The organism is Deinococcus alpinitundrae (assembly GCF_009982895.1).
GTDB lineage: Bacteria > Deinococcota > Deinococci > Deinococcales > Deinococcaceae > Deinococcus > Deinococcus alpinitundrae.
Genome location: NZ_WXZL01000006.1, coordinates 111,596 through 214,527 on the forward strand (window position 1 = coordinate 111,596; position 102,932 = coordinate 214,527).

The 102,932-nt window shown below is 65.9% G+C and carries 111 protein-coding genes, 3 tRNA genes and 1 pseudogene (1 of these 115 cut by a window edge); 46 read left to right on the top strand and 69 right to left on the bottom strand.

The annotated features are described in order from the left end of the window. The 3 genes from ilvC to GUI70_RS07485 form a co-directional block, all read left to right on the top strand. On the top strand, nucleotides 1–283 hold the end of the coding sequence (ilvC, locus tag GUI70_RS07475) for a ketol-acid reductoisomerase (RefSeq protein WP_161881672.1). 728 nt of this gene lie to the left of the window's left edge; the window shows 283 of its 1,011 coding nt (coding positions 729–1,011); its start codon lies beyond the left edge, outside the window; the stop codon is at nucleotides 281–283. 208 nt (nucleotides 284–491) lie between these two features. Next, nucleotides 492–1,412 (top strand): carbohydrate kinase family protein, encoded by a 921-nt coding sequence (locus tag GUI70_RS07480; protein WP_161881673.1) that lies wholly within the window; start codon nucleotides 492–494, stop codon nucleotides 1,410–1,412. 8 nt (nucleotides 1,413–1,420) lie between these two features. Continuing rightward, the gene (locus GUI70_RS07485; RefSeq protein WP_272952858.1) at nucleotides 1,421–2,296 is read left to right on the top strand and encodes an ion transporter; all 876 of its coding nucleotides are present in this window, start codon (nucleotides 1,421–1,423) and stop codon (nucleotides 2,294–2,296) included. A 62-nt stretch (nucleotides 2,297–2,358) separates the two neighbouring features. On the opposite strand, the gene rplL is transcribed toward GUI70_RS07485, so the two are convergent. The 7 genes from rplL to rpmG form a co-directional block, all read right to left on the bottom strand. After that, the gene (gene rplL / locus GUI70_RS07490; RefSeq protein ID WP_161881674.1) at nucleotides 2,359–2,721 is read right to left on the bottom strand and encodes a 50S ribosomal protein L7/L12; all 363 of its coding nucleotides are present in this window, start codon (nucleotides 2,719–2,721) and stop codon (nucleotides 2,359–2,361) included. 78 nt (nucleotides 2,722–2,799) lie between these two features. Next, nucleotides 2,800–3,291: a 50S ribosomal protein L10 gene (rplJ, locus tag GUI70_RS07495; protein WP_161881675.1), complete on the bottom strand. Its 492-nt coding sequence runs from the start codon at nucleotides 3,289–3,291 to the stop codon at nucleotides 2,800–2,802. 256 nt (nucleotides 3,292–3,547) lie between these two features. After that, a complete protein-coding gene (gene rplA / locus GUI70_RS07500) occupies nucleotides 3,548–4,246 on the bottom strand; it encodes a 50S ribosomal protein L1 (protein ID WP_161881676.1) in 699 nt (232 codons plus the stop codon). After that, a complete protein-coding gene (gene rplK / locus GUI70_RS07505; RefSeq protein ID WP_161881677.1) occupies nucleotides 4,239–4,673 on the bottom strand; it encodes a 50S ribosomal protein L11 in 435 nt (144 codons plus the stop codon). Before rplK ends, rplA begins: the two co-directional genes overlap by 8 nt. 106 nt (nucleotides 4,674–4,779) lie before the next feature. Continuing rightward, entirely contained in the window at nucleotides 4,780–5,352 is a 573-nt protein-coding gene (gene nusG / locus GUI70_RS07510) for a transcription termination/antitermination protein NusG (protein WP_161881678.1), read from the bottom strand. After that, a complete protein-coding gene (gene secE / locus GUI70_RS07515; protein ID WP_161881679.1) occupies nucleotides 5,349–5,528 on the bottom strand; it encodes a preprotein translocase subunit SecE in 180 nt (59 codons plus the stop codon). The genes nusG and secE overlap by 4 nt, the downstream gene beginning before the upstream one ends. Before the next feature lie 82 nt (nucleotides 5,529–5,610). Further along, on the bottom strand, nucleotides 5,611–5,778 hold the full coding sequence (gene rpmG, locus GUI70_RS07520) for a 50S ribosomal protein L33 (RefSeq protein WP_109826019.1): 168 nt from the start codon (nucleotides 5,776–5,778) through the stop codon (nucleotides 5,611–5,613). A 267-nt stretch (nucleotides 5,779–6,045) separates the two neighbouring features. On the opposite strand from rpmG, the gene GUI70_RS07525 reads away from it, so the two are divergent. Further along, the gene (locus tag GUI70_RS07525) at nucleotides 6,046–7,170 is read left to right on the top strand and encodes a winged helix DNA-binding domain-containing protein (RefSeq protein WP_237724774.1); all 1,125 of its coding nucleotides are present in this window, start codon (nucleotides 6,046–6,048) and stop codon (nucleotides 7,168–7,170) included. A gap of 291 nt (nucleotides 7,171–7,461) precedes the next feature. On the opposite strand, the gene fni is transcribed toward GUI70_RS07525, so the two are convergent. The 3 genes from fni to GUI70_RS07540 form a co-directional block, all read right to left on the bottom strand. Continuing rightward, nucleotides 7,462–8,499 carry a type 2 isopentenyl-diphosphate Delta-isomerase gene (gene fni, locus GUI70_RS07530; RefSeq protein ID WP_161881680.1) on the bottom strand — a complete coding sequence of 346 codons (1,038 nt, stop codon included), beginning with the start codon at nucleotides 8,497–8,499 and terminating at the stop codon, nucleotides 7,462–7,464. 78 nt (nucleotides 8,500–8,577) lie between these two features. Continuing rightward, nucleotides 8,578–8,751 (bottom strand): hypothetical protein, encoded by a 174-nt coding sequence (locus tag GUI70_RS07535; protein WP_161881681.1) that lies wholly within the window; start codon nucleotides 8,749–8,751, stop codon nucleotides 8,578–8,580. A 53-nt stretch (nucleotides 8,752–8,804) separates the two neighbouring features. Beyond that, a complete protein-coding gene (locus GUI70_RS07540) occupies nucleotides 8,805–11,006 on the bottom strand; it encodes an amylosucrase (protein WP_161881682.1) in 2,202 nt (733 codons plus the stop codon). A 197-nt stretch (nucleotides 11,007–11,203) separates the two neighbouring features. On the opposite strand from GUI70_RS07540, the gene GUI70_RS07545 reads away from it, so the two are divergent. After that, nucleotides 11,204–14,011: a M16 family metallopeptidase gene (locus tag GUI70_RS07545; protein ID WP_161881683.1), complete on the top strand. Its 2,808-nt coding sequence runs from the start codon at nucleotides 11,204–11,206 to the stop codon at nucleotides 14,009–14,011. A 61-nt stretch (nucleotides 14,012–14,072) separates the two neighbouring features. Here the strand turns inward: GUI70_RS07545 and GUI70_RS07550 are convergent, their stop codons facing one another. The 4 genes from GUI70_RS07550 to GUI70_RS07565 all read right to left on the bottom strand — a co-directional run bounded on the left by GUI70_RS07550 (nucleotide 14,073) and on the right by GUI70_RS07565 (nucleotide 17,037). Next, entirely contained in the window at nucleotides 14,073–14,660 is a 588-nt protein-coding gene (locus tag GUI70_RS07550) for an SCO family protein (RefSeq protein ID WP_161881684.1), read from the bottom strand. Nucleotides 14,661–14,818: 158 nt separating this feature from the next. Further along, nucleotides 14,819–15,256, bottom strand: coding sequence for a hypothetical protein (locus GUI70_RS07555; RefSeq protein WP_161881685.1), 438 nt, complete (start codon nucleotides 15,254–15,256; stop codon nucleotides 14,819–14,821). A 96-nt stretch (nucleotides 15,257–15,352) separates the two neighbouring features. Continuing rightward, the gene (locus GUI70_RS07560) at nucleotides 15,353–16,528 is read right to left on the bottom strand and encodes an MFS transporter (RefSeq protein WP_161881686.1); all 1,176 of its coding nucleotides are present in this window, start codon (nucleotides 16,526–16,528) and stop codon (nucleotides 15,353–15,355) included. Nucleotides 16,529–16,566: 38 nt separating this feature from the next. Further along, entirely contained in the window at nucleotides 16,567–17,037 is a 471-nt protein-coding gene (locus GUI70_RS07565; protein WP_161881687.1) for an Lrp/AsnC family transcriptional regulator, read from the bottom strand. Nucleotides 17,038–17,188: 151 nt separating this feature from the next. Between GUI70_RS07565 and ald the strand changes: the two genes are divergently transcribed. Next, complete coding sequence (ald, locus tag GUI70_RS07570) at nucleotides 17,189–18,307, top strand: alanine dehydrogenase (RefSeq protein ID WP_161881779.1); 1,119 nt, start codon at nucleotides 17,189–17,191, stop codon at nucleotides 18,305–18,307. On the opposite strand, the gene GUI70_RS07575 is transcribed toward ald, so the two are convergent. From GUI70_RS07575 to GUI70_RS07590, 4 genes are all read right to left on the bottom strand, one after another. Then, the gene (locus GUI70_RS07575; RefSeq protein ID WP_161881688.1) at nucleotides 18,304–18,726 is read right to left on the bottom strand and encodes a carboxymuconolactone decarboxylase family protein; all 423 of its coding nucleotides are present in this window, start codon (nucleotides 18,724–18,726) and stop codon (nucleotides 18,304–18,306) included. The genes ald and GUI70_RS07575 overlap by 4 nt on opposite strands. A 68-nt stretch (nucleotides 18,727–18,794) precedes the next feature. Then, a complete protein-coding gene (locus GUI70_RS07580) occupies nucleotides 18,795–19,298 on the bottom strand; it encodes an OmpH family outer membrane protein (RefSeq protein WP_161881689.1) in 504 nt (167 codons plus the stop codon). Further along, the gene (locus tag GUI70_RS07585; RefSeq protein ID WP_161881690.1) at nucleotides 19,299–19,808 is read right to left on the bottom strand and encodes an OmpH/Skp family outer membrane protein; all 510 of its coding nucleotides are present in this window, start codon (nucleotides 19,806–19,808) and stop codon (nucleotides 19,299–19,301) included. Between the two features lie 90 nt (nucleotides 19,809–19,898). Beyond that, a complete protein-coding gene (locus tag GUI70_RS07590) occupies nucleotides 19,899–20,405 on the bottom strand; it encodes an OmpH family outer membrane protein (RefSeq protein WP_161881691.1) in 507 nt (168 codons plus the stop codon). A gap of 82 nt (nucleotides 20,406–20,487) precedes the next feature. On the opposite strand from GUI70_RS07590, the gene GUI70_RS07595 reads away from it, so the two are divergent. Beyond that, nucleotides 20,488–21,123 carry a CBS and ACT domain-containing protein gene (locus tag GUI70_RS07595; RefSeq protein ID WP_161881780.1) on the top strand — a complete coding sequence of 212 codons (636 nt, stop codon included), beginning with the start codon at nucleotides 20,488–20,490 and terminating at the stop codon, nucleotides 21,121–21,123. 149 nt (nucleotides 21,124–21,272) lie between these two features. On the opposite strand, the gene GUI70_RS07600 is transcribed toward GUI70_RS07595, so the two are convergent. After that, nucleotides 21,273–21,974 (bottom strand): TrmB family transcriptional regulator, encoded by a 702-nt coding sequence (locus GUI70_RS07600; RefSeq protein ID WP_161881692.1) that lies wholly within the window; start codon nucleotides 21,972–21,974, stop codon nucleotides 21,273–21,275. Nucleotides 21,975–22,163: 189 nt separating this feature from the next. Continuing rightward, a complete protein-coding gene (locus GUI70_RS07605) occupies nucleotides 22,164–23,477 on the bottom strand; it encodes a S41 family peptidase (RefSeq protein ID WP_161881693.1) in 1,314 nt (437 codons plus the stop codon). A gap of 293 nt (nucleotides 23,478–23,770) precedes the next feature. Here GUI70_RS07605 and ftsE point away from each other — a divergent pair, with 293 nt between their 5' ends. From ftsE to GUI70_RS07620, 3 genes are read left to right on the top strand one after another with little or no spacing between them, the layout of a single operon-like run. Then, on the top strand, nucleotides 23,771–24,454 hold the full coding sequence (gene ftsE / locus GUI70_RS07610; protein WP_161881781.1) for a cell division ATP-binding protein FtsE: 684 nt from the start codon (nucleotides 23,771–23,773) through the stop codon (nucleotides 24,452–24,454). Nucleotides 24,455–24,464: 10 nt separating this feature from the next. Beyond that, nucleotides 24,465–25,328: a cell division protein FtsX gene (locus GUI70_RS07615; protein ID WP_161881694.1), complete on the top strand. Its 864-nt coding sequence runs from the start codon at nucleotides 24,465–24,467 to the stop codon at nucleotides 25,326–25,328. Between the two features lie 5 nt (nucleotides 25,329–25,333). Then, nucleotides 25,334–27,028: a M23 family metallopeptidase gene (locus GUI70_RS07620; RefSeq protein ID WP_161881695.1), complete on the top strand. Its 1,695-nt coding sequence runs from the start codon at nucleotides 25,334–25,336 to the stop codon at nucleotides 27,026–27,028. Nucleotides 27,029–27,118: 90 nt separating this feature from the next. On the opposite strand, the gene GUI70_RS07625 is transcribed toward GUI70_RS07620, so the two are convergent. Continuing rightward, a complete protein-coding gene (locus GUI70_RS07625; RefSeq protein WP_161881696.1) occupies nucleotides 27,119–27,745 on the bottom strand; it encodes a hypothetical protein in 627 nt (208 codons plus the stop codon). 59 nt (nucleotides 27,746–27,804) lie between these two features. Beyond that, a complete protein-coding gene (locus GUI70_RS07630; protein ID WP_237724787.1) occupies nucleotides 27,805–28,785 on the bottom strand; it encodes a D-alanine--D-alanine ligase family protein in 981 nt (326 codons plus the stop codon). Nucleotides 28,786–29,209: 424 nt separating this feature from the next. Here GUI70_RS07630 and GUI70_RS07635 point away from each other — a divergent pair, with 424 nt between their 5' ends. The 4 genes from GUI70_RS07635 (at nucleotide 29,210) to GUI70_RS07650 (ending at nucleotide 34,729) form a co-directional block, all read left to right on the top strand. After that, nucleotides 29,210–30,949 (top strand): ABC transporter substrate-binding protein, encoded by a 1,740-nt coding sequence (locus GUI70_RS07635; RefSeq protein ID WP_438503461.1) that lies wholly within the window; start codon nucleotides 29,210–29,212, stop codon nucleotides 30,947–30,949. 186 nt (nucleotides 30,950–31,135) lie between these two features. Beyond that, nucleotides 31,136–32,164, top strand: a complete 1,029-nt coding sequence (locus tag GUI70_RS07640; RefSeq protein ID WP_161881699.1) for an ABC transporter permease — start codon at nucleotides 31,136–31,138, stop codon at nucleotides 32,162–32,164. A 72-nt stretch (nucleotides 32,165–32,236) separates the two neighbouring features. Further along, nucleotides 32,237–33,247 (top strand): ABC transporter permease, encoded by a 1,011-nt coding sequence (locus GUI70_RS07645; protein WP_237724775.1) that lies wholly within the window; start codon nucleotides 32,237–32,239, stop codon nucleotides 33,245–33,247. A gap of 129 nt (nucleotides 33,248–33,376) precedes the next feature. Continuing rightward, nucleotides 33,377–34,729: a S41 family peptidase gene (locus GUI70_RS07650; RefSeq protein WP_161881700.1), complete on the top strand. Its 1,353-nt coding sequence runs from the start codon at nucleotides 33,377–33,379 to the stop codon at nucleotides 34,727–34,729. Between the two features lie 43 nt (nucleotides 34,730–34,772). Here the strand turns inward: GUI70_RS07650 and GUI70_RS07655 are convergent, their stop codons facing one another. From GUI70_RS07655 to rny, 4 genes are all read right to left on the bottom strand, one after another. Beyond that, entirely contained in the window at nucleotides 34,773–35,138 is a 366-nt protein-coding gene (locus GUI70_RS07655) for a hypothetical protein (RefSeq protein ID WP_161881701.1), read from the bottom strand. Next, nucleotides 35,045–35,326 carry a hypothetical protein gene (locus GUI70_RS07660; RefSeq protein WP_161881702.1) on the bottom strand — a complete coding sequence of 94 codons (282 nt, stop codon included), beginning with the start codon at nucleotides 35,324–35,326 and terminating at the stop codon, nucleotides 35,045–35,047. The genes GUI70_RS07655 and GUI70_RS07660 overlap by 94 nt, the downstream gene beginning before the upstream one ends. A gap of 12 nt (nucleotides 35,327–35,338) precedes the next feature. Then, complete coding sequence (locus GUI70_RS07665; RefSeq protein WP_161881703.1) at nucleotides 35,339–35,824, bottom strand: hypothetical protein; 486 nt, start codon at nucleotides 35,822–35,824, stop codon at nucleotides 35,339–35,341. Nucleotides 35,825–35,944: 120 nt separating this feature from the next. Continuing rightward, nucleotides 35,945–37,624 (bottom strand): ribonuclease Y, encoded by a 1,680-nt coding sequence (gene rny, locus GUI70_RS07670; RefSeq protein ID WP_161881704.1) that lies wholly within the window; start codon nucleotides 37,622–37,624, stop codon nucleotides 35,945–35,947. A gap of 405 nt (nucleotides 37,625–38,029) precedes the next feature. Between rny and ubiE the strand changes: the two genes are divergently transcribed. From ubiE to GUI70_RS07685, 3 genes are all read left to right on the top strand, one after another. Then, nucleotides 38,030–38,821: a bifunctional demethylmenaquinone methyltransferase/2-methoxy-6-polyprenyl-1,4-benzoquinol methylase UbiE gene (ubiE, locus tag GUI70_RS07675; RefSeq protein ID WP_161881705.1), complete on the top strand. Its 792-nt coding sequence runs from the start codon at nucleotides 38,030–38,032 to the stop codon at nucleotides 38,819–38,821. After that, the gene (locus GUI70_RS07680) at nucleotides 38,818–39,723 is read left to right on the top strand and encodes a phosphatase domain-containing protein (RefSeq protein ID WP_161881706.1); all 906 of its coding nucleotides are present in this window, start codon (nucleotides 38,818–38,820) and stop codon (nucleotides 39,721–39,723) included. The genes ubiE and GUI70_RS07680 overlap by 4 nt, the downstream gene beginning before the upstream one ends. Nucleotides 39,724–39,750: 27 nt before the next feature. Next, a protein-coding gene (locus tag GUI70_RS07685) for an IS630 family transposase (protein ID WP_438503462.1) occupies nucleotides 39,751–40,705 on the top strand; the annotation gives its coding sequence in 2 pieces (ribosomal slippage) (nucleotides 39,751–40,101 and nucleotides 40,103–40,705; 954 coding nt in all). 25 nt (nucleotides 40,706–40,730) lie between these two features. Here GUI70_RS07685 and GUI70_RS07690 read toward each other — a convergent pair. From GUI70_RS07690 to GUI70_RS07715, 6 genes are all read right to left on the bottom strand, one after another. Further along, on the bottom strand, nucleotides 40,731–41,312 hold the full coding sequence (locus tag GUI70_RS07690) for a mycothiol transferase (protein ID WP_161881707.1): 582 nt from the start codon (nucleotides 41,310–41,312) through the stop codon (nucleotides 40,731–40,733). Further along, complete coding sequence (locus GUI70_RS07695; protein ID WP_161881708.1) at nucleotides 41,309–41,842, bottom strand: DinB family protein; 534 nt, start codon at nucleotides 41,840–41,842, stop codon at nucleotides 41,309–41,311. Before GUI70_RS07695 ends, GUI70_RS07690 begins: the two co-directional genes overlap by 4 nt. A gap of 31 nt (nucleotides 41,843–41,873) precedes the next feature. After that, nucleotides 41,874–42,554 carry a hypothetical protein gene (locus GUI70_RS07700; protein WP_161881709.1) on the bottom strand — a complete coding sequence of 227 codons (681 nt, stop codon included), beginning with the start codon at nucleotides 42,552–42,554 and terminating at the stop codon, nucleotides 41,874–41,876. A gap of 27 nt (nucleotides 42,555–42,581) precedes the next feature. Then, nucleotides 42,582–43,766 (bottom strand): glycoside hydrolase family 18 protein, encoded by a 1,185-nt coding sequence (locus tag GUI70_RS07705; protein WP_161881710.1) that lies wholly within the window; start codon nucleotides 43,764–43,766, stop codon nucleotides 42,582–42,584. Nucleotides 43,767–43,870: 104 nt separating this feature from the next. Further along, on the bottom strand, nucleotides 43,871–44,521 hold the full coding sequence (locus GUI70_RS07710) for a hypothetical protein (protein ID WP_161881711.1): 651 nt from the start codon (nucleotides 44,519–44,521) through the stop codon (nucleotides 43,871–43,873). Nucleotides 44,522–44,700: 179 nt separating this feature from the next. Continuing rightward, complete coding sequence (locus GUI70_RS07715) at nucleotides 44,701–45,204, bottom strand: RICIN domain-containing protein (protein ID WP_161881712.1); 504 nt, start codon at nucleotides 45,202–45,204, stop codon at nucleotides 44,701–44,703. A gap of 250 nt (nucleotides 45,205–45,454) precedes the next feature. On the opposite strand from GUI70_RS07715, the gene GUI70_RS07720 reads away from it, so the two are divergent. The 3 genes from GUI70_RS07720 to GUI70_RS07730 are packed head-to-tail and all read left to right on the top strand — an operon-like array spanning nucleotide 45,455 to nucleotide 49,103. Beyond that, the gene (locus GUI70_RS07720) at nucleotides 45,455–47,320 is read left to right on the top strand and encodes a sensor histidine kinase (protein WP_161881713.1); all 1,866 of its coding nucleotides are present in this window, start codon (nucleotides 45,455–45,457) and stop codon (nucleotides 47,318–47,320) included. A gap of 23 nt (nucleotides 47,321–47,343) precedes the next feature. Continuing rightward, nucleotides 47,344–48,018: a response regulator gene (locus GUI70_RS07725; protein ID WP_161881714.1), complete on the top strand. Its 675-nt coding sequence runs from the start codon at nucleotides 47,344–47,346 to the stop codon at nucleotides 48,016–48,018. Then, on the top strand, nucleotides 48,015–49,103 hold the full coding sequence (locus GUI70_RS07730; RefSeq protein ID WP_161881715.1) for a glycoside hydrolase family 5 protein: 1,089 nt from the start codon (nucleotides 48,015–48,017) through the stop codon (nucleotides 49,101–49,103). Before GUI70_RS07725 ends, GUI70_RS07730 begins: the two co-directional genes overlap by 4 nt. Nucleotides 49,104–49,173: 70 nt before the next feature. On the opposite strand, the gene recA is transcribed toward GUI70_RS07730, so the two are convergent. From recA to ddrC, 6 genes are all read right to left on the bottom strand, one after another. Further along, nucleotides 49,174–50,265, bottom strand: a complete 1,092-nt coding sequence (gene recA, locus GUI70_RS07735) for a recombinase RecA (protein WP_161881716.1) — start codon at nucleotides 50,263–50,265, stop codon at nucleotides 49,174–49,176. Next, complete coding sequence (gene thpR / locus GUI70_RS07740) at nucleotides 50,262–50,996, bottom strand: RNA 2',3'-cyclic phosphodiesterase (RefSeq protein ID WP_161881717.1); 735 nt, start codon at nucleotides 50,994–50,996, stop codon at nucleotides 50,262–50,264. The genes recA and thpR overlap by 4 nt, the downstream gene beginning before the upstream one ends. Beyond that, nucleotides 50,993–52,255 carry a CinA family nicotinamide mononucleotide deamidase-related protein gene (locus tag GUI70_RS07745; protein WP_237724776.1) on the bottom strand — a complete coding sequence of 421 codons (1,263 nt, stop codon included), beginning with the start codon at nucleotides 52,253–52,255 and terminating at the stop codon, nucleotides 50,993–50,995. Before GUI70_RS07745 ends, thpR begins: the two co-directional genes overlap by 4 nt. A gap of 106 nt (nucleotides 52,256–52,361) precedes the next feature. Beyond that, nucleotides 52,362–52,664 (bottom strand): GNAT family N-acetyltransferase, encoded by a 303-nt coding sequence (locus GUI70_RS07750; protein WP_161881718.1) that lies wholly within the window; start codon nucleotides 52,662–52,664, stop codon nucleotides 52,362–52,364. Next, a complete protein-coding gene (locus tag GUI70_RS07755) occupies nucleotides 52,661–53,125 on the bottom strand; it encodes a (4Fe-4S)-binding protein (RefSeq protein WP_161881719.1) in 465 nt (154 codons plus the stop codon). Before GUI70_RS07755 ends, GUI70_RS07750 begins: the two co-directional genes overlap by 4 nt. Before the next feature lie 130 nt (nucleotides 53,126–53,255). Then, nucleotides 53,256–53,993, bottom strand: a complete 738-nt coding sequence (gene ddrC, locus GUI70_RS07760; protein ID WP_161881720.1) for a DNA damage response protein DdrC — start codon at nucleotides 53,991–53,993, stop codon at nucleotides 53,256–53,258. 363 nt (nucleotides 53,994–54,356) lie between these two features. Between ddrC and GUI70_RS07765 the strand changes: the two genes are divergently transcribed. After that, entirely contained in the window at nucleotides 54,357–54,578 is a 222-nt protein-coding gene (locus GUI70_RS07765; RefSeq protein WP_161881721.1) for a hypothetical protein, read from the top strand. Nucleotides 54,579–54,633: 55 nt separating this feature from the next. Here the strand turns inward: GUI70_RS07765 and GUI70_RS07770 are convergent, their stop codons facing one another. From GUI70_RS07770 to GUI70_RS23955, 7 genes are all read right to left on the bottom strand, one after another. Beyond that, nucleotides 54,634–55,068, bottom strand: a complete 435-nt coding sequence (locus tag GUI70_RS07770; RefSeq protein ID WP_161881722.1) for a disulfide bond formation protein B — start codon at nucleotides 55,066–55,068, stop codon at nucleotides 54,634–54,636. Nucleotides 55,069–55,071: 3 nt separating this feature from the next. Further along, nucleotides 55,072–55,761: a DsbA family protein gene (locus tag GUI70_RS07775; RefSeq protein ID WP_161881723.1), complete on the bottom strand. Its 690-nt coding sequence runs from the start codon at nucleotides 55,759–55,761 to the stop codon at nucleotides 55,072–55,074. Between the two features lie 85 nt (nucleotides 55,762–55,846). After that, nucleotides 55,847–56,956 (bottom strand): protease complex subunit PrcB family protein, encoded by a 1,110-nt coding sequence (locus GUI70_RS07780; protein ID WP_161881724.1) that lies wholly within the window; start codon nucleotides 56,954–56,956, stop codon nucleotides 55,847–55,849. Nucleotides 56,957–57,013: 57 nt separating this feature from the next. Continuing rightward, nucleotides 57,014–58,273: an MFS transporter gene (locus GUI70_RS07785; RefSeq protein ID WP_161881725.1), complete on the bottom strand. Its 1,260-nt coding sequence runs from the start codon at nucleotides 58,271–58,273 to the stop codon at nucleotides 57,014–57,016. A gap of 64 nt (nucleotides 58,274–58,337) precedes the next feature. After that, nucleotides 58,338–60,002, bottom strand: a complete 1,665-nt coding sequence (locus GUI70_RS07790) for a DNA repair protein RecN (protein ID WP_237724777.1) — start codon at nucleotides 60,000–60,002, stop codon at nucleotides 58,338–58,340. Between the two features lie 124 nt (nucleotides 60,003–60,126). Beyond that, complete coding sequence (locus tag GUI70_RS07795; protein WP_161881726.1) at nucleotides 60,127–62,043, bottom strand: PRC-barrel domain-containing protein; 1,917 nt, start codon at nucleotides 62,041–62,043, stop codon at nucleotides 60,127–60,129. A 65-nt stretch (nucleotides 62,044–62,108) separates the two neighbouring features. Continuing rightward, a complete protein-coding gene (locus GUI70_RS23955; protein ID WP_202630424.1) occupies nucleotides 62,109–62,246 on the bottom strand; it encodes a hypothetical protein in 138 nt (45 codons plus the stop codon). A 221-nt stretch (nucleotides 62,247–62,467) separates the two neighbouring features. Here GUI70_RS23955 and GUI70_RS07800 point away from each other — a divergent pair, with 221 nt between their 5' ends. The 3 genes from GUI70_RS07800 (at nucleotide 62,468) to GUI70_RS07810 (ending at nucleotide 64,699) form a co-directional block, all read left to right on the top strand. Beyond that, nucleotides 62,468–63,250, top strand: coding sequence for an AAA family ATPase (locus tag GUI70_RS07800; protein ID WP_237724778.1), 783 nt, complete (start codon nucleotides 62,468–62,470; stop codon nucleotides 63,248–63,250). Continuing rightward, nucleotides 63,241–64,341, top strand: a complete 1,101-nt coding sequence (locus GUI70_RS07805; protein WP_438503466.1) for an enolase C-terminal domain-like protein — start codon at nucleotides 63,241–63,243, stop codon at nucleotides 64,339–64,341. The genes GUI70_RS07800 and GUI70_RS07805 overlap by 10 nt, the downstream gene beginning before the upstream one ends. 82 nt (nucleotides 64,342–64,423) lie before the next feature. Then, complete coding sequence (locus GUI70_RS07810; protein WP_161881727.1) at nucleotides 64,424–64,699, top strand: hypothetical protein; 276 nt, start codon at nucleotides 64,424–64,426, stop codon at nucleotides 64,697–64,699. Nucleotide 64,700: 1 nt separating this feature from the next. Here GUI70_RS07810 and GUI70_RS07815 read toward each other — a convergent pair whose 3' ends face one another. Together GUI70_RS07815 and GUI70_RS07820 are read right to left on the bottom strand one after the other, a co-directional pair. Further along, the gene (locus GUI70_RS07815; RefSeq protein WP_161881728.1) at nucleotides 64,701–65,477 is read right to left on the bottom strand and encodes a methyltransferase domain-containing protein; all 777 of its coding nucleotides are present in this window, start codon (nucleotides 65,475–65,477) and stop codon (nucleotides 64,701–64,703) included. Between the two features lie 55 nt (nucleotides 65,478–65,532). After that, nucleotides 65,533–65,910 (bottom strand): YchJ family protein, encoded by a 378-nt coding sequence (locus GUI70_RS07820; RefSeq protein ID WP_161881729.1) that lies wholly within the window; start codon nucleotides 65,908–65,910, stop codon nucleotides 65,533–65,535. 59 nt (nucleotides 65,911–65,969) lie between these two features. On the opposite strand from GUI70_RS07820, the gene GUI70_RS07825 reads away from it, so the two are divergent. The 4 genes from GUI70_RS07825 (at nucleotide 65,970) to GUI70_RS07840 (ending at nucleotide 70,485) form a co-directional block, all read left to right on the top strand. Then, nucleotides 65,970–66,869, top strand: a complete 900-nt coding sequence (locus GUI70_RS07825; protein WP_161881730.1) for an AEC family transporter — start codon at nucleotides 65,970–65,972, stop codon at nucleotides 66,867–66,869. Between the two features lie 109 nt (nucleotides 66,870–66,978). Further along, nucleotides 66,979–68,247, top strand: a complete 1,269-nt coding sequence (locus GUI70_RS07830; protein ID WP_161881787.1) for an MFS transporter — start codon at nucleotides 66,979–66,981, stop codon at nucleotides 68,245–68,247. Between the two features lie 364 nt (nucleotides 68,248–68,611). Beyond that, nucleotides 68,612–69,652: an aldo/keto reductase gene (locus GUI70_RS07835; protein ID WP_161881731.1), complete on the top strand. Its 1,041-nt coding sequence runs from the start codon at nucleotides 68,612–68,614 to the stop codon at nucleotides 69,650–69,652. An 86-nt stretch (nucleotides 69,653–69,738) separates the two neighbouring features. After that, nucleotides 69,739–70,485 (top strand): chlorite dismutase family protein, encoded by a 747-nt coding sequence (locus tag GUI70_RS07840; RefSeq protein ID WP_161881788.1) that lies wholly within the window; start codon nucleotides 69,739–69,741, stop codon nucleotides 70,483–70,485. A gap of 62 nt (nucleotides 70,486–70,547) precedes the next feature. Here GUI70_RS07840 and GUI70_RS07845 read toward each other — a convergent pair whose 3' ends face one another. Then, nucleotides 70,548–71,954 carry an RNB domain-containing ribonuclease gene (locus tag GUI70_RS07845; RefSeq protein WP_161881732.1) on the bottom strand — a complete coding sequence of 469 codons (1,407 nt, stop codon included), beginning with the start codon at nucleotides 71,952–71,954 and terminating at the stop codon, nucleotides 70,548–70,550. 223 nt (nucleotides 71,955–72,177) lie between these two features. On the opposite strand from GUI70_RS07845, the gene GUI70_RS07850 reads away from it, so the two are divergent. From GUI70_RS07850 to GUI70_RS07860, 3 genes are all read left to right on the top strand, one after another. After that, entirely contained in the window at nucleotides 72,178–73,242 is a 1,065-nt protein-coding gene (locus tag GUI70_RS07850) for a DUF4097 family beta strand repeat-containing protein (RefSeq protein WP_161881733.1), read from the top strand. Next, complete coding sequence (locus GUI70_RS07855; protein WP_161881734.1) at nucleotides 73,235–73,870, top strand: hypothetical protein; 636 nt, start codon at nucleotides 73,235–73,237, stop codon at nucleotides 73,868–73,870. The genes GUI70_RS07850 and GUI70_RS07855 overlap by 8 nt, the downstream gene beginning before the upstream one ends. Before the next feature lie 148 nt (nucleotides 73,871–74,018). Continuing rightward, the gene (locus GUI70_RS07860) at nucleotides 74,019–74,378 is read left to right on the top strand and encodes a DUF2089 domain-containing protein (RefSeq protein ID WP_161881735.1); all 360 of its coding nucleotides are present in this window, start codon (nucleotides 74,019–74,021) and stop codon (nucleotides 74,376–74,378) included. A gap of 44 nt (nucleotides 74,379–74,422) precedes the next feature. Here the strand turns inward: GUI70_RS07860 and GUI70_RS07865 are convergent, their stop codons facing one another. From GUI70_RS07865 to GUI70_RS07875, 3 genes are all read right to left on the bottom strand, one after another. Then, complete coding sequence (locus GUI70_RS07865; protein WP_161881736.1) at nucleotides 74,423–74,635, bottom strand: hypothetical protein; 213 nt, start codon at nucleotides 74,633–74,635, stop codon at nucleotides 74,423–74,425. A 118-nt stretch (nucleotides 74,636–74,753) separates the two neighbouring features. Next, nucleotides 74,754–75,869: a Gfo/Idh/MocA family protein gene (locus GUI70_RS07870; RefSeq protein WP_161881737.1), complete on the bottom strand. Its 1,116-nt coding sequence runs from the start codon at nucleotides 75,867–75,869 to the stop codon at nucleotides 74,754–74,756. A gap of 129 nt (nucleotides 75,870–75,998) precedes the next feature. Further along, a complete protein-coding gene (locus GUI70_RS07875) occupies nucleotides 75,999–76,220 on the bottom strand; it encodes a hypothetical protein (protein WP_161881738.1) in 222 nt (73 codons plus the stop codon). Between the two features lie 154 nt (nucleotides 76,221–76,374). Between GUI70_RS07875 and GUI70_RS07880 the strand changes: the two genes are divergently transcribed. The 5 genes from GUI70_RS07880 (at nucleotide 76,375) to GUI70_RS07900 (ending at nucleotide 79,485) form a co-directional block, all read left to right on the top strand. Next, nucleotides 76,375–76,941 (top strand): type 1 glutamine amidotransferase domain-containing protein, encoded by a 567-nt coding sequence (locus GUI70_RS07880; protein WP_161881739.1) that lies wholly within the window; start codon nucleotides 76,375–76,377, stop codon nucleotides 76,939–76,941. Between the two features lie 75 nt (nucleotides 76,942–77,016). Continuing rightward, a complete protein-coding gene (locus tag GUI70_RS07885; protein WP_161881740.1) occupies nucleotides 77,017–77,346 on the top strand; it encodes a cupin domain-containing protein in 330 nt (109 codons plus the stop codon). A gap of 50 nt (nucleotides 77,347–77,396) precedes the next feature. Then, on the top strand, nucleotides 77,397–78,383 hold the full coding sequence (locus GUI70_RS07890) for an oxidoreductase (protein WP_161881741.1): 987 nt from the start codon (nucleotides 77,397–77,399) through the stop codon (nucleotides 78,381–78,383). Between the two features lie 324 nt (nucleotides 78,384–78,707). Further along, nucleotides 78,708–78,881 carry a hypothetical protein gene (locus GUI70_RS07895; protein WP_161881742.1) on the top strand — a complete coding sequence of 58 codons (174 nt, stop codon included), beginning with the start codon at nucleotides 78,708–78,710 and terminating at the stop codon, nucleotides 78,879–78,881. 109 nt (nucleotides 78,882–78,990) lie between these two features. Next, on the top strand, nucleotides 78,991–79,485 hold the full coding sequence (locus GUI70_RS07900; protein WP_161881743.1) for a hypothetical protein: 495 nt from the start codon (nucleotides 78,991–78,993) through the stop codon (nucleotides 79,483–79,485). On the opposite strand, the gene GUI70_RS23960 is transcribed toward GUI70_RS07900, so the two are convergent. Then, nucleotides 79,377–80,480, bottom strand: a complete 1,104-nt coding sequence (locus GUI70_RS23960; protein ID WP_202630425.1) for an IS1 family transposase — start codon at nucleotides 80,478–80,480, stop codon at nucleotides 79,377–79,379. The two genes, GUI70_RS07900 and GUI70_RS23960, sit on opposite strands and share 109 nt — an antisense overlap. Before the next feature lie 67 nt (nucleotides 80,481–80,547). Between GUI70_RS23960 and GUI70_RS07910 the strand changes: the two genes are divergently transcribed. Then, on the top strand, nucleotides 80,548–80,775 hold the full coding sequence (locus tag GUI70_RS07910; RefSeq protein WP_237724780.1) for a GNAT family N-acetyltransferase: 228 nt from the start codon (nucleotides 80,548–80,550) through the stop codon (nucleotides 80,773–80,775). Here the strand turns inward: GUI70_RS07910 and GUI70_RS07915 are convergent. The 6 genes from GUI70_RS07915 to GUI70_RS07940 form a co-directional block, all read right to left on the bottom strand. Next, on the bottom strand, nucleotides 80,714–81,247 hold the full coding sequence (locus GUI70_RS07915) for a hypothetical protein (protein WP_202630426.1): 534 nt from the start codon (nucleotides 81,245–81,247) through the stop codon (nucleotides 80,714–80,716). The genes GUI70_RS07910 and GUI70_RS07915 overlap by 62 nt on opposite strands. After that, nucleotides 81,235–82,404, bottom strand: coding sequence for a DUF1501 domain-containing protein (locus tag GUI70_RS07920; RefSeq protein WP_161881744.1), 1,170 nt, complete (start codon nucleotides 82,402–82,404; stop codon nucleotides 81,235–81,237). The genes GUI70_RS07915 and GUI70_RS07920 overlap by 13 nt, the downstream gene beginning before the upstream one ends. An 88-nt stretch (nucleotides 82,405–82,492) precedes the next feature. Continuing rightward, complete coding sequence (locus GUI70_RS07925) at nucleotides 82,493–83,761, bottom strand: DUF1800 domain-containing protein (protein WP_161881745.1); 1,269 nt, start codon at nucleotides 83,759–83,761, stop codon at nucleotides 82,493–82,495. A gap of 74 nt (nucleotides 83,762–83,835) precedes the next feature. Then, complete coding sequence (locus GUI70_RS07930; protein ID WP_237724781.1) at nucleotides 83,836–84,633, bottom strand: LolA-like protein; 798 nt, start codon at nucleotides 84,631–84,633, stop codon at nucleotides 83,836–83,838. Continuing rightward, nucleotides 84,630–84,983, bottom strand: a complete 354-nt coding sequence (locus GUI70_RS07935) for a hypothetical protein (RefSeq protein WP_161881746.1) — start codon at nucleotides 84,981–84,983, stop codon at nucleotides 84,630–84,632. The genes GUI70_RS07930 and GUI70_RS07935 overlap by 4 nt, the downstream gene beginning before the upstream one ends. Then, nucleotides 84,980–85,573, bottom strand: coding sequence for an RNA polymerase sigma factor (locus tag GUI70_RS07940; protein ID WP_161881747.1), 594 nt, complete (start codon nucleotides 85,571–85,573; stop codon nucleotides 84,980–84,982). Before GUI70_RS07940 ends, GUI70_RS07935 begins: the two co-directional genes overlap by 4 nt. Before the next feature lie 91 nt (nucleotides 85,574–85,664). Here GUI70_RS07940 and GUI70_RS07945 point away from each other — a divergent pair, with 91 nt between their 5' ends. From GUI70_RS07945 to GUI70_RS07955, 3 genes are all read left to right on the top strand, one after another. Then, entirely contained in the window at nucleotides 85,665–86,426 is a 762-nt protein-coding gene (locus GUI70_RS07945) for an APH(3') family aminoglycoside O-phosphotransferase (protein ID WP_237724782.1), read from the top strand. 273 nt (nucleotides 86,427–86,699) lie between these two features. Next, the gene (locus GUI70_RS07950) at nucleotides 86,700–86,897 is read left to right on the top strand and encodes a hypothetical protein (RefSeq protein ID WP_161881749.1); all 198 of its coding nucleotides are present in this window, start codon (nucleotides 86,700–86,702) and stop codon (nucleotides 86,895–86,897) included. Nucleotides 86,898–87,085: 188 nt separating this feature from the next. After that, nucleotides 87,086–89,644 (top strand): S8 family serine peptidase, encoded by a 2,559-nt coding sequence (locus GUI70_RS07955; protein WP_161881750.1) that lies wholly within the window; start codon nucleotides 87,086–87,088, stop codon nucleotides 89,642–89,644. Between the two features lie 70 nt (nucleotides 89,645–89,714). On the opposite strand, the gene GUI70_RS07960 is transcribed toward GUI70_RS07955, so the two are convergent. The 3 genes from GUI70_RS07960 to GUI70_RS07970 all read right to left on the bottom strand — a co-directional run bounded on the left by GUI70_RS07960 (nucleotide 89,715) and on the right by GUI70_RS07970 (nucleotide 93,402). After that, on the bottom strand, nucleotides 89,715–91,313 hold the full coding sequence (locus GUI70_RS07960; RefSeq protein WP_161881751.1) for a sensor histidine kinase: 1,599 nt from the start codon (nucleotides 91,311–91,313) through the stop codon (nucleotides 89,715–89,717). 101 nt (nucleotides 91,314–91,414) lie between these two features. Beyond that, on the bottom strand, nucleotides 91,415–92,092 hold the full coding sequence (locus tag GUI70_RS07965; RefSeq protein ID WP_109827840.1) for a response regulator transcription factor: 678 nt from the start codon (nucleotides 92,090–92,092) through the stop codon (nucleotides 91,415–91,417). A gap of 56 nt (nucleotides 92,093–92,148) precedes the next feature. After that, nucleotides 92,149–93,402 (bottom strand): glutamate ligase domain-containing protein, encoded by a 1,254-nt coding sequence (locus tag GUI70_RS07970; protein WP_161881752.1) that lies wholly within the window; start codon nucleotides 93,400–93,402, stop codon nucleotides 92,149–92,151. Between the two features lie 79 nt (nucleotides 93,403–93,481). Between GUI70_RS07970 and purE the strand changes: the two genes are divergently transcribed. Together purE and purK are read left to right on the top strand one after the other, a co-directional pair. Then, nucleotides 93,482–94,021, top strand: coding sequence for a 5-(carboxyamino)imidazole ribonucleotide mutase (gene purE, locus GUI70_RS07975; RefSeq protein WP_272952860.1), 540 nt, complete (start codon nucleotides 93,482–93,484; stop codon nucleotides 94,019–94,021). Continuing rightward, nucleotides 94,018–95,130: a 5-(carboxyamino)imidazole ribonucleotide synthase gene (purK, locus tag GUI70_RS07980; RefSeq protein WP_272952861.1), complete on the top strand. Its 1,113-nt coding sequence runs from the start codon at nucleotides 94,018–94,020 to the stop codon at nucleotides 95,128–95,130. Before purE ends, purK begins: the two co-directional genes overlap by 4 nt. A 74-nt stretch (nucleotides 95,131–95,204) precedes the next feature. Here purK and tig read toward each other — a convergent pair whose 3' ends face one another. The 4 genes from tig to GUI70_RS08000 all read right to left on the bottom strand — a co-directional run bounded on the left by tig (nucleotide 95,205) and on the right by GUI70_RS08000 (nucleotide 97,608). Beyond that, the gene (tig, locus tag GUI70_RS07985; RefSeq protein ID WP_161881753.1) at nucleotides 95,205–96,599 is read right to left on the bottom strand and encodes a trigger factor; all 1,395 of its coding nucleotides are present in this window, start codon (nucleotides 96,597–96,599) and stop codon (nucleotides 95,205–95,207) included. Nucleotides 96,600–96,706: 107 nt separating this feature from the next. After that, a tRNA-Leu gene (locus GUI70_RS07990) sits at nucleotides 96,707–96,791 on the bottom strand. 78 nt (nucleotides 96,792–96,869) lie between these two features. Further along, nucleotides 96,870–96,946, bottom strand: a tRNA-His gene (locus GUI70_RS07995). A 92-nt stretch (nucleotides 96,947–97,038) separates the two neighbouring features. Next, nucleotides 97,039–97,608, bottom strand: coding sequence for a gamma-glutamylcyclotransferase family protein (locus tag GUI70_RS08000; protein WP_237724783.1), 570 nt, complete (start codon nucleotides 97,606–97,608; stop codon nucleotides 97,039–97,041). Nucleotides 97,609–97,763: 155 nt separating this feature from the next. Here GUI70_RS08000 and GUI70_RS08005 point away from each other — a divergent pair, with 155 nt between their 5' ends. Further along, on the top strand, nucleotides 97,764–98,981 hold the full coding sequence (locus GUI70_RS08005) for a S1C family serine protease (RefSeq protein ID WP_161881754.1): 1,218 nt from the start codon (nucleotides 97,764–97,766) through the stop codon (nucleotides 98,979–98,981). A 31-nt stretch (nucleotides 98,982–99,012) separates the two neighbouring features. On the opposite strand, the gene GUI70_RS08010 is transcribed toward GUI70_RS08005, so the two are convergent. Together GUI70_RS08010 and GUI70_RS08015 are read right to left on the bottom strand one after the other, a co-directional pair. After that, entirely contained in the window at nucleotides 99,013–99,729 is a 717-nt protein-coding gene (locus GUI70_RS08010) for a DUF421 domain-containing protein (protein WP_237724784.1), read from the bottom strand. Further along, nucleotides 99,726–99,941 carry a hypothetical protein gene (locus GUI70_RS08015; RefSeq protein WP_161881755.1) on the bottom strand — a complete coding sequence of 72 codons (216 nt, stop codon included), beginning with the start codon at nucleotides 99,939–99,941 and terminating at the stop codon, nucleotides 99,726–99,728. The genes GUI70_RS08010 and GUI70_RS08015 overlap by 4 nt, the downstream gene beginning before the upstream one ends. Nucleotides 99,942–99,994: 53 nt before the next feature. Here GUI70_RS08015 and GUI70_RS08020 point away from each other — a divergent pair, with 53 nt between their 5' ends. Further along, a complete protein-coding gene (locus GUI70_RS08020) occupies nucleotides 99,995–100,549 on the top strand; it encodes a 5-formyltetrahydrofolate cyclo-ligase (protein WP_161881756.1) in 555 nt (184 codons plus the stop codon). A 40-nt stretch (nucleotides 100,550–100,589) separates the two neighbouring features. Then, nucleotides 100,590–100,665: transfer RNA gene (locus tag GUI70_RS08025), tRNA-Lys, on the top strand. 215 nt (nucleotides 100,666–100,880) lie between these two features. On the opposite strand, the gene GUI70_RS08030 is transcribed toward GUI70_RS08025, so the two are convergent. Together GUI70_RS08030 and GUI70_RS08035 are read right to left on the bottom strand one after the other, a co-directional pair. Next, the gene (locus GUI70_RS08030; RefSeq protein ID WP_161881757.1) at nucleotides 100,881–101,912 is read right to left on the bottom strand and encodes a Brp/Blh family beta-carotene 15,15'-dioxygenase; all 1,032 of its coding nucleotides are present in this window, start codon (nucleotides 101,910–101,912) and stop codon (nucleotides 100,881–100,883) included. Between the two features lie 231 nt (nucleotides 101,913–102,143). After that, nucleotides 102,144–102,380 (bottom strand): hypothetical protein, encoded by a 237-nt coding sequence (locus tag GUI70_RS08035; protein WP_161881758.1) that lies wholly within the window; start codon nucleotides 102,378–102,380, stop codon nucleotides 102,144–102,146. Between the two features lie 106 nt (nucleotides 102,381–102,486). Between GUI70_RS08035 and GUI70_RS08040 the strand changes: the two are divergent. After that, nucleotides 102,487–102,834, top strand: a pseudogene (locus tag GUI70_RS08040) (IS630 transposase-related protein); the annotation flags it as partial. Nucleotides 102,835–102,932: the final 98 nt, after the last annotated feature.

Genomic DNA, 102,932 nt, shown 5'->3' on the forward strand with positions numbered 1-102,932 from the left:
GGGCTTCGAGGGCATGCGCCACTCGATTTCCAACACCGCCGAGTACGGCGACTACGTGACCGGGCCGCGGATCATCACCGATGAGACCAAGGCCACCATGAAAGAAGTGTTGACTGATATCCAGAGCGGCAAGTTCGCCCAGAGTTTCATCCAGGACGCCGAGTCGGGCTTTCCCTACATGAACGAGCAGCGCGGCAAGATGCGCGACCATCAGCTCGAAGTTGTCGGCAAGGAACTGCGCGACATGATGCCGTTCATTACCAAAAAAGAGCTGGAAGTCTAAACGCTCAGCGCGCCCGGCGGCCCGACCTCCCCGATGTGGAGAGCGGGCCGTTTGCCTTGCCCAGCGTCCGCTTCGTCGGCATTCCACTGCTGATCCATGACTGCTCAAGGTGCTGTGACCCGGCCTCCTGCGGTGCTTCCCGCTGCACCCTCACGCCCCCCACTGGCCGCTGCCCAAGCGCCGCACCGTGACGTAAACTGAAGCCAGAATGACTTTTCCCTCCCCCGAACGTTCCCTGCCCCTGATCGTCAGTGCGGGCGAAGCCCTGACCGACCTCGTCACCGCTGGAGGCAACCAGTGGACCGCCCACCCCGGCGGTGCGGCTTGGAACGTGGCCCGCGCCTGCGCCCGACTGGGCGTGCCGAGCGCATTTGCCGGAGCGGTGGGTCAGGACAATTTCGGTGACGATCTGGTGCGCGCGTCAATAGAAGCGGACCTTGATCCGCGCTTCTTGCAGCGCTTTCCATCACCCACCCTGATGGCGGTGGTGTATTCGGCCAACCCGCCCGCCTACCGCTTTCTGGGCGAGAACAGCGCCGATCTGATGTTCGACCCCGGTCACCTGCCGGGCGGCTGGCTCGGCGCGGCCCGCTGGCTGCATGTGGGCGGGATCAGCTTGGTGCGCTGGCCGCTGGCCGACACGCTGCTGGGCCTGATCGAGAACGCCCGCGCGGCGGGCACGCACATCAGCTTCGATCCCAACGCCCGCATCGTTCACCGCAACCCCGCCTACCTGCCGGTGTTCGAGGCGGTGGTCAAGCGCTCAGACCTGATCAAGTTCAGCGACGAGGACCTGGCCTTCTTCTTCGCCGGGCAATCCGAAGATGACGCCCTGCGTTACCTGCGCGGCCTCAATCCGCACGCGCCGATCATCGTGACGCGCGGGGGCCTGGGCGCGAGCCTGTACCATTCGGCGGGCCGGGTCGATCTGCCCACGCTGCCAGTCACGGTGGCCGACACGGTCGGTGCGGGCGACGCGCTGTGCGCCGGGCTGCTGGTCAGCGCCACCCAACAGCCGCAGGCCCTGTGGACCGAGCACCTTCAGATGGGCCTCAAGGCGGCGGCAGTGGCCTGTTCGCACCCTGGAGCCTACGCCCCGACCCCCGAGGACATCGCGGCGCTGAGCTAGGCTGAAGCGTGCCCGCCCAACCTGAGCCTACCCTGCCCAAACCTGCTCTGCCCGACCACCGCAGTGCCTGGCGGCGCAGGCTGGGCGATCTGATTTTCGGCCTGGACACGCCGCTGGCCCGCGCCTACGACGTGGCATTGATCGCCACCATCGGTTTGAGCGTCTTCAGCGTGATGGTGGAAACCGTCGCCAGCCTGCAACCGGTGTTCGGCAGGGTCCTGCGCGATCTGGAATGGATCTTTACCGTGGCCTTTACCCTCGATTACCTGGGCCGGCTCATCAGTGCCCGGCGGCCCTGGCATTACGCCCGCAGCTTTTACGGCGTCGTCGATCTGCTGAGCATCTTGCCCTCATACCTGGCGCTGTTCTTCTTCGGCACCCAGTACCTGCTGGTCATCCGGGTGCTGCGGGTGCTGCGGCTGTTCCGGGTCTTCAAGCTCACCCGCTACCTCTCTGAGGCTGATCTGCTGGGTGAAGCGCTGCGGGCCAGCCGCGCCAAGATCACGGTGTTCATGGTCACGGTGCTGTCGCTGGTGCTGGTGTTCGGCACGCTGATGTACCTCATCGAAGGCCCCAAACATGGCTTTACCAGCATTCCCACCAGCGTTTACTGGGCAGTCGTGACCATCTCTACCGTCGGTTACGGCGACATCTCGCCGCAAACGCCGCTGGGCAAACTGGTGGCCAGCGTGGCGATGCTGTTCGGCTACGGCATCATCGCGGTGCCCACCGGCATCGTCACGGCCGGCCTGGTGCGTGCCCAGGAGCGGCGGCGGCTCGACGCCTGCCCGCAGTGCGGTCTGACCGGCCATGAACCCGATGCCCGGCACTGCAAGCGCTGCGGCGCGTTGCTGCGCCCGGCAGCTCCGGAAACCGAACCATAAAACCCCCGAGCCTTTCGGCTGGGGGGCTGCACTCCCGGTTAAAGGGATCGTTCGCTGAACGGTTACTTCAGTTCGACTTTTGCGCCGGCGGCTTCGAGCTGGGCCTTGAGCTTCTCGGCCTCGTCCTTGTTGATGCCTTCCTTGAGCGCGCCGCCCTTCTCGCTCAGGTCCTTGGCTTCCTTGAGCCCCAGACCGGTGATGGCGCGGATTTCCTTAATCACGTTGATCTTGGAAGCTCCGGCATCGATCAGGACCACGTCGAACTCGGTCTTCTCTTCGGCCACCGGGCCAGCGGCGGCGGGACCAGCCACGGCGACGGCGGCGGTCACGTTGAACTTCTCCTTGATGGCGTCGATCAGGTCGGCCAGTTCGAGGAGGGTGATGTTGGAGAGATCGTCGAGAAACTGCTCTTTGTTAAACGCCATGATGAAGCTCCTTTGGGGTGCTGTGATTTGAGGGGTTGTGATTTGGAGTGGAAGGAAAGCTGCGAAAGCCCGGAAGGCTCAGGCCGCAGCTTCTTCGAGCTGGGTCTTGTATGCTTCCAGAATCCCCACGAAGTTGCTCTGGTGAGCGCCCAGCACGCCGACAAGTTCGGAGTAGAGCTGGTCTTTGGTGCCCAGGCTGGCGAGGCGCGCCACGGTGGCGAGGTCAACGCGCTTGCCTTCAAGGAAGCCCGCCTTCATGGCCGGGATGCCCTTGTCGTTGGTCTTGGCCGACTCGCTGAGCATCTTGGCGACGCCAGCAGGATCGTCCTGGGCCACCACGATGGCGCTCGGTCCTTTGAGGGCGTCGCTGAAATCGGTCTCGCCCAGCGCCAGGTTGATTAGGGTGTTCTTGGCGACGATGATGCGCCCACCCTTGTCGACGACCTGCTTTCGCAGCGCGCCGAGCTGACCGGCACTGAGGCCCTGGTAATCGACAACGAAGAATGTCTCGATGCCTTCCAGGGACGCTTTCAGCGTGGCCAGAATGTCTTGGTTGCGTTGGTTCGGCATAAGGTGCGAACCTCCTTCTTGAAACGAAAAACGCTTTGAAGTCAAAACTTGAAGCGTCGAGTCCGGTGCGCGTGAGGCGCGTTCCGAACAGCTCGGCGGGCAGGGTTTAAACCTTGTGGGGCTGTCAACCTTGGCAAAGGTACCCGCTGTCTACGGTGCCGCGAACGAAGGTGCCTGAATGCACCGGGGTGCCGAAATTGGGACGGGGAAGACGGGGTGTTGCCTTGGCCTTCTCCGGAAGAACTTTAAGTCGGGACTACTGGGCCTGGGCACCCAGCGTCAGGGGAATACTCGGCCCCATGGTGCTGGTCAGGTAGGCGCTGCGCAGGTAGACGCCCTTAGCACTGGCGGGCTTGGCTCCTTCGAGGGCACTCAGCAGCGCCTGATAGTTCTCGCTGAGATTGCCGTTCTCGAAGCTGGCCTTGCCAATCGGCGCATGAACCACGCCGGTCTTGTCATTGCGGAACTCGATGCGTCCGGCTTTGAGGCTTCTCACCATGCCGCCCACATCGGGGCCGACGGTGCCGCTCTTGGGGTTGGGCAAGAGTCCGCGCGGCCCCAGCAAACGCGCCAGCTTCTGACCGACCTGGGCCATCATGTCGGGGGTGGCGACCACGGCGTCGAAGTCCATGAAGCCTCCGGCGATGCGCTCGATCAGGTCCTCGCTGCCCACCACGTCGGCTCCGGCGGCTTCGGCGGCGGCCACGTTCTCGCCCTTGGCGATCACAGCCACACGCACGCTGCGGCCCGTGCCGTGCGGCAGCGCCACCGTGCCGCGCACGTTCTGATCACTCTTGCGCGGGTCGATGCCGAGGCGAAAGTGCACTTCCACCGTCTCGTCGAACTTGGCGGTGGCCAGTTCCTTGACCAGAGCGGTGGCCTCGTCCATGCTGTAGTACTTGCTGCGGTCGACCTTGCCGACCAGAGCGTTGTAGCGCTTGCCGTGCTTAGGCATTGGGGCCTCCCTCGATGGTAACGCCCATGCTGCGCGCGGTGCCCGCGACGGTGTTGGCGGCGGCTTCCACGCTGCCCGCGTTGAGGTCGGGCATCTTGGTCTTGGCGATTTCCAGCACCTGGTTCCAGTTGAGCTTGCCGACCTTGGCCTTGTTGGGCGTGGGGCTGCCCTTGCTCAGCCCGGCGGCCTTGCGGATCAGGTAGCTCATCGGCGGGGTCTTGGTGATGAAGGTAAAGCTGCGGTCGGCGAAAATGGTGATCTCGACGGGGATGATCGCGTCACCCTTGTCGGCCGTCAGGGCATTGAACTCTTTGGTGAACTGCATGATGTTCGCGCCGTATTGACCCAGCGCGGGGCCGACGGGCGGGGCCGGGGTGGCCTTGCCTGCCGGAAGCTGCAACTTCACGATGCCGGTAATTTTCTTCATTTCTTCTCCTTAGCTCCCCCGCACGGGTTGCCGGCTGGCCGGGACGTGGTTGGGGTGCTGACGCTAAGCTCCGCCACGTCAAAAACGCGGCAGCAACTTTTTAATTTTACTTGCTGATCTGCGAGAAGTCCAGCTCAACCGGCGTCTCGCGCCCGAAGATACTGACCAGCACCTTGACCTTGGCCTGACTCAGGTTGACCTCGCTGACCACGCCGCTGAAATCGGCGAACGGACCGGTCGTGACGCGCACCATGTCGCCCGCCTTGAAATCGGCCTTGACACGTGGCGCGGCAGCCACCTCGGCCTGCTGGGTCACGCCCACTGAGACGAGCAGGCGCTGCACCTCGTCTTGCGCCAGCGGCACCGGGTAAGTGGTGGTGCCGACAAAACCCGTCACGCCGGGGGTGTTACGTACCGTCTCCCAGCTCTCGCCGAGTTCGCCGGGCGAATCGTCGTCCTCGATGTCCATTTGCACGAAAACGTAGCCGGGAAACAGCAGTCGCTCGACGGTTTCTTTCTTGCCGCCCTCGCGCAACTCCACGGCCTTCTCGCTGGGCTGCAACACCTGGAAGATCTTGGTGCCCTGCATGCCGAGCTTGCGGGCACGCTCCATCAAGGTCTTCTCGACCCGTTCTTCCTGGCCGATATAGGTATGCACGGCGTACCACTCGATGCTCATGGCAACACCAGTTTCACCAGCGCGCCGAAGACCTTGTCGAGCAGGAAGACAATCAGGGTCAGGCCGATCACGAAGATCAGCACCGCCTGACTGCCCTCAAACACCTGCTCACGGGTCGGCCAGCTCACCCGCGAGAGTTCGCCCTGGGCGTCTTTGAAATACTGCACGATGTTCATGACCTCACCTCAAAGAAGGGCGAAAAAGAAATCGAAACCGCCCCCGGTGCGCTCTTACACCGCCACCGGGGCGAGCGCGGGATCAGACCTTTTTCTCCTTGAAGGGCACATGCTTCTTGGCCACCGGGTCGTACTTCTTGAGTTCCAGCTTGGCCTGGGTGTTGCGGCGGTTCTTGGTGGTGGTGTAGTAAAAGCCCGTGCCAGCGGTGCTTTCCATCTTGATAATCATGCGCGGTCCGTCTTTCGCCATGTTCCTTCTCCTTTTCGTCCGGCTGGTCGTGCGCCGCCTGGCGTGTGCGTGGGCGGGCCGACTGACCGAACTCCCAGTGTCCTCTGCCGCTTGGGGTGCTCCTGCCTGCCGGTCTCGGCGGTGAAGGAGCGCGGCCCTGGCGGCGGCGGCTGGCTGGTCAAGCCTGCCTTACGGCAGACAGCGCCCACGAGTATACGGTGAAGTGGGAGCGCTGTCCAGCTGGGACCAGATTCTGTTCGGTACGAAATCAGCCGCTACACTCGTGGCATGCCCATCAAGACCGGCTCTGTGACGACCGCCCAGCTCCGCGCCGCCGCACTCGGCACGCTGAAGGCCCAGCCCGACGTACAGACGGCCCTCAATGAGATGGGCTTCGTGCAGGCCGATCCGATCCGCGCGCCGGCCCGCGCCCAGGACCTGACCTTGATGCAGCGGGTACCGGGATACCGGGCGGGCGATCTGGAGCGGCACTACCTGGCGCTGGACGTGGAGGAGGACATGCTGCCTAATTACGGCTTCGTGAGCCGCGCCGTTTACCGGCTGCTGCACCCCCGCGCCCAGCCTGAACTGAAGATCGAGCGTGACGCGCCGGGCCTCGGCGAGCAGGTGCTGGCCTACGCGCAGGCGCACGGTGAGGTGCATCCGAGAACGCTCGAACAGGTTTTCGGCAAAATCAGGGTTGGCAATGCCTGGGGCGGCAGCAGCAACGCCGCGACCCGCAGTCTGGAGGGCCTGCACCGCCGTGGGCTGTTGCGGGTGGTGCGGCGCGAGAAGGGTGTCAAGGTCTACGGCCCGGCCCAGACCCACGCGGGTCAATCCGGTTCGGACCTGCCAAGCACCCACGCGCCGCTCAGTGCTCAGGAGCGGGCAGACGGGATCGTGCGGCTCCTGGTGCGGCTCTACGGCCCGCTGCCGAGAACCAGCCTGGGGTATCTGCTCTCGCTTTCCGGCTACGGCGCGCCCGGTCTTCAGGCTGAACTGCGCGGGGCGCTGGCCGAGCTGGCAGGGGGCTGGCTGGAGACCGCCGAAGTAGACGGCCAGACCTACTTCTGGTCCGCTGAGGACAATCTGGAGGTGGGTCCTGTTTCCAGCGTGCGTATCGTCGGCCCCTTCGATCCGCTGGTGTGGGACCGCCGCCGCTTCGTGCACCTGCACGGCTGGACCTACAAATTTGAAGCCTACACGCCGCCGGCCAAACGGCTGATGGGGTACTACGCCCTGCCGCTGTTCTGGAACGAGAAGGCTGTGGGCTGGGCCAATTTGAACGTCGAGCAGGGGCGGCTCGTCAGCGACCTCGGCTTCGTGCCGGGCGTGCGGCAGACCGTGAAGCTTCGCAAGGGAATTGAGGCGGAGTTGGAGCGCTACCGAAGGTTTCTACAGCTTGAAGAGTAGACCCGCCGATCATAAATTTGCACGTAACGTCAACGAATCGAGGAACTGTCAGGCCCGTTAGCAGCTTTGACTGCTCTTCTCCTTTGCTGCTGCTGCGCAGGAGGTTAACCCTTGAAGGTCGATGTCTGGCTCTACTGGTTCTGGGTGACGTCGATTCCCGGTGTCACGGCGCTATATATCAGCAGCTCCGGCAAACGCTGGGCTGGCTGGTGAGGTTTGCCGGTCAGCTGTTGTGAACCGCCCACGCCCGCAAGGACTGGAACTGGCGTGGCAACGTGAGGCTGGGTCAACTCAGCCGCGCTGGTCTGCAGGTGCGGAGAGGTCCGCTGAAGCGTGTAGCGCCGCCACAGACGCAAATCCCCCCACGAATAGCGCTATCCGCAATTCGTGAATGAATGCTTCGAGCCACGCCTCCACCGCCTCGGCACTCTCTAGGGCGGGAGCGAGCAGGGGCCGGGCCACCGCCACTGCCTGCGCGCCCAGCAGCAAAGCCTTGGCGGCGTCCAGACCGCTGCGGATGCCCCCTGACGCGATCAGCGGCAGCTGCGGCACGGCTGCGCGGACCTCGCGCAGCGCCTGGGCCGTCGGCAAACCGATCTCGCACAGATCGGGGCTGCGAACCTCGCCCCAGCGGGCCAGCGCCTCCACCCGCGCCCAGCTGGTGCCGCCCGCGCCCGCCACGTCGAGCACCGCGAAGCCTGCCGCCGCCGCCATGCGGGCCACCCCGGCGCTCAGGCCGTGCCCGACTTCCTTGAGCAGCAGCGGGGAGGGCACATTCGGCACCACCTCGCCGAGCCGCGCCGCTATGCCCGCCCAGTGGGTGTCGCCGCCGCGTTGCAGGGCTTCTTGCAGCGGGTTGGCATGAATCGCCAGGGCGTCCGCGCCGATCAGGTCAATGGCCCGCGTGATCTCAGCGGCCCCGTAGCCCTTGAGCAGCTGCGCCGCGCCCAGGTTGCCGATCAGCAGGATATCCGGGGCATAGACGCGCACCTGAAAACTGCCGAGCGCCGCCGGGTTCTCCAGCATCACCCGCTGGCTGCCCAGCATCAGCCCCAGGCCGAGTCGCTGGGCGGCCTGGGCCAGGTGGCGGTTGATTCGGGCCGAGTTCTGCGCGCCGCCGGTCATCGCCCCAATCAATACGGGCGCGCTCAGCGACTTGCCGAGAAAAGTGGTGGTAAGGTCCACCGCGTCCAGGTCGAGTTCCGGCAGGGCACGGTAGGGCCAGACCACCCGCTCCAGCCCGGTGGTCAGGGTCTGGTACTGGCTCTCTGGAAGTAAGCACGCCTCGATGTGGCGCAGTTTACGCTCGGTGATGGGTTCGGTGTTCACGGTCTGCCTGTCGGAAGGAGCATCGCCCCCCAGCTTATCCGCTGCGGACTGAGCGCTCCGGACCAATCCCCACGTTCTTCAGCGGGCTCTGGAGTCGCGCACCGCCCGCAGCAGACGCTGCAAGGCGTCGGTCACGTTGAGCGCCTCCTCGCGCACTTTGGGGTCTTTGCTCAGCGTTCCCAGACGTTCGGTGGCGTCGCGGGCCAGCTTCAGCACGGCGGCGGTGGGCAGCTTGATGGGTGTTTTGGGCATGTGTAGCAGTCTGCGCCTGAACGGTTCCTGAAAAAGCGGTGCGGACCGCTTGCTCAGTGCGGCTGCTCGATCAGCCAGTAGGCCCCGTAAGGTTCCAGTGCCACCTCCTCGTTGGTGAGGTTCCACTCATGATTGCTGACGGCGTCGCGCGGGAAGTCGCCCACCACCTCGCGCAGCACCCAGGCGGGCAGCGGCTGAAACTCATCGGTGAAGTTATAGACGCCCAGCATCTGGCCCAGCGGGTGAGAACGCCGCAGCAGCAGCGTGTGTTCGTTGGGGCTGTGCACGACCCGCGCCTCAATGCTGGCGTGCAGGTGCGGCAACTGCTGGCGGGCGCGGATAAGCTGCTTTATGGCGGCGTACATCTGCCCGGCGGGGGTGGCCAAGTCGAAACGCTCCTCGGCCCGCTCCCAGTTCATGGCCTGGCGATGCAGCCAGCGGTTGTCGGAGGCGTGTTCCGGCACGTCCTGGTAGCTTTCGTCGTTGAGCAGGGCCAGCTCGTCACCCATATATAGCAGCGGCACGCCGCCGTAGCCGAGCGTCACGGCATGCAGCAGGCGCAGGCGGGCCAGGGCCAGGGCCACATCCTCCGGGGTTTGCGCCGCCTCCAGTCCGGCCAGGCTGGCTGCCGAGCCGCTGATCCGGCGGTCTCCAGTGCGCGGGTTGGCCTGAAAGACCTGCCCGCGCGCGAACGAGCCGGGGAGTTCGCCGCTGTAGAAGTCGCTCAGGAAGGCCCGGTGGCCCCAGCCCACGGTACCCGCCATGCCCGCGTCGTGATCGCTGATGGCCCAGCCGATGTCGTCGTGGCAGCGCACATACAGCCCCCAGGTGGTGTTGGTCGGTTTGGGCGCAAAGGCCGAGAGGGCCTGCTCGAAGAGCCGGGTGTTGCGGCTGGCCAGGCTGCTCCACAGCTGCACCATCAGCGAGTTGTGGTAGGCCATGTCCGACACCTTACCGGCGTGGTCGCGCTTGCCCAGGTAGGCGATCAGGTCGCCGGGCGAGACGATGGCCTCGGCCTTGAAGGCGACTGCCGGGGCCACGATGCGGGCGCAGGCGCGCAGGGCGCGGGTCAGGTCATGGACTTCCGGCTGGTTTTGCGAATCGGTGCCCAGCCGTTTCCACAAAAAGGCGATGGCGTCGAGCCGGAAGATTTCCACGCCCTGGTTGGCGAGGTACAGGATGATGTCCACGAACTCTAAAAACACGTCCGGGTTGGCCCAGTTCAGATCCCACTGGTAGCTGTTGAAGGTCGTCCAGACCCAGCTGGCGGCCTCCTCGTTCCAGGTGAAGTTGCCCGGCGCGAAATCCGGGAAGATCTCCGGCAGACTGCGCTCGTAGGCGTCGGGCAGCTGGCGGTCCGGAAACAGCAAAAAATAGTCGCGGTACTTGGCTTCCCCGGCCCTGGCCCGCGCAGCCCACTCATGTTCCTGGGCCACATGGTTGACCACCAGATCGAGTTCCAGGCTGATGCCCCGCCCGCGCAGTTCGCTGGCCAGCGCCCGCAGATCGTCCATGCTGCCGAGATCTTCTCGTACGGCGCGGTAATCGGCCACCGCGTAGCCGCCGTCGTTCTCCCCGGCACGGGGTTTTAAAAGCGGCATCAGGTGCAGGTACTTGATGCCCAGCTCCTCCAGGTAGCCGAGCCGCTGCAACACGCCGCGCAAATTTCCCGCGAAGCGCTCGGTGTAGGCCACGTAGCCGATCATCTCCGGCACCTGCAGCCAGTCGGCGCGCAGCAGCCGCGCCTCGTCGAGCCGTTTGAGGTTACCTGGGCGCTCGGCCAGTGAGCGGCGCAGCAGCGCTTCCAGCCGGGGCCACAGGGTATTGACCTGTTCACCGTAGACCGTCCGCAGACTGCTTTCCAGATCCTGACGGTAGCGCTCCAGCCGGATGTCGAAGGTGGCGAGGTCGTGGCCGCTCAGCTCGGCTGTGTCAGTAGGCGCACTCCTGGAAGGTGCTCTGGCTTTGCGGGGTTTGGCCGGAGCCGCCGTGTCTGCCGTGCTCGCTGCTTCGGCGGCTTTCTTTTGGCGTGTTGGCCGAACGGACGGGGCGGCCTCGGCCTCGGCTTGCTCCGGCGGGACTGGGTTGCTGGTGGCCGGACGGGCCGCCCCCTTACGTGGGGCGCGGGGCGTTTTGGTGGGTGCGGCGGATGAAGCGGGCGCGGGCTGAGCAGGAGCAGATGGACCGGGAATCGGCTGGTCGGCAGCGCTGCGGGGCGGGTTCTCCGGGGCATCTGGGGCAGGCGGCTTGGTCATGCTCCCAGCATAGCGGGGCGAAATGGGAACGGTTCCACTCTGTGGTGCGCTGTGACTCCCACTCTATTTGCCCGGGCTGTTTCTCACCCAGCTCCCTTTTTGGCAGGGCCGCCCGGCGCTAGGCTGATCGGCAGTTCCCCACTCTTGCATCACCCGACTGATCGTCCTGTTTTCCCGTTCATTGTTTTGGAGGTTTCATGAAACGATTTCTGAGCGCGACCCTGGCCCTGAGTGCCGCCCTCGCCGCCTCGCCTGCGCTGGCCGCCGTCACCGGAGGCAGCGCTGCGCCTGCGACCAGCACGGCCAAGCCGTCACCGGTGCTGAGTGCCGCCAACCCGGCGGCCAATTCGTTCAGCCTCACCCGCGACGTGAAGCGCACGGTGCTGAGTAACGGGCTGACGGTGCTGACCAAGGAAGTGCGCGGCGCGCCGGTCGTGACGGTGCAGGTCTTCTACAAGATCGGCTCGCGCAACGAGGCCCCCGGCGTCAACGGCATCGCCCACCAGCTCGAGCACCTGATGTTCAAGGGCACCACCGACCGCCCGGTGCAGTTTGGCCGGTTACTCGGCGCGCTCGGAGCTGACTTCAACGCCTTTACCTACTACGACCAGACCGCCTACCACGAAACCGTGGAGCGCGAGAAGGCGGGCGCGGCGCTGCAACTTGAAGCCGACCGGATGGTGAACGCCAAGATCGACCCGGCGGCGCTGACCAGCGAGCGCAATGTGGTCTTGTCGGAGATCGAGGGTGACGAGAACGACCCCGGTTACCGCCTGGAGCGCGCCGTGCAGGCAGCGGCCTTTCCGGGATCGCCCTACGGCCTGACGGTGGGCGGCACCCGCCAGGACATCGAGGGCTTCACGGCGCAGGAAGTGAGCGCCTACTACAAGAAGTACTACTCGCCCGAATACGCCACCCTGATCGTGGTGGGCGACTTCCATACCGCCGACATGATGAAGCAGATTCAGGCGGCCTTCGGCAAGCTGGGCAAGCCCGGCACCCTGCCGGTGACGACCAGTGCGGCACTGGTACCGGGCGGCAGCGAGGCCACCCTCGGCAAGTCGCCACCGAAAGCCCCCATCGTGCTCAAGGAAGCTGGGGCCACGCCGCTGCTCAACGCCGTGTACCCGCTGCCCGATGTCAGCAGCCCCGATGCTCCGGCCCTCAAGGTGCTCGACTACGTGCTGCTCTCGGGGCGCACCAGCAAGCTCTACCAGTCGATGTTCGAGTCCGGGCTGGCGGCCGACGGCGGCACGTTGCCCTACCAGTTCGCGCGCGGCGGCTGGTACTCGTTCAACTTCACCCCGACGCCCGACACCGATTTGCCCAAGCTCGACGCTGCCCTGCTGGCGACCCTGGCCGACGTGCGCACCAATCTGGTGAGCGCCGAGGAGATCGCTCGCGCCAAGACCAGCATCAGCACCAGCACGCTGCTCGACACCCGCTCGATCGAAGCGCAGGCCACCAGCCTGGGTATGGACGCCACCACGGCGGGCGATTACCAGTACACCGACAAGTTTCTGGCGGCCCTGCAAACCGTGACGCCCGAGGACGTGCGCCGGGTGGCCCAGAAATACCTCCCCGACAGCGCCCGCACGGTGGGCTACTTCGAGCCGACCAAGGCGGTGGAGGGCAGCGGCAACGCGGCCAGCGCGGGTGGGGCCACCCAGGAGGCCTTCAATGCTGGGCCACCCGTCGATCCCGCCGAGGTTGCCAAGTATCTGCCCGCCTCCCAGCCCTCGGGCCAGGCCAAGATCACCCTGCCCGACAAGTTTACCCTGCCCAACGGCATGACCGTGATGCTGCTGAAAGACACCTCGACCCCCACTGTCAGCCTCAGCGCCAACGTCAAGGCCGGGCGCGAGTTTGACACCGACACTAAAGCCGGACTGGTCGATCTTGTGGCAGCCAATCTGCTCTCGGGTACCCAGACCCGCGACGAACTGACTCTGGCCAAGCTGCTCGACGACGTGGGCGCGCAGCTCGCTCCGGCGGCCAACCGCTTCGGGGTGCAGATCGGTGGGGCCAGCCGCGACAAGGATCTGCCGGTGCTCTTGACCGCCCTTTCCGACATCCTGCAAAACGCCACCTTCCCGGCGGACCAGTTCAAGCGCGCCCAGGCCCGCGCCGTGCAGGGAGCCGTGCAGGCCAATGACGACCCCGGCAGCGTGGCCATCAAGGTGTTTCGCAAGACGCTGTACCCGGCGGGTAATCCCTGGCAGGTGTTTAGCAGCCCCGACACCATCGGCGCGCTGACCCGCCAGGACGCCCTCGACTTCTACAAGACCCACTACCGCCCCGACGCCACCGTGCTGACGCTGGTGGGCAATTTCGATCCAGCACAGGTCAAGACCCTGCTCAACCAGACCTTCGGCGGCTGGACCGCTTCCGGCCCGACCCCGCAGGTGGTCTACCCGGTGATCGGCAAGCCTGCCGGAATCGTCAAAGCCTCCGGCGATCTGCCGGGCAAGACCCAGGCGGTGACCTACCTGGGCTACCAGAGCATCGCCCGCAGTGATCCGCGCTACTACGCTTCCCTGGTGCTCAACGACGTGCTGGGTGGCAGTACCCTGTCGAGCCGTCTGGGTACCGAGCTGCGCGACAAGGAGGGCCTGACCTACGGTGTGGGCAGCAGCTTTGCGGCGCTCAAGCAGCCGGGGGCCTTTACCATCTCGCTGCAGACCAACCCCAAGGACACCGACAGGGCCGTTCAGGGAGCCATCAACATCCTCAAGGACGTGCGCGACAACGGCCTGAGCGCCACCGAGGTCGCCACCTCCAAGAACGGCCTGCTGAGCAGCTACACGGTGGGCTTATCCAACCCCGCCGCGCTGGCGGCCACCTTCACCAGTCTGGTGTCGGACGGGCTGCCGCTGAGCGAACTCACCGATTACCAGGCCAAGATCAACGCGGTGACGCCCGCAGCGGTAAATCAGGCCGCCAAAGAACTGCTCGACCCCGACAACGTCGTGGAAGTGACGGCCGGGCCGGGCAGCGGGAAATAAGCGCTGAACGTCAGGAAGGAGGCCACCCGCGAGTCAGGGTGGCCTCCTTCCTGTTTGGTGCTCAGTACTTTTGCAGCAACTGGGGTAAATCGGTACCCAGCGAGCCGTCGCCGAGCGAGTCGCTGTTGTAGACCCGCCGGAAACGGCCCTGGCGGTCGAGCACCGCGATCTGGTCGCCGTGCAGGATGGTGCCGCTCTCCGTTTGGGTGTCGAGAATGAAAAAGGTGCGGGCGGCGGCCTTGGCGACTTCAGGTGTGCCGGTCAGGCCGCGAAACCGGGCGTCGAAGTTGTCGAGGTAAGCGCGCATCACTCTGGGCGAATCGTGCTGCGGGTCCACGCTGACGAGCTGCACCTGCACCTCACGCTGCTGCTCGGCGCTGAGTTGCCGGTAAATCTTGGAAAGGCGGCCCAGGGTCAACGGACAGACGTCCGGGCAGCGGGTGAAGCCGAAAAAAACCAGCCGTACCTGGTCGGACGCGCCGCCCAGCATGGCCGGTTGCCCGTCGTCGCGAACCATCTGGAGCGCCGAGACGCGCGGTGCCGGGTCGAGTGCGGTGCCGCCCAGCGCCTCGGCGGTATTGCCACGAAAGAACAGCAGCCCGCCCAGCACGGCGGCGACGGACAGCAGGGCAGCGGTAAGCCACTTCATAAGGACTTAATCTAGTCCGATCCGGTGGGGATGGGTGTCCCTGGGCCGCGGCGGATACAGATGGTACTCAATTCCTAACCGCCGAACCCGTATGTTTTCCCTGCGTCGGTTGGTCGGCTGTCGTCGTCTCCGTGAAACGATTCGAGTTCAAGTCCCGATCAGTCCGCCGTCTCGGGGTAGCGGGTGATGACTAGGCCGATATTCAGCTTGCCCATCTGCCGCAGCAGCTCCGGCGGAAAGTAACTCGTCTGGGTCTCGCTGCCGTACAGCCCCAGCGGGCGGTCCTCGATGCCGAAATCGAGCAGGATGGCGTCCACGCCGGGGTATTCGGCCAGCGTAGAGAGGGCCGCCTCGTGGCGCTTGAGAAACAGCTCGGCGTCGCTGGCTTGCTGGGCAGGCTGCCGGAAGGAAGCCGCACTCGCCAGGGCCGCAAAACCCGATTGCCCGTGCTTGAGTTCCTGGCCCGCGTCCCCCGGACTGTGGCGGGCAGTGAGCTTCTCGCCGCGCCGCCAGACTTTCATCGGCGAGAGGCGGCTGCGGCGCAAAAAGGCGTCCACCTCGAATTCGGCTCCAACTGCTCTCAGCACGCACGACACGCGGCCTAGTCTAGCGGACTGGGCTGCTCCTGCGCTGACCCCTGCCGGGGTGGGTCGGGGTCAGCGCAGCCCCGGCAGCAGTCAGCCAGCAGACCATCAGGCGGCCCGGCGTGGGCGGCGCAGCAGAGAGACCAGCCATACCACCAGCAGCAGATCAAGCGCGGCGATGCCCGTGAGGGCCAGCGGGGTCGCGGCGGGTCCGAATGCGTCGCGCAGCGAGCCGATGACCGGCGAGAACAGAACCGGCCCCAGAAAGCCCCCGGCGAACACCAGCGTCGGAGCATTGCGCCCCGGCAGTTCGCGGCTCAGCCACACCAGGCTGGTGGCGAACACCGGGGCCAGAAACAGCCCGGTCAGGCTATAGGCGGCAGGAGCGGCGGCGGGAATGCTGGCGCAGGCCAGGCTGACCAAGGCCAGCGCCAGCGCGCCGGTCACGAGTTGCGGCGGCGCGAAGCGCAGGGTCAGCGGCGCGGTGATCATTCGCCCGGCGGTGAAGAAGACCCAGTAGAGCGAGGAGACCTGGCTGGCGGCGGCAGTGCTCAGGCCCAAGCCGTCGCGCAGCGCCGTGACTTCCCAGGCCCCCACCCCGCCCTCGACGGCCACGTACACCAGGAACAGCAGGACAAACACGCCCAGCAGCAGGTGGGACCGGGCCGGGCGGCCAGCGGGTGCCGACGCCCGATCGGGGGGCGTGGGGCGCGGGGCAGGCGAGCGGGGCAGCCTCAGCAGCGGCCACAGCAGCAGCCCGGCAAACACCGCGCAGCCCAGCAGCGGCAATTGCACGTTGCCGCCCGCCCGGCCCACCGCCAGCGGAGCCAGCACCGCTCCGACGCCGAATCCGGCGCTGAGCAGGTTGAGCATGGCCGCGCTGCGCTCGCCGTAGCGCACCGAGAGCCACACGTTGATGGTGAGGTCGAGCATCCCGAAGCCCAGGCCCAGCAAGGCTGAGGCCAGCAGCGCCAGCGGAAAGTCGGGTGCGAAGGCCAGGCCCAGGCTGCCCAATGCCGTGAGCAGGAGGGCCGCCGCCGCCCGCCGCTCGGCCACCAGTGAGGCGGGCAGCAGCCCGGCCAGCACCACCCCCAGAAAGGACCCCGCCGAGTTGGCGCTCAGCAGCAGCGAGGCTCCGGTGGCTTGCAAACCGAACTGCGCGCTGAGCCGGGGCAGCGCCGGGCCGAGAATCGGGTAGATGATGCCCAGCAGCAGAAAAATACCGAGGGCCACCACCGCCAGGCTGCGGGGCGGGGCGGGAAGAACGCTGGAAGTGGACTGCACCGACGCAGCATAGCCGCACGGCAGGGGAGAAGACCCGACTATTCCAGCGGCAGACTGGTCGTACTTTTTTCCTGTTTGACGATGATGGTGCTGTTGGTGTTGCGCACGCCCGGAATGGCGGCCAGCACGTCCACCAGAAAGCGCTGGTAAGCGTCGAGGTCTGGCACGCAGACCTTCAGGAGAAAGTCACTCTCGCCCAGGCACAGGTAGCATTCCAGCACTTCCGGGCGGCGAATCATGTGCTCGGCGAAGGTCTGGAAACCGGGCTTGGTCTGCTTGTCGAGGCTCACATTCACGAAGACGGTCAGGTCCCGCCCCACCTTCTTGGGATCGAGCAGGGCCACGTAGCGCCGGATGACGCCCTCCTCCTCCAGCCGCCGCACCCGCCGCAGGGTCGGGGCCGGGGTCAGGCCCACCTCGTCGGCCAGCTCGGTGTTGGGAATGCGCCCGTCGCGCTGCAAGATGCCCAGTATTCGGCGGTCGATGGCGTCCAGCTCAGGTTGAGACATCTTCAGAGTCTAAAGCCTTCATCGGCGCATTGATATTGCTTGAGGGCGGCGTTTCGGGCACGCTTCGGCAATCCTGAGGGCCGGGCTGAGGACTACCATGGAGTCAAACTTCAAAGCGAACGCGCCCGCACACGGCGCAAACGAGGACATGATGCAGATTGGACTTCCCAAGGAAATCAAGGTCAAGGAAAACCGGGTCGCCCTGACGCCCGGTGGTGTGGGCACGCTGACCCGGCGCGGCCATCAGGTCATCGTGGAGCGCGGTGCGGGCATTGGCAGTGGCATCCGCGACGACGAGTACACGGCGGCGGGTGCTCAGCTCGGCAGCGCCGACGACGCCTGGGCCGCCGAGATGGTGGTCAAGGTCAAGGAACCAATCAAGTCGGAGTACGCTTACCTGCGTCCCGACCTGCTGCTGTTTACCTACCTGCACCTGGCCGCCGACCGCGCCCTGACCGAAGCGCTGCTCGCCTCGGGCACCACCGGCATCGCCTACGAAACGGTGCAGAGCACGGACGGTAGCTTGCCGCTCCTGATGCCGATGAGCGAGGTGGCCGGGCGGCTGAGCATCCAGGCCGGGGCCTACCACCTGCAAAAGCCGCAGGGCGGGCGCGGGGTGCTGCTCGGCGGCGTGCCGGGCGTGCAGGCCGGGCACGTGGTCATCATCGGCGGCGGCGTGGTGGGCACCAACGCGGCCAAGATGGCGATGGGCCTGGGAGCCAAGGTCACCATTCTGGACGTGTCGCACCGCCGCCTGACCTACCTCGACGACGTGTTCTTCGGCAAGCTCACCACCATGATGAGCAGCGAGGCCAACATCCGCGCCCTGTTGCCCGAGACCGACCTCTTGATCGGCGGCGTGCTGATTCCCGGCGCGCGCGCGCCGCACCTCGTGACCCGTGACATGCTTCCCCTGATGCAGGAAGGCAGCGTCATCGTGGACGTGGCGGTCGATCAGGGCGGCTGCGTCGAGACGATTCGCCCCACCACCTACGACGATCCGGTCTATGTCGAGGAAGGCATCATCCACTACGGCGTGGCGAACATGCCCGGCGGCGTGCCGCGCACCAGCACCTTCGCGCTGACCAACCAGACCCTGCCGTTCGCGCTGCAACTCGCCGACCACGGCGTCAGTGCGCTCCTCGGCAACGAGGCGCTGAAAAAGGGCCTGAACACCATCAGCGGCAAGCTGACCTTCCAGGGCGTGGCCGACGCGCTCGAACTGCCGTTCACTCCACCGGAAGACGCGCTCAGAATGCCGGTGGCCTAACCCGCCTCCCCGTCTCCCTGCGCCGCTGCCGATTCTGGGGCGGCGCTTTCCTGTCGCTCCAGCAGGTTCTGCAACTGCCCGAAGGCCGCCACCACGCGCGGAAACCCCAGGTAAGGGATCATGAACAGCAGCGCCTCGCGCACCTCGGTTTCGCTGGCCCCGGCCCGCAGCGCGCCGCGCAGGTGGGTCTTGAGTTCGGCCTCCGCGCCGAGACTGGTCAGCAGGGCGCAGGCCAGCAGCTCCTTGGTCTTGAGGTCCAGACCGGGGCGCTGGTACACCGTGTCGTAGGCAAACTCGCGGATGTACCCGGCCAGATCAGGGTCGAGCTTCTCCAGCCGGGCCTGGATGCGGTCATGCTGAGCGCCGAAAATCAGGTGGCGGGCCGATGAAGTCGGAGACGTGTCGTCTGAACTGGACATGGCGGCAGTATAGAAAAGCGCCCCGCTTCCGTCGTCAGACAGGGAAACGGAGCGCTAGAGGGGTAACTCTACTTCTTAACGGCTTTCTGCGCCGCCGCCGTCAGATCGGTGGTCTGGGTGTTGGCGTAGATGACGATACTGCTGCTGGCTGCCTTACGTTTGTCGAGCACCACCGTGAAGCCCTGCGCCTTGGCCGCTGCCGCGACCGCCGCGTTGACCGATCCGGCGACGGGCGCAAACGCCTTGCGGCGCTGCACGTCGTAGTTCTTGAGGGCCGTCTGGTAAGTCGTCTGGGCTTTCTTGAGCGCTTGCACGTCGGCGGCGCTGGCCTTGCCGGTGTTGACCTTGGCCTGAAGCGTGCCGATGGCCTGGCTCTGCTTGCCCAGATCCGTGTCGGCCTTCTGGTTGAGGGTCACGAAGGCCGGGCCGCCCTTGCTGCTCTCGATAACCTTCTGCACGTCCACCAGCCCGACCTTTCCGGCCTTGAGGGTGGCCGCGCCTGCCAGCCCGGTGATCAGTGCGGCGGCCAGCAGGGTGGTCTGGGTGGGCGAGAGATTGAGTTTGCCCGGCATTTACTTCTTCGCCAGCGCCGTTTTCACTGCGTCGGTCAGATCGGTGCTGGGGTCGGCGTAGACCACCAGGCCGTTGGCGGTGGCGGCGTCCATCACCACAGCCACGCCGTTGGTCTTGGCGGCGGCGCTCACGGCGCTGTCCACTTGGGTGGTGATCGGGTTGACCTTGGCCGAGATCTGGGCGTCGTAATCCTTGGCCTTGGCCTGGATGGTCGTGATCAGCTGGCTGAGCTTGTCCTTGTCGGCGGGCTTGATGGCCGATCCCTGGGCCTGAAGCGCCTTGATCTGCGTGTCGAGCGGCTTGAGTTCGTCGTCGGCCTTCTTCTGGAGGGCCACCACCGCCGCGTTGTCGGGGTGCGCCTTCAAGACCTCGGCCACGTTCACGAAGGCGATCTTCTGCGGCGCGGTCTGGGCGTGGGGGGTGAGGCTGCCGAGAGCAAAGCCGCCCACCAGCAGGGCAGGCATGGCGAGACTGAGTTTGAGATCGAACTTGGGCTTGGGGATACGCATGGTGAGCACGCTAGCATGCTCATTTTTGAGCATCGTGAACGCAGAAATCAGCGGGCCGTCAGTGTTCCGGCGGCGGTCCCTGGCTCCGAATCACTTCCTGGTCATGGCCGCTTTCACCGTGCCCGTCAGGTCGGCGCTGGGATCGGCGTACACCACGATGCCCGACTGCTGGGCGAGGTTGGCGTTGAGCACCACCGCGACGCTGTTGGCTTTGGCGGCGGCAGCGACGGCGGCGTTGGCCTGCTGGGTGATCGGAGCGAGCTTGGCGTTGACCTGGGCGTCGTAGTCTTTCGATTTGCTCTGGGCGGCGCTGATCAGTTGATTCAGCCTGTCTTTGTCGCCCGCGCTGATCTGGCTGCCCTGCTTGAGCAGCGGCTGGATCTGGTCGTCGAGGGCCCCCAGTTCAGCGTCGCGCTTCTGGCCCAGGGCCACCACCGCCGCGTCGTCGGGGCTGGCCTTGAGAATCTCGGCCACGTTGATCAGGGCGACCTTCTGCGGAGCACTCTGGGCGTGGGGCGCGAGATTGCCGAGCAGCGCGCCGCCGATCAGGAGCGCAGGCAGGGCGAGCAGGGCCGTGGCCTTCTTGATGGGCTGCATGGCACCGAACGTAGCACGCTGGTTGCTGAGCGCCGTGAAAGGCAAGGCGCAGAGCGCTGCCGAGGGCGCTAGACTCTTCTTTATGCTGGTGCGCGAGTGGATGACGCCCGACCCCCTGACCGTTTCGCCCACGACCCCGGTGATGGACGCCCTGGGCCTGCTCAAGGCGCGCGGCTTTCGGCGGCTGCCGGTGGTGGAAGGCGGAGAGCTCATCGGCATCACCACCCGCAAGGACCTCAAGGACGCGCTGCCGAGTAAGGCGGCCACCCTCAGTATCTGGGAAGTTCACGCTCTTTTGAGCAAGCTGACGGTGGGGGAGATGATGGCCCGCCCGGTCATCACGGCGCAGGAGGGCGAATACATGGAAGACGCGGCCCTGCGCATGCGCCAGCGCGCTGTGGGCGGCCTGCCGGTGCTCGACGGACGTAACCAGCTGTGCGGCATGCTGACGGTGGGCGACGTGCTGGAAGCCTTTACCCATATCCTCGGCCAAGACGAGGGCGGCACCCGCCTGCACCTGCGCCTGCCCGACGTGCCCGGCAGTCTGGAGCGGGCGGCGCGCGCCGTGCAGCCGAGCAACATCATCTCGCTGGCGACCAGCGGCACCGAACGCAGCGCGTCGGGTGAAAAAAAGCGGACCTTCGTGATGCGGGTCGTGGGTGAGCACGCCGCAGGGGCACGCCACCGCCTGCGCGAGGCGGGGTTCGAGGTGGAGTGAGACGAAATTGAACGGAGCGCTCAGCATTCCAGCGAACGGACTGAGGCTCAACGAGTACGGTTTGGCGGAGATGCAAAGAAAGAAGGTGTTCTTTTCGGAGTTCCTGGAATTGGAGCCAAATCGCATGGGTGCCTGGAACCGAGTCTGGCTCAGTCCTCGGCCAGCAGCTCAGGGCGCAGCCCCGGTGCGGCGCTCTTCTGCGCGGCCAGATGCACGTAGCCCTCGATCAAATGCACGATCACCGGGTTGTGGGTATGGACCCCGTGGGCCTCGCCCGGCTCGCCCTCCTCAATGAAGTGAGCGATGACCGCCGCCTCGCCGTCGCGTGACAGCAAAAAGGCACTCTGCCCGACCGCCGCCACACTGGGCAGATCCGTCAGGGTGGTCTGCACTATCCTCACGCCTCTAGGCGTCAGGCGCTCCAGGCGGCTGAGCAGATCGGCGCGGCCCGCCATCACCAGGCTGGCGCGCGCGTTCAGGGTCAGGTCCTCGCACATCGACGTGATGGCCGCGTTGCCGTAGAGGTGGTACACCGCTTCGGGGGCCGGGTCGGGCGCGAGGCGCGAGAGGTCGCGGTCGAGCGCGCCCAGACGATCATCGAACGAGCGCCGGGCGCGGGCCAGGTACTCTCGGGCCGAGAGGGGCGCGTATTCGAGCGGGTTTTGCCCCACGCGGGCGGCCAGGCCGCGTCCTTCCAAGCGCTCCAGCGTTTCGTAGATCTTGGGCCTGGGAATGCCTGCCTGCCGCGCCACACGGGCCGGAACGGCCCGCCCCAGGGCCAGCAGGGCCGTGTAGGCGCGGGCCTCGTATTCGGTAAGCCCCAGCGCTTGCAGGTGAATGACGGCGCTCATTTCCGCCCAGTGTACGGGATTTTGCAACGCCGGGCGGCGGCATGCCGCCGCCGTACAGCACAATGCGCCGCCCTGGTTATCCGGGCGGCGCAAAGCCAACGTCTCTTGGATCAGTTGTCGAACAAGAAGCGCTGCTCGACCGGGCGGGCAGGCGCGGGCGGTGCCGTGGTGCCCAAGTGCGCTACAGACTTACTTGAACTGCTTGAGGGCAGCGGCCAGTTCGGCGTCTTTGGCGGTGTCGACGACGGCCACGCCCTGATCGGGGTTGGTCGGCTGGGCAACCGGCGGGGCGATGTAGGTGAATTTGCCGTCCTTGTCGGCCACCACGTCTACCGGCTTGCCGCCGATGTTCAGCGTCACCTTGGCGCCGGCCTTGACGCCGCTGCCGGTGAAGTTGAGCGGCAGTGGGCGGCGGTTGTCGTCCACCTTGACATCCGGCGTGATGCCCTTTTTCTGAATCTGGCGGCCATTGGGGGTCAGCCACTCGTTGGCGACGATGCGCACCTGCGCGCCGTTGACCAGTTCCACCGGGGTCTGAGCCACGCCCTTGCCGAAGCTGGTTTCACCGACGATGGTGGCCCGCTTGGTGTCCTGCAAAGCTCCGGCTACGATCTCGCTGGCCGAGGCACTGTTCTTGTTGATGAGCAGTACCAGTTGCCCGGTGTAGTCGGTGGACTGGGCCTTGGCGGTGTCGTAGACGGTGGTTTTGCCCTTGTTGTCACGCAGCGAGACGATCGGCCCTTTTTGCAGGAACTGATCGGCCACGAACACGCCCGACGACAGCAGCCCGCCGCCGTTGTCGCGCAGATCGAGAATCAGTTTCTTTATGCCTTTCTTGTTCATGTTCTGCACGGCGGCCGAGAATTGTTCGTTGACCTTCTCGCTGTAGAAGGTATTGAGGGCGATGTAGCCGACGTTGCCCGGCAGGACGGTCTGCTCGACGCTGACGATGGTGACCGGCTGGCGCTCCAGGGCCACCGTGTAGGTGGATTTGCCGCGCCCGAAAGTGATGTTGACTTTGGTGCCCTTCTCGCCGCGCACCAATCGCACCACGTCGTTAAGGCTCAGGGTGGTCACGTCCTTGTCACCGATCTTGAGAAACACATCGCCGGTCTGCACGCCGCCCTGAATAGCCGAGCCGGTCTTGAACACGGTGTCGACCTTGGCCCCGGTGCCGTCGGCGTTGGCTGCCGTGAGCTGAATGCCGATGCCGAAAAACGCGCCGCTGAGGTTTTCCTGATCGGTCTGGTTGTCCTGGGCCTCGACGTAGTAGGTGAATTCGTCGTCGAGCGAGGCGATCATGCCCTTGATGGCCCCGTTCATCAACTTGTTGTCGTCGAGCGGCCTGAGGTAGAGCTGGTGCAGCGCGCCGAACAGCTGGACGAACGCCTTGCCGTTGGTCGTCTTGACGATGTCGGTGGTGCTGTAGGTCGTGAACTGCGCGTAGCCCACGGCGGCGGTGGCGGCCAGTGCGCCTGAGACGAGCAAAAGACGTTTTCTCACTGGGTCAGCATAGCGGCACGGGGTGAAGGACGGTTAAGGCGCAGGTGACATTGATCAGGTGATACGGCTGCCGCGTCACAGCCAGATTGGGTGCTGAGTTCAAATTGGGCACTGGACTGAAACCCGGCGCTGCGCCGAAGCAAGCTGCTGGGCCAAGACGGCCTGGGCGGCCCTCTCATGAGCGGCAACCCAGTCACATTCATAAGCTCTTAAGCTATCCTGTGCCCGGTCATGACTTTCCTTCCTTCCTTCTTTTTTGCGCGCTGCGCCGCTTTGCGGCGGGCCGGGCCACGATGATCGAATTTCGCAGCGTGAGCCTGGAATACGCCGTGACCCGCACCCTGGCCCTCGACGACGTGCATCTGTTTGTCGGCAAGGGCGAATTCGTGTACCTGGTGGGCCAGAGCGGCGCGGGCAAGAGCAGCTTCATGAACCTGATCATCAAGCGCCACCTGCCCACGCGCGGTGAGGTGCTGATTGCGGGCGAAGCGCTCAGCCGCTACCGGGGCGCGCGCACCGCCACCCTGCGCCGCCGCATCGGCATGGTGTTTCAGGACAATCTGCTGCTGCCGCACCTCAACGCGCAGGACAACGTGGCCTTCGCCCTGCGCGTCACCGGGGTGCCCAGGCGCGAGTGGTCCACGCGGGTCGGCGGGGCGCTCAGGACCGTGGGGCTGGAGCACAAGAAGCTGGCCCTGCCGCTGCAACTCTCGCAGGGCGAGCAACAGCGCGTCGCCATCGCCCGCGCCATCGTCGGTGATCCGCCCTTGCTGCTGGCCGACGAACCCACCGGCAACCTCGATCCCGACAACAGCCGCGAAGTGCTCAAGGTGCTGCAAAACGTCAATTTGCGCGGCACCACTGTGCTGGTCGCCACCCACGCCCGCGATCTGGTCGAGACCTTCCGCCACCGCACCCTGACCCTGCGCCGGGGCAAGCTGGTGCGCGACGATCCCTACGGCGGCTACGCGTTGTGAGCGGGCTGAGATGAATTTTCATTTCCGCGAGGCGATGCTGCAAATGCGCGGCAATTTCACCGCCACCTTCTCCACCCTGATTACCATGACGCTGACCCTGCTGATGCTGGGCTTCGTGGTGCTGCTGACCCTCAACGTGGACCGCACCCTCTCGCAGCTCGAATCGCAAGTCGAGATCGCTGCTTTTCTGAGTGACGGGGCCGATACCGGGGCGCTGACCCAGGCCGTGCGCGACCAGCCGCAGGTGACCGAGGTGCGCCTGGTGGACAAGACGCAGGTGCTCAGCGAGATGAGCCGCGACTACCCCTACGCCGAGGAAGCCGCGACGCTGGCGGGCAATCCCTTTCCCGATACCCTGCGGCTGCGGGTGGCGCGGGTCGAGGACTCACGGGCGGTGGCCGAACTCGTCCGCAAGTTGCCGGGCGTCACCGACGTCGAATACGGCGCGGGCTACGTCGATCAGACGGTCAAGACGCTCAGCACCGTGCGCGGGGCCGGGTACGCGCTGGTGGGGTTGCTGCTCGTCGGCACCTTATTTAACATTCTCAGCGCGGTGCGGGTCGCCATCTACGCCCGGCGCAACGAGATCAGCGTGATGCGGCTGCTGGGCGCCACGCGGGCCTTTATCCGCGCTCCGCACCTGATCGAGGGCGTGCTGCTGGGCCTGCTGGCCGGATTGATCGCCTCGGGTCTGCTGGCCCCCAGTTACCTGGAGCTCTCGCTGCGGGTGCAGCAGCTGGTGCCGGTGCTGCCAATCATCACCGACCTCTCGACCATCTCGCCGGTGCTGGTGGGGCTGCTGCTTCTGGGTGTGCTGGTGGGGCTGGCGGGCAGCTTGTTCGCCACCCGGCGCTACCTGCGGGAACTGGAGTAGGCGAGGTGCCTGCCGCTTCTCCTTCCCGCCGCTGGACGGCTGGCCTGCCGACCCTGTGCCTGATCACCCTGGGTTTGCTGGCAGGCAGCCTGGTCACGGCCCAGCAGCAGGTCTCGCCAGCCGTCCAGTCGACCTCCGGGTCCAAACCGGCGGCAACAAAACCCGTCACGCCCAAATCCGCGCCGGTGACCGCCCCCCTTGGCCTGCCGTCGCCGCCGCCCAGTCGTCCCGATCCGTACAACCTGAACCTGCCGACCACCAGTCAGAAATTGCAGCAGCTTCAGCAGCAACTCGCTGCCCAGAAGCAGCTCAGCAGCGCCCAGCAGTCGCAGCTCGAAACCCTGCGGAAGAACATCGCCTCGCTGAGTGCCCAGCAAAAAGACGTGCTGGGCCAGATCGACACGCTGGAAAACCGTATCGCTGCGCTGCAAAACCAGAAGCTCAAGCTGGAGCAGGCCATCCGGGGCGCGCTGGTTGACCTCGGCCAGACCCGCGGTCAGGTGGCGCGCACCTCCGAGCGCGTTTCGCGCCTGCAAGCCGACGTGCGCCAGCTGCTCGAACTGCTCTACCGCGAGCGCAGCGGCCAGTACCTGCGGTTGATCAACCAGGCCAGCAGCTTGTCGGATCTGGTGATTCGCAGCCGCTACGCCAACATGGGCGGCGAACACAACGTGGACGTGATCGAGGACCTCAGAACCCAGCGCCTGAGCCTCCAGACCCAGCAGGCCCAGCAGTCTGCCCAGACCGCCCAGCTTCAGGACCTGCGCAGCCAGCAGCTTGCCCAGCTCACCCGGCTGCGTGACGCCCGCGGTCAGCAGCAGACGCTGGTGGCCCGCCTCCAGCAGACGCAGGCGGGCAAGCAGGCGCTGGCGCTGCAAACCCGTGCCCAGCAAGCACTCACCGTTCAGAGCATCAACACGCTGGTGGGCGGTATCGTCTCCGAGCGCAGCCGCATCGAGGCCGAGCGGCGGCGGCGCATCGAGGCCGAGCGCGTGCGCCGCGCCGAGGAGTTGCGCCGCATCCGCGAAGCCCAGGAGCGTGCCCGCCAGGAAGCGGCCCGGCTGGCCGCCATTCAGGAAGCCCAGCGCCAGGAAGCCCTGCGGCAAGCGGCGCTGCGGCGTGCCCAGGCCCAGGCGGCAGCCGCCGCGCAGGCACGGGCCGAGGCCCAGGCCCGCATCGAGACCGAGCAGGCCCGCGCCGCCGCCGAGCAGCGTGCCAGCCAGCAACGCTCGGCTGCCAATGCCCGGGAGCAGAGCAGCTTGCAGGCGCGGGCCAGCCAGATTCAGGCCCAGCAGCAGCAGGCCGCCGTCGAGCTTGCGCCGCTACCAGCGGCCAGTGGACCGCTCGGGTTTCCGCTGCCCGGCGGCGCGGTCGTCACGCCGTTCTCGGTGGCGGTCCCCTGGACCCTGATCAGCGGCCCGACGGGCGCGCAGGCGGTGGCCGCAGCAGGCGGCAATGTGCTGGCCGTCACCAACTATGCCAGTCTCGGCTGGGTGGTGCTCATCGAACACAGCCCGGTGCTGGCCACTGCCTACATCGGCCTGGACTTGCCCAGTGTGGATGTGGGCGCGCGGGTAGCGCCGGGCCAGGCGCTCGGCACCATCGGCGGCTCCCCTGTGTTCGGCGCGGACCGGATGGCCTTTCAGGTCAACCGCATCGGCGCGGACAACAGCCGCCAAGCGGTGCCGCCAACGTTCTGAAGAGGAGAGGCGGAGCGCAGGGAAAGCCTGAGAAGCAAGTGCCCTGAGTCTTTTCCTGCCTCCCGCGAACCACTTCCCACCCCAGGGAGCTTACGGGTGAACAGTCACCGTGAGCTGGCCCTGGGCACTGCGCTCGCCTTGCTGGGCGATCACATTCAAGGTGTATTGCTGCGAGGGCGCTGTGGCCGAGGCGCTCAGGCGCAGCGTGGCTTCGGTATTGGCGGGCACGCTGGCCGGGTCGAGTGCGGCGCTCAGCACCGCGTCCGGCAGCTGCAAGCTCAGCTTGACCGGGCCGAGTGCCGCCGCGAAGCCGCCGGGCCGGGCGGTCACCTCCACCGTCTCGCCGGGCCGCACCGTCACTTCCGGGAGCCTGCCGCCCGAGGGCGTGCCGAACACCACGTAGCCGCCCGCGCAGCCCACCGTTCTGAGCGCCGAGATGTCGCCCACCCCGAAGGCCAGTGCCGGAAACAGCGACGAGATGGCCATGCCGAAGCCCAGCGCGGCCCACCGGGGGTGGCGCCCAAGTTGCGAGGTCGCCAGCGCGATGCCGCCCGGCCCCAGCAGCAGCGGCGGCAGCAGGGCCAGCACGGTGTGGCCCTCGCAGGCGGGCAGCAACGCGCTCCCCACGCCCCGGACCAGAAAAAACAACGCTGAGCCGAGCGCGAAGCCCCCCAGGGTGGCGAGTGGGCTGGAGGACGGCGGACGCAGCAGGGTCATGCGGGAGAGCCTAGCGCGGCGGGTGGGGGCCGGGTGTACCTGCTGAACGCCCGGCGCGCCTAGCGTTCTTCCTGCGCCAGTTCCAGCAGGCGCGTTACCAGTTCGGGATAGCTCAGCCCGCCCGCTTCCCACAGCTTGGGGTACATGCTGGTGGCGGTAAAGCCAGGCATGGTGTTGACCTCGTTGAGAAACAACTCGCCGGTTTCCTCGACATAGAAAAAATCGATCCGGGCCAGCCCGGCGCAGTCGAGCGCTTTGAAGGCAATCAGGGCCAGTTCGCGCACCCGCGCGGCCACCTCGGCGGCGATAGGCGCGGGGATGTGCATGCTGGCACGGCCCTCGGTGTATTTGGTGTCGTAGTCGTAGATCAGGCCCTCGAACTTCAGTTCGCCCACCGGACTTGCTTTGGGCGCGTCGTTGCCCAGCACCCCGACTTCCAGCTCGCGTGGCTTGTGGGCGGCAGCGGCTTCCAGAATCACCCGGCGGTCGAGCGCGAAGGCGGCGGCCAGGGCCACGCTGAGGTCGCCTTCATGGGCCACCCGGCTGACCCCCACCGAGCTGCCCAGGTTGGCGGGCTTGACGAACAGCGGAAAGCCCAATTCGCGCGCCGCCTGCACCCCGACGTCGGGGTCGGTCTGCCAGGCGTGGCGGGTCACCAGACGGTAGGCCACCTGCGGCACACCCAGGCTGGCCAGCACCTGCTTGGTCATGACCTTGTCCATGCTGGCCGCACTGCCCAGCACGCCCGACCCCACGTAAGCTGCGCCGGTCAGGGTCAGGAAGCCCTGCACCGTCCCGTCCTCGCCGTGCGGGCCGTGCAGCAGTGGCCACACCACGTCGTAACCGGCGACCTCATAGGGCCTCAGTTCGCCGGAGGCGGACACGGCGACCTCACTCTGGCCCGGGCGTTCCTGACTGCCCTGGTTCAGCACCCGCGCCGTCTCGCCCCGGCCCAGCCAGCGGCCATCCGTGCCGATCACCAACGGCGTCACATCGAAGCGCGACTCGGGGAGGGCCGCGAGCACGCTGCGGGCACTCATCAAGCTGACGGCATGTTCACCGCTCTGGCCACCGCACAGCAGCAGCACACGGGTTTTTCCGGACTCCGAGAAGGACGTTTCTGAAGAACTCACGCCCGGCAGTATGCCAGCTCCGCGCCGCCCAGGACAGCCGCACGCCGGTGTCGGTCCCAACCCTTCGATGCCGGCACCCATGATGTGTATCATACGTCTCATACTGATGATGCTCACCAAAGTCATGACAGGGGTAGCAAGCGTGTCAGGCATACATCAGCGACCCGGGATGTTTCTCATCTTGAACTGGGTCCACCATCATGCATTCGTCTAGACCTTGGGTTATGATGCGCGGGTCTGCACAAGGTCTGAACTCTTACTTCACGTCGGCCAAGCGCTCACGCCGAAGGAAAAATCCATTCAGATCACCCCAGCTTCCGGAGGAACACGAATGATGAAACCCACTTCCCTGACCCTTCTTACCGCCCTGCTGCTCGGCTCCGCCGCCTTCGCGGCCACGCCCAAGGACACGCTGGTCATCCAGCAGTCCAACGACACGCCGACGCTCGACCCAACGGCCAACTACGACACCGGCAGCAGCAACATGATCGAGAACATGTACGACACGCTGTGGACTTACAAGGGCAACAGCCTGCGCGCCTTCACGCCGATGTTGGCGACTGCCGTTCCGACGTTTACCAACAACGGCAAGACCCTAACGGTCAATCTGCGTAAGGGCGTCAAGTTTCACTCGGGCAATTCGTTTACCTGCGCCGATGCCCAGTACACCTTCGAGCGCAACCTGGTGACCAACAGCGCCGAGTCGGGCAACTGGTTTCTGGCCGAGTCGCTGACCGGGACCCAGGCCAACGCCAACGACGACAAGTCCGTGACCTGGGACAAGATCAGCAAGGCCGTGCAGTGCAATGCCCAGGGCCAGCTCGTCTTCACCCTGCCCAAGGCCGACCCGGCGTTCCTGGCCAAGCTGGCCTTCTCGGGCCAGAGCATTCTCGACAAGCAGTGGGCCATCAAGCAGGGCGAGTGGGACGGCACCGAGAAGACCTGGAAGGACTGGGTCGGCAAGGACGTGCAGGGCAGCAACCTTTCCAAGAACCCCAGCGGCACCGGCCCCTACCAGCTGGTCAGCCGCGACGCCAACGCCCTCTTGTTCAAGGCGTTCGCCGGATATTGGGGCAAAAAGCCCGCCATCCAGAACGTGATCGTGCAGAAGATTCCCGAGCTGGCCGCCCGTCAGCAGGCCTTCCTGCGCGGTGACGCCGACCTGGTCGAGACCGGGAGCCGTGCCAACATCGAAGAGCAGCTCAAGGGCAAGCCCGGCGTGGTGATCGTGGACGGTCTGCCCAACACCAGCGCCACCGGCATCTTCATGAACGAGAACATCAAGGCTGGGGACGCGCTGGGCAGCGGCAAGCTCGACGGCAACGGCATTCCCGCCAACTTCTTTTCCGACGCCAACCTGCGCCGGGGCTTTGCCTACTCGTTCAACTACGCCCAGTACATCCAGGACGTACAGCAGGGCAAGGGCAAGCAGCGCACCATGCTGCTCCCCGATTCGTTCCCCGGCTACGACGCCAAGGTCAAGACCTACAAGTTCGACGCGGCCCAGGCCAAGAGCTACTTCCAGAAAGCCTGGGGCGGCAACGTCTGGAAAAACGGCTTTACCCTGAACGCCGATTACCGCGCGGGCAGCGTGGCCGCCCAGACGGCCATGGAAATCCTCAAGAAGAACGTGGAAGCCCTCAACCCCAAGTTCAAGGTCAATATCAAGCAAAAGCAGTGGGCCGATATGCTCAACGACTCCAAGCAGGGCAAAGAGCCGATGATCATTATTGGCTGGGCACCTGACTACGCCGATCCCGACAACTTCATGTACACCTTCTACTCCAGCAACGGCTACTACTTCCCGCGCAGCAACTGGAAGGACGCCGCCGTGGACAAGTGGCTCGATCAGGCCCGCGCCACCGTCAACCCCGCCGAGCGCAACAAGCTCTACTCGCAGGTGGCCAACCGTGCTTACGAGCAGGCTCCCTACCTGCTGGTGCCCGCCGGTGTGGGTCTCTACGCCATCCGCGACAATCTGGTCGGCGCGAACGCCAGCACCTACAATCCGATGCTGGGATCGAGCACTCTCTTTACCGGCACGGCCTGGAAGGACCTCAGCAAGAAGTAAGGCCTCTTTCTCTGGTCAAGGGGAGCGGACGGTGTGCAGCCGCCGCTTCCCTTTTTGATGTGCCCTGCCTGTGCGAGTCGGAAGTTCTCGGCCTTCACCCTTCCGTTAATTCCGCACGTGTGCAGCAGCACACTAAGCCATTTGGCGTAAGTTAGGGATCAATGAACAACGTCTTAGGGAGCGGCTATGCTTAACTTCATCATCCGGCGCATCGCCCAAATTCCTCTGGTGATGCTGGCCCTCTCGCTGCTGCTGTTTGTCATCATCTTTCAGCTCACGCCCGCGCAGCGCGCCGCCGGGTATATCCGCAGCGAGCAGCAGGCCGCGCAGCTTGACAACATCATCCGCCAGCGCGGGCTGGATCAGCCGTTTCCGATTCAGTACGGCAAGTGGCTGTCGTCCACCGTGCAGGGCGACCTGGGCTTCTCGCGCACCAGCAGCAAGCCGGTATTCGACACCATGAAAGAGCGGCTGCCCAGCACCATCGAACTCTCGCTCTACGCGGGCATTCCGATCGTGCTGCTGGGCATCTGGCTGGGTACCCTGTCGGCGCTCAACAAAGACCGCTTCGTGGACCAGTTTCTGAGGGTTTTCGCGGTGCTGGGCACTTCCCTGCCGAGTTTCGTGCTGGGTATCGTGCTGCTCAAGTTTCTTTACGGCTCGCTCGGCTGGCTGCCGGGACCGGGACAGGTGGATGTGCTCAACCAGTTCGCCGTGCTCGACCCCACCTTCAAGCACTACACCGGGATGCTCAGCGTCGATGCCATGCTCAACGGGCGCTGGGCGGTGGCCGGAGACGTGCTGCGCCACCTGATCATGCCGGTGCTGACCCTGGTGATCATCTTCAGCGCCAACATCTTGAAGGTGATGCGCGCCCAGATGCTCGAAACCCTGACCAGCGACTACGTGCGCACCGCCCGTGCCAAGGGCCTGGGCAACAAGGCGGTCAACCTCAAGCACGCCCGGCGCAATGCACTCTTGCCCATCGTCACCCTGACCGGCTTCACCGCCATCAACCTGCTGGCTGGAGCGATCATTACCGAAACGATCTTCGCTTACCCCGGCGTGGGGCAGTGGGTCGGCAGCGCGGCGCAAAACCTCGACGTTCCGGCGGTTATGGGCTTCGCGCTGCTCTCGGCCATCATCGTGGTGGTCATCAGCACCCTCACCGATCTCTTTTACGGGGTGGTGGATCCGCGTGTGCGTTTCGACTGATCGAGCGACTGACCGTGCGCCGGCTCGTCAGCGCCATGAGCCGAGTTTCACTTCATTCAAGGCGGTGATCTTGTGACCACGACCCTTCCCACCTCTACTCCCGAACAAACGCCGGGGCGCTTCAAGTCATTCTTCTCCTCGCGTCCGGTCGTCAAGCTGCGGCGCAACAAGCTGGCGGTCGCCGGGCTGATCATGACCTTCGTTTTCCTGATGGTGGCCGTGTTCGCGCCGTTTATCGCCGCGCCCAGTCAGGCGGCGGGCGGCAACTGTCTGCGCGACCTGGGCATTACCCAGACCAGCCAGATCTACAACCCGGCGGGCGGGGCCTTCTGGAAGGTGCTGCTGACCGCGCCAGACAGCTGCTACCACACCGAGCGCGAGAGCTTCTCGCCGATTCCCACGCCGCCGGGGGGAGGCGCGTACTTCGGGACCTCGCAGGGCTACGACATCTTCTACGGCATGATCTGGGGCACCCGCGTCATGATGAAGCTGGGGCTCGTCATCGTGGCGATCACACTGTTCACCGGCATCGTCGTCGGAGCCGTCAGCGGTTACTATGGCGGCTGGCTCGACAACCTGATTCAGCGCTTCATCGACGTGATGCTCTCGCTGCCGAGCCTGGTCCTGACCATCGTGCTGCTGACGGTGCTGGGGCCGAGTATCAGCAGCATCATCCTGGCGTTTTGCCTCACCGGCTGGACCCAGTACGCCCGCATCGTGCGCGGCGATATTCTGCGGACCCGCAACCTGGAATTCGTGGACGCTGCCCGCAGCCTGGGCGCACGCGACTTCCGGCTGATCTTCAAGCACGTGTTGCCCAACTCGGTGGCCTCGGTGCTGACCATCGCCATCCTTGACCTCGGCACCATTCCGCTGAGCATCGCCGCGCTCTCGTTTCTGGGCATTGGCCTGCCGGTGGGCTATACCGACTGGGGTCAGTTTATGAGCTTTGCGCGTGCCTGGATGGACAACCAGTACTGGTACGTGACGGTGCTGCCCGCCGCCTTCATCATTCTGTTCAGCCTGGGCTGGAACCTCTTCGGTGACGCGGTGCGCGACGCCTTTGACCCGCGCACCCGCTGAGCCGACCCCCTACCCAAATTGTCACCGATCCCCCCTTCGATGGGGGGATTTTCCGTGTGCCAGACAGCAAATATCCACATCAAATCCAGATCAAACCCTTCCGAAATCGGCGCACAATACCTTCACCCTATGAAACGCCTGCTGCTGCTCGCCCTGGCCCTGAGCCTGACGCCCCCGGCTTTCTCGCAGACCACCCCCCTGCCGCTCCTGGAGTCGGCAGCCAAGCGCGCGTCCTCCAGTTCGCCCGCTGCCAGCACCCCGGGCAGCCAATCACCTGCCCAGGATATCTTCGACGAGGTCAACGAACTGATTCAGGAGCAGTACGGCGGCCTCAGCACGGTGGACCGCTCGGCGCTAACCAAGGACTACCAGTCACGGCTGGCGGCGGTGTGCGCGTCTGACCCGGCCAGTTGCGGTGCCGAGAAGGCCTTTCCGGTGGTGTCGGCGGAAGTCACCGCGCTGGGCGACGACCACACCTTCTTTCAGGACCCGGACGATTACAAGGATTTCATCACCAGCGCCACCGGCGGCAACCGCTTGCAGTTCGGCGTACGACTGGCGACCCTCGACGGCGAGAGCCGCCTGGTGCTGGACGTGATTCCCGGCAGCGCCAGCCAGGACGCGGGCCTTCAGCGCGGCGACGTGCTGCGGACCATCGACGATCAGCCTTACACCTACGCCGGACTCAAGGCCGCCAAGGAGGCCGGAACGCCCACCCGTCTGGGCCTGGAGCGGCTCGGCACGCCTCTCACGTTGACACTGACCTCCCGCGAGAGCAGTTCGCGCGATCTGCCGCGCCTGAGTTTCCTGAACGCGCCGGACGGTCAGCCCGGCAAGGTCGCCCTGCTGAGAATTCCCACCTTTCTGTCGGGCGGCAGCGTGGCCCAGACGGTGCACGACGAGGTGAGAGCAGCCCAGGCGCAGCAGGCCAGCGGCATGATCGTGGATCTGCGCGGTAACACCGGGGGCGATCTCAGCGAGTGTGACGGCGCGGCCAGCGCCTTCGTGCCGATGTTCACCCGCCTCTCAAAGATGGCCCAGGGATCGAGCCGCACGGTGGTGCGCAGCGGATCGCGGCTCGACGACGGGCGCATCCGCAGCAGCGTGCAGAGTCCGGCCTTGTGGACCGGCCCGCTGACCGTGATGGTCGACGGCGGCAGCGCCTCGTGCAGCGAGTTCTTCGCTTACGAGTTGCAGTACGCCAAGCGCGCCACCATCGTCGGTGAGGCGACGGCGGGCGTGGGCAACACCGCCACCCGCATCTTCCCGCTCGACAGCGGCGCGGCCCTGCAACTGACCATTCTCAACTACGCCAAGCCCGACGGCACGCCCTACCCGGTACGAATCAAACCCGATGTCAGCGCCACCACCGACCTCACCGCGCTGAGTAAGGGCGACGACACACTGCTGAGCGCTGCCGCCCTGACCCTCAAGACGGCCCCGGTACTGGGCAGCGGCGACGCGCAGGTCAGCGGCAACTGAGGTTTCTCGACTGGGTCTCGTCAACTGGGCGACGCGGGTAGGCTCAGCGTTTGTAGACCTTGAAGCGGGCCGTCAGGTCGAAGGTGGCGCAGGGCGCTTCGCCGCTGTAAACGGGTGCAGCACAGACAGTCAACTTGCCGCCCGCGCCCAGCGTGTCGGGAAGGCGTTCCCCGGCCAGATCTCTGAGTTTGCCGAAGCGGCCCACCAGTTCCAAATGGTCGTAGCTCGCCGAATCCAGCGCCAGATGCAGCGGGTCGTCGCCAGGATTGACCAGCGGCGTGAGCGGCAGCCACTGCCCCTTGCCCTTGGTGTCTTTCACGAACAGGGTCGCCGAGACGCGCGGCACCACGAAGAAGGTGCGGCGGCCCGGCCAGCGCTCACGCAGCGCCAGCGGCAGCCGCAGCTGCATTGAGTGTAGGTCTCGTCGGGCAGGGCGAAATCCACCCGGTCCACCTTGAAATAGCTGTCGGTGCAGACGAGGCTGACTTTCTCGCGCGGCACGGTGAAGGTGGCGGCGAAGGCAGTGGCCTGGGCGCACAACGCGCAGGCCAGAGCGAAACCGGTGCCGAGCCGGATCGGACGGGTGGATCGCTTCACTTTGCTCCTGAACTAGCTGATGAGTTGAACCTGAACGGTGTCGGTCGGCGGACTGTACTCGCAGCTGAAGTCGGCGCGGCCTGAGAAGTTGGAGCCGGAAACGACCCAGCCGTCCCAGCGCTTGCCGTCGGCATTCGAGGTGATCTGGCCGCCGGCCTCCTGGGCATCGGGAAACTGGGCAGCGAGCTGACCGAGTTGGGAGAGCAGTTCGTGCTCGCAGCGCTGCATCAGTGCGCTGGAGGCGATACCGCCCGACAGATCGTCGGCCACCGGCACCGGGCGCATGATCAGAAAGATAAGCGCTGCTGCCGTCCACAGTAGCCCGCCGCCCAGCACCCAGCCCCAGCGCCAGGGCCGGGCACGCTGCGCCGCCCGCACCTCGGCGCGGTAGCGTTCACGCGCCTGATGGTGGGCCGCCTGCTGCCGCGCTCCCTGCTCGGCCCGCTTCAGCGCCGCTTCCTCCAGCAGAATTTGACGCTTCTCGTCGTCGCTCAGCACCCTTCCATACTAGCAATGTACTCACTTAAGTATGATGAGTATGACACTCAAACAAAAGTCAGCCGCCCAGCATTGACGCGGGCGGCTGAAGGAGAACTGGGAAGTCGGCTGACGCTCGGCTTACTTGGCGACCCCGGTGGCCCGCAACTCGCGTACCACCGTCACCTGCACCTGACCGGGGTATTCCATGTCCTGCTCGACCCGCCCGGCGATCTCGCGGGCCAGCAGGGTAGCCTGGGCGTCGCTGACCCGCTCGGGAGAGACGATGACCCGCACCTCGCGTCCGGCCTGGATGGCGTAGGCCGAGCTGACGCCGGGAAACGACACCGCGATCTGCTCTAGGGCTTCGAGCCGCTTGATGTAGCTTTCCAGCTCCTCGCGCCGCGCGCCGGGCCGGGCCGCGCTGATGGCGTCGGCGGCGGCCACCAGCACCGAGTAGAGCGTCTCGCCGTTCTCGGGATCGTGGTGGTGGGCAATCGCGTCGATGACCTCGGGCGGCTCGGAAAAGCGGCGGCCCAGGTTGATGCCGATCTCGACGTGGGTGCCCTCAATCTCGCGGTCGATACTCTTGCCCACATCGTGCATCAGTCCGGCGCGGCGGGCGAGTGAGGCGTCCAGGCCCAGCTCACTGGCCATGATGCCGGTCAGGTGTGCCACCTGCACCGAGTGCTTGAGCACGTTCTGGCCGTAGCTGGTCCGGAAGTACATGCGCCCGAGCAGCTGCATGATGCCGGGTTTGAGGCCCAGCACGCCCGCCTCGATGGCTGCCTCCTCGCCCTGGGTGTGAATGAAGGCCTTCATCTCGTCCTGGGCCTTGTGGACCATCTCCTCGATGCGGGTGGGGTGAATGCGCCCGTCCTGCACCAGTCCTTCCAGAACGTGCTTGGCGACCTCGCGCCGCACCGGGTTGAACGAGCTGAGAATCACCGCCTCGGGAGTGTCGTCGATGATCAGGTCCACCCCGGTCAGCGACTCGAAGGCGCGGATGTTGCGCCCCTCGCGCCCGATGATGCGGCCTTTCATGGCATCCGAGGGAATCGGCACCACGCTGACACTCATGGCCGCCGACGTTTCCGAGGCGCTGCGCTGAATCGCCTGGGCGATCACGTGGCGCGCGGTGCGTTTGGCCTCGGCGCTGGCCCGCTCGATCATGGCCTTGACCCGGATGGCCTTTTCCTCTTCGAGTTCGGCGTCGAGGTGCGAGAGAATTTGCTCTCTGGCCTGCTCGGCGCTGAGGCCCGCCACCTCGTAGAGCTTGAGGTCGGCCTGCCGGAGTTTGTCCTGAAGCTGGGCCTCGTCGGCGTCGAGGCGCTCCTGATGGTGTTCGAGTCGTTCCTCGAGCTGATCGAGCTTGTCGCCGCGCGTATCGAGCTGTTCGGCGCGGCGGTTGAGGCGCTCGATCTCGCGCCCCAGGTCCTCTCTCTCGCGGCGGGTGTCGGCCCGCTCGGTCTTGAGACTCTCGCGCTCGCGCGCGGCGTCCTGAAGAAGCTGGTCGCGCTGACTGGTGGCCTGTAAGACCATCTGGGCGGCGCGCTCGGAAGCGTCCTGAAGAAGTTTGCTGGCCTCGCTGCGCTGGCGCTCGGCGTCCTGACGGCTGCGGGCGGCCTCGGCCTCGGCGTCCTGACGCACGCGCCCCGCCTCGGCCTGAACCGCCGCACGAATCTGCTCGGCCTGAAGCTGAGCTTCCTTCACGGCGCTGTCTTCGAGCACCTGACGCTGCTGCCGACCACGCGGAAATCCAGTGACGTAGCCGCCGACCAAACCCACCAGGAGCGCCAGGATGACAGAAAACACGGTCATATTGGCTCCTTTGAAACAGAAAAAGGACTGCTGAACAAAAAAGGGCTGCGCCCCACCTGCTGCCTGTCGGAAACCGCGGTTTCCCCACGTTCAATTGCGCGGCCCCACCCGGGGAAACCCGGAGAGCCGAAAACGAAATCGAGGCGGACGAAACCGGCACCCACCGAAAAGACATTCCTGCGGCGTGCCCCAGTTGCACCAGACCTGACGGTGCAGCCGAGGCCCGCCTTGAACCCTGCCAAACAACGAGGCCGAAACGAAAAAAGGCTTCAGACTCAGGCGTCAGTCTAGTACGGATCAGTGAGCGCCTCCGGTTGTCCGCCGCTCGGGGGCGCTGCACAGCCACCTGCCGGTCAGCGGGAATGGAGGCAGTTTGCCCCCACTGGCCCCGCTATCATGCCCGGCATGACGCCCGACTCCCCACTTTCTTCCCAGCACTCCCGCGCCGAGATCCCCCGCGTGGGCGACAAGCAGGACAAGGCCGAGGGTGTGCAGCGGATGTTCGCTGACATCGCGCCGCGCTACGATCTGCTCAACCGGGTGCTGAGTTTCGGCATCGACAAAAGTTGGCGGCGGGCGGCGGCGGCCGAGGCGCTGCTGCTCAAACCGGCCCGGCTGCTGGACGTGGCCACCGGCACCGGCGACTTCGCCATCGAACTCAAGCGCCGGTCTCCGACGACCCGGGTTACCGCCTCGGATTTTGTGCCGCAGATGCTGGCGATCGGGCGCAAAAAGGCCCAGGCCAGGCAGCTCGACATCATGTTCGAGGAGGGCGACGCCCTCAAGCTGCCCTACCCCGACGCCAGCTTCGAGGCGCTGACCTGCGCTTTCGGATTCCGCAATTTCGCCGACTACGAGCGCGGTCTGGCCGAGTTCTGGCGGGTGCTGACGCCCGGCGGACGGCTGGTCATCCTGGAATTTCCGCCGCCTGCTGGAGGGGTGTTCGGCAGCTTGTTCCGGGTGTACTTTCGCCACATCCTGCCGCGTATCGGCGCGCTGGTGAGCGGCAACGCCGGGGCCTACACTTACCTGCCCGAGAGCGTGCTGGCTTTCCCTGATCCGGCGCGGCTGGCGCGGCTGATGCAGGCCACTGGCTTTCGCACCCGCTACCGACTGCTCAGCGCAGGCATCGCGGCGATTCACGTGGGCACCAAGCTGGGGCGCACCCCATTGCGTAGCACTCAGCCGGGCCGATGAACCGCGCCGCCGTCCTTGGCCTGCTTCTGGCGCTCTCCTCGGCCCTCGCCGTGCCCGCTCACGACCTCTCGGTGGGCGGCTGGGCCTCAGTGCGGGCCACCCACCTGAGCATCCAGGTAGACGCCTACGACGCCTCTCGCCATGCCGGGCCACCGTTGCTGCAAAATATTGCCCGGCTGCTGCCCCAGGTATCGGCGGGCGTGAACGTCACGTGCCGGGTCGGCACCCAGGCCGTCACCGTGCAGACCGACCAGAGCGGCCACGCCCGCTGCGATCTGGCCGCCACCGGAGCCGTGACAGTGAATCTGGCGAGCGGCGAGGCGCTGACGCCCGACATTCCCAGTCTGCCCGACGCCCCGGTAGTCGTTGTCAGCGACCTCGACGATACCGTGCTGATGACCGGGGGGCCGCAAGGCCGGGCGCTGGCCACCTTTCTGAACGCCACCGTGAGCAACCGGGCCGCCTTCCCCGATATCGCGCCGCTGTACCACGACTTCGCGGTGCGGGGCCTGCCCATCGTCTACCTCTCCAACAGTCCGCTGGGTCTCAGCGAATTTCTGCGCTCGGTGCTGCCCGCGCGCGGCTTGCCCAGCGGCCCGCTGCTGCTGCGCCCGCTCGACTGGATATCGCTGAGCGCCTCCAAAAGCTTCAAGACCCAGTCGCTGAATGCCCTCGCCGCCGATCTGCCGGGCCAGTTCGTGCTCATCGGCGACACCGACCAGAAAGACCCGGAGGTGTACGCCGCTTTTGCCGGGGCGCACCCCGGCAGGGTGAAAGGCATCGCCATCCGTGACGTGTCGGGCGCGGTAAGGCGAGCCGAGGTCTTGAGGGTGTTGGCAAACCTCGGCGTGCCGGTGGTCATCAGCCCGGACGCTTCGGCCTTCGCCGCACTGGTGCGCTGAGTTTAGAGCATTTGACATAATAGCTTCATGAATACAGCCGGAGTACGTGGGTACAGCTTGGAGCTTCGAACTCGAATCGTCGCGCTGGTGCTGGGCGGCGCTTCACCGGACGAAGCGGCAAAACATTTTTCTGTCCATGTCGATACGGTCAAAAATTATCTGGAACGGCACCGCCAGAATACCTTGCACGTTGTCGCCAAGCCGACCGGCCGTCACCGCACGGTGACGGCCCACCATGAGCAACAGCTTCTCGCCCAACTCGAGACCCATCGGGACGCAACGCTGCAAGAGCATGCGGACTTGCTGGAAGCTGCGACCGGATTGAAGGTCAGCTACAAAACGGTTGACCGGGTCTTTCGCCGCCATAAGATCACCCATAAAAAAAACGCTGGTCGCCAGAGAACGCCGTGAGGAACTGCGTTCGCAGTTCCAGGGCGACCTTGCACCCTATCTCCAACACCCTGAGCGCCTGGTGTTCCTCGACGAAAGTGGTTTCCATATCGCGATGACCCGTGGGTATGGGCGTGCCCCCAGCCATGAGCGGGCCATTGAACAGGTGCCGAGAAATCACGGTCGCAATCAAACGTTGATCTGTGCACTCAATCTGGCCGGGCCGCAGGCGGCCATGGTCATTGACGGCGCACTGGATGGGGCAACGTTCGAGTGGTATGTCAGAGACATTCTCTGTCCAACACTTCAAAGGGGACAGGTCGTTGTGTTGGACAACCTGTCCTCGCATCACCGAGCGTCCATTCGGACGCTCATCGAAGCTCAGGGCTGCGAGATGCTGTTCACCTCACCCTACAGTCCGGATCTCAACCCGATTGAGTTGATGTTTTCGAAAATCAAAGCGCTGGTGCGGGGTGGTGCCTGGCGGGTGGTGCCTGAGTTGCTCAACGCCATTGGCAGCGCGTTGGACGCTGTGAAGCGGTTGGATATTGAACACTGGTTTAAACACGCCCATCCCCAGATTCTATTGTGACAAATGCTCTAGAACTGTTCAGGGTTCACTGCGCCGCTGGCTCTACAGCTCTTTCCTCGGCGCGCAGTATCGCCTGACGCAGCAGCCGGATCTGGCCCCGGTCACTCAGTTCCTCTTCCATGACGTGAAACCAGATCCAGTGGTGGTTCATGTCGGTGAAGCCCGGCAGCGTCAGGCGCTCACCGAGCCAGGTGTCGTCTCGCCGTGCCAGCTCGCTCAGGGTCACTTGGCGCACCCCGGCCAGCTCAGCCAGCAGTTCCTCCAGCTCGAAGCCCCGCACTGCCAGGCCGTGCTCGCCGTAAGTCATGGCCCCCAGGGAGCGGTCATACTCCGGTACGTCGCCCGCGAAGGGGTCAAGCCCCTGAAAGCTGATGAACTGGTAGGCCCGCTCGGCGGCGGCCAGGTGGCCCAGCAGCATGGCGATGGAGTGTGGGAAGTCGTCGTAGGTGGTGTCCAACTCGGCCCGGTCCAGGCCCGCCACCGCTTGCAGGGTGGTCAGGCGGGCGTAGCTCAGCATCTCGACGAGCACGCCGATCGTGGGCGAGTAGGCCGGCTCAGGGTCAATCCGCAGTGCCCGTGCCCAGGCTTCGGGGGTGGGTGACGTCATGATTTCAGCGCCTTGCGAAGCAGCCGGATCTGTCCCCGGTGGCTGACCTCGTCTTCCATGACGTGAAACCAGGCCCAGTGCTGGTTGGCATCACCAAAAAGAGGGGAGGCCAGCCAAGCATCGTCACGCTCGGCCAAGTTGCTCAGCGTCACGGCACGGACGGCAGCCAGATTGCTCAGCAACTCGTCCAGGGTGCGGCCCCGGACCCTCTCGCCCTCGGCTCCGAAGGTCATGGCCCCGAGGTAAGGCGCGTATTCGGGCAGCAGCGGTTCCACCGGGTCAACGCCCTCAAAACTCAGATATTGGTAAATCCTGTCGGTGGCGGCGATGTGGGCCAGCAGCATCCCGATGGAGTTGGTGAAGTTGGCGGGCACAGCGTCCAGCTCGGCCACGCTCAGGCCCTCGGCGGCCTGCAAGGTGGTGTGGCGGGCATACGCCATCATCTGCACCAGCGCCCCGATCTGCGGCGTGTAAGGCGGCTGCGGTTCGATGCGGTAGAGGCACTGAACTTCGTCTTGACTGGGACACATGGCGGCAGTGTAGTGCGGGTGCGCGGCTCGGCTACTTGCGGCAGTCCAGCCGCACCCGGAAGCTGGGCGTGGGGGTGGTGTATGTCACGCCGGAACTCGTCGCCGCCGCGATGCTGGGATCGATCTCGACCAGCAGCTTGGACGGCTGGGCCAGGCTGGGCAGGGCGTCGTCGGCGTAGAAGGGAATGTTGAAGGTCATTCCGGCGGCCTGCGGCAGCTTGCGGTACTTGAGTTGCTGGAGGTTGTCCGAGGTCAGCGTCGTGCCGTCGGCCAAGACCAGCGTGAATTCCTTGAGGCCGCTGTTGAGGGCATCGACGCTGCGCGTGCTGCCGTTTTTCCATTCCAGGTTGAGGATGTAGCCGGGGTGGGTACCGTACTCGAAGCCGGGCTTGAACGAGTTGACGGTCATGCGCCACACGCCGTTGAAGAGGGTCTCGCCCAGGCAGCCTTCCAGCGAGGGCTTCTGGTTGGCCCCGCCGGGCGCAGTGGCGGTGGTTGAAGTCGCCGCGCCGCCCAGCGTGAGCGTGGTGCCCTTGAGGCTACTCTGCACGCCCAGCAGCTTGAGGGCCGAGAGCGGCACATAGGTCTGCCCGTTCACCACGATGGCTGGGGTGGGAGCGACCTGACCGCTCACGATGATGCTGTAGGTCGTGTTGGCCGCCTGAGCGCCGCAGAGAAGGAGGGCGAGGGCCAGCGGAGCAAATCGGTTCATGAAAAACCTCCTGCAAAGCACAGAACTTCAGGGACGGAAGGCGGATTTCACGGCGTCAAGCAGCGGGTCGCGCTGACCGGCGGGTTTGCTGGAGAAGTGGGCCTGGCCCAGTGTCCAGACGATGGTGCCGCCCAGGCCCTTCTCACGGGCGTAGCGGCCCTTCTCGGCAATCGATTGGGCGTCTTCGTAACTGACGAAGCTGCATTTGTCCATGCCCAGCGGCGTGGCTGAACTCAGGTACGGGACTTTGGCGCTGTCGTCCCACTTTCTGGCAGCGGGGGTGAAGTACCCGGCCATGATGTTGCTGTAGCTCATCTGGCCGTCGTCGGCGGCGATCTTCATGCCCGGCGCGGTCTGCCTGGGTCCGCTCACTCCCTGGTAGCAGAGGCCGTAAAAGCCGATGCCTAGGCCCAGCTTGCTGGCCGGAACGCCTGCTGCCAGGTAGGCCTTGACGCTGCTGTCCACGCTGCTTGGAGTACTCTCGCTCTCGCCCATCAGGGCCGAGGAGTGCCACGACTTCCAGCCCTCGTAGATGCCTGCCATGCCGTAACTCATGATGTTGAGCCGGTCGACCGTCTGGGCCAGGTCGGCGAAACTGGGCCGGGCTTCCCCCCTGGGAAAGTTTGAATTGACGAAATTGATCGGCACGCTCAGCAGCAGGTTTGGCTGGGCGGCTTTGAGGGCCACCGCCAGCGCCTTTAGCGGAGCCTGATCGGCGCTCTCGATCGGTTCCCAGTCAAGGTCTACACCATCGAAACCGTAGCCCTGCACGACCTTCAGGATGTTCTGCACGAACGCCTGGCGCTTGCTGGCCGAGGCCGCGCTCACGAACCCGGCGTGCTCGCCTGCGCCGCCCAGCATCAGGATGGCCTTGACGTTGTGGGCGTGCGCTTGCTGGACCATCGTTTTGGCCCAGGCCGGGCCGCTCACCGCGTCGATGTCGAAGGTCGTATTGAGGCTGCCGTCGGCGTTGGGGGTGGCGCGGCCCACGGCGAGGTGGGTCAGTGAGGCCCAGTTCAGTTCGCTGGGCGGCAACAGGTCGCGCTCGTAGCCCACCGCGTAGCCCATCACCCAGGCGCCCGAACCGGTGTTGGTGGTGTCCGGCGGGGTTGTGGAAGAAGGTGTGGAGGGCGAGCCGGACGACCCGGCGCAGGCTCCCAGCGCGAGAATGAGCGAGAGGGCCACAATGGACAATGGGGCGGGGCGCGGCATGGGTTCTCCTGTCACTCTGAAGGTGGGCTGCGGCGGGCTTCGGGTTCAGTTTATGTCGGATTTGAGGCGGAGCAAGTCTGAGTCTCAAGCTTGCCCCCTTCCGCTCAGTGGGCAACGCGGTTGGCCGCCTGGGCGTTGTCGTTGCGGGCCTGCTGGCGCACCGCCGGAACCACGCAGACCGCGTCACTTTTGAAGGCTTCGCGCCAGACGTAGCCGCTCAGGCAGGAGTTGGAGCCGGAGGAGCCGTTGGGGTTGCGGCGGGACGCGGCTTTCGAGTTGTCGTAGGCAACCTGCTGGCGCACCTGGGGCGTCACGCAGACATGGTCGCTGGGAATCGCCTCGCGCCAGACATAGCCGCTGATGCAGGTGTCGGGGCCGGAAGCCAGCTGAACCGGGGCCAGGCGGTTGGCGGCTTGGGCGTTGTCGTCTCTGGCCTGCTGGCGCACCGCCGGAACCACGCAGACCGCGTCGCCGTCAAACGCCTCGCGCCACACAAAGCCCCCGACACAGGAATTGGAGCCGGAGGGGCCGTTGGGATCGCGGCGAGACCCGGCCTGCGAGTTGTCGTAGGCGACCTGCTGGCGCACCTGGGGCGTCACGCAGACATGGTCGCTGGGAATCGCCTCGCGCCAGACATAGCTGGACGCACAGGTGTCGGGGCCGGAGGTGCCAGCGGCCTGAGCAGGGCTGCCGAGCATGGCGAGGGTGAGGAGGGCGGGCGCGGCGGTCACGAGGGTTTTCAGGATGCTGTTCATGTTTGTTCTCCTTGGCTGTGTTTCGAGAAGTGGGTTTCGGGAGTGGGCGGGATGCTGGGCCTCTTCTTAATGCTCCTCAAGCCTAAGAGGGGGCTTGTCCCGTTGTCTTGAGGCCAAACTTGTCCCGGCTTCTGGGACAGGGTGCCGGTGTTCGGCGGCCCCGTCCCAGGGCCAGCACCTCAGTTGATCGGCACGAATTCGGGAATCAGTTTCCAGAGTTCGCAGGCTCCGCCGGCGTAGGTGGAGCCGGGATTGAGCGCCATGGGGGACGCGCAGTGATCGGCGTCGAGGTATTGCCCGTTGATCTTGAGTTGCAGCCGGTTCCAGCCGCCACCCGCCGGAACGAAGCGCCAGAGTTCGCAGGCTCCGCCGGCGTAGGTCGAGCCGGGGTTGAGCGTCACCGGGCTGGCGCAGTGGTTGGCGTCGAGGAACTGACCGTCGTACTTGAGCTGAATGCGGTAGTAGCCGTCGCCGTTGGGAATGAACTTCCAGAGCTGGCACGCGCCGTCCGCAAAAGTGGAGCCGGGGTTGAGGCCGAGGTTGGCGGTGCAGTGATCGGCGTCGAGGTACTGGCCGTTGTACTTGAGCTGGAGCCGGTAATACTGCGCCGAGGCCGACGAGGCGGCGCTCAGGGAAAGGGCGGTCAGGAAGCTGGCGGCGCTGAGCAGCAAGATTTTTTTCATGGCGGGACTCCTTGAAGTGGTCAGGGAAGGCGGAGGGAAGGCGGGGAGAGGACAACGTCGTCTGGATTTTGCTTTTGGTTGGGCGAATGGTTGGCCTCCTTTGCCGGGGAAAGGGTGGTGCGGCGCGGTGGTTGAACTGACCAGACCTTAGGCGCGGCGCGGTCCCGTTGTCTTGAGGCCGCCCGTGTCCCGGCTTCTGGGACACGGCGCTCCCTCGGCGGCGGGACACAGCGCGGGGCATACTCATCGCATGCAGCTTCGCCCACCCCTCGCGTTCACGCCCGGCAACGCCCGGCGGCTGTTGCGAATGCTGGAGACGTGGGTCTGGCCCGCTTTGCTGCTCGCCCTCAGCGCCGCCCTGATTTCCGCCGCGCTGCACCCGCGCTGGCTGGCGCTGGTCTGGCAGGTGCGCGACCTGAGCGAGGCCCAGTGGCCCGCTGATTTCACCCGCCTGCGGCTGTGGCTCGACGCCGCCCAGTTTGCGCTGGCTGCCCTCAGCGCCGCGCTGCTGCTGACGGTGGGCGGGCGGCAGCGGTATGCGGCGGCGCTGGGGGTGCTGGGCATCGGGCTGGCAACCAGTCAGTTGTGGCTTGCCCCAGCCTGGCTTTCTCCCGGCGCGTGGACGCTGCTCGGTGCCGCGTGGAGCTGGGGGGTGGCCGATTTGCGGCGACTGGAACGGCCCCACCGGGTGTCCCGCGTGGTGCTGTGGGGCTACGCCGCGGCGCTGCTGGCCACCCTGATCTGGACCTTCGGGGCCGCGCCGCTTGAGTTATCGGGCGCGGCGCTGGAGCAGGTGCCGCTGGGCCTTTTATGGAACGAACTGATCCGGCCCGGCCTGCGCGACTTCGGCCTGGCGGCGCTGCTGCTGTGCGCGGTCCTGGCCGCTGCCGAGCAGTCGCCGGGCGCGGTGCGCGGCGGCGTGATGCGGGCGCTGGTCTTCGGCGGCCTGAGTCTCGGGACCGCTTTGCTGTTCAGCGTGGTGGTCGGTGGCCTCAGCGCCCTGCTGCACACCTCCGGCACGCTCTGGCCCTCTCTGGCGGCGGCGGGGCTGGTGGCGGCCCTGATCGAACCGGCCCGCAGGGCCCTGAGCCGCAGCCTGCGAAAACTCCTCTACGGCGAGCGCGACGACCCCTCCGGCGTGATGCAGGGCCTGGCCCGGCAACTGGAAGGCTCCGGTGGCACGGCGCCGATGCGCAGCACTCTGGAAGACGCCCTGATGGGTGTGGCCGCCGCCCTGAGGCTGCCGTTCCTGGCGCTGCATTTTGCGGACGGAGAGGTGCTGAGCGTCGGCCCGCCGCCTGCCCAGCCGCCCGAAAGCCTGCCGCTGATCGCCCAGGGCGAGCGCCTCGGCACGCTGGAGGTGGCCCGCCGCCGCGAGCGCGAAGCCTTCAGCAAGGCCGAGTGGGCGCTTCTGGAAGGGGTGGCGCGGCAACTCGCCGTCTCCGCCCACGCCTGGCACCTGGCCGGGCAACTTCAGGCGTCACAGGACCACCTGATCCGGGCCGGTGAGGAGGAACGCCGCCGCCTGAGGCGTGACCTGCACGACGGACTGGGGCCGTCGCTGGCGGGGCTGGGCCTCAAGCTGGAGGCCGCCCGGATGCTGCTGGGCCGCTCGCCCGAACGGGCCGCCGAGCATCTCTCGGCCCTGCGCGTGGAGGTGCAGGAAAGTGTCAGCGAGGTGCGCCGATTGGTCCACGATCTGCGCCCACCCAAGCTCGACGACCTGGGGCTGATCGGCGCGCTCGAAGAGGTCCTAGCCGGAGCAAGGCAGGCCGGGCTGGCAGCCACGCTGGAACTGGAAGCCGTGCCGCCGCTGGGCGCGGCCCTGGAAGTCGCCGTCTACCGCATTGCCCAGGAAGCCCTGACCAACGTGATGAAGCACGCTCGCGCCAGCCAGGTCACGCTGCGGCTGGGGGCGTCGGCGGGCGAGCTGATTCTGGAGTGCTGCGACAACGGCGTGGGCCTGCCCGAGGTGCGCGAACCCGGCGTCGGCTCGCGGTCGATGCGTGAGCGGGCCGGGGCGCTGTCTGGTACGCTGGAGCTGGCGGCGGGGCCAGCGGGCGGAACAGTGGTGCGCGCACGGCTGCCGCTCGCCGCCGTGCGTTCCGGTCTGTAGTCTTTCCCGCTTAAAGGTGGTCCATGCCCACTGATCTGCCGCTCAATGCTCCCACCCGCGCTTTGACCACCCGTATCCTGATTGCCGACGACCACCGCCTCTTCCGTGAGGGACTGAAGGCGCTGCTGTCGGTCACCGACCACTTGCAGGTGGTGGCCGAGGCCGAGAACGGCGAGCAGGCGCTGACCCTCGCCCAGCAGTTCGAGCCGGACGTGATCATCATGGACATCCAGATGCCGCTGCTGAGCGGCCTGGAAGCCACCCGGCGCATTCTGATTCAGCGGCCCGAGACGGGCATTCTGGTGGTCAGCATGTTCGAGGACGACGACAACGTGTTCGCGGCGATGCAGGCGGGCGCGCGCGGCTACCTGCTCAAGGGCGCGGCCCCCGAGGAGTTGCTGCGCGGAATCGAGGCGGTGGCCCAGGGCGAGGCACTGTTTGCGCCCAGCATCGCCCGCCGCCTGATGAACTACTTCAGCCGTCCCACCAAGCTGCCGCCTACCGTGCTGCCCGAACTCACCGAGCGCGAGCGCGAAATCCTGGCGCTGATCGCTCAGGGCGAGACCAACCCGAAAATTGCCCGCCACCTCGAACTCGCCGAGAAGACCGTGCGCAACCACATCACCAGCATCTTTTCCAAGTTGCAAGTCGGCAGCCGCGCCGAGGCTGTGCTGCGGGCCAGGGAGGCGGGCCTGTGAGGTGGCTGCTAAGGTGGGTGCTGGCAGCGGCGCTGCTGGCGGCCCTTCCTGCGGCGCAGGCCCAGACCCTGCAACTGGGGCGCGGCGTCAACCTGGAAGGCTGGCTGGACCAGACCCTCTTTCAGCCGCTGGACGGGGTCAAACTCGCTCAACTCAAAACGATCCGGGCCGCCGGATTCGACTTCGTGCGGCTGATGGTCAACCCCAACACGCTGATCGCTGCCAGGGACAGCGCCGCCGAGCCGTTCGCCTCGCTGACGCGGGTGCTGAAACTGGCCCAGCAGAACAAGCTCAAGGTGCTGCTGACCCTCTTTGACGAGGAACCGACCAAGGACGCGGTGATCGCGGGCGGCAAGGCCAGGGACACGTATCTGGCGCTGCTAGAAAAGCTGGGCGGGGTGCTGGCGGCCTCGGACCCGCGCATGGTGGGGCTGGAGCCAATAGATCAACCGGGGGCCTGCGACCTCGCGCCCGCCGCTTGGACGCAGCTGGAGAGTCAGTTGTTGGCCGCCGTGCGCCGCAGTGCGCCCAAGCTCACGCTGGTCGTCACCGGGCCGTGCTATTCGGACTACTACGGTTTGACCACCCTCAAGGCCCTCGGCGACCCCAACCTGATCTACAGCTTTCAGTACCTCGAGCCGCTGATGTTCACCCAGCAGGGGAACCCCACCCACAGCGAATGGAAGTACTTCGCGGGCGTGCCGTATCCGCTCGACAAGAGCAAGCTGCCTACGCTGCTGAGCAGCGTACTGAAGGGGACGCCCGCTGCCTCCAGAGCGGCGGTCAAGAAGGAATTCGAGGCGCGCAATGTTGGCAGCTTCGATCAGGCGGCGCTGACCGGGCAGATCAATCTGGTGTCGGGCTGGGCGCAGCGCAGCGGCGTGAAGGTGCTGCTGAGTTCGTTCGCGGTGCATGGAAGTGCGCCCCGTGCCGACAGAGTGCGCTGGCTGCATGACGTGCGGGCGGCGGCGGGAGCGCAGAAAATGGCTTGGGCGGTGTGGAGCTGGGAGAGTCCCTACGGCTACGGAATCACCGAGCAGGGGAAGCTGCCTGCCGAGCTGAAAAAGGCGCTGGGACTGCCTTAAAAACGGCCTCATAAACACAAAAAAAGAGCAACGACTTTCGCCGCTGCTCTCTCTGCCGTCTGCTCGCTTTTTACTCGGCGGCCACCAGTTCCGCTTCCGGAGCGGCAGGCTTTACCGCGTCCTTCACGTTTCCGGCCTTGATGGCGGCGGTCACGCGCTCGCGGATCTCGCGCTCCAGATCGGGGCGCTCGGCGATGTAGGCAATCGCCTTGTCCTTGCCCTGGCCGATGCGCTCGTCGTTGTAGCTGTAAAAGCTGCCCGCTTTCTTCACGATGTCCATGTCGGCGGCCAGCGTGATCAGATCAGTGAGCTGGTCGAAGCCCTTGCCGTAGACCAGTGCCAGTTCGACTTCCTTGAACGGTGCGGCCACTTTATTCTTCACCGTCTTGATCTTGACGGTGTTCGCCACCGCGTCGTTGCCGATTTTGGTGGGCTGGCCGATCTTGCGCACGTCGAGGCGCACCGAGGCGTAGAACTTCAGCGCCCGGCCCCCGGTGGTGGTTTCGGGGTTGCCGTACATCACGCCGATCTTCTCGCGCACCTGGTTGATGAAGATGGCGGCGGTGCCGGTCTTGGACAGAATGGCCGTCAGCTTGCGCAGGGCCTGTGACATCAGGCGGGCTTGCAGGCCGGGCAGCGAGTCGCCCATGTCACCCTCGATCTCGGCGCGGGGGGTCAGGGCAGCCACCGAGTCCACGACGACCACGTCGATGGCGCCCGAACGCACCAGCAGCTCCATGATCTCCAGCGCCTGCTCGCCGTTGTCGGGCTGCGACACCAGCAGTTCGTCGGTGTTGACGCCCAGGGCGCGGGCATACACCGGGTCGAGCGCGTGCTCGGCGTCAATGAAGGCCGCCGTGCCGCCGGCTTTCTGGGCCTGGGCGATGATCGCCAGCGCCAGGGTGGTCTTGCCGCCCGACTCGGGGCCGTAGATCTCGGTGACGCGCCCGCGCGGAATGCCGCCGACGCCCAGCGCCAGATCGAGGCTCAGGCTGCCGGTGCTGATGACCTGCACGTCGAGCTTGGTGTTAGCTCCCAGCCGGACGATGCTGCCCTTGCCGAACTGCTTTTCGATCTGGCTCATGGCCGTGTCGATGGCCTTGCTGCGCTCAGCGTTGTTGTTGGGGGCGGCGGTGGTTTCTTTGGGGTTGTCCTTACTCATGCGGTGTCCTCCGGATTCAGAGCAGCGGTACTGATCGCCTCTGATTCAGTGCTGGACATAATATTAGCACGTAATTCGCCGCGTAGTTTAAACATGGCCAGGTTCTCGTAGATCGGCCCGGTCTTCTGGAGGTGGCTGCGGTAGAGCGTGACCGCGCCCGCGTCCCAGCCACTGTCGAGCAGCTTCGGCGGCACTCTGGGAGCCGCGCCCTTCTTGCGCGCCAGGGTGATGTGGGCCTTGAACGGCAGGTTGTCGGTCTCGACGCCGAGTTCGGCCAGCCCCACCCGCAGCCGGGCGGCCAGGTCTTCGAGTCCCTCGGCCTCCACCTTGACGAACCACACGCGCGGACTGCCCTCATTGGGAAAGTAGCCGGTGCCGCGCAGCTTGAGGCTCAGCGGCGCTGCGGTCTGGGTCAGCGTGTCGCCCAGCGCTTTGAGGGCATCGAGCTTGGACGGATCGATGCCCGGCAAATACGCCAGCGTCACGTGCAGCTGATCGGCCCGCACCGAGCGCCAGTTGCCGCGCAACTCTTTCTGGATGGCGGCGAGTTGCTCGGCCACCTCGGGCGGCACTTTCAGGGCATAGAACAGGCGTGGCCGGGCCTCATGCGTGCTGACTGGCGGTGGGCTGCCGCGCTGCCCGGTGGCCGGCTTGCCCGGTTTTCTAGTATCTGGTCTCCTGCTCTCCGATGCGCGGTCAGTGGGCTTGCCGGGGCGGCGCGGCCCGGTCATGCGCCGCCCTGCCCTGGCTGGCCCGGTTCCTGCTGCGTCCATTCACCCAGCGCCCGGAACGCCAGGTTGAGCGCTGTGGTCGCAGCCCGCTCGCGCACCTGCCCGGCGTCGCCCGGCCAGTTGACCTGTGCGCTGCGCTCCAGCGCCTCGCCCACGATGGCCACCGCCACCTGCCCCGCCGCCTCGCCCTGGGTCACGGCGCTGACACTCAGGCCCACGTCTGTGCCGAAGCGTTCGCGCGCGCCGCGTGCCAGTTCCAGCGCGGCAACCTCACTGCCCAGTCCGGCCTCGCCCAGCGTCATGGGGGTCAGGCCCAGGGTGAGCAGGGTCGCGTGATCGTCGGACATCACCGCGCCCCGCAGCGCCGCCTCGCCCGCGAACTGCACGGCCAGACTGCCGCCGCTGCCTGCCTCCACGACGCCCAGACTGCGCCCACCCAGCAAGGCGGCAACGGCGCGCGCCAGCGTGGCGGGTGGGTCGCCGGGCTTTTCCTCGGCCCAGATATACTTGCCCAGCACGCCGCGCACCTGTGTCAGGACTGGGGCGGCCAGTTGCTCGGCCTCACCCGACGTCGCCGCGCTCGCCGCCACCCGCACGTCGGTGCCGCTCCTGCGGGCGTAGGTTGCCACGCTGGGATTGGCCACTCGCGTCAACTTGCCCAGCCGCGTCGCCACGTCGCTCTCGCCGATGCCCGCCGTGTGCAGCGTCACCGCCCAGAAGGCCCACTCCGGCAGGTTCAGACGCGGCAGCAGTTCCTCTCTGAACATCCGGTGCATCTCGCGTGGCGGCCCCGGCAGGGCGGCGATCAGCTTACCGGCGAAGGCATGGCCCGGCGGCAGGGTCACGAACCAGCCCGGCGCGGTGCCGAGCGGGTTGGGGAGCGGCTGGGCCGATGGAATCAGCCAGGTCTGCTTGCGGTTGATCGGCGCCATGACCCGGCCCCGCGACGTGAACAGTTCACTCAGCCAGGCCAGCAGTGCCGGGTCCTCGGCGGGCGTTTCTCCGGCCACCGCTGCGATGCTCTCGCGGGTCAGGTCATCGTCGGTGGGGCCGAGGCCGCCGCCCAGAATGACCAGATCGGCGCGCGTCAGGGCTTCGCGAATCATTCCACTGACGCGCTCCAAGTTGTCGCCCACCGTCGCCTTGCGCTGCAGGGTCACGCCGCGCGCGGCCAGTTCGCGGGCCACGAAGGCGGCGTTGCTGTCCACGATCTCACCGAGCAGCAACTCGGTGCCGACACTGATGATCTCGGCGTTCAAGGGCGGCTCTCGCAGCGGGGGAGAGGAGCAGAGAGGAGAAGAGGCATAGCAGATAGCATAGACAAGCGGGCCGGGCCGCGTGCCATGTCCTGTGCAGGCGAAGCGTTTACAGCTTGAACATGCCCCGCTGCTGAGGATCAACCAGGTCGGTGTACTCAGGGTGATTGCGAATGTAAGCGGCGATGAAAGGACACATCGGAATGACCCGCTTGCCCGCCGCTTTCACGTCGTCCAGCGCGAACCGGGCCAGTTGGCCGCCCAGGCCCTCGCCCTCGTGTCCCTCATTCACCTCGGTGTGGGGGAGCATGACCGCTTCACCGACCAGGCGGTACTCGGCAAAGCCGGTGACCCAGCCGTCGATCAGCACCTCGTAGCGGCTTCGCTCGGTATGCTTACGAAGTTCAGTCACGGCTCCATCCCCTCGCCGCCCGCCGCCTCGAACCCGCTCTGGCGGTGCGAACCGTCACAGTAGGGTTTGTTCTGGCTCGCTCCACAGCGGCACAGCGCGGCGCGGGTCTCGTGGACACTGCCCTGCGGCGCGGCGATCAGCAGCTCGCCGCGCACGAACAGCGGGCCGTTGGCGCGAACCTCGATGCGGGTCGGTCCCGCCGATTCGGTGGGGCCACTGTTGAGCGTATAGTGCAGCGCTCCGGTAGGGCAGCGGCGCACCACCTCGGCAACCTGTTCGGCTGGCGCGGCGTCGGCCTGAATCCAGGGCCGGGCAGCGGTGTTAAAGACCTGCGGTAGGCCGCGAATGCAGGCGGCGAAGTGAATGCAGCGCGCCTTGGCGTAGTAGACCGTGAGGTCCGGCGCGCTGTAGGCGCGGCCCCAGTCGGGTGCGGGTGGTGGAGGCACTGCGGGTTGACTCATCTTCTCTCCCTGGCGGGCTGGACACCAGCGCTTTGCCCGGCGTGGGCGCAGCCGATGTCGGCACAGCAAAAGCGCCGCCCGTATCTTCTCACGGGGCGGCGCTCTCATAGAGGACCGAGCGACGGGTATCTTATCCGGCCCGTTCCAGACCGCCCGCCCAGGTGGCGCGCTCGCGCTCGGCGACCCTGCGGTGCAGCTCCAGAATGGCCTCGTTGCCCTGCACCTGGGCGCTGTCCAGCGCGGCGGCGGTGGCCGCATCGAGGTACGACAACCGGCGCAATTCGTCGGTGACCAGGCCGTCACGGGTCTGCTTGACACCGCGCTCACGGCGCAGGGTGGCACTGTCCTTGCCCAGCACGCTGCGGTTGCTCACCGAGCCGAGCTGCCCGAACACCGGGCCGTGACCGCCGTGCCGGGCAGCGGCGCTCATCAAGCTGCGGCGGGCGTCTTGGGATTCGAGGCGGGCGTGCAGCCAGCTGCGAGCCAGCGGTTCGGCGTTGCGTTCGGCGATCTCGGCGGCCAGGTGAATATCGCCGCTCAGGGCGCGGGCGTAATTCTGCTCCATCCGGCGCTGAATCCGGCGGGCGGGAGCAGTGTCCGTGCGGGCGGCCAGGGCCACGAACTCGCCCACACTGAGGGTCGGCTCCGGCCCCGCGCCGAAGTCGCTGAGCAGCCGGCTGAGCTGATGCGCGTGCTCGAAGGCGGCCCAGTGCGGGCTTTCCCAGTCGTGGCGCGCCCATTCTGAGGCCTGCGTCAGCCCCAGCACGGCCAGGGCGCTGGCGGCGTGCAGGCGTCCGTCCGCACTCTGCGGCATCCGGGCGCTGCCAACCTGAAGGGTGGGTGCTACCGTCTTGAGGGTTCCAGTCATGGAAGTATTGTAGCATAATTCTGCTAAAAACGTAATAGTTAAGCCGCTTCCAGTCGACTCGTTCGCCTCTGCTCATGGCAGACCTGGGCGCTTGACCTCCCGATTTTCCCTGCTGCCGACACTCTGCCTCGCCGTTTACCTCTCGGTTTCTGGAGCCGTAACGCAAACCACTGCGATGCCCGCCGGCACGTTGCCCCCTGTGGGACGCTACCGTGCGCAGGTCGGCAGCATTCCGCCCTTTCTCATTTCTGCCGGGGCCCATGCCCGCCTAGCCGACACCGGGCCGAACCGGCTGGAGGGCCGGGTGCTGGTCAGCAGCGCCTTCGTGCCGACCTTCGCCAGCGCCGTGGGACTGAGGCCGACATGTTGCTCAGTCGTGGCTGGCAGGTCTATGGCGGGCTGGCGGCGGCCATCACCAGCATTTCGCCTGGCAGTCAGGCCATCTATTTCGGGCTGGGCGGTCTGGTCGGTGTCCGCAGCGGGCCGGGGCTGGGCGTCTTCGCCGAGGCGGGCGCAGTGACCTTTTTCGGTGGCGTCACCGGGCCGCTGCTGCGGCTAGGCGTCAATTTACAGTTTCTGAGTTAAGGCCACCAAAAAAGCCGGAGCCTTGATGCACTCCGGCTTTTTTGGAACGCTCGTCTCAGGCCCGCTGACGCGGCCAGCTCAGTAGACCGATAATCAGCGTGAAGGCCACCAGGCTCAGCACCGGAATGGTGATCACGTTGGACACGCTGCTGAGATTGCTGCCGAAGATCGGCCACTTGGCATCACAGCCGGTGCCGATGGGACCGACCGTGCAGGCCTTGAGGATCTGGACCACGCCCCAGACTTCGAGGTTCTGGTACAGGGCAACCAGCCAGCCGATGGCAGCCAGGCTCAGGCCGTACACCCGGATGTTCAAGTCGGCGCGCAAGGCGGCCACCCCTAGCAGGATTGCCAGCGGGTACATGAAGACGCGCTGAAACCAGCACAGGATGCACGGCACGAAACCCCGAATCTCCGAGAAGTACAAGCTGCCCAGCGCGGCGACCAGGGCGACCACCCAGGCCAGATACAGGCGGTTGTCGCGGGTCACGGCTTACTTGCTGGCGGCGTCGATCGCCTTGCTGATTTCATCGGCGCTGAAGTTGGTCACCAGCACGCCGTTGACAAACACGCTGGGGGTCGCGTTCACGCCCGCGTTGGTTGCCTGCTGCTTGTCGGCCTCGACGCGGGCCTTGGTGGCGTCGCTGTCCAGGCAGGTCTTGAACTTGGCGGTGTCGAGGCCGTCCACGCTGCCCGACAGGTCTTCGAGCTTGTCCTTGGTGGCCCACACCTGGGTCTCGTCACCCTGGGCGCGGAACATGATGGTGGACATGCCCTCGTAGCCCGCGTTGCCAGTCTGATCGTAGGCGCACTCGGCTGCCTGGGCTGCCAGCACCGAGTCGTTGGTGGGCAGGCGGTCGCCCAGGAAGGGGAAGTTGATCTTGTACATCTTGGCCTTGCCGGTGTCGATGTACTTCGACTGAATTGCCGGGAAGATATTCTCCTCGAAATTCTTGCAGTTAGGGCACTTGAAGTCCTCGAAGGCCACCAGAGTCACCGGCGCGTCGGCTTTGCCCAGAAACGGCTGGCCGCTCAGATCGAAGGTCTTGGTGCTGGCCTGGGTGGCGGTCGTCTGGTTGCGCTGCACCGCCCAAACAGTGACGCCGATCAGTAGCAGGGCCACCAGCGTGCCGACAATCAGAAAAACACGGTTGTTGGAAGAGGAGCCGTTGAGTCTGGTCATATGAAAACCAGTCTAAAGGCTTGAACAAACAAAAATGGCCCAGCCCAGATGAGAGACGCTGGGCTGGACCGGGCAGGAGCGAGAATTAAGGCGTGAGCAGCTGACCGTTCTGGTCGCGCACGGTGACACTGGCAAACTGGCCCTGCACCGCGACGATGGTCCAGGGACTGGTGATCGACTGGGTGTTGATGCTGCCAGGGCCGGGAGCGCGCACGTTCACCACGATGTCCAGGGCTGAGCCGCTGGCGCTCACTGACTGCACCGTGACGCCGTAGCCCCCGGTGGGGCGGTTGCCCAGGAAGATGCCCACGGCGCTCTGGCCCACGATGAGCGGCGTGGGCGGTACCGGCACCTGGCGTCCGTAAGCCGCGTTCCAGAGGACGCTGAGGTTGTCCTGGCTGGAAGCCAGCTTGATTTGCGGGGTGCTGACCAGAGCGTTACTGCCGCTGGCGACCTCGCGAAACTTCAAGGTGCCGGAGGACGTGGGCGTGCTCGAACCGGAACCGGTCACAGGGCCTCCCGTATTGGTGATGGTGGTCGTCGTCGTGGACGTGATGACGGAAAGTGGCTGGAGATAGAGCCCAGTCCGCAGCGTCTCGTCGGATGCGGGTTGTGCGGCCAGCGGCGCGTCGGGCAGTTCGTCTTGCGGCAGCACCGTCACAGTGAGGGTGCCCTGGCCGCCCAGCGCGCTGCTGAGTACACGCGCCTCGCTGGCTGTGAGCTGGCCCACACCACTCAGACCACCCACCGGCTGGGCCGCCGCCTGCACCTCGCTGCCCGCTGCCAGTGCGCCGCTGAGCTGATACCAAGCTCCACCGGTGACCAGGTAGGTGGCAGCGATGTTCTGGTTGGCGCTCACGGTGTAGGTCGTGCCCTGCTGCACCACGCTGGAGCGCGGGAGGGCGCTGCTGGTCTTGCTTTTGTAGACGGCCCGGCCCCCCACACTGAGGCTGCCCGCCGTCGCCAGCGGGTCGCTGATCTGGGGGCGGAGTTCGAGCGTCTGACCGGCCAGGCTGAGGCTGCCCTTGCCACCGGTCAGGCTGCCGTAGACCCAGGCCAGGCGGTCTTGTGAGGAACCGTAGAACAGCACCTCATGCACCTTGAGGTTGCCCGCGCCCTGCATGGTGCAGCCTGACAGCAGCGCCGCGCTGAGCAGTGCGCCCGCGCCCGAGAAAATGCCCGCAGAGTTCTTCATGCTGCTCATCTTAGTGGGGCGGTCTGACCCCCGACTGAAGCGGGATGAAGCTGGCCTTCATGGTCGGCGGCCCAGGGCAAGGCCAGCATCGGCGTGTTCTGCCTGGCTTGCTTCCTGGACGAGCCATGCGCGCCGCGCCAGCACGGCTTGTTCCAGCCGCCAGTAAATCAGTGCGGCCAGCCCCGAGAGCGTCGCATAGGTCAGCCACAGCGGCGCGTTGCCCCAGCGTGAGAGCAGCCAGCCGCCCATCAGCGGGCCGAGCAGGGTGCCCAGACCGCTCATGCTGCCGAGCAGGCCGATGTAGCGGCCCCGCACCTCGGCACGGCCCAGCTCGGCGATGATGGTCTTGCCGATGCTGTACCCCGCGATCTCGCCCAGCGACCAGATGACCACCGCCAGCGTATGCATGCCCAGCGAGTGCGCGAAGGCGTGTAGACCGAAGCCCGCGCCCAGCAGCAGCGCACTCACGGCCTGCCAGCGCGGGTGGTTGTGCCGGGCGATCCAGTGGCCCATCGGCAGCCCCAGAACGACCACCAGCGCGCCGTTGACGGCCAGCACCTGACCGTACTGCACTGCCGAGAAGCCCTGCTGGGCGAACACCACTGCCAGCATCTTGTAGCTCTGGTAAGTGGTGGAAAACAGCAGCGCGGCCAGCATATAAATCCACAGCAGCGGGTCTCGCGGCAGCAAACCGGCTGAGCGGTGCGCCGAGGTGCGGGTTGGTCTGGGGCGGGTGTGCACCGGCCTGAACGCCACGCTCAGCAGGGCGGCGGAGAGCGCCGTCGTGGCGGCGTCCAGCCAGAACAGCAGCCGAAACGAGCGGCTGGCCAGAAAGCCGCCTAGCAGTGGGGCTGCCGACGCGCCCACATTGATGGCCCAGTACAGCAGGTTGTACGCTTGGGCGCGCTGGGAGCCGCTTGTCAGTTCAGCCACCGCCGTGTTGGCTGCCGGTTTGTAGAGTGAGGTGAGCAGCGAGTAGCCCAGCACGCCCGCCACAATCCAGCTGTAGTGCTCGGCGAACCCCAGGGCCACCAGGGCCACTGCACTGCCGCCGAGCGACATGATCATGGTTCGTCCGGCACCGGAAAAGTCGCTCAGCCAGCCGCCCAACGGCTCGGCTACGAAGCGGCCCACCCCCAGCAAAGCCAGCACCAGCGTGATCTGGGTGACGCTGAAATGCTGCTGGGCACTGAGATAAAAACCCAGCAGCGGCACGACGAACTCACCCAATCGGTTGATCAGTGTGCCCAACCACAGCACCCAGAACTGGCGCGGGTAAGCGCCGTAGAGACTGGTGAATGAAAAACGCGGCGACACGCCCAAGTCTAGGCGGCGCTGAAACCTCGCTGGACGCGTCCGGCGTTACCGGGCGGTGAACAGCTCAGGAAACGGGCAGACTGGTTTTGCTGGGCTTGGGTTTCTTCTTGTCCGTTGCGGATTTTTCGCCGGCTGCCAGCAGTTCACGGGCGTGCGAGAGCGCCACTTCCGAGGTATTGCCGCTGAGCATCCGGGCGATTTCCTCGAGCCGCTCCGGGCCGGACAGCAGGCGCACCCGGCTGACGGTGCGCCCGGCCTCGACATCTTTTTCGACCTTGAAGTGCCAGTCGGCGCGGGCGGCGATCTGGGCCAGGTGGGTGACCACCAGCACCTGCCGCGAGTCGGCCAGGCGCGCGAGCTGCCCCGCCACCGCCAAGGCCGCCGCGCCGCCGATGCCGGCGTCCACCTCGTCGAAGACCACGCTGGGAGTTCCGGCTCCCAGCACCGTGCTGATCGCCAGCATCACCCGCGAGAGTTCGCCGCCCGAGGCGGTCTCGGCCAGATCGCCTAACGCCTCACCGGGGTTGGCCGTAAAGCGGATGCTCACGTCGTCGCTGCCGTGCGGCCCCGGCGCGGCCAGCGGACGCAGCTCGAATTCCAGCCGGGCGTGCGGCATCCCCAGCTCACGGATGACCCGCAGCAGATCGGCGGCCAGCGGGGCGGCGGCTTGCTGGCGTGCGGCGCGCAGACTCAGGGCCACCTGGGCGGCCCTGGCCCGCAGGGTGTCCACCTCGGCTTCCAGGCTGCCCGCATCGTGCTCGTCGGTTTCCAGCGCGGCGAGTTCCCGTTCGGCCTCGACTTGAAACGCCAGTACGTCGCTGAGGGCCGGGCCGTACTTGCCGCGCAATTTGCTGATCAGGCCCAGGCGGCCCTCGACGGCTTCCAGCGCCTCGGGATCGGGCGCGCGGTCCTCGGCCACGCTGCGCAACTCGCCCGCCACCGCCTGTACGCTGTCGAGCGCCGCGCCGAGTTCGCCCTGAAGCTGCGCTAGAACCTCGTCGTAGCGGGCAGGGCTGTTGAGGGCCCGCAGCGCCTCGGCGATCAGGCCTGCCGCACTGACCTCACCATCGCTGAGCAGTTCGAGCGCGCCCGCCGCCCCGGACGAGATGGCCTCGACATTCGAGAGCCGCACCAGCTCGGCTTGCAGCGGCTCCTCCTCACCGGCTTGCAGGGCGGCCTCGGCCAGTTCACCGACCTGAAAGCGCAGCAGGTCGAGCTGACGTGCCCGGTCACGGCCGGAAGTCCGCAGCCGCTCCAGCCGCCCGGCAGCGTCCTGCCAGGCGCGGTAAGCAGCGTGGTAGGTCGCCAGGTCGCTCGCGACAAGCTGATCAAGCAGAGCGCGCTGATTGGCCGCACTCAGCAGGCTCTGGGCGCTGTGCTGCCAGTGGATGGTGAGGCGCGACTGCGACACGTCGGCCAGTTCGCGCAGCGACACCACCTCCCCGTCCACGCGGGCGCTGCTGCGGCCCTGGTGGGTCAGTTTGCGCGACAGGGCGTCCTCGCCCCAGAAGCCGCTGACCAGCAGGTCATTTTCGCCGCTGCGAATCAGGTCGGTGTTGGCCCGCGACCCCAGCAGCAGGCCCAGCGCGTCCACGATGATGCTCTTGCCCGCGCCCGTTTCGCCGGTAAACGCCGAGAAACCGCCGCGCAAATCGAGTTCGAGCGCCTTGACGGTGGCGAGGTTGCGAATCTCTAGTCGGGTGAGATGGGCAGGCGGGCGTTGTGACACGCTCGGCAGTTTAGCGCGGGCCACAGCTGGGACGGTGACATGGAGCAGACTCGGACAGCAAACGAGCGCCGCACTCCAAACAGGGTGCGGCGCTTTGGTTGGGCGCTCGATTACAACTCTGTGCTCAGGACTGGGGCTTGTTCAGATCCGCCTTGTGAAGATCCGTCTCGTTCACGCCTTCCAGCGCGGCGGTGCCGGTCTCGTGGGGACGCACGTCGAGCGGGTTGATGCTGACGGTCTCCTTGCTCACCGAGTCGAGCAGCATGTCCAGCACGTCGGCCTCCCGGGCGGCGGTCACCGCCTTGTGGGTGATGATCTCGCCGATGTTGAGAATGATGTTGTCGGCAGGATCGAGAATGACCCGGTTGACCGGGCGACCGATCGCGTCGCGCTCTTTTTGCTTCTGGGCCTCCTGCTGGCGCTGGTCGATGGCTTCCCCGGCGTCGTCGCGCTTCTCGCCGAGCCACTGCTTGGCCCGGTCAAGGAAGTTGCTCGCCCCGGCGCTGACGTTGCTCAGCCCTGCCGAGAGCTGGTCGCTGGTCGAGGGGCTACTGCCCGTGCTTGCGGGCTGTCCGGCTCCGGTGGCGGCCAGCAGATCGGCCTCGCGGTTCAGGGTGCGGGCACGCTCCAGCACACCCTGGGTCACGATCTGGCCCTGGGCGGCGATCAGGGTGCGGTTGGGGCCGTATACGTCGCTGCGCACCCGGCGGCCCAGGGCGCTGGTTTCTGGGGGATTGGTCGCCGCTGCAGGAGTGGGAGCCGCGTTGCTGGACGGACTGCTGGTCAGGCGCTCCACGCCGCTTTGCACGTTACCCGCTGCCGCCGAGGCCACCAGACGGCCCAGGGCCTGCTTCTCCTCGGCGCTCTGTACGGCCAGCGGGGTGATGGTTTGCCCTTTGAGCACGATCACCGTGTCGTCGTCGGCGTGAACGTCGCTGCCCGCCACCTTGCCCAGCACATACTCGACCTGACGCTCGCGGCTGGCGCTGCTGAGGTCCTCGACCCGGCTCTGCACACTCGACGAGGCGCTGGCGTAGATGGTCTGGACGCTGCCGCTGGTGGCCGCCGCCGTGAGCTGGCCCAACAGTCCATGTTCGCGGGCGCTGGCGGCCTGCTCAGCGGTCATGATGCTGCCCTTGGCGACCAGCACCACGCCGTCCTCGGTCATCACGTCGTTGCCCGCCACCTTGCCGACCACGTATTCGGCCTGACGCTCCTGCGAAGCGCTGCTCAGGTCGTCCACCCGGCTCTGCACCCCCGAGGCCGCGCTGCTGTAGGCCGCCTGCATGCTGCCACCGGTGGCCGCCGCGACCAGCGAGCCGAGCAGCCCCTGCTCCTCGGCGGTGTCGGCCTGCTCGGCGGTGATGGTGCTGCCCTTCTCGACCAGCACCACGCCGTCCTGGGTCGTCACGTCGCTGCCGGTCACCTTGCCGATCACGTACTCCTTCTGGCGGGCTTTGGTGGCCGTCGCAAGATTCTCGTAGTTCTGGCTGAGGTTATCGCCCGCCCGGCTGAGCGCGCCTTGGATTCCGCCCGCTTCCTGCTCCTCCATCGCCTGCGCCACCGACACCGGCACGATGGCGGCGTTGTCACCGATGCTGACACTCTCGGGTGCGGGCACGAAGGTGCGGCCACTCGACAGATCGGAAAACAATCCGCCGGTGGCCTCGTAACCCACCACCTTGCCGCTGACTTCCTCGAAATACACGTCGGCGATCTTGCCGAGTTCGCGGCCATCGGTGGTCAGCAGTTGCAGGCCGATGAGGCCCACCTTGGTGTCGAGCAGATCGGCGATGCGCGAGTCGTCGCGGGCGCTCACCACGTCGTCCTCATCACTGATCATCACGGCGTCCTCGCCGATGCTGCGAACTGACTCGAACGGCACCACCCTGGCCGAGCGAAACCAGCCGCCCTCGTCGACCAGCAGCGCGAGCACCTGATTGGCGTCGTGGTCGAAGACCAGATCGTGAACCTTGTCGATGTGCGAGCCGTTGCTGAGGGCGACCACGGTGCGCCCGATCATGTCTTTGCCTTTAATCATGGATATCTCTCCTGAAGCGTGGGTAAAAACCAAGGAACCCGGTGTGCAAACCTGGCACCCTGGATCTAAAAACCGAGGTCGAGCAGGCCGTTGGGCTGCAGGTAAAAGCGGTAGAGCAGATACAGCAAGACCAGCACCACGACGATGCCGATGATCCAGGCCAGACCGCCACCGCCTGAATTGTTACCTTTGAGTCGGGCCATGAACTCTCCTTACGTCGAACGGGACTTCGCAAAAGGGTTGCTGATGCGGCGAGGAATGATCGGTTGAAGGGCCGTTTGCGGCAGCAAGGGCCACAAACACTTCTGATCCGAAGTCTAGGCTGCGCTGATGCGCGTGGGAAACGTCACGGCGCTTACACGAGCTTGGCCGAGTCTTCGGCAAATCTTTAGCCGTCTGTGTCTAGGCCGCTAAACTGCGGGCCATGACGCTTTCTTCTTCGCTGCCGGGTTTGTGGCTCGGTTCGGAATCAGCTCTGCAACCAGCCCGGCCCCCGACGGCCCAGCTGCTGTCCGCCACGCCGCTGATCGTGCTGGTCGGCGTGACCGGGGTGGGCAAGAGCACCGCCCTGGCTGCCCTGAGCGCCGAGCACCTGCGGGTCTTACCGGACCGCCGGGAAGTGACCGACGCCGTGATGATCGGGCCGCTGGCCGGGAGGGCCGTGAGTGACCGGCAGGAACGTTTCGCCCTGAGCGCCCGCTACCGTGAGGCCCACCCCGGCGGCATGGCGCAGGCGCTCGGTGGGCTGTGGGCCGCGCCCGAAGCAGGCGAGCGCTTGGTCTTCGACGGACTGCGTGGGTTGGATGAGGTGCAGTACGCCGCCGGGCAGTGTGCCGGGTGGCGATTTGTCAACCTGCACGCGCCCGACGTGCTGCGGGTACGCCGACTGCTGGGCCGCAACGATAGCTTCGATCAGGTGCAGTCTTCGAGCGGCGGCGACCTGGCCCGCGAGCTGGCGGCCCTCCCCGGCGCTGGGCAGGTCTTCACGCCCACCGAACTCGCCGAACTCGCTGCGCTGGAAGCGGAAGGCCACCCGCCCGCCGACATTCTCGCCAAAACCCGCATCGTGCTGACCGAGAAGCTTAACTATGACCCTGCCGCCGCCTGCACTTTTCTGCTGACGCTGCCGCCTGAGCGGGTGCTTGATCTCGACACTGCTGCTCTGTCGCCGCTGGAAGTGGCCCGGCGCATTCGGAGCTGGCTGTGAGTGCACAGGCGGTGAAGATCACCCGACTGGAGGGCATTCCCTACCGCCTGCCCCTCCACGGAACGCTGACCTGGGGCGCGCACAGCCGACTGAGCGCTGCCGAGCATGTGCTGGTGCGGGTGCACCTCGACGACGGCACGGTGGGTGAGGCCGAAGCGCCGCCGCGCCCGACCATCTACGGCGAGACGGTCGCCAGCGTGCTGGGCATTCTCAAGCACCTCGAATCCGCCTTCGTGGGCCTGGACATCACTGATGAGGCGGCGCTCAATGCGGCCCGCAGCAGTGTGGCCCAGAACCTGACGGCCAGGGGCGCGCTCGACATGGCGCTGTGGGACGCCCGCCAAAAAGCCGCTGGGCACAGCCTCTTCGACGTGCTGCTGGGGCCGCAGCCCCAGGTGCGGGTGTCGTACATCCTGGGCATCAGCGCGCCCGCTGAGATGCTCGAAGAAGCCCGCCGGGTGGTGGAGGACGGTGTGCGCGTGCTGAAGGTGAAGGTTGGCCGTGACCACGCCCGCGACCTCAGCGTGATCGCGGCGCTGCGGGCCGAGTTCGGCGACGCGGTGCAGCTCTACGCCGACAGCAACGAGACGCTGACGCCCGAGCTCGCTCCTGCCGCCCTCGACGCCATGCGGGAAGCGGGCCTGACCTATGTGGAGGAACCGCTGCCAGTAAGCCTGCTGCGTGAGCGCCAGGGGCTCAGGGCCAGCGGCCACCTGCCCATCGTGGCCGACGATTCCTGCTTCACCCCCCTGGATCTGGAACGCGAACTGGCCTTCGACACCTTCGACATTCTCAACATCAAAACCGCCCGCAACGGCTTTACCGACGGCCTGGCCATGCTGGAGCGTGCCCGACGGGCGGGCAAAGGTGTGATGATCGGCTCGCAAGCCAGCAGCGGCCTCGGCACGGTGCACGCCGCGCTACTCAGTACCCAGGCGGGCGTCACCGAGCCGTGCGAGCTGAGCTTCGTGCTGAAGGTGCAGCACGATCTGCTCAACTTGCCCATTGAATTCAAGGACGGCTGGCTCAATGTGGCGGCCCTACGGGACCACAAGGTAGACGACGAGAAACTGCGGTCAGCGCGGCTCTGAACGCGGCCCTGTCTAGGTGGCTGGTCAGTGGCTTTGCAGGCCGTCAAATTTTTGTCAGAAAGCAGCTGATACGTTATGAGAAATGCCTCAAGAGATGCTCAACACCCTCGCGCTGCCGCTGCTGTTCGCCACCTTCGCCGGACTGTGGATCTACCGCCACCGCCGCTCGCAGCGCCCCCAATTGCTGTTGACGCTGTGCCTGCTGTTCGTGGTGGCGGCCTACGGCTACGCCCAGCAGCCGCAGCCGACGCTCTTTGCCCTGCTGCTGGGCTTCATGCTGATCCTCAGCGGGCTGCTGCTGCACCACTGGGAAGTGCTGACGGTGCCGGTGGGGCGCAGCGGCCCTCAGCGCCAGTAATTCAGCGCCGAGCGACCACGAAGATGCGCCGGAAGGCGAGCGGCGTGCCGTAGCTGCGGGCCGGGTACGCCCGCACGAGTTCTGCGCCGTACTCGCCTAGAAAGTCATTGGCGTCGGGTGCGCTGAGTTGCGCCAGCACCGGCCTGAGCGCCGTGCCTTTGACCCATTCCAGCACCGCGCTGCCGCCCTGCGGTGGATTGGGCAGCAGGTGCAGGTAGGTCGTTTCCCAGGCGTTGACGACGCAGCCCAGCGGCGCGAGCAGATCGGCGTATTCGGCGGGGCCGAAGCTGCCCAGCGCCGCCTTGTCGCGGCCTTCACTCAGGGTGGCGGCCCACCTCGGGCGCGCCAGCACCTCGGCCAGCAGGGTGTGGCTCGGTGCGCCGAAGTTGCCCGGCACCTGAAAGGCGAAGGTGCCGCCGGGAGCGACGAGTCCGGCCAAGTGGGGAATCAGCGCGGCGTGGTCAGGCACCCATTGCAGCGCCGCGTTACTGATCAGCAGATCGAGCGGACGCTCGGGTCGCCACCTTGTTAGATCGGCCTGCTCAAACGTCAGCTGTGCCGTGGCGTGCTGACGCGCCCGCTCCAGCATCTCGGCGCTGCTGTCGATGCCCATTACGGCCGCCTGCGGCCAGCGCTGAGCGAGCGCGGCGGTGAGGTGCCCGGTGCCGCAGCCGAGGTCAACCACCGTCTGCGGCTGCCCCTGCACCTGGGCCAGCAGATCGAAGAAGGGCCGGTCACGCTCTGCCTGAAATTGAAGGTATTGCTGCGGGTTCCACATGTCGGCAGCTTAAAAGAAAGGCCATAACCAGGTGGGTACTACCAGAGAGACAACACTAGCCCTCCACTCCCTCCAGATACAGCCAGCGCCCACCTCCCTGCACGAAGGTGCTGCGCTCCCGCAGGGCCCGGCGCTGGCCGCCTTCCTGAAAGCGGGCGGTGAAACTCACCGTGTCGCCCACGGCGCGGCGCACGGTCAGACCCAGCCAGTCGGTGTGGCCCAGGCGCAGCTCGGTGGGGCGGGTGCGCGGGTGCCAGGTGGCCAGCAGGTAAGCGGCGTCTTGTAGCACGTAGGCCGTATAGCGCGAACGCATCAGGGCTTCTGGGGTCTCGGCGGGCCTCTCACCGCTCAAACGCGGCGCGCAGCACCCGGCGTAGGGCGTTCTGGAGCCGCAGGGACAGGGCTTGAAGGCCGGAGAGGACAGGGGAGACATGCGCTGAGGGTAACGCAAGGCCGTCTTCTCCCGCATCGCGCCGCCTTATGCTCTAGCCCATGCTGAGTGCCCTTCTCACGGTGGTGCTGCCGGTGCTGCTGATTCTGGGGCTGGGGGCGCTGGTCGGCAACCGGCTGTCGCTGGACTCCACCACCATCAACCGCCTCAATTTGTACCTGCTGACGCCCACGCTGGCGCTCAACACGCTGCTGCACACCGAGGCCAGGCCGCGCGAACTCGCCACGCTGGTGCTGGCCTACTTCGTGCTGTCGGGTGCGGGCGTGCTGCTGGGCTACCTGGCCGGTTACCGGCAACCCGGCCCCACCCGCCGGGCGGTCATGGCCTGCGTCTCGATCGGCAACAACGGCAATTTCGGCTTGCCGGTGGCCCTCTTTGCGCTGGGGCAAACCGGCTTCGATCAGGCGCTGGTGATCTTTCTGTCGAGCGTGGTGTTGACCTTCACGGTGGGGCCACTGATCTTCGGCGGCGGTGGCGGCCTGTGGCCGACTTTGCGCGGCGTGCTGAAGTTGCCGGTGGTGTGGTGCATCGCGGCGGCGCTGATCATGCGGGGGGTGCACCTTCAGTTGCCGCTGGGCCTGGACCGGGGCCTGGGCTTGCTGGCGGGCGCGACCCTGCCGATGGTGCTGCTGTCGCTGGGGGTGCAGCTCGGCACGGGTGGGCGGCCCAGACTGCACTTCCCGGTGTGGCTGGCCAGCGGGCTGCGGGTCTTCGCCATGCCGCTGCTGGGCTTTGGCATCGGCTACGTCGTGGGGTTGCGCGGGCTGCACCTTCAGGGGCTGGTGCTGTCCTCGGCCATGCCCACCGCCGTCAACGCCTTCGTGCTGTCCAAGGAGTACCACGCCGACAGCGACACGGTGGCCTCGGTGGTGCTGGTCACGACGCTACTGAGTGTGGTGGGGGTAGCGGTGGTGGTGCCACTGCTGGGGCAGCTGCCCTGAGTCTGCCGCGCCGTGAGCGGCAAGGCCGGGCGCGTCGACGGCGGGGTGCATACTGGAAATCGTGTCCACCGCGCCAGAGTCTGACCGCGTTGCCCCCGCCACAGCCGCCTTGCCCGCCGACGCGCGCAACTACCGCCTGGGCATTCTCAACGGCTTTCTGGCCTCCACCGGCGACGGGTTTTTCAACACCTCGGTGGTGCTGGCAGGGTTCGCCTCGCGGCTGGGCGCTTCGAATACCGTGATCGGCTTGCTTCCAGCCATCGCGCAGGGCGGCTGGATGCTGCCGCAGATTCTGGTGGCGGCCAGGGTGCGGGCGCTGCCGTACAAGCTGCCGATCTACCGCTCCTCGGCCAGCGTGCGCATCGGCTCGTACCTGATGATGGTGCTGGTCACGGCATTCTTGTGGGAATCTCCGGTGCTGTGCCTGAGTCTGTTCGTGGCGGCCATGAGCATCAACGCGCTGGCGTCGGGCGTGTCGGGCCTGCCGTTTTTGGAAGTGGTCAGCAAGACGGTGCCGTCTCAGCAGCGCTCGGCGTATTTCGGTGTGCGGAACCTGGGCGGCGGGCTGCTGGCCTTTGCAGCGGGATTGATCGTCCGCTGGATTCTGGGGTCGGGGCTGGCCTTCCCGTATACCTATGTGCTGATTTTCGGGCTGGCGACCGTCGCCTACACCGCCGCCTACACCGTGTTCGGCAAGGTGCAGGAGCCGCCCGACGAGGTGCAGCTGCCCTCCGACACTCGTCAGGAACTGCGGGCCATTCCGCAACTGCTGCGGCTCGACGCGCACTTCCGGGCCTTTCTGAGCGTGCGGCTGATTTTGGCGTTCGCCAGCATGGCCGACCCCTTCTATACCGTTTATGCGCTGCGCGAATTGCGGGTGCCGAGCAGCATGCTGGGTGTCTTTCTGATGACTATTACCGGGGTCGCGCCGCTCTCGAATATCGTCTGGCGCTCCGTGGCCGAGCGCAAAGGCTCGCGCCGGATCATTCGCTATTCGGCGGCGGCGGCATTTCTGGCCCCGCTGATCGCACTGGGGCTGGGCTGGTGGTTTGCGCCCGGGCAGGCGGGCAGAGAGGTCAGCAGTGCGGCGCGGCAGAGTCAGGTCGGCTGGCTGTATCTGGCAGTGTTCGTGATGTCGAGCGTGGCGGCGCAGGGCTTTAATCTGGGCCACACCAACCACCTGCTCAACATCTCGCCGCCGCACAGCCGCAGCCGCTATATCGGCACGCTCAACACGCTGGTCGGGCTGGCGTTGTTCGCTCCGGTGCTGGGCGGGGTCATTGCCGACAAGTTGGGGTATGAGGCGGTGTTCTGGCTGGCGGCGGGACTGTTTGCGCTGGCATGGTGGTGGTGCGGTAAATTGCGGCGGGACGCCTAGCAGGTTGGGGTGGAGGGTCTGTCTAGAATTGGGCTTTTCGCCTGTGCGTCGGCTCCCCCTACCCGGTGGGGAGAGGAGTTTGTCGCTGCGCTCGGCATGGAGCTTCCGGTATTTCTAGCCGACCGTTGCGTTCATGTTCCAGACTGTCAGGCGTTGCCGGAGTGGGCGCTGTGCTAAAGATTTGCTGATCATGGGCAAGCTGCAAGGCAGCTGTCTATTTTAGAAACGACGTTGACCAGGGTTAATGTTCCTACTCGTGGACATAGGTCGGGGATAGGGGCCCAGCGACTGCCCTCTGCATTTCCCCACCTCTGACCGCCCGGTCGGGGTGCATTGTCCTTAGCGTGCGGCCTAGACTGCCTGCATGGAATACCGCAAATTGCACGGCACCGATCTCACGGTCAGTGCGCTGGGCTTCGGCGTCTGGACGGTGGGCACGACCTGGTGGGGCGTCAAGGACGAGGTGATGGGCGAGCAACTGCTGCGCCGCGCTTACGACTCGGGCGTCACCTTCTTCGACAACGGCGATACCTACGCTTCCGGCAAGGCCGAGGAGTTGCAGCGCCGGGCACTTGGCGACGTGCGAGGCGAGATCGTCATTGCCAGCAAGTTCGGCTACGACATCTACACCAACCCTGAGCGCCCCGGCCAGCAGGAGCGCCCCCACGACTGGTCGCCCCGGTACCTGCGCAAGGCGCTGGAAGGTAGCTTGAAACGCCTCGGCACCGACTACCTCGATTACTATCAGCTCCACAACCCGCGCCTGGACGCCATCGAGCGCGGCTCGGCACTGGCCGACGATCTGTGGGCCGAACTCGGCAAGCTCAAAGACGAGGGACTGATCCGCGCCTACGGCACCGCCCTCGGCCCCGCCCTCAACGAGCGTCAGATCGACGAGGGCATCGCCACCATCAAGGAGCGCCACGCGCCCACCCAGATCATCTACAACCTGCTCGAACAACTGCTCGGTGAGCCGATTCTTAAGGTGGCTGAGGCCGAGGGCGTCAGCATGATTACCCGCGTGCCGCACGCCTCGGGCCTCCTGGAAGGCTACATGACGCTCGACACCGAGTTCGAGCCGGGCGACCACCGCAACTGGCGCATGACCACCAACGCCAAGAAAAAAGCCTGGATGGAAGACGGCCTCCAGAAAGCTGAGCAGATCGACGCGCAATTCGTGGCGGGCCAGGGCCGCAGCATTGGGCAGCTGGCCCTGCAATTCGCGCTGCACAGCCCGATGATGGCCAGCGTCTTGCCCAATATCTATGATCAGAAGGGGCTCGACGAGTACGTGGCCGCCTTCGATGCCGCTCCGCTGACGGCCAGCGAGTACGATGCCATTCAAGCGCTTTACAAAGGCAATTTCGGCCTTCAGACCAATCTGATCGGCGAGGTCGTGAAATGAGCGAGCTGGACAACCAGACACCCGCCCAGGCCGCCGAGACGCCGCCCGCCGCCAAACCGGAGAGCAAACCCGCAGGCCGCCCCAAGATGATGGTCGATCTCGATCCCAGCGGCCAGGTGACCCAGCGCGAACCTGACCGGGCCAAGCGCCAGTTTCTGAATTACGCCTTCTACAAACTCGACCCGGCCTTTCGCCGCCTGCCGCGCGCCGAGCAGACCGAGATCAAAGCGGAGTTTCTGGCCGCCGCCGAGGGCTGGGTTACGGACGCGCCGGTCGTTAACGGCCTGATTCAGCGCACCTACTCGCTGATGGGCGTGCGCTCGGACGTGGACCTGATGCTGTGGCGCATCGCCTTCGACGTGCGCGAGTTCGCCGACGCCCAGGCCCGGCTCAACCGCACCCGCTTGATGGGCTACCTGACGCAGCCGTACAACTACGTCTCGATGCAAAAGCGCAGCCAGTACGTCAACCGCGTCGAGGGCAGCGGGCACGGCCTGGAAGTGCTGCCGGGGCAGGGGCAGTTTCTGTTCATCTACCCGTTCATCAAGACCCGGCCCTGGTACAAGCTCACGCCGCATTCCCGCCAGGGCATGATGGACGAGCACATCTACGCCTCCGCGCCGTTCAAGGGCGTGCGGATCAATACCAGTTACTCCTACGGCATCGACGATCAGGAATTCGTGGTGAGCTTCGACTCGGATACCCCGCAGGAATTCGTCGACCTCGTTCACCGCCTGCGCTACACCGAGGCCAGCAGCTACACCCTGCGCGACGTGCCGATGTTCACCTGCATCAAGAAGGAGCTGGCAGAGATTCTGGAGGAGTTGAGCTGAGCAGGCCGTGACGGAGCGCCAGGGGGAGTGGACAGTGATCAGGTCCACTCCCCTCTGGCCTTTTACCGGATTTCCCTCAACCGCACCGCCAGATTCGGCAGGTCCACTTCGGCCATCTGCACCTTCAGCAGCGTGCCGGTGGGGGCCGCCGTGCTCATCAGGGTATCGAGGGCCAGTTCGGGAATCAGCACGGTGGCCTGCGGGCCGCGCCGCTCGACGACCTGCGCGTCCCAGATGCGCTCCGGCTGGCGCTTGAGCATCACCAGGGTGTAGTGGCGGCGGGTCAGGCGCTCGGTGGTGCGGGTGCCGCCCGCGTTCATCTCGGCCTGGGCCACCCGTCCGGCGATCTCGCCCCCGGTCAGACCAGGCTCCTCCTTGAGGGCGGCCCTGAGCTGCTGGTGCACCACCAGGTCGAGGTAGCGCCGCATCGGTGAGGTGGCCTGCGCGTAGGCGTCCAGGCCCATGCCGTGATGTGCTCCCGGGGTGGGCCGAAAGCGGGTGCGGGCCAGCGTCTTGCGGCGTGCCCAGTGGGCTGGAAGGTCGTCGCCGCGCACTTCGCGGGTGGGGGCGTCCTGGGTGGCGTAGGGCAGCGCGATGTCCAGGTCGTCGGCGTAGATGGCCGCCGCCCAGCCTGCCAGCGTCATGCATTCCTGCACGATCGAGCGGGTCTCGGGGCGCGGCAGCGACCTGATCTCGATCTCGTCGCCGTGCAGCTTGACGCGCACTTCCGGCAGATCAATGCTCAGCGCGCCCTCGGCCTCGCGCTGCTTCTTGCTGGCGACGTAAAGCTTCTGAAGCGTCACGAACGGCTCCTCGCCCGCGTCGAGCCGCAGTTGCGCGGCGCTGTAACTCAGCCGCTCGGCCCTGATGGTGGTCAGCTGCACGTCCACCGTGTCGGCGTTCCACCCGGCGTCGAAGTCGATGCTGATGCTCAGTGCCGGGGAGGTCGGGTGCAGACCCAGGCCCAGCCGCTCAACGACGGCATTGGGCACCATGCTGTAGATCCGGTCCGGCAGGTACAGGGTCGCGCCGCGTGCGCGGGCTTCCAGGTCCAGCGGACTGTTCGGGGCAATCAGCGCGGCCACGTCGGCCACGTGGACCCACAGCCGCCAGCCGGTGGCCAGAGGCTCAAGGCCGATGGCGTCGTCGGGGTCCTGGCTGCCCTCGTCGTCGATGGCGTAGGCGGGGAGGTGCGCCAGATCGAGGCGGGGTTCGTCGGGCAGTTCCGGCACCGGCAAGTCGATGTCGCTCAGGTCGATGCCCGCCCGCTCGGCATACGGCACCCGCAATTCGTCCCATATGCCCCGGCGCAGCAGAAATTCGTGGGCGATCTCCGGCGTCTCATTGAGTTTGGCGTCACGGATCGCCTTGGCACGCTCGGCCTTGCCGCGTGCCAGCAGTTCCACCTCGGTGCGCTGGGCTGGGGTCAGGTCGTCGGGTGGGGTGCCGGGGTTCTGTGGAGCGGTCATTGAACCAGCATAGCGGGACAAGGCCGACGCGGGCGGCAGGAGGTTTTGTAAAGAGGGATTTTCTATTCTCAGATAAATTCTGCCTATCGTACCGAATCGAGGCCCTGATCTCACTCCAAAAATGCTATATGGAAACTAAGACTTGACAATCTATTATATCTGGGTTTATAACTGCTTCAGAGGAAGGGCGACGACCGCCCGACCCAGCACCCCTGGAGGACGTATGAACGACGAGAACACGGGAGGACAGCATGCGGCGGACCAGAACGCCTTTCGCCTGCAAGTTCAGACGCTGGTGGCGCAAGGCAAACTCACCCTCGAGGAAGCCGCCGACCTGCTCGGTGAGGGCATGGAAACCTTCGAGAACACAGCCAGCCCGGTATCACCTGCATCCCAAGCCCCAGTGGAGCTGAGCAAGTCGGTTGAGCCGACGTCAGCTGCTGAGGGCGCGGGCATGGGCAGCACTCTCCCCAACATTCCCGGCCTGTCTGCCGCCGCGCCGCTGATCGGCAAGCTGGTCAACAAGCTGGTGCGGGAAGTCGCGCCGCACTCGGAGAGCGATACGCCCGACGACCTGCGCCTCGACATCGCGGGCTACTCACTGATCGTCGCCACCGACGCTTCGCTGAGTACCCCCACCCTGAGCGGCGACACCGACGGCCTGACACTCAGCAGCTCGCACAAAGGCTGGAATCTCAAGCAGGAACACGGCCTGCGCTTCGGCAGCCGCCGGGTGAGCCTGAACGTGCCGTTCGTGCCGCGCCATGTGCGCGCCGAACTGGCAGGTGGGCAACTGGTGCTCCCGGACGTGGCGGGCGAATTGCAGCTCGATATCGCAGGCGGCAACGTGCGGGTGGGCGAGGTGGGCCACCTCAAGGCCGAGATCTCCGGCGGCAACCTCACGGCGGGCGCGGTGGCAGGCAACTTGCACCTGGAAATCAACGGGGGCAACGGCAAGATCGAGCGCAGTCAGACGCTGATCGCCGAGGTCAACGGCGGCATGCTCAACTGGACCGGCCTGCTCACTGAGGGCCAGCACCGCCTGGAAGTCAACGGCGGCGCGGCCAACCTCACCTTGCTGCCCGGCAGCAGTGTGCAGCTCAGTGCCGAGGTGACGGTGGGGCAGCTCGTCAGCAATTTTCCCACCCACAAGCGCGGCGGGATGCTGAACGCCACCTACAGCGGCACCCTGAACGGCGGGGCGGCAGGGCTGTCGTGTCAGGTCTCGGCAGGCCAGGTGCGCCTGAATGCCGAAGATGTATTGCCGGGAGGAGTCACCCATGCGTGAGCAGATTCGCCGGATTCTGGGCCTAGTCCACGCCGGACGCCTCAGCAGTGAGGACGCCGCGCCGCTCCTGGCCGCCCTGCACCCCAAGCTGGCCCTCAGCGAGGACGCCCTCGCGCCGATCTTCGCCCTGCTGGTCGCTGACGGCTTCGGCCCCGAGCGCGTCACCGACATTCTCTATGCCCGCACCGATCCGCCCAAAGCGGCGGCAGCCAGCACCCGCAGCGTGCCGGGTGCCCCCAGCGCGCCGCCACCGCCCAGATCCGGCTGGCTCGGCAATCTCGACGGGCTGGCCGAGCGCATCACCGACACCGTGGAGCGGGCGCTGGACGGCGTGCCGGGGGTCAATGTGACTTCTCAGAGTGCCCGCCCGGCCAGCCCGCCGCGCCCCGGCAGCATCCTGCGCATCGAGGTCGAGGATGAGAACGGTGGCAGCTACAGCGCCAACCTGCCGATCAGCCTCGCGGCCCACGTGGGCAAGTTGATTCCGCCGCAGGCCCTCAAGTCGCTGGCCGGAATGGGCCTGAGCATCGAAGCGCTGCAGCTGCTGCTGGAGAGTAATCCCCCGCCGGGACCGCTGCTGGAATCCGAGGACGAGAACGGCAACGAGGTCCGTCTGACGGTGAGGTGAGCCCCCTCTCCCGCCGGTTGCCCAACCCGGTGCCTGCCTCCAAGAGAAATCCAGTCGCCACCGGGTTTCTCTTGCCGGGTTTTGACTGGCAAATTGACGCTGGCAGGATTCTGCCGGCATCCCCGTGAGGAGCGCTACATTGAGTCCCATGCCCCGCCGCCCGTTGCCCCTGCCGTTTCCCGATGTGAGCGAGGCCCCGCTCGTCACCGAATTGCGCTTTCCCGAATCGGGGATCACCGTTCAGGGCGAGTTCGAACTCAACGAATTCGCCACCCTCGCGCCCGATACGCTCGATTTTCTGCGCCTCTACATCAAGGTGCGCGGCAACCTCAAGGAAGTCGAGCGCATTCTGGGCCTGAGTTACCCCACCGTGCGCGCCCGTTTCGACAACCTGCTGCGTTCCATCGGTTATGAGCCGGAAGCCGCCGATCCCCGCGACGAGGTGCTCAGTCAGCTCGAACGCGGCGACATCACGCCGGAAGAAGCGGCCAAGAAGCTGCGGCGCTGAATGATTGAAGGTTCAGCGCCGCAGCTTCTTTGGGTGAGAATTGCTTATTCGTCTTCTTTGACGGCCAGCTCGTTGTATTTGTTGGCCAGCACGAAGAAAGTGGGGGCCCACAGGCCGACGAAGATGCCGAAGCGCTCGCCGTGGGCGCGGTCCTCGCCGCTGCCCTTGCCGCCAGTGGTAAACCAGATGGCGATGGAGGCCAGAATGGAAGCGAAGCCCGCGACGGTCAGTACGTTGGAAGTGGTGCGGTTGTCCATGATGGTCCTCCTGAAGGTAAGGGTCGGCACGTTGCTGACCGGTTCAGGGCAGTCTGCTCGACCCACCGGACATGCTCTGCATCTTTCCTGACCAAGCGCCAGCGGGCTTAAGGAGAAATTAAGAAGCGCTCGAGGGCAATTCCGGCTCGTTTCGGGTGTTCCTGAACACGTCCTGGCCGCTGAATTTCTCGACCTCGACCCTCACGCCGCTGCGGGCGCTCTGGTAGATCGCGTCCATCAGGCGGTGGTCCTGCACGCCCTCCTCACCGGGGGTGTACGGCTCACGGTTCTCGCGGATACAGACGGCGAAGTGGTCGACCTCCAGCGTGAACTGGTCGTAGGCGGCAAATTGGGGCCGGGTCTTGGCCCGCTCGTCGCTCAGTTCCAGCTCCAGACCGATATAGACGAAGGCTGGGTCGAGCAGCACCGAGCCGGCCTCGCCCAGCACCCGCACGGTGTCGGTCTTGAAGGCCCCGTAACTGGTCAGGAAGTTGGCGATCAGACCGCTGGGAAAGCCCAGCATCACGCTCATGGATTCTTCGACTTCCTTGAAGCGCTCGTCGTTCTGGGGCTGGTGCATCGCCGCGTAGACCCACTCCGGCTCCAGTCCGGTCAGGAAGCGCAGGGTGTTGAGGCAGTAGATGCCCACGTCCACCAGCGGCCCGCCGCCGGCCTGTTTCAAGCTCAGCCGCCATACGCTGGCATCGTCCTCGACCTGGGCGTGAATGCTGTCGAGCAACTTGATCTTGCCGAGCTGGCCCGCCGCGATGGCGCGTTTGGCAGTCCAGTGGTGCGGAGTGTACTGGATGCGGTAGGCCGCCATCAGCTTGACGCCCGCCGCTTTGCAGGCGGCGACCATCGCCTCGGCGTCCTCGGTGCTGGTCGCCAGCGGTTTCTCGCACAGCACGTGCTTGCCCATCCTGGCAGCGCGTTCGGTGTACTCACGGTGCAGGTTGTTGGGCAGCACGATGTAGACGGCCTGCACATCGTCACGCTTTGCCAGATCGTCGAACTGTTCGTAGGTGTAGGCGTCCTGGTCGCTGAGGCCAGCGGCGCGGGCAAAGGCCTGACCCTTGTCCGGCTCGCCGGTCACGACGGCGGCCAGGTAGGCGTGCTGGCTGGTCCGCAGCGCGGGAATCAGTTCCTCGGCGCTGAGTTCACCCAGGCCCACGACGGCAAAACCGACGCGCTTTTGCTGGGGTTCGGGATCTCCGATGTCAGGTTGGTTGGGCATACGTTCTCCTCGGGGTGAAATGGGGTCTCTCCGCTTACCCTAGAAGCTGGTTCGTCCGCCCGGATTGGGGAGCCGTCAAGCGGCCTTTAAGTGGACGCCCGGTCATTGGAGGCGTTTCGGTGGGGCGGTTCAGATGACCCCGCCGCCGATGACCAGCCGCAGCCCGGCCAGCACCAGCACCACTGCGCACAGCACCAGGCCGCCGCGCTTGCCGCTGACGGCTCCCAGAATCAGGCCGATGATGCCCAGTGGCAAGGTCACGAACCAGTTGGTCCAGCCCAGCAGCGGCAGAAATCCGAGGGCGAGGCCCAGCACGGCCAGGACGCCGAAAATGATCGAAGCGGTGTTCATGATGGTGAATACTGGGCGAGCGGGCCGAAAGTTGCCGGCCCTGCTGGCCGCGCCTCTTTCCTGAGTCCAACGTCAAGGAAGCGTGACCCCATCCCCAAGCGGTCTTTGACCCGCCTTCACCGACCTGAGCGCTGCCGGGCCGAGGCTGCTTGCCATGACCACCTCACAACCTTTGCAGGGTAAGACCGTCGCCATTCTCGCTGCCGACGGCGTGGAACAGATCGAGCTGACCAGCCCGCGTGAAGCGCTCGAACAAGCAGGGGCCACCACCCACCTGATCAGCCTCGAAGCCGGGCAGATTCAGAGCATGAAGGGCGACATTGAGCCCAAGGACAAGTATTCGGTCGACAAGGCGGTGGCCGGGGCGAGTGCCGATGACTACGACGCCCTGGTGCTGCCGGGCGGCACAGTCAACCCTGACAAGCTGCGGCTGAGCGACGACGCCATGTCATTCGTGCGCTCGTTCTACGAGGGTGGCAAACCCATCGCGGCCATCTGTCACGGTCCCTGGAGCCTGAGTCAGATCGGCGGCGTGACGGGGCTGAAGTTGACCAGCTGGCCCAGCCTACGCCGCGAACTCGAACTCGGCGGCGCGCAGTGGGTCGATCAGGAAGTGGTGCAGGACAAGGGCATCGTAACCAGCCGCAAGCCCGACGACCTGCCCGCCTTCAACCGGCAGATCGTCGAACTGTTCGCGGCAAGCGGACGTTATCAGCGCTGAGGGCGGCCCGCATTCCTAAGCCCGCCTGAGCCTGATGCTCACCCGAACCCCAGCGGCAGGCGGCAGGCTGGAGGCATGACCCAGAATACCAGCCCGTACAAGCTCAGCCGCAGCGAAACCCAGCACGGCGAGGACGGCCAGCACCACCTGATCAAAGGTGAGAAGGGCAGTGTGCGCCTGTGGCACAACGAGGAACCTTCCGCTGACGCCGACAAGACCATGCACAAACACGACTATGAGACGCTCGGCTACGTCATCTCCGGGCGGGTGGAGCTGATGATCGAGAACCAGAGTATCGCGCTGGAACCCGGAGACAGCTACTGTGTGCCGAGTGGGGCCGAGCACCGGTTTCACATTCTGGAAACCCTGACCGCCGTGGAAACGACCACGCCCAGCGCCTTCTGAGTCCACTTTCAACTTGACTTGAAGCGCACTCTAGCCCTTAGAGTGCGCTTATGACTGATTCCCAGACCACGCCCGAACCGATCACCTCGCCGTTCGGTGCACGCAGCACGGCAATGGACGTTGTCGCCGGGCATGACCTAAGCGGCCAGACCGCCGTCGTCACCGGAGCTGCTTCCGGCATCGGTGTCGAAACGGCCCGTGCCCTGTTGAGTGCTGGGGCGCGGGTTTTGCTGGCAGTGCGCGATATGGCGAAGGGTGAGGCGGTGGCCCAGGAGCTGAGAGCGAGTACCGGCAACGACGCGGCACACGTCGTCGAACTCGACCTCAGTTCGCTGGCCTCGGTGCGGACAGCGGCGGCCCGTATTCTGGACCTTGCGCCCCAGCTCGACCTGTTGATCGACAACGCGGGCGTGATGGTCACGCCATTCTCGCGCACCGCCGACGGCTTCGAGATGCAGTTTGGGACCAACCATCTGGGTCACTTCCTGCTCACCGAGCTGCTGATGCCTGCCTTGCTGGCGGCAGCCCCGGCGCGGGTGGTGGCGCTCAGCAGCAGTGGGCACCGACGCAGCGACGTGCTTCTGGACGACCTCAACTACGATTCGCGGCCCTACGACAAGTGGGAAGCCTACGGCAACTCCAAGACCGCCAACGCGCTGTTCGCCGTTGGTCTGACCCAAAAGTACGGTGCTCAGGGCGTCACGGCCAACTCGGTCAACCCTGGCGGCATCATGACCGGCTTGCAAAAGCACCTGCCTATCGAGGAGCAGCGGGCGATGGGCTGGATGGACGAGCAGGGCAACCTCAATCCCGTCTTCAAAACAGTCGAGCAGGGCGCGGCCACCAGCGTCTGGGCAGCGGTGGGCACCGAGCTGGAGGGCGTCGGCGGCCTCTACCTGGAGGATGTGCAGGAGGCACTGCCGGTGAACCCGTCGCGGCCCTACGTCGGCTACCTGCCCTATCTGCGTGACAGCCAGAAAGCGCAGCGGTTGTGGGACGAGAGCGAGAAACTGGTCGGCCTGAAGTCATCGCTCTGAGGCAAGCGAAACCGCCCCAGCAGTTCAGGGGCGGTTTCGCTGATTGGACAGATTGGGGATGAACAGGGCCGCTCGCGACCCGACTTCCGAAAGTCGAAAACAAGCACACCGTCGGCGCTTCCATTCCGGTAGAGACAGAATACGCTCTGGACGTACTCAGTGAATGTAATTCAAGTCTGAATAGCTGCATAGGGGTCTGCGGAGCTGACTGAGCGAGTGTGGAGGGCGAGCCTAAACTCTCGGGAACGCCAGACCGAGAACGGTAAGCTATTTGGCCTAAGCCCGGTTTTTGCCGTCTATGCCGACTTCTCGTAGGCTCAAGCCGTGGAAGACACTCTCCCGATGCTCCGAGATTTTCGGCCCGAAGACGCCGTTGAGATCGCCCAGCTCGTGACCGCCAGCGTGCGCGGCCACTGGACCTACATACCCGAACACTTCACCGTCTCGGTGCAGCCGGGGCGATTCCGCACGGTCGCCCAACGTCTCACCGTTTGGTGACGGTGCATCCGACGCATTCCGGCTGGATTTTGCGGGGGAGGCCGAACACTTCAACCCGCTCTACACCCTGGCGCTGACCCGGCTGCCTGGACGCGCTCCGCTCATCGGCGTGGTCCGCGAGGACTTCGGCGAGCAGATGTACTTCTTTGCGGCGGCGGGCTTTCGCAACGCCTGGCAATCCTGGGGCGCGCACCTGAAGCTGGCCCGGTTCAAGTTCTCGCCTTTCAGAACGCTGGAAGAACGCCTGTTTCTGGAGGGGTACGAAGTGGAGCTGCTCTCCAACGATGCGCCGCCAGCCGACTGGGAAGCCCTCCACGCGCTGAGCCGCGAAGCCGTGCACGACGCGCCGCAGAACCCGACCACGACGCCGGACGACCTGAGGCTGGAGAAATTGCGCGAGCTGATCCGGCGTGAGGAAACGGTTTTTGTGGCCCGGCACAAACATCAGATCGTCGCCTTCACCCGGCTGACCTTGCGCAGGGTAGAAGCCTGGAACTATGACCGACATGGCGTCGGCATGATGGCGGTGCTGAGCAGGCGCAGCACGCTCCACACAGAGTCCGCAATGCCGATGGCCATTGCTGGTGTCCGCTGCGCATATTGACGGCGCCCCACCGGTTCTTCCAATTTCACCCGTAGGCTCCGGTGGATCCGGCAAAAGTTGTCCACAGCGTTCACCAGATCGCTGACCGTCTGGCGGACGTGAGGAAGCCTTGCAAACGCGAGGCTCCTGCGCACCTGATGCGGGTTCATGCGTCGGGCAGTGCCGTTATGGCCTTCCACAGCAGAGGTGTTCGGCGTGATGTACCCCAGCGCATCGAGCTCCTGATCGATGCGCCGCTGGCTCCTAGCGGCGCATTCAATGCGGATGTCTGTGACGCGCTTACTGTGATAGGTCTTGATGATCCGCACGTGCCCTGACATCCTGGGGATGCGATACTGAAGCCTCGGGAGCCGTCCACGGCTCCCCTGACGCTTGGGCTGGTCAGGTCGGTCGAACACCTGTGCGAACAGCGAGTCGTACGGCAACCAGCCATCTGTGAACAGCACCACGCTCTGCGGATCATACAACCGGGAACAGGGACCGAACAGCAATCGCACCGCCAGATCCATCGTCCTCGCGCCCAGCGCGTTCTGCACCAGGAATTTTGAGCGTGAATCGATCACAGTTGCCTCCCAGCACGGCTGATCCTTACGCCCAACGAAGCTGTGCCGCTCATCCGCCTGCACACTCGTCACCTGTAGATCCTGGGCGTGGTGATCGTGAACACACTGGGCGTGTTCACCAGCGATGCAAACCAACCGGGAGACGGTGGTGCGGTGCGTCTGGCTCAGCTCAGCGGTCTGTTTGAATCTGTTGCCGCGCGTCACATGCGCCATGATGTTCGCTGCGCGCTCACGGGGGAGCTTGACGTTCCACAGGGCCGTTCCCTTCAGTTCACTGAATTCCCGCCCGCAGCTGGCGCAGCGCAGCAACCGGCGTGGCCCCGAGCGCGTGTCGTACCACTTACGAAGACGCAGATTCCCGAGACCCGCTTGGCCAAAGGCCGGACAGGCGGTGTTGAGGCAACGGAAACCGTCGAGTGAGGATGAATCCATGCGTCCGGAGATAGGCCCCAGATGCCGCTCCTGTCAGGCATGTCGGTTATGATTCCAGACTTCTATCTTGCGCGGCCAGCACGCGGAAACCGAACAGACAGCCGTGAGCCGTTCGCACCGCAACAAGGGTCTGGCGACGCTGCTCAAGGCGCGTTCACTGGCCTGGGCGCGTGAGAATGGCGGCACCGAGGCCAGTGCTGGCGGCACGGTCCTGAACTTGGCGATACTGAAACTCAATCACCGCCTGGGTTATTTGCCGGAGCCGATGTGGGTGACGTGGCGGCTGGAGCGCTGAGCGCTTTCTTGCCTTTCTTGCCTGGTCCTTCGCTCGCCTTTGATGCGTACTGCTTCACTCCCCCCGCTGCCGCGAACTCGGTTTCCAGCTCGGCCAGTGGCTTCTCGGGCTTGCTGCTGGTGTCGCCCGGCAGGGTGTGGGCAAAGACTTCTATGGCGTCGGGATAGCCGTCACCGTCCGCGTCACCGTTGGCGGCCAGCACGCCGTACAGCACGTCGCTGAACCTCGCTTTGGGATTCATCTGAAAGCCTTTCTGGAGCGCCTGCCCGAAGAGGTTCCAGGGCGCGCCGCCAGACTTGTTGACATGACAGAAGGTGCAGGCCATGACCTTGCCGCTGTACTGCCACAGCGGCTCGCCCACGTCGTAGTGCAGTTGATGGATGGCCGTCAGGCGAAAAGCGGGCATCGAGAGGGCGGGCGTCAGGACGAGGAGGCCCAACGCTGCCCAGCGCCGAAGAATCAACCCAGCCATTTCGGGCCGTTGAAGCTGCCGCCCAGAATCTCTTTTGAGTCCAGTTTCAGCCAGCTGTCGAGCGCCTGGGCATACACGCCCCGGAAATCCTGCTTGTAGCGGATATCGCCGTCGGCCAGGCTCTCCAGGTCAGGGCTGTCGCCGTGAATGCCGCCCTTCACCGACTTGCCCAGCACGAACATCACGCTGCCCTGGCCGTGATCGGTTCCGGCGCTGTCGTTCTCGGCCACCCGCCGTCCGAACTCGGAGAAGCCCATCACGACCACCTTGTCTGCGAGGCCCTGCATGTCGAGGTCAGCTTGGAAGGCGGCCAAGCCCTCGGCCAGCTGGATCAGCAGATCGTCTTGCTCGGCGCGCTGCCCGGCGTGGGTATCGAAGCTGCCCAGCGAGGTGTAGAGCACCCGCTGGCCGTTGCCGCCCGCGATCAGCCGGGCGATGTCCTGCAAGCTGGCGGCAAATTTGCTGTCGGGGTACTTCGCGCCGGAGCGGTACTTGCTGAGGTTTTTTTGCACGCGGGCGGTGTTGAGGAGCATCTGCTTGGTGGCTTTCTGGAGGTACCCGGCCTCACCCGTGCGCGGCGTGTTCAGCATAGCTGTGAAGGGATCGTGCAGGCCAGCGGGCAACTTGACCTGAAAACCGTCCACACTGCTGATGCTGGGCAGCGAAAAATCCTTGGCCTGCAGGGCCAGCGGCGTGGCGTTGCCGATGTTGCTGGCGCAAAACGGGTCGCCGATGGTCTCGGCAATGCGCCCGATCCAGCCGTCCGAGGCGGCCTGGCTGGGATCGGCGGTGTGCCAGATGGCCATGCTGGCAAAGTGGCTGCGGTTGGGATTGGGATAACCGATATTTTCCAGCCAGCCGAGCTGCCCGGCGTCCCAGAATTTGCTCAGCGCCCGCAGGCTGGGGTGCATGCCCAGGTCGGCGTTCAGCGTCAGCACGTCTTTTTTGGCAATGGCGATGTTGGGCCGGGCCGCGTAGTACGCGCCGTTGGAATAGGGAACCAGGGTGTTGAGGCCGTCGTTGCCGCCGGTGAGCTGAATGACCACCAGGGTCTTGTCGCCGCCTGCCTGGGCCGCTGCCCGCGCCAGAAAACCGGGCATCCCGCTGGTGACGCTGACCGCCAGCGCCGAGACTTTGAGAAAATCGCGCCTGTTCATGGGAACTCCTTCGGAGGGAAAGTGGATTGTGGGGCCTGAGGAGGAACACAGGGCAGTCCCTGGCGCTCGTCTCTCGCGGACGGCTGCTCTAAATCAATTGATATTCGGGACTGACCAGCATCAGATAGGTGCGCTGGGCGGGCGGCAACTTAGCGAGTGCGGGCGGCAGGGTCTCACTGCCGATCAGCGACAGCGTGCTGAATTCGGGCGTGGGGCTGCTGCCCTGCCCCAGTGCCTGCTTGCCCAGGGTCAGTCCGGCGGCCACCTGCATGCGCAGCAGCAGCGTGCCGTCGTTGATCCACTCGCGGCCCCCGTCCCAGCCCTTGACGGTGGGTGGGTGCAGCAGTTGCTGGCCCAGCCGCGCCAGGGTACCGCTCAGGTTGAGGTAGGTCTTCTCGCCGATGTCGCTGCGGCGGCCAGCGGAGCGCAGCGCCCCCACCACGAACTCGGCAGGACTGCGGATGATGCTGCTGCGGGCCGTATAAAACTCCTGGCTGCTCAGCAGGTCCTGCATCACTGCCCCCAAATCGCCGCTGTGCTGGCGGTAGCTCTCAGTGAGGCGGGCCTGTCCGGCGGGATCGGGCGCGTCGCTGACAAACGAGCGCCACAGTTTCATGGCGACCCGCTCGGCGGTGGCCGGGTGGCCCGCCGCCAGCCGCACGATGTCGTCACCGCCGAGGTTGCCCTTCTGGCCGAGGTAGGTTTTTGAGCCGCCGTCGTGCTGTTTGGGGTTGAAGGTGAACGTCTGCGGCTCGGCAAACTGCTTGTTGCCCCGGCCACCCTGATAGGTCCAGCCGGTGAGCGCCCTGGCGCCTTCCTTCACGTCGGTTTCCGAGTAGTGGCCGATGCCTGCCGTGTAAAGTTCGAGCAGTTCGCGGCCCAGGTTCTCGTTGGGCTTGCCCTTCTTGTTCTGGTCGTTGTCGAGGTAGTGCATCACGGCAGGCGTTTTGACGGCAGCCAGCGCCAGGTCGGTGAAGGGACTCAGGGCATGCCCGCGCAGCACCGTCAGGTAGCCTTCCAGCGCGCTGACATTCTTGACCTTGTCGGTGCCGATGACGAAGTGGTTACTCCACATCAGCGTCAGGCGCTCGCGCAGTGGGTAGGGGGTCAGCACCATCTCGCGCAGCCAGCCCGCTTCCATCAGCTTGAGGGCGGCGGCGGGCGTCGCTGCTTCCAGGGGCTTGAAGGGCGTGTCGAGGGTGGTCACGGGAAACTTTAGGAGTCCGGCGGCGGCAGCCTGCGGCGTCTGCCCAACCAGGGCGCGGATCTGCGCTTCGGTGGCCCCGAAACTGGTGCGGCGCAGCAGGTGGGCCGCGTCGGTCAGGGTCAGGGGTTGGGTGTGTGGGGTGAGGGGCACAAGGTCTCCTAGTGGATCAGCGCGTTTGAATCAGTTCAGGGTTGACAGGCGTTCGGGAACAGTGAGCGTCAGCTCTACGGATTGGAGTCGCCCGGCGGCGCAAATGTTCCCAGGGCGCTGGCATCGCCGGGCCGCACCCCTTTGAGGGCCGCCTGAAGGTCCGGGACTGCCAGGTTGCCGACCAGCCACACGAAGCCGGTGCCGACCGGACGCGAGGCCACGCCCTGCGCCGCCTTGACGTTCTTCTGGGCCAGCACCAGCGCCAGCACATTGACGCCGTCACTGAGGTTGAGACTGAGATTGGATTGCCCGCCCGCTTTGCGCTGGCCCACCCCCACCGGCTCGAAACCCGGCGGCAGTACCAGTCCCGGCAGGGCCAGCCTCAGTGCCTGCCCCAGCCCCGACAGGAGGTCGGCTTTCAGCGGCTGGGCGCGTTTTTGCAGCTTATCGGCCCGCAACAGTTCGGCGCGGCGGGCCAGCGTACCGTCTGCGCCCCGTTCTTCGTAGGCCAGTGGCACGTTCCAGCTGGTGTCCACCCAGATGCGCCAGCTCGCCGCCGCGCCGACCTTGGGCGTCAGGGTATAGACGCGGGTCGGGCGGCCCGCCACCGTCTCGGCAACGCCCGGCTTGACGGTGAAGTTTTGCCGCAGCAAGCGGGGAAACACCTTGATCGGCGGCAGACTGGCGGCCCGGCGAACCGGCACGGCGCGCGGCGGAAAGAGAACCGTCAGGCTGGCGTCGCCGCGTACGACGAATTTGAGGTTCCTGTTCAGCGCGCCCAGCAGCACGTCGGTATCGCTGGGCGGCGTCATCTGTGCGGTGGCCAGCGAGCTTGCCAGCAGCCAGGCGGCTGTCCCCAGGGCGCGCCTCACCACTCGCTCCCCAGCGCCGAGGTGTAGGCGTCGTAGGCGGCGCTGCTGGCGAGCACCGGCTGGAACGTGGTCGTCAGCATGGGCCGCAGCACCAGCACCCCGCCGAAGAGGGCAGCGGCAGCCAGTAGCGGCGGCCACCAGCGCAGCGGGCGGGGTGGGCGGCGTTCCGGTGAAGAGGCGGATTCGGCGGGTAGCATTTCGCTAGGTAGCGTCTCGCGCTTCAAAAAGCGCTGCGCCGCGCCCAGGTCCTGCGGGGTCAGCTGCCGCGCCTGGGCAAACAGAGCGTCCAGGGCAGCATCGTCGAACGCTTCTGGGTCAAAGGTCTTGGGGGGGTCAGACGGCGGCTTCATGACTTGACTCCTTGTTTCGGGGTGGGTTGCTGGGGGGTCGGCACATCCCAGCGCCCGCTGAGTAATACGCGGAGCTGGGCGCGGCCCCGGCTGATTCTGGATTTGACGGTACCGAGTTCGACCCCCAGCACCTCGGCAACCTCGGCGTAGTCGAGTTCGGCCAGTTCGCGCAGGGTCACGGCCTCGCGCACGCCCTCCGGCAACTGGCGCAGGGCCCAGGCCAGCAACTCGCGCAGCTGGGCCTGCTCACCGGCGCGGGCCGGATCGTGGTGGGCAGTGGGTTCGGGCCAGTCGTCGAGAGACTCGGGCTGTTTTTTTCTCAGCGCCGCCGCGCAGGCGTTCAGGGTGATGCGGTGCAGCCAGGTGCTGAATCTGGCCTCGCCCCGAAAGGAGTTCAGGTTTCGGTGCACGCTGACAAACACCTCCTGCACCACGTCGTCGGCGCTGCTCGGTCCCACCAGGCTGGCCGCCAGGCGGTGAACCTGGGGCGCATGGCGGTTCAGCAGCACCTCGAACGCCGCCGCTCCCCGGCTCCCGGCTTCCCCGGAGCGGATCAGATGGATGAGTTGTTCGTCGGTGTCGGTGTCCATGCCTGGGGCCGCCCTGCTCACGCGCCTTGTCTCTTGGAGTCGGGTGGAGTGCAAAAAGTTCCCGGTCCCCGCCTTTGCTACTCTAGGCCGCGTGAGTCTGAACCTGCCGCCGGAACTCAGACGGGTGCTGCCCGCCGCCCGCTGGGAAGACGTGTCGGGCGAGTCGGGAGCCACCACCTGGCAAAGCCGCAACTACTTTGTCAAGGTGCAGCCGCGCGGCCTGCCCGAGAGCCTGCGTACCGAGCAGGCCAAGTTGCGCTGGCTGGTCGGGCGCGTGCCGGTGCCGCGTGTGGTCGGTTACGCTGCCGACGAGGCGAGCGAGTACTTGGCCACCACCCGTCTGCCAGGTGTGCCGATGCACCATCCCGACGCCCTGCTGCATGCCCGGCGCAATGCCGAACTGCTGGCCCGCGCCCTGCGCGAACTCCACGCCCTGCCGATCCGCGACTGTCCCTTCAACGCTAGCCTGGCCGTCAAGCTGCGGCAGGCCCGCGAACGGGTGGAAGGCGGACTGGTGGACGAGGCCGACTTCGACGCCGAGCGGCTGGGCCAGTCGGCAGATCAGGTGCTCAGGCAGCTCCTCAAGACGCGCCCCGCTGCCGAGGACTTGGTTGTCACGCACGGCGACGCCTGCCTGCCCAACATCCTGGTGTCGGGCGAATACGTCGAGGGCTTCGTGGACGTGGGCCGCCTGGGCATCGCCGACCGCCATCAGGATCTGGCACTGGCCTGCCGCAGCCTGCGCCGCAATGAGGACGAAGACCTGGCGGAGCATTTCCTGAACACCTACGGCCCAGCCCTGATTGATCCGGCGAAACTGGCGTACTACCAAGCACTCGACGAACTGTTCTGATCTGCGGATTTTCTGAGCCTGCCAAATGTGTAAGGGTATGAGCGATCAAGCCGCGCTGGGACAGGATTTAATTGACCTTTAGAACCCCCTTAACGTGTCAAATGTCCTTTTCTATTTCCGTCCCTGTCAAGTAAAGTAAGGCCACTAACAAACCTGCATGTCGGACTGCTTTTGGTTGCAGACCTGTCCTATATAGAGGCGAGACTTTTTCATCAGTCTGCCAGGCAGCGTTGACTTTGGCGTTTGTTTCGAAGCTTTAAAGGGGGGAGTAGAGTGTCAAATATCATCTGCACCTGGGTTCCAGGCACCACCGATACGATTCGCCTGATGACCAAGCAAAAGACCCTGAAAATTAAACTCCGCCAGGTTGTTTCTCTACTGGGGCAGCAGGCGGTCAACGATCTTTATCTAAGGGGCCGGTTTTCCAAGGTCGTGACGCCAGAGGAGCTGGAACAGTTGTTGAGGGCCTGAAACGCTTCGGCGTCACCGGTTTGCAATTCCCCATCTATTTCAAGTCAAGAGAGCTGAGCGCGACGTAGGTGATCGCGCCCGGTTTCTTTGCTGTTCCCGGTGCGGCGCTGACCGCACTCTGACGTCCTCTTAAGCATTCCTCACCTTCGACTTAGGGCGCGTCATCTGCGGCGAGGCATACTGCCTGCATGATTAAACGCCCACTGCTCCTTCTCGGCGCGGCGCTGGCCGTGGCCAGCGCCACCCAGGCCTCGGCAGGTCGGCTCTCGCCGGATCTGCTGACCAAAGTCAGGTCCAACAGCACTGCGCCGATCGGCGTCATCGTGCGTTTCAGTGTCTCCAACTCAGCCCAGGGCCGCGATCTGTTCAAGAATTTGCGGACGCAGCTTCAAAACAGTCTCGCCAAGCTCGGCCCGGCGGCGGGGTTTGTCAACGCTGCCATCAAGCAGAGCGGCGCGGAGCTGTGGCTCGATCAGTCCATCTTCCTCAAGCTGACGCCCGCCCAGATTCGCGCCCTGGTCACGCTGCCGATCGTAGACGAGATCTTCGAGAACTTCAAGGTTCAGATTCCCAAGGCCCAGGCGCTCAGCGCAGCGAGTGCGCCCACCGGCGTGCCGTACCACTTGCAGGCCATCGGCGCAAAGCAGGCCCAAGCGGCGGGCTTTAAGGGACAGGGCGTGCGCATCGGTCACCTCGACACCGGCATCGACCCCAACTCGCCGGAATACAAGGGCAAGATTCTCAACTACGCCGAGTTCAACGGTGACGGCGACAAGGTAAACAGTCAGCCGCATGACACGGCTGAGCACGGTACCCACACGGCAGGGCTGCTGGTCGGCAACACGGTGGGTGTGGCTCCCGATGCCCGGCTGATCAGTGCCCTGGTGCTGCCCGACGGCTCTGGCACCTTTGCCCAGGTCATTGCAGGCATGCAGTGGGTCCTCGACCCCGATAACAACGCCGACACCAACGACGGCGCGAACGTGGTCAGCATGAGTCTGGGCTTGCCTGGCACCTATCAGGAATTTGTGTTGCCCGTCCAGAACATGCTCAAGGCGGGCGTGGTACCGGTCTTCGCCATCGGTAACTTCGGCCCCACGGCGGGCAGCACCGGCAGCCCCGGCAACATCCCCGACGTGATCGGTGTCGGTGCAGTCGATCAGAACGGTCAGGTGGCCTCGTTCAGCAGCCGGGGTCCAGTGGCCTGGACCGGGGCCTACAGTGGCACCTTCGTCAAGCCCGACGTGGCGGCTCCCGGCGTGGCGATCACCAGTAGCTTCCCCGGCGGCGGGTACGGCTCGCTGTCCGGTTCCTCGCAGGCTGCCCCCATCGCGGCGGGCGCGGTGGCCGTGATGCTGGGAGCCAAGCCCGGCACCAGTGTGGACGCTGTCAAGCAGGCGCTGTATTCGAGTGCGTCCAACAACGGCCAGAAAAACAATAACACCGGCTACGGCCAGATCAATCTGCCCGGCGCGCTTGCCAAGCTGGGCGTCAGCGTCGCGGCTCCCGCGCCCACCCCGGCACCGGCCCCGGCGCCTGCACCCACCCCGGCACCGGCTCCCACGCCGACCCCCGCGCCGACGCCGACACCAGCCCCCACGCCAGCCCCGGCTCCGGCACCCACTCCGACGCCCACAGCGCCCCCGGCCAACAATAACGTGGTCCCGCCGGCCGGCTACACCTTCTGCGCGCCCGAAGGCGGCTCGTGCGACTTCAAGGGCGAGCGGCAGGCGGCTTTCGGCGCGAATGGCCGCTACATCTCCGGAACTGCCACCGACGGCTTCAAATGCACCGTGGCGGAGTGGGGATCAGACCCGGTACCGGGTGCAGCCAAAGCCTGCTTCCTGAAGCCTGGCGCAGCTCCTGCGCCCACGCCCACCCCAGCTCCCACGCCGACCCCCGCGCCCAAGCCGCCGACCTCCAGCAAGCTGCCCAGCGTACTGCTGGTGGACGATGACATGGGCCAGGGAGCCGACGTGACCACCTACCTGCGTGACGCCTTGAAGGCCAACGCCGCGCCAGGCGGGGCGTTTCGCTGGGACGTGCAGAGCCAGGGCGCGGTGCCACTGGGCGAGCTGAAGAAGTACAACATCGTGTTGTGGCTCAGCGGTGAGCAGTACAGCAACACCATCACGGCAGCCGATCAGCAGAACTTGCAGCAGTACTTGGCGGACGGCGGCAATCTGGTCGTCAGCGGCCAGGACATCGGCTACGACATCGGCGAGAGCAACTTCTACCGCAGCATCCTCAAGACCCAGTTCGTGGCCGACTCGTCCGGCACGACCAAGTTCGTCACCAGCGGCGTGCTTGGTAACGTGGGCTACACCCTCAACGCCGACGGCAGCGCCAAGGATCAGGTGTACCCCGACGTGATTGCCGATATCGGCGGCGGCGTGGTGGCTGGATCATGGGGCAGCGCTGGAGCGACGGCAGCCACCATCCAGGCCCAGAGCATCGGCGCGGACAGCAACAAGGCGCGTGCCCAGACCAAGAGCGGCAAGCCGCGCGGTCTGGTCGAGCAGGTGGCGACCAGCGTGCTGCGCCAGCTCGTCGGGCAGGCAGGCAACGGCAAGCCGGTCAAGCAGCCCGCGGTACGTGCCCAATCGGCCGGCCAGGACGCCGGGGCCGTCGTACTCAACGACGCAGGCCGCTACCGCACCGCCACCTTCGGCTTCGGGCTGGAAGGCCTCTCGCCCAGCGCCCGCTCATCGCTGCTCAAGGCCACCTTCAACTGGCTGATGCGCTGAGCTGATCTCAAATTCCCTTCCGAAAAAAGCCCGCCTTCCGAAATGGAGGGCGGGCTTTTTCGTGGCCCCTTCACGCCACGTCGTCGTTCGCCAGTTCCAGATTTCCCCTGGGCAACCAGACGTTGACGGTGGTGCCGCTGCCCACCTGACTCTTGAACCAGATGCGCCCGCCGTGGGCATCCACAATGCTGCGGGCAATCGCCAAGCCCAGCCCCGCGCCGCCCTGGTCGCGGCTGCGCGATTCCTCCACCCGATAAAAGCGGTCGAACAGTTTCTCCAGATGCTCCGGGGCGATGCCGGGGCCGTCGTCACTGACGCTCAGCAGCACGCCGCTCTCACCGCTGTCCTCAGGATCGGCGCAGCTGCTCAGCTCGACCTGGCTGGACCCAGCCTTGAGTGCGTTGCTGACCAGATTGATGACGACCTGCTTGAGCCGGTCGGGGTCGCCTTCCAGCACCTCGTCGCTGCCGGTCACGCTCAGCACCGCTTGTTGGGCCTGGGCCAGCGGTTGCAACTCGCGGGCGATCTCGCCCAGCAGCACCTTGGGCAGCACCAGCTGGCGGCGCAGTTGCATTACGCCGCCGTCGGAGCGGGCCAGCTCCAGCAAGCTGCTGATCAGGTTGGTGAGGCGCTCGGCCTCACTGCGAATGATGGTCAGGCTCTCGCGCTGGCCCTCGCTGGGGCTGGTGCGCCGCAACAGGTAGCTGGCGTGGCCGCTGATGGCCGTCACCGGAGTGCGGAGTTCGTGGCTGGCGTCAGAGGTAAATCTCCGCTGGGCCTCGAACGAGTCTTCCAGGCGGCCCAGCATCCGGTTGAGCGCCTGGGCCAGCGACTGCACCTCGTCACGGGTACTCGGCTCCGGCACGCGGGCGTTCAGGGTGCGCCCCCCGATCTGCTCGGCGGCCTTCTGCACCTGCCGCAGCGGCCTGATTGCCTGGCCCGAGAGCAGGTAGGCCCCCACACTGCTGATGACCAGCCCGCCCACAAATAGCACCCACATCAGCGACCTGAGGCGGTCGAGCGTGTCGTAGGTCGGCTGTAAGCTGCGCCCCACATAAATGAGGGCGGCCTGGGTCAGCGGTTTGTTGTCGATGGCAATGCCGGTCTGAATTTCGGAGAGCTGCACGTACACCTGGGTCGGCACCGGATCGTCGAAGGCCGCCTGGGTCGGTATGGTCAGGTCCAGCCCGCGTGAGGGGTCACTCAGCAACTGGGTCAGCTGGGCATCGCTTAATTCAATAGGCGCGTTGGGGTCAATGCCCACTGGCAGGCGATTTTGCGGCGCGGTCCGCCGGACGAAGTTCAGCTCGGCCAGGTGGTCTGACGGCTCTCCTTGCAGCATGGCTTGCTGCAAGGTATCGACGCTGGTGACCAGCGGGTCGATCTGAATGCGGTAATTGGGAAAGCTCTGACGCAGGGTGGAGAGCGTGCGTCCACCGGGGTCGCTCGAATCACCCAGCAGCCCGCCGCTCAGGCGGCCCAGCGGGTCGAGTGGAGAGCTTGGCAGCACGAGACGGTTGATCTGCCCAAATACGTTACGCGCCAGATCTTCCTTGATGCTGCGAATGAGGCTGTTTTGCATGATGCCCAGCACCAGCACCGCCAGCAGGACCAGCACCGTCGCCAGCAGTACCGTATAAAAAAGGGTCAGCCGCCCGCGCAGGGTCATGCAGGCGGCCTAGTAAAGTGGAAGATGGAGGGTGGGAGGGCAGACATGCCAGCCAGTCTACAGGCCAGCCGTGAGCCGCGGGTTTCCGGCGCTGAGGCGGGTTATTCCTCGCGCAGCACGTAGCCCACGCCGCGCACGGTATGGATCAGGCGGCGCTCGCTCCCTTCCTCGAGCTTGCGGCGCAGGTAGCCGATATATACGTCCACGACGTTGCTGCCGCCGGTGTACTCGGGCCAGACCTTCTCCTCGATCTCGAAACGCGAGAAGACCTTGCCGGGGTTACGGGCAAGCAGTTCGAGTAGCTCAAATTCCTTGGCCGACAGCTCGACACGCCGTCCACCCCGAAAAATCTCGCGTCCGTCGAGATTCATGACCAGATCGGCCACCCGCACCTCACCTGTCACCGCTGGATTGACCCGGCGCAGGTGGGCGCGGACGCGGGCCAGCAGTTCCTCGATCGAAAAGGGCTTGATCAGGTAATCGTCGGCTCCTGAGTCCAGGCCCTCGACCTTGTCCTGAATGCCGTCCTTGGCCGTCAGGATGATGATCGGGGTGTTGGAAGTCTTGCGCACCCGGCGGGCGACTTCCAGGCCGTCGAGCACCGGCAGCATCAGATCGAGAATGACCAGATCGGGGTTGACTTCACGGAATTTTGACAAACCGGTCACGCCGTCGAAGGCCACCTCGGTGGCGTAGCCTTCGGCGGCCAGTTCCAGCTCGATAAAGCGGGCAATGTCTTTTTCGTCTTCGATGACGAGCACCAGGGGCTTGCGTTCCATAGCTTCACCCTACGTTTCATTCTCATGAGAAGGGGGGTGTGGGGCTTAACCACATTTCATCTGGCCCATTCGAGCAGCAGGGCGCGCACTGTTCCGGCCAGATACAGGCTACCGGTGACCAGCAGCGTGCCGCCTGGCGGGGTGAGGGTCAGGGCACGCGCGAAGGCGGCAGCGATGTCCTCCACCGCCTCGCCGCCAAAGCGCCGGGCCAGCTCACGCGGATCCGTGGCTAGGTCGCCGGGAGCCGTGAAGACCCGCCTTGGTGCGAGGGCCAGCAGCGGCGCGAGGGTCGCTGCGGTGTCCTTGCGGGCCAGATTGCCGAACAGCAGCACGTCGGCCACTGGGACGGCTGTAGCCAGGGCCAGCGCCGCGTGCGGATTGTGTGCGCCGTCGAGCAGTACGGTGATGCCTGCTGCCCCATTTCCAGGCAACGCGAAGCGCTCCAGCCGGGCCGGGTGATCCGCGTTCAGGGCAGCCCTGACGCTACTGCCGAAGCCCAGCAGCCGCAGGGTGGCGACGGCCAGCCGGGCGTTCCCGGTCTGGTGCGGCCCGGCCAGGCGCGGCGGGTGCGGCAGCTCGAACAGCGCCGGGTGGGTCTGCGGCGTGTAGAGGGGCGCCCCCCGCTCGGCGGCCACCTGCCGGACCGTGTGCAGCGCCTCACCGGCAGCGGCGGTGGTCAGCAGCGGCACGCCCGGCAGCGCCGCGCCCGCCTTGTCGCGGGCGATGTCGCTCAGCCCCGGCCCCAGCACCGCCGTGTGGTCGAGTGCCACATTGGTCAGGGCCACCGCCGCGACCCGGCGCAGTGCCTGGGTGCCGTCCGAGAGGCCGCCCACGCCCGCTTCCATCACCGCCCACGGCACCCCGGCGCGGGCGAATGCCGAAGAGGCCAGTCCCAGCGTCAAATCGAAGAAGGCCGCGTCCGGGGCGTACTGCCGTGCCCAGACGATGAAGGCGGCGCTGCGGCGTGGGTCGAGTTCCTGGCCGCCGATCCGGATACGCTCCTCGAATCTTTCCAGATGCGGACTGGTAAAGCGTCCGGCCATCAGCCCGGCGGCCAGCAGTCCGGCTTCCAGCATGGCGCAGGTGCTGCCTTTGCCGTTGGTGCCGACGACCCGGATGCTCTGAAACAGCTCGTCCGGCGAGCCGAGCTGGTCGAGCAGGACCCGTGCCCGCTGCGGCCCCCGCGCCTGGCCCTGGCGGGTGCGCGAGTAGAGCCAGTCGTAGTCGGGCTGCGTCTGGTCCGACGATCCTGGATGGAGCTGTTCTCGTTCAGGCCAATCCGCTTCGGGGAAGTCACCGGGCCGCGTCATCTCTGGCGCACGATACGCCATCTGCCAGGGTAGGGCAGAGGAGAGGTAACCCGGCGGCCCAGCCCGCTACACTGGCCGCGTGACGCTTTCCCCTCAGCAGATTCAAGAACAGCCCATTCAGGTCGGCGTGGTCATGGGCAGCCGCAGCGATTTCGACACCGTGAGCGGCGCGCTGACCGTGTTGGCACAACTCGGCGTCGGCTACGAGGTGCGGGTGCTCTCGGCCCACCGCACGCCGCAGCTGCTCTCCAGCTACGCAGTGCGGGCCGAGCGGCTGGGATTCTCGGCCATCATCGCGGCGGCGGGCGGCGCGGCCCACCTGCCTGGCATGCTGGCCGCTTATGGCCGGGTACCGGTGCTGGGCGTGCCGGTCCAGAGCAGGGCACTCAGCGGTCAGGACTCGCTGCTGAGCATTGTCCAGATGCCTGCCGGAATTCCGGTGGCGACCTTTGCCATCGGCCCGGCGGGAGCCAGAAACGCCGCTCTGTTTGCCGCCGCCATGATCGCCACCACCGACGCGGCCCTGCGTCAGCGCCTCGACGCGTTCCGGGCCGCCCAGACCCGGGCGGTGCTGGACGATGCGTACTTTGAAGGCCATCCTCAGGCGGGCGAGGCGTGAGCGCGCTGTTTCGAGCGGGCACCCTGGGCATTCTCGGCGGCGGTCAGCTGGCCCAGATGCTGGCGCTGGCTGCCCTGCCGCTGGGCGTGCGGGTGGTGGTGCTGGAACCCGATCCGCAGGCTCCGGCCCGCGGCTGCGCCGAGCACATCCAGGCTCCCTACACCGACGCGGCGGGGCTGGAACGCCTCTCTCAGTGCGACGCCGTGACGCTGGAATTCGAGAATGTGCCGCTCTCGGCGCTGGCCCAGTTGGAAGGCCGGGTGCCCGTACGGCCCGCCGCGTCGCTGCTGGTGCGCAGCAAGCACCGCGCCCGTGAGAAGGAGGCGCTGCACGAAGCGGGGGCCGGGACCGCTCCCTATGCGCTCATCAACACTGAGGCCGATCTGCCCGGCGCGCTGGAACGGGTTGGCAGGCACGGCGTCCTCAAGACGGCCGAACTCGGCTACGACGGCAAGGGCCAGGTGCGCGTCGCGGCGCAAGCGGACCTCGACCCGGCCTGGACTGAGCTGGGTCGGGTGCCCTGCGTGCTGGAAGGCTGGGTTCACTTTGCCCGCGAGGTCAGCCTGGGGGTGGCGCGCACGGCAGGCGGCGAGCTGGCTTTCGGCGGCCTGATAGAGAACGTGCACCGGGCGGGGGTGCTGCGCCTTAGTGTGTACCTGCCAGGCGACCCCGCCGAGGCGCAGGCCCGTGAACTGGCCCGTCGGGTAGCGGAGCGCTGGCAACTCGAAGGCCTGATGACGCTGGAATTCTTCGAGCTGCCCGGCGGCGAACTGCTCGTCAACGAGGTGGCCCCCCGCGTTCACAATAGTGGCCACCTGACCCAGGACGGCGGTGGCGTCAGCCAGTTCGAGGCGCAGGTGCGGGCGGCTCTCGGCTGGCCCCTGCACGACTTCGCACCGAAGCTGCCCTGTGCGATGGTCAACATTCTCGGCTGGGTCGAGGGCCAGGAACCCGACTGGCAGGCGATTCTGAAGCTGGAAGGCGCGAGGCTGCATCTTTACGGCAAGGCCCACAAGCCGGGACGTAAGCTGGGGCACGTCAATCTGGTCGCGCACGACGAGGCCACGCTCTGGGCGCAACTTAGCAGGTTGGAGATGCTGATTCCTTGAGCCGGTCCGACGGATTCAGACCAAACGAAAGGAGGGAGAAGCCGCTGTGGACTTCTCCCTCTCAAGTGTTGGGTTTACTCGCTCTTCGTGTCCTCAGCCTGGGCCTGCTCGCCTGACTCCGAATGCGCTTCTTCAGAAGGAGCAGACTCGGCGCTCACCGGCTCGGCTTGCGTTTCTTCAGGCGTCGTCGCTTCGGCCTGAGTCGTCTCGGGTTGGGCTTCCGGCGTCTCTGACTTCGGCGCGAGCTGGGCGAGGGCCTGGGTCAGCGCCTTTTCGCGCACGATGCTGGCGTAGTAGCTGTTGAGACCCTCCGGCCCGAGCTGGGTGCGCAGTTGCTGGGCTGTCAGTTCGTTGGCCTGGGCCAGCGCCATCATGGTCTGGTTGAATTCCTGGTCGCTGACGCTCACCTGCATGTCCTCGGCCAGCTGCTCAAGGGCCAGATCGCGGCGCACCCGGCTCTCGGCGTTCTTGTCGAGGTCGGCCATGAATTCGTCGAGCTTGCCCTGCTCCTTCATGAAGCTCTCGTACTCGCCCCACTTGACGCCCTGACGCGAGAGGTCACTCTGAATCTCTTCCATCATGGCGTCGCGGCGGCGCGTGAGGAGCGCTTTGGGAATGGTGGTCTCCATTCCGGCGACGAGCTGCTCGATGAACTCCTCGCGGCGGGCGGCCTCGCCTTCCTGCTGGGCGCGGCGGGTCAGCTCGGACTTCAGGTCGGTGCGCAGGCGCTCCATGCTCTCGAAGTTCAGGCTCTTGGCAAATTCGTCGCCGAGTTCCTGGCGCTGCTTGTGGCGCACGTCCAGCACCTTGACTTCCACAGTGTGCTCGGGGTGCTCGTGGTCGCCGTGCTGGTGGGCGGGCACGTTGATGCTCACCTCTTCACCCTTGCTCTTGCCGCTGAGGGCCGCCTGGACGTGGGGCTCGGCCACGTCCAGGTAAATCGGGTAGCTGCCGCCCTCCTCGCCGGTTTCCTCGATCATGATCATGTCGTTGCCCTCGGCGGGCCGCTCCACGCTCTCGAAGGTGGCATTGCGGTCTTGCAGGTCGCTGAGGGTGCGCTCCATCACCTCGTCGGTGATTTGCGGCGCGGCGGCGCTGAGTTGCGCGGCCTTCCAGTCACCGAGCTTGACCTCGGGGTAGGTCTCGCCTTTGACGCTGAAATCGAAGGCCTGACCGTCTTTGAGGGTCGCTGGGTTGATCTCGGCGTCCACTAGGCTGAGTTTCAGCTCACGGGCGGCCTGGGGGTAGTGGACCTGCAGGAGCCGGTCACGAACCTCGTTCTCGACGTAGCCCGCGCCGACCCTCTGCTCCAGCACCTTCTTGGGGGCCTTGCCGGGGCGAAAGCCCGGCACGCGCACGTCGCGCGACAGCCCAGCCCAGACCTGCTGGTAAGCGCGGCTGACCTCTGCGGCAGGAACCGACGCCTTGAATTCGACTTTGTTGCCCTCTCTACTCATCAGCTCTGCCATGGTTTCTCCCGTTGCGCCGCGCGCTTCTTTAAGTGGTGCGACTGCTTTTTTGATTTCCCTGGCCTGTGGCAAAAAGAACGGCCCCATCACAGGGCCGCCGTTTCTGCTGGTGCGAGGAAAGGGACTTGAACCCTCACATCTTTCGATACCAGATCCTAAATCTGGCGCGTCTACCAGTTTCGCCATCCCCGCGTGTGACTCACCGGCCTAGAGCCGACTTCCGTCAGCACGTGGGGCTTTTCCGGCGCAGCTCTGGATCCTCTGTGTCGTTGGGGTGGATTAGGGGACTTGAACCCCCGGCCTCCGCTTCCACAGAGCGGCGCTCTAACCAACTGAGCTAAACCCACCGTACTTACCGGACCGGCTCGGTCCAGCTTCCTGCATTTGCTCAAAGCCTGCGCTGTGAGCCTGACTATGCTAAAGAATCACTCCCCGGGTGTCAAGCACCCAGGCCGGAAGTCGGGCCGCCGCCTTCATCTTCCGGCGTTTCCCAGGTCTGCCGGGGGCCCTCTAGGTGGCGCTCTGGCACGTCTGCCCAGCGGCCCGACACCACTGGCACGAAGCCTGGCGCTTGCCTGCGCCCCGGTCGGGCATACAGGTACACCCAGGCCGGGGCCAGGCCATCAGCCGTCTGCACGCTGACCCGGACACGCTGGTACAGCGGCGGTGAGAGGTGCAGGCCTTCCAGATCGTCGAGAAAAGGGAGGGCGCGGGGCCAGCTTGCGGCGGTATAGGTGTAGAGCCAGCCGTGAACCACGCTGCTGGCCTGCGGCTCTTCGAACAGTGCCGGATACCCCTCGGGGCGCAGATCGGCCAGCACCACGCCGCCGAGCTGGGCCATCTGTGCTTGATATTCGCCGCCTTGCCGGGCGACGCTTTCCCAGCGCTCGCCGGGCATCAAGGTGCCGTAGACGAACACGCTGGTCAGCTCGGATGGCCCACTGGATAAGGGTTCACTGGACAGCGAATCGTCCATTGACGGAGCACCGGACTGGAAAGGCGAAGACATGACTTTAGAGTAAGACATGCGCGGCGCTGAACTCTGCTTGGAGGTGCGGCGTCCACAGGAGCAAGCGGCATACTTCAGGTCAGATGAACGGCGTGCAGGGCGGCAACTGTCAGACTTGCGCCCATTTCTCACCCCCAGGTGGAGCACAGTGGAGCATGTCGCCCATAAAATCCGGTTCGGGCAGGATCAGGCAGGAAGCCAGATGGGTTCTCGGCCTCGCGCTGGCCCTCGCCGCTGTCGCTGCCGCGCAGGGCACGGCCCCCCAGCTCAGCACGCCGCTGCCTCCCTTGACGTCCCCCACTGGCGAGGCGAGTGCCCCCGCGCCCAAACCGTTGACTCAGAGTGAGCAAAAGAGTTTGGGCAGCATCTTCACCAAGTCCCGGCCCGGCAGCCTGCGCTTGGAGCAGTGCCCGGTGACCGGAAGCTGCGAGCCGCCCGACGGCGAGCCTGACGGCCTGGGCAGCGCCTTTGTCATCGAATCGGGCGCGAACGGCACGCTGGCGCTGACGGCCTACCACGTGGTGTTCGGGGCCAAGAAGCTGGTGGCCGTCACGCTCGACAAGGCCCGCTACCCGGTGACGGTGCTCGGCTACGACGACGGCCACGACGTGGCCCTGCTGAAGATCAACGTGCCGACCGGGCGCAACCTCTCGGTGCTGCCGCTGGCCGCCGCCATGCCCAAGGTCGGCCAGAGCGCGCTGGCCATCGGCAACGGCAACGGCGACTTCCTGGTGTCAAAGACCGGGCGGCTGACAGCGCTGAACGTGGCGGCCAGCCGAGCCGACTTTCCACCGGGCACGCTCGAACTGACCGCGCCGCTGGTACCGGGCGACAGCGGCGGCCCGATTCTCAATGCGCAGGGCGAGGTCATGGGCATCGTGAGCTACATCAGTGCCATGCCCACGCCGTTCGGGATCGCCACCCGCTCCTCGTATGCCGTGCCGGTCACCAAGAACGCGCCGATTCTGGCCCAGCTCCGGGGTGGGCTCAAGGTGGACGCGCCGGTTATCGGACTGCGCTCGTTCGGAAATGGGACCATCGCCGATGAATACTTTCCCACGCTGGGCCTGGGCACGATGTCCGGCGTGGTCTTCTCCTCGGTGACCAGAGGCGGCCCCGCCGACAAGGCCGGGCTGAGGCCCCTCAAGCCACTCAAAACCGACCAGAACGGCATCCCCACCCGGCTGAGCGGCGACGTGATCACCGCCATCAACGGCGTGCGGATTCGTAGCTTCGACGAACTGCTCAGCGCGGTGCGGGCGCGGCAGGTGGGCGACGTGATCAAGCTCAGCGTGGTGCGCGACGGCAAACCGATTCCGGACCTGAGCCTCAGGCTGGGGCCGCGTACCATCACGGCAGACGAGCAGCCCTGAGTCCGGCAGGGCCGGAGTCGGTTATGGACGCTCAGGAGTGGGCCAGCGGGTCGTTGACGGCAGGTGTGAAGCCCAGCGACTCATCGCACACCGGACAATGTCCCGGCACCACGCCGCCTGCCGCCAGCGCACCGCAGCTCAGGCAGGCCACTGGGTTGCCGTGAACCGTGCCAGCTAGGAGGACACTGGGCGGTTCCAGATCCCAGGGCGGCACGATCGGCAGGCCTAGCGGCGCGCTGCCGGACGGGTGCGTGAACAGACTGAGCTGGCCATTTTGCTCGAAGTAAGCCCGCTGCACCTCGCCGAGCTGCCGGACACTGTGGTTTCTGAGGGTCTCGCACACGTCCTCGCGGCTGAGTTTGGCGCGTTCGAGTTCGTCGAGGCGCAGGCAACCGCCGCGCACCAGTTCGCTGGGCCGGCCCTCGATCAGGGTCTCGATGCGCTCGCTGCGGCGAATCAGGAGCGCCATCGCGTGTTGCAGCCCCACCACCAGGGCCATCACCAGCATGGCGTGCAGCAGCGGCACCTCGGGGTAGAACATCGGGTCGCCCACCGCCGAGCCGAGCGCAATGACGATGGCGAACTCGATGGCGCTGAGCTGCGCCAGGCTGCGCCGCCCGGTGGCCCGCAGCAGCATGATTAGCCACACGAAGACCACCAGTGTTCGGAAGGTGATCTCCAGATAAAACAGGGGCGGCGCGTCGCCCACGAGCAGCCGGACCCAGTCGAAGGGGGCCACGTCGCTCACGGCTCCGGCCAGTTCCCGTGCAGATCGGCTTCGCTGAGGCCCAGCCCGGCCAGGATCTGAGGGCGGGTCCAGCCGATCAGGCTGCTCAACTCAGACAGGGTCTGCTCGAAGAGTGGAGCGTTGGCCTGGGCCTCTAGCAGGCCGGATTGCCGCAGGGTGAGCCACAGTGCGTTGCGGCGCTCCAGAAAGGCGCGGGTACTTGGGGTGGGCATGGAGTAGTTTAAGTTCAACGGCGCATGGCGGCATCGGTGCTAAGCTCCCGCACGTGGACAGGCCGCCGATTAACGCTTCCAAAACCGAGTGGCGCGGCTGGGCCAGGGGGCGCCAAGCCAAGCTGCCGGACGTGTCGCAAGCGGTCTGTCAGCAGCTGCGGGTCTTTCTGCGGTCACAGGGTGCGGCGGTAGTGCTGGCCTACCGGGCACTGCCGGGTGAGGTCGACGTCTCGGCTCTGGGTGCCGACTTCACCCTGCTGGCCCCGCGTGCCCATTTCCGGCCCACGCCGCGCCTGACGCTGCACGCCTGGGAGAGCGCCACCGAGCCGAGCCGCTTCGGAGTGCTTCAGCCGCCGCTGGGCACCCCGGAAATCGGTCAGGCTGCGGTGGACGCCGTGCTGCTGCCGGGCCTAGCCTTCGACGTGGCGGGCGTGCGCCTGGGCTACGGTGGGGGCTTCTATGACCGGCTGCTGGTGGGCTGGCCAGTGCTGACGGTGGGCGTGGTGGCCGGTGCGATGCTGCTGCCTGCGCTGCCGCGTGAGGCCCACGATCTGCCGGTGAAGTGGCTGGCGAGTGAGGCGGGGGTGCACTCCGCGCGCCGGGCTTGACAGCTTCTGGCCGAGTGCCTATACTCCCCTTCGCCCTCAAGGGCCGTTAGCTCAATTGGTAGAGCAGCTGACTCTTAATCAGCGGGTTGTAGGTTCGAGTCCTACACGGCCCACCATACAGAACACCGTCCAGCACGGTGTTTTTCTTTTTGGATTCTCTGTTTCCACGCGTCCCGACGCGGCAAACTTCACTAGCATGTCATTACCGGCTCAAAATGGTCGCCGCAGGCGGGCATGGACATGAATGGCGAAGGCTAAGTCGGTATGCTCCAGCCAGTCACTAGACTGTTTGGGCTGATTGGTCCCTCTCTGTGCTGATCTGACACCGTCCCTATTCCCGCCTCAAGGACTGTGCGCCCTGGAGAGACCGACCCACCACATGGGCGAAGGTGCGGTCCATCATGCCGACGAGCAGCGCGTGAGGCAGGGTCAGGGCGGCGATGAGGGCCAGGTACAATGCTGTCAGATCGTCAGCGCTATTCAGGCGCGGCACGCTCCACAGCAACAGGCCGCCGAGCAGCAGCAGCGCGGCCAGGGTGATCGGCGTCAGGTCCAGGGCCAGACGGCACAGCGCCTTGACGCTGACAGGACGCAGGTGTAGCGGCCCGGAGTTCAGTTCCAGCAACCGTCCCAGATGCCGCCAGGAGTGCCACAGCGTGAAGTACAGGCCTATGGACAGCTCGGCTGGTACCCGCATGAACACCAGCAGCAGCAGCGCGACCTCGGTCAGCTCGGTCACGGCAGCCCAGCGGCTGACAGAACAGCATAGGGTGTTGACTACTGAGACGAGCAGCACGGCCACGAAGGCCACAGTCAGACCCTGGAACAAGCTGGCGCTCCACAGCGGCCCCGCCGGAAGCGGTGCGTGGAATGCCCGTGCGGCGCTGCGGGCCAGGCGTTCATAAGCGTCAGGAAAAGCCAGAAACGGCACGACGATGGGCAGGCTACCGCGCAGCAATAATGTTGCGCCGCTGTGCCAGGTCCGGGTGCGGCCCAGCTGCCGCTCCAGGAAATCCAGATCGCCATGTCCCCAGTGCAGCGCGGAGGTCAGCAGAAAGCCCCAGTACGCCACTACCGGCCACAGCGTCCAGAGCTCCAGATACAGCAGCACCACGCCCAGGTAAGCCAGCAAGAACAGCCCGAGCCCCGTCCATCTTCTCGTCAGCCGCCAGCCTTGTCGCAGCGGCACCAAGTGGTCGAGCGCTCCATGTGGCAGGCCGAACAGCACGGCGCTCAGCAGCAGCGGCACGAGGGCATAGCGCTCTAGTACGGCTGAAAACAGGCTGAATAGCCAGAGCAGGCCGATCATGGCTGCCCAGGGAACGGCGAACAGAAGCGGGACGGCGAGCCGCTGGTGGGTCATGCGTGGTGTGGCTGGGGACGAGATTAGTTTGGGGGGCTGAAAGTGAGTCACGGCGTACCTCTGGGAGCAGACGGGTGAACGGAAAGAGTGACGAGATGCAGGAGGTGAGTAAGCGTGCCTCATGCATCTTTCTTTCGAGCAGCCAGAGAAGTTCGTGCCCGAACCGATGACAACGCCGCCCGGATGCTGAGCAGGCGGCGTTGTGGCTGAGGTGATCTTGAATCGGCGCAGCTACGCGGTGCGTCCGGCGTCCTGAATGCTCACGATCGAGATGTACGTGATGGTCAGGAGCGCGATGACAGCGTAGATCAGACGCAAACCAATCAGGTGCGGCCCCAGAAGATCGCTGCGAAAGTGGTCGAGGGCCAACGCCAAGGCGACGAGCAGCAGCAGTCCCGTCCCCACGAGACCCTGGTGGCGGCGTACAAAAGCGGACAGGAGCGGAACGGGCCTGGCAAGTTCAGTCATGCGGTCTCCCTGGGAAGGACGGTGTCAGGAAGGGTGAGGACGGCCCATGCTGTCTCTGGCTGTCCTCACCCGCAAGGGTTATTAGAGCATTTGACATAATAGCTTCATGAATACAGCCGGGGTACGTGGGTATAGCTTGGAGCTTCGGACTCGAATTGTCGCGCTGGTGGTGGGCGGCGCTTCGCCAGACGAAGCGGCACGGCACTTTTCGGTGCATGTCGACACGGTCAAAAGTTACTTGGAGCGGCACCGCCAGAACACCTTGCACGTTGTGGCCAAGCCGACGGGCCGTCACCGCACGGTGACGGCCCTCCACGAGCAACAACTTCTGGCCCAGCTTGAAACGCACCGGGACGCCACCCTACAAGAACATGCTGATCTGCTCGAGGCTGCAACAGGATTGAAGATCAGTTACAAAACGGTCGACCGGGTGTTTCGCCGTCACAAGATCACCTGGAGTGAACCCAAAACGCAGGACCAGCAGGCAAGTCACTTCTAGGTTGGATGATAGCGGGCAGCGAACTCGGCAGGGGGGACATAGCCAAGACTGGA

What these genes read in the sequence shown, in the direction of transcription:
- GUI70_RS07480 (WP_161881673.1), top strand. Translation starts at nt 492, where the DNA reads ATGACTTTTCCCTCCCCCGAACGTTCCCTGCCCCTGATCGTCAGTGCG.
- GUI70_RS07680 (WP_161881706.1), top strand. Translation starts at nt 38,818, where the DNA reads ATGAACCGCGCCGCCGTCCTTGGCCTGCTTCTGGCGCTCTCCTCGGCC.
- GUI70_RS07580 (WP_161881689.1), bottom strand. Translation starts at nt 19,298, where the DNA reads ATGCCGGGCAAACTCAATCTCTCGCCCACCCAGACCACCCTGCTGGCC.
- rplA (WP_161881676.1), bottom strand. Translation starts at nt 4,246, where the DNA reads ATGCCTAAGCACGGCAAGCGCTACAACGCTCTGGTCGGCAAGGTCGAC.
- GUI70_RS08035 (WP_161881758.1), bottom strand. Translation starts at nt 102,380, where the DNA reads ATGACTGAACTTGCCAGGCCCGTTCCGCTCCTGTCCGCTTTTGTACGC.
- GUI70_RS07965 (WP_109827840.1), bottom strand. Translation starts at nt 92,092, where the DNA reads ATGGAACGCAAGCCCCTGGTGCTCGTCATCGAAGACGAAAAAGACATT.
- GUI70_RS07525 (WP_237724774.1), top strand. Translation starts at nt 6,046, where the DNA reads ATGCCCATCAAGACCGGCTCTGTGACGACCGCCCAGCTCCGCGCCGCC.
- GUI70_RS08015 (WP_161881755.1), bottom strand. Translation starts at nt 99,941, where the DNA reads ATGCCCACCCCAAGTACCCGCGCCTTTCTGGAGCGCCGCAACGCACTG.
- GUI70_RS07855 (WP_161881734.1), top strand. Translation starts at nt 73,235, where the DNA reads ATGCGTGAGCAGATTCGCCGGATTCTGGGCCTAGTCCACGCCGGACGC.
- GUI70_RS07705 (WP_161881710.1), bottom strand. Translation starts at nt 43,766, where the DNA reads ATGCCGCGCCCCGCCCCATTGTCCATTGTGGCCCTCTCGCTCATTCTC.
- GUI70_RS07585 (WP_161881690.1), bottom strand. Translation starts at nt 19,808, where the DNA reads ATGCGTATCCCCAAGCCCAAGTTCGATCTCAAACTCAGTCTCGCCATG.
- GUI70_RS07755 (WP_161881719.1), bottom strand. Translation starts at nt 53,125, where the DNA reads ATGAGTCAACCCGCAGTGCCTCCACCACCCGCACCCGACTGGGGCCGC.
- recA (WP_161881716.1), bottom strand. Translation starts at nt 50,265, where the DNA reads ATGAGTAAGGACAACCCCAAAGAAACCACCGCCGCCCCCAACAACAAC.
- GUI70_RS08000 (WP_237724783.1), bottom strand. Translation starts at nt 97,608, where the DNA reads ATGTCTTCGCCTTTCCAGTCCGGTGCTCCGTCAATGGACGATTCGCTG.
- GUI70_RS07765 (WP_161881721.1), top strand. Translation starts at nt 54,357, where the DNA reads ATGTTGCTCAGTCGTGGCTGGCAGGTCTATGGCGGGCTGGCGGCGGCC.
- GUI70_RS07635 (WP_438503461.1), top strand. Translation starts at nt 29,210, where the DNA reads ATGATGAAACCCACTTCCCTGACCCTTCTTACCGCCCTGCTGCTCGGC.
- GUI70_RS07845 (WP_161881732.1), bottom strand. Translation starts at nt 71,954, where the DNA reads ATGACCGCTCCACAGAACCCCGGCACCCCACCCGACGACCTGACCCCA.
- GUI70_RS07970 (WP_161881752.1), bottom strand. Translation starts at nt 93,402, where the DNA reads ATGACGCGGCCCGGTGACTTCCCCGAAGCGGATTGGCCTGAACGAGAA.
- GUI70_RS07600 (WP_161881692.1), bottom strand. Translation starts at nt 21,974, where the DNA reads ATGAGCGCCGTCATTCACCTGCAAGCGCTGGGGCTTACCGAATACGAG.
- GUI70_RS08005 (WP_161881754.1), top strand. Translation starts at nt 97,764, where the DNA reads ATGTCGCCCATAAAATCCGGTTCGGGCAGGATCAGGCAGGAAGCCAGA.
- GUI70_RS07870 (WP_161881737.1), bottom strand. Translation starts at nt 75,869, where the DNA reads ATGCCCAACCAACCTGACATCGGAGATCCCGAACCCCAGCAAAAGCGC.
- GUI70_RS07725 (WP_161881714.1), top strand. Translation starts at nt 47,344, where the DNA reads ATGCCCACTGATCTGCCGCTCAATGCTCCCACCCGCGCTTTGACCACC.
- GUI70_RS07955 (WP_161881750.1), top strand. Translation starts at nt 87,086, where the DNA reads ATGATTAAACGCCCACTGCTCCTTCTCGGCGCGGCGCTGGCCGTGGCC.
- GUI70_RS23955 (WP_202630424.1), bottom strand. Translation starts at nt 62,246, where the DNA reads ATGGCCCGACTCAAAGGTAACAATTCAGGCGGTGGCGGTCTGGCCTGG.
- GUI70_RS07550 (WP_161881684.1), bottom strand. Translation starts at nt 14,660, where the DNA reads ATGAAGTGGCTTACCGCTGCCCTGCTGTCCGTCGCCGCCGTGCTGGGC.
- GUI70_RS07885 (WP_161881740.1), top strand. Translation starts at nt 77,017, where the DNA reads ATGACCCAGAATACCAGCCCGTACAAGCTCAGCCGCAGCGAAACCCAG.
- GUI70_RS07825 (WP_161881730.1), top strand. Translation starts at nt 65,970, where the DNA reads ATGCTGAGTGCCCTTCTCACGGTGGTGCTGCCGGTGCTGCTGATTCTG.
- GUI70_RS07595 (WP_161881780.1), top strand. Translation starts at nt 20,488, where the DNA reads ATGCTGGTGCGCGAGTGGATGACGCCCGACCCCCTGACCGTTTCGCCC.
- rplK (WP_161881677.1), bottom strand. Translation starts at nt 4,673, where the DNA reads ATGAAGAAAATTACCGGCATCGTGAAGTTGCAGCTTCCGGCAGGCAAG.
- GUI70_RS07810 (WP_161881727.1), top strand. Translation starts at nt 64,424, where the DNA reads ATGCCTCAAGAGATGCTCAACACCCTCGCGCTGCCGCTGCTGTTCGCC.
- GUI70_RS07865 (WP_161881736.1), bottom strand. Translation starts at nt 74,635, where the DNA reads ATGGACAACCGCACCACTTCCAACGTACTGACCGTCGCGGGCTTCGCT.
- GUI70_RS07590 (WP_161881691.1), bottom strand. Translation starts at nt 20,405, where the DNA reads ATGCAGCCCATCAAGAAGGCCACGGCCCTGCTCGCCCTGCCTGCGCTC.
- GUI70_RS07565 (WP_161881687.1), bottom strand. Translation starts at nt 17,037, where the DNA reads ATGTCTCAACCTGAGCTGGACGCCATCGACCGCCGAATACTGGGCATC.
- GUI70_RS07650 (WP_161881700.1), top strand. Translation starts at nt 33,377, where the DNA reads ATGAAACGCCTGCTGCTGCTCGCCCTGGCCCTGAGCCTGACGCCCCCG.
- GUI70_RS07630 (WP_237724787.1), bottom strand. Translation starts at nt 28,785, where the DNA reads ATGAGTGCCCGCAGCGTGCTCGCGGCCCTCCCCGAGTCGCGCTTCGAT.
- GUI70_RS07800 (WP_237724778.1), top strand. Translation starts at nt 62,468, where the DNA reads ATGACGCTTTCTTCTTCGCTGCCGGGTTTGTGGCTCGGTTCGGAATCA.
- GUI70_RS07890 (WP_161881741.1), top strand. Translation starts at nt 77,397, where the DNA reads ATGACTGATTCCCAGACCACGCCCGAACCGATCACCTCGCCGTTCGGT.
- GUI70_RS07540 (WP_161881682.1), bottom strand. Translation starts at nt 11,006, where the DNA reads ATGACCAAGCCGCCTGCCCCAGATGCCCCGGAGAACCCGCCCCGCAGC.
- GUI70_RS07920 (WP_161881744.1), bottom strand. Translation starts at nt 82,404, where the DNA reads ATGAACAGGCGCGATTTTCTCAAAGTCTCGGCGCTGGCGGTCAGCGTC.
- ubiE (WP_161881705.1), top strand. Translation starts at nt 38,030, where the DNA reads ATGACGCCCGACTCCCCACTTTCTTCCCAGCACTCCCGCGCCGAGATC.
- GUI70_RS07640 (WP_161881699.1), top strand. Translation starts at nt 31,136, where the DNA reads ATGCTTAACTTCATCATCCGGCGCATCGCCCAAATTCCTCTGGTGATG.
- GUI70_RS07575 (WP_161881688.1), bottom strand. Translation starts at nt 18,726, where the DNA reads ATGTCCAGTTCAGACGACACGTCTCCGACTTCATCGGCCCGCCACCTG.
- GUI70_RS07940 (WP_161881747.1), bottom strand. Translation starts at nt 85,573, where the DNA reads ATGGACACCGACACCGACGAACAACTCATCCATCTGATCCGCTCCGGG.
- GUI70_RS07545 (WP_161881683.1), top strand. Translation starts at nt 11,204, where the DNA reads ATGAAACGATTTCTGAGCGCGACCCTGGCCCTGAGTGCCGCCCTCGCC.
- GUI70_RS07960 (WP_161881751.1), bottom strand. Translation starts at nt 91,313, where the DNA reads ATGACCCTGCGCGGGCGGCTGACCCTTTTTTATACGGTACTGCTGGCG.
- ftsE (WP_161881781.1), top strand. Translation starts at nt 23,771, where the DNA reads ATGATCGAATTTCGCAGCGTGAGCCTGGAATACGCCGTGACCCGCACC.
- rplJ (WP_161881675.1), bottom strand. Translation starts at nt 3,291, where the DNA reads ATGCCGAACCAACGCAACCAAGACATTCTGGCCACGCTGAAAGCGTCC.
- GUI70_RS07875 (WP_161881738.1), bottom strand. Translation starts at nt 76,220, where the DNA reads ATGAACACCGCTTCGATCATTTTCGGCGTCCTGGCCGTGCTGGGCCTC.
- GUI70_RS07710 (WP_161881711.1), bottom strand. Translation starts at nt 44,521, where the DNA reads ATGAACAGCATCCTGAAAACCCTCGTGACCGCCGCGCCCGCCCTCCTC.
- GUI70_RS07625 (WP_161881696.1), bottom strand. Translation starts at nt 27,745, where the DNA reads ATGACCCTGCTGCGTCCGCCGTCCTCCAGCCCACTCGCCACCCTGGGG.
- rplL (WP_161881674.1), bottom strand. Translation starts at nt 2,721, where the DNA reads ATGGCGTTTAACAAAGAGCAGTTTCTCGACGATCTCTCCAACATCACC.
- GUI70_RS07780 (WP_161881724.1), bottom strand. Translation starts at nt 56,956, where the DNA reads ATGAAGAACTCTGCGGGCATTTTCTCGGGCGCGGGCGCACTGCTCAGC.
- nusG (WP_161881678.1), bottom strand. Translation starts at nt 5,352, where the DNA reads ATGAGCATCGAGTGGTACGCCGTGCATACCTATATCGGCCAGGAAGAA.
- ald (WP_161881779.1), top strand. Translation starts at nt 17,189, where the DNA reads ATGCAGATTGGACTTCCCAAGGAAATCAAGGTCAAGGAAAACCGGGTC.
- tig (WP_161881753.1), bottom strand. Translation starts at nt 96,599, where the DNA reads ATGGCAGAGCTGATGAGTAGAGAGGGCAACAAAGTCGAATTCAAGGCG.
- GUI70_RS07860 (WP_161881735.1), top strand. Translation starts at nt 74,019, where the DNA reads ATGCCCCGCCGCCCGTTGCCCCTGCCGTTTCCCGATGTGAGCGAGGCC.
- ddrC (WP_161881720.1), bottom strand. Translation starts at nt 53,993, where the DNA reads ATGACTGGAACCCTCAAGACGGTAGCACCCACCCTTCAGGTTGGCAGC.
- GUI70_RS07840 (WP_161881788.1), top strand. Translation starts at nt 69,739, where the DNA reads ATGATGGTCGATCTCGATCCCAGCGGCCAGGTGACCCAGCGCGAACCT.
- GUI70_RS07935 (WP_161881746.1), bottom strand. Translation starts at nt 84,983, where the DNA reads ATGAAGCCGCCGTCTGACCCCCCCAAGACCTTTGACCCAGAAGCGTTC.
- GUI70_RS07880 (WP_161881739.1), top strand. Translation starts at nt 76,375, where the DNA reads ATGACCACCTCACAACCTTTGCAGGGTAAGACCGTCGCCATTCTCGCT.
- GUI70_RS08030 (WP_161881757.1), bottom strand. Translation starts at nt 101,912, where the DNA reads ATGACCCACCAGCGGCTCGCCGTCCCGCTTCTGTTCGCCGTTCCCTGG.
- thpR (WP_161881717.1), bottom strand. Translation starts at nt 50,996, where the DNA reads ATGACCGGGCCGCGCCGCCCCGGCAAGCCCACTGACCGCGCATCGGAG.
- GUI70_RS07820 (WP_161881729.1), bottom strand. Translation starts at nt 65,910, where the DNA reads ATGTCTCCCCTGTCCTCTCCGGCCTTCAAGCCCTGTCCCTGCGGCTCC.
- rpmG (WP_109826019.1), bottom strand. Translation starts at nt 5,778, where the DNA reads ATGGCGAAAGACGGACCGCGCATGATTATCAAGATGGAAAGCACCGCT.
- secE (WP_161881679.1), bottom strand. Translation starts at nt 5,528, where the DNA reads ATGAACATCGTGCAGTATTTCAAAGACGCCCAGGGCGAACTCTCGCGG.
- GUI70_RS07850 (WP_161881733.1), top strand. Translation starts at nt 72,178, where the DNA reads ATGAACGACGAGAACACGGGAGGACAGCATGCGGCGGACCAGAACGCC.
- rny (WP_161881704.1), bottom strand. Translation starts at nt 37,624, where the DNA reads ATGACCGTGTTTTCTGTCATCCTGGCGCTCCTGGTGGGTTTGGTCGGC.
- GUI70_RS07795 (WP_161881726.1), bottom strand. Translation starts at nt 62,043, where the DNA reads ATGATTAAAGGCAAAGACATGATCGGGCGCACCGTGGTCGCCCTCAGC.
- GUI70_RS07700 (WP_161881709.1), bottom strand. Translation starts at nt 42,554, where the DNA reads ATGAACCGATTTGCTCCGCTGGCCCTCGCCCTCCTTCTCTGCGGCGCT.
- GUI70_RS07615 (WP_161881694.1), top strand. Translation starts at nt 24,465, where the DNA reads ATGAATTTTCATTTCCGCGAGGCGATGCTGCAAATGCGCGGCAATTTC.
- GUI70_RS07655 (WP_161881701.1), bottom strand. Translation starts at nt 35,138, where the DNA reads ATGCAGCTGCGGCTGCCGCTGGCGCTGCGTGAGCGCTGGCCGGGCCGC.
- GUI70_RS07690 (WP_161881707.1), bottom strand. Translation starts at nt 41,312, where the DNA reads ATGACGTCACCCACCCCCGAAGCCTGGGCACGGGCACTGCGGATTGAC.
- GUI70_RS07715 (WP_161881712.1), bottom strand. Translation starts at nt 45,204, where the DNA reads ATGAAAAAAATCTTGCTGCTCAGCGCCGCCAGCTTCCTGACCGCCCTT.
- GUI70_RS07815 (WP_161881728.1), bottom strand. Translation starts at nt 65,477, where the DNA reads ATGTGGAACCCGCAGCAATACCTTCAATTTCAGGCAGAGCGTGACCGG.
- GUI70_RS07915 (WP_202630426.1), bottom strand. Translation starts at nt 81,247, where the DNA reads ATGGCTGGGTTGATTCTTCGGCGCTGGGCAGCGTTGGGCCTCCTCGTC.
- GUI70_RS07775 (WP_161881723.1), bottom strand. Translation starts at nt 55,761, where the DNA reads ATGACCAGACTCAACGGCTCCTCTTCCAACAACCGTGTTTTTCTGATT.
- GUI70_RS23960 (WP_202630425.1), bottom strand. Translation starts at nt 80,480, where the DNA reads ATGGATTCATCCTCACTCGACGGTTTCCGTTGCCTCAACACCGCCTGT.
- GUI70_RS07720 (WP_161881713.1), top strand. Translation starts at nt 45,455, where the DNA reads ATGCAGCTTCGCCCACCCCTCGCGTTCACGCCCGGCAACGCCCGGCGG.
- GUI70_RS07695 (WP_161881708.1), bottom strand. Translation starts at nt 41,842, where the DNA reads ATGTGTCCCAGTCAAGACGAAGTTCAGTGCCTCTACCGCATCGAACCG.
- GUI70_RS07535 (WP_161881681.1), bottom strand. Translation starts at nt 8,751, where the DNA reads ATGCCCAAAACACCCATCAAGCTGCCCACCGCCGCCGTGCTGAAGCTG.
- GUI70_RS07835 (WP_161881731.1), top strand. Translation starts at nt 68,612, where the DNA reads ATGGAATACCGCAAATTGCACGGCACCGATCTCACGGTCAGTGCGCTG.